The 111807-nt window shown below is 64.2% G+C and carries 103 protein-coding genes and 1 pseudogene (2 of these 104 cut by a window edge); 60 read left to right on the forward strand and 44 right to left on the reverse strand.

Features of this window, described 5'->3' with window-relative positions; genetic code table 11:
- From BGRAMDRAFT_RS16670 to BGRAMDRAFT_RS16680, 3 genes are all read left to right on the forward strand, one after another.
- Positions 1-582 carry the 3' portion of a TerC family protein gene (locus BGRAMDRAFT_RS16670; protein ID WP_006049961.1) on the forward strand. Its footprint begins 123 nt before the window's first position, so 582 of the gene's 705 nt are visible here — the last part of the coding sequence; the start codon falls outside the window, past its left edge; the stop codon is at positions 580-582.
- A 145-nt stretch (positions 583-727) separates the two neighbouring features.
- Entirely contained in the window at positions 728-1360 is a 633-nt protein-coding gene (locus tag BGRAMDRAFT_RS16675; protein ID WP_006049962.1) for a pilin, read from the forward strand.
- Positions 1361-1520: 160 nt separating this feature from the next.
- Positions 1521-3299 carry a PglL family O-oligosaccharyltransferase gene (locus tag BGRAMDRAFT_RS16680; RefSeq protein WP_006049963.1) on the forward strand — a complete coding sequence of 593 codons (1779 nt, stop codon included), beginning with the start codon at positions 1521-1523 and terminating at the stop codon, positions 3297-3299.
- Positions 3300-3351: 52 nt separating this feature from the next.
- Here the strand turns inward: BGRAMDRAFT_RS16680 and moaC are convergent, their stop codons facing one another.
- Positions 3352-3828, reverse strand: coding sequence for a cyclic pyranopterin monophosphate synthase MoaC (gene moaC / locus BGRAMDRAFT_RS16685; RefSeq protein ID WP_006049964.1), 477 nt, complete (start codon positions 3826-3828; stop codon positions 3352-3354).
- A 173-nt stretch (positions 3829-4001) separates the two neighbouring features.
- Between moaC and BGRAMDRAFT_RS16690 the strand changes: the two genes are divergently transcribed.
- Positions 4002-5732 carry a M48 family metalloprotease gene (locus BGRAMDRAFT_RS16690; RefSeq protein ID WP_006049965.1) on the forward strand — a complete coding sequence of 577 codons (1731 nt, stop codon included), beginning with the start codon at positions 4002-4004 and terminating at the stop codon, positions 5730-5732.
- 61 nt (positions 5733-5793) lie between these two features.
- Here BGRAMDRAFT_RS16690 and BGRAMDRAFT_RS16695 read toward each other — a convergent pair whose 3' ends face one another.
- From BGRAMDRAFT_RS16695 to BGRAMDRAFT_RS16720, 6 genes are all read right to left on the reverse strand, one after another.
- The gene (locus BGRAMDRAFT_RS16695; protein WP_006049966.1) at positions 5794-6384 is read right to left on the reverse strand and encodes a DUF2946 family protein; all 591 of its coding nucleotides are present in this window, start codon (positions 6382-6384) and stop codon (positions 5794-5796) included.
- Positions 6377-7516: a YheT family hydrolase gene (locus tag BGRAMDRAFT_RS16700; protein ID WP_006049967.1), complete on the reverse strand. Its 1140-nt coding sequence runs from the start codon at positions 7514-7516 to the stop codon at positions 6377-6379. The genes BGRAMDRAFT_RS16695 and BGRAMDRAFT_RS16700 overlap by 8 nt, the downstream gene beginning before the upstream one ends.
- Positions 7517-7556: 40 nt before the next feature.
- Positions 7557-8003, reverse strand: a complete 447-nt coding sequence (locus tag BGRAMDRAFT_RS16705) for a nuclear transport factor 2 family protein (RefSeq protein ID WP_006049968.1) — start codon at positions 8001-8003, stop codon at positions 7557-7559.
- Positions 8004-8171: 168 nt separating this feature from the next.
- The gene (gene waaF / locus BGRAMDRAFT_RS16710) at positions 8172-9197 is read right to left on the reverse strand and encodes a lipopolysaccharide heptosyltransferase II (RefSeq protein ID WP_006049969.1); all 1026 of its coding nucleotides are present in this window, start codon (positions 9195-9197) and stop codon (positions 8172-8174) included.
- A gap of 167 nt (positions 9198-9364) precedes the next feature.
- Positions 9365-9559 carry a zinc-finger domain-containing protein gene (locus BGRAMDRAFT_RS16715; RefSeq protein ID WP_006049970.1) on the reverse strand — a complete coding sequence of 65 codons (195 nt, stop codon included), beginning with the start codon at positions 9557-9559 and terminating at the stop codon, positions 9365-9367.
- A 44-nt stretch (positions 9560-9603) separates the two neighbouring features.
- Positions 9604-10527 carry a branched-chain amino acid transaminase gene (locus tag BGRAMDRAFT_RS16720; RefSeq protein WP_006049971.1) on the reverse strand — a complete coding sequence of 308 codons (924 nt, stop codon included), beginning with the start codon at positions 10525-10527 and terminating at the stop codon, positions 9604-9606.
- Between the two features lie 289 nt (positions 10528-10816).
- On the opposite strand from BGRAMDRAFT_RS16720, the gene BGRAMDRAFT_RS16725 reads away from it, so the two are divergent.
- From BGRAMDRAFT_RS16725 to BGRAMDRAFT_RS16765, 9 genes are all read left to right on the forward strand, one after another.
- The gene (locus tag BGRAMDRAFT_RS16725; RefSeq protein ID WP_006049972.1) at positions 10817-11563 is read left to right on the forward strand and encodes an AzlC family ABC transporter permease; all 747 of its coding nucleotides are present in this window, start codon (positions 10817-10819) and stop codon (positions 11561-11563) included.
- On the forward strand, positions 11560-11883 hold the full coding sequence (locus tag BGRAMDRAFT_RS16730; RefSeq protein WP_006049973.1) for an AzlD domain-containing protein: 324 nt from the start codon (positions 11560-11562) through the stop codon (positions 11881-11883). The genes BGRAMDRAFT_RS16725 and BGRAMDRAFT_RS16730 overlap by 4 nt, the downstream gene beginning before the upstream one ends.
- Positions 11884-12150: 267 nt before the next feature.
- On the forward strand, positions 12151-13344 hold the full coding sequence (locus BGRAMDRAFT_RS16735; protein WP_006049974.1) for a phosphoglycerate kinase: 1194 nt from the start codon (positions 12151-12153) through the stop codon (positions 13342-13344).
- 400 nt (positions 13345-13744) lie between these two features.
- Entirely contained in the window at positions 13745-15181 is a 1437-nt protein-coding gene (pyk, locus tag BGRAMDRAFT_RS16740) for a pyruvate kinase (RefSeq protein WP_006049975.1), read from the forward strand.
- Positions 15182-15317: 136 nt separating this feature from the next.
- Entirely contained in the window at positions 15318-16382 is a 1065-nt protein-coding gene (gene fba / locus BGRAMDRAFT_RS16745) for a class II fructose-bisphosphate aldolase (protein WP_006049976.1), read from the forward strand.
- Between the two features lie 154 nt (positions 16383-16536).
- Positions 16537-17427, forward strand: a complete 891-nt coding sequence (locus BGRAMDRAFT_RS16750) for a phosphoribosylaminoimidazolesuccinocarboxamide synthase (protein ID WP_006049977.1) — start codon at positions 16537-16539, stop codon at positions 17425-17427.
- Between the two features lie 54 nt (positions 17428-17481).
- On the forward strand, positions 17482-18000 hold the full coding sequence (purE, locus tag BGRAMDRAFT_RS16755; protein WP_006049978.1) for a 5-(carboxyamino)imidazole ribonucleotide mutase: 519 nt from the start codon (positions 17482-17484) through the stop codon (positions 17998-18000).
- Positions 18001-18107: 107 nt separating this feature from the next.
- Entirely contained in the window at positions 18108-19304 is a 1197-nt protein-coding gene (locus BGRAMDRAFT_RS16760) for a 5-(carboxyamino)imidazole ribonucleotide synthase (RefSeq protein WP_006049979.1), read from the forward strand.
- A 10-nt stretch (positions 19305-19314) separates the two neighbouring features.
- Complete coding sequence (locus BGRAMDRAFT_RS16765; RefSeq protein WP_006049980.1) at positions 19315-20394, forward strand: L-threonylcarbamoyladenylate synthase; 1080 nt, start codon at positions 19315-19317, stop codon at positions 20392-20394.
- Between the two features lie 167 nt (positions 20395-20561).
- Here BGRAMDRAFT_RS16765 and BGRAMDRAFT_RS16770 read toward each other — a convergent pair whose 3' ends face one another.
- The 3 genes from BGRAMDRAFT_RS16770 to dacB form a co-directional block, all read right to left on the reverse strand.
- A complete protein-coding gene (locus BGRAMDRAFT_RS16770; protein WP_006049981.1) occupies positions 20562-21815 on the reverse strand; it encodes an SGNH/GDSL hydrolase family protein in 1254 nt (417 codons plus the stop codon).
- Between the two features lie 82 nt (positions 21816-21897).
- On the reverse strand, positions 21898-22860 hold the full coding sequence (locus BGRAMDRAFT_RS16775) for a sterol desaturase family protein (RefSeq protein WP_006049982.1): 963 nt from the start codon (positions 22858-22860) through the stop codon (positions 21898-21900).
- A gap of 157 nt (positions 22861-23017) precedes the next feature.
- Positions 23018-24739 (reverse strand): D-alanyl-D-alanine carboxypeptidase/D-alanyl-D-alanine endopeptidase, encoded by a 1722-nt coding sequence (dacB, locus tag BGRAMDRAFT_RS16780; RefSeq protein WP_044021249.1) that lies wholly within the window; start codon positions 24737-24739, stop codon positions 23018-23020.
- Positions 24740-24894: 155 nt separating this feature from the next.
- On the opposite strand from dacB, the gene BGRAMDRAFT_RS16785 reads away from it, so the two are divergent.
- The 6 genes from BGRAMDRAFT_RS16785 (at position 24895) to BGRAMDRAFT_RS16810 (ending at position 30562) form a co-directional block, all read left to right on the forward strand.
- On the forward strand, positions 24895-25557 hold the full coding sequence (locus tag BGRAMDRAFT_RS16785; protein ID WP_006049984.1) for a response regulator: 663 nt from the start codon (positions 24895-24897) through the stop codon (positions 25555-25557).
- A gap of 4 nt (positions 25558-25561) precedes the next feature.
- Positions 25562-26863 carry an ATP-binding protein gene (locus BGRAMDRAFT_RS16790; RefSeq protein ID WP_006049985.1) on the forward strand — a complete coding sequence of 434 codons (1302 nt, stop codon included), beginning with the start codon at positions 25562-25564 and terminating at the stop codon, positions 26861-26863.
- Between the two features lie 151 nt (positions 26864-27014).
- Positions 27015-28523, forward strand: coding sequence for a DegQ family serine endoprotease (locus BGRAMDRAFT_RS16795; protein WP_006049986.1), 1509 nt, complete (start codon positions 27015-27017; stop codon positions 28521-28523).
- Between the two features lie 255 nt (positions 28524-28778).
- Positions 28779-29276 carry a hypothetical protein gene (locus tag BGRAMDRAFT_RS16800; protein WP_006049987.1) on the forward strand — a complete coding sequence of 166 codons (498 nt, stop codon included), beginning with the start codon at positions 28779-28781 and terminating at the stop codon, positions 29274-29276.
- Positions 29277-29403: 127 nt separating this feature from the next.
- Positions 29404-29796 (forward strand): DUF427 domain-containing protein, encoded by a 393-nt coding sequence (locus BGRAMDRAFT_RS16805; protein WP_006049988.1) that lies wholly within the window; start codon positions 29404-29406, stop codon positions 29794-29796.
- Positions 29797-29827: 31 nt separating this feature from the next.
- The gene (locus tag BGRAMDRAFT_RS16810; RefSeq protein ID WP_006049989.1) at positions 29828-30562 is read left to right on the forward strand and encodes a CoxG family protein; all 735 of its coding nucleotides are present in this window, start codon (positions 29828-29830) and stop codon (positions 30560-30562) included.
- Between the two features lie 226 nt (positions 30563-30788).
- On the opposite strand, the gene BGRAMDRAFT_RS16815 is transcribed toward BGRAMDRAFT_RS16810, so the two are convergent.
- Positions 30789-31790, reverse strand: a complete 1002-nt coding sequence (locus BGRAMDRAFT_RS16815; RefSeq protein ID WP_006049990.1) for a helix-turn-helix domain-containing protein — start codon at positions 31788-31790, stop codon at positions 30789-30791.
- A 206-nt stretch (positions 31791-31996) separates the two neighbouring features.
- Between BGRAMDRAFT_RS16815 and BGRAMDRAFT_RS16820 the strand changes: the two genes are divergently transcribed.
- Complete coding sequence (locus BGRAMDRAFT_RS16820) at positions 31997-32623, forward strand: cysteine hydrolase family protein (protein ID WP_006049991.1); 627 nt, start codon at positions 31997-31999, stop codon at positions 32621-32623.
- Positions 32624-32679: 56 nt separating this feature from the next.
- On the opposite strand, the gene BGRAMDRAFT_RS16825 is transcribed toward BGRAMDRAFT_RS16820, so the two are convergent.
- Positions 32680-33318: a TetR family transcriptional regulator gene (locus BGRAMDRAFT_RS16825; protein WP_006049992.1), complete on the reverse strand. Its 639-nt coding sequence runs from the start codon at positions 33316-33318 to the stop codon at positions 32680-32682.
- A gap of 427 nt (positions 33319-33745) precedes the next feature.
- Here BGRAMDRAFT_RS16825 and BGRAMDRAFT_RS16830 point away from each other — a divergent pair, with 427 nt between their 5' ends.
- Genes BGRAMDRAFT_RS16830 through BGRAMDRAFT_RS16840 form a run of 3 tightly spaced genes read left to right on the forward strand, consistent with a single transcriptional unit; the run spans position 33746 to position 39722 of the window.
- Positions 33746-34978, forward strand: coding sequence for an efflux RND transporter periplasmic adaptor subunit (locus BGRAMDRAFT_RS16830; RefSeq protein ID WP_006049993.1), 1233 nt, complete (start codon positions 33746-33748; stop codon positions 34976-34978).
- Between the two features lie 18 nt (positions 34979-34996).
- Positions 34997-38191: an efflux RND transporter permease subunit gene (locus tag BGRAMDRAFT_RS16835; protein WP_006049994.1), complete on the forward strand. Its 3195-nt coding sequence runs from the start codon at positions 34997-34999 to the stop codon at positions 38189-38191.
- A gap of 1 nt (position 38192) precedes the next feature.
- Positions 38193-39722, forward strand: a complete 1530-nt coding sequence (locus BGRAMDRAFT_RS16840; protein ID WP_006049995.1) for an efflux transporter outer membrane subunit — start codon at positions 38193-38195, stop codon at positions 39720-39722.
- Positions 39723-39914: 192 nt separating this feature from the next.
- On the opposite strand, the gene BGRAMDRAFT_RS16845 is transcribed toward BGRAMDRAFT_RS16840, so the two are convergent.
- The gene (locus tag BGRAMDRAFT_RS16845) at positions 39915-41324 is read right to left on the reverse strand and encodes a nucleobase:cation symporter-2 family protein (RefSeq protein ID WP_006049997.1); all 1410 of its coding nucleotides are present in this window, start codon (positions 41322-41324) and stop codon (positions 39915-39917) included.
- A 30-nt stretch (positions 41325-41354) separates the two neighbouring features.
- Here BGRAMDRAFT_RS16845 and BGRAMDRAFT_RS16850 point away from each other — a divergent pair, with 30 nt between their 5' ends.
- The 4 genes from BGRAMDRAFT_RS16850 (at position 41355) to fghA (ending at position 45474) form a co-directional block, all read left to right on the forward strand.
- The gene (locus BGRAMDRAFT_RS16850; protein ID WP_006049998.1) at positions 41355-41552 is read left to right on the forward strand and encodes a hypothetical protein; all 198 of its coding nucleotides are present in this window, start codon (positions 41355-41357) and stop codon (positions 41550-41552) included.
- 211 nt (positions 41553-41763) lie between these two features.
- Positions 41764-43233, forward strand: coding sequence for a xylulokinase (locus tag BGRAMDRAFT_RS16855; RefSeq protein WP_006049999.1), 1470 nt, complete (start codon positions 41764-41766; stop codon positions 43231-43233).
- Positions 43234-43462: 229 nt separating this feature from the next.
- Complete coding sequence (locus BGRAMDRAFT_RS16860) at positions 43463-44569, forward strand: S-(hydroxymethyl)glutathione dehydrogenase/class III alcohol dehydrogenase (protein WP_006050000.1); 1107 nt, start codon at positions 43463-43465, stop codon at positions 44567-44569.
- Positions 44570-44607: 38 nt separating this feature from the next.
- Entirely contained in the window at positions 44608-45474 is an 867-nt protein-coding gene (fghA, locus tag BGRAMDRAFT_RS16865; protein ID WP_006050001.1) for an S-formylglutathione hydrolase, read from the forward strand.
- A 68-nt stretch (positions 45475-45542) separates the two neighbouring features.
- Here fghA and BGRAMDRAFT_RS16870 read toward each other — a convergent pair whose 3' ends face one another.
- From BGRAMDRAFT_RS16870 to BGRAMDRAFT_RS16880, 3 genes are read right to left on the reverse strand one after another with little or no spacing between them, the layout of a single operon-like run.
- Positions 45543-46325: a metal ABC transporter permease gene (locus BGRAMDRAFT_RS16870; RefSeq protein ID WP_006050002.1), complete on the reverse strand. Its 783-nt coding sequence runs from the start codon at positions 46323-46325 to the stop codon at positions 45543-45545.
- Positions 46318-47295 carry an ABC transporter ATP-binding protein gene (locus tag BGRAMDRAFT_RS16875; RefSeq protein ID WP_006050003.1) on the reverse strand — a complete coding sequence of 326 codons (978 nt, stop codon included), beginning with the start codon at positions 47293-47295 and terminating at the stop codon, positions 46318-46320. Before BGRAMDRAFT_RS16875 ends, BGRAMDRAFT_RS16870 begins: the two co-directional genes overlap by 8 nt.
- Positions 47296-48255, reverse strand: coding sequence for a metal ABC transporter solute-binding protein (locus BGRAMDRAFT_RS16880; protein WP_006050004.1), 960 nt, complete (start codon positions 48253-48255; stop codon positions 47296-47298).
- A gap of 317 nt (positions 48256-48572) precedes the next feature.
- Here BGRAMDRAFT_RS16880 and BGRAMDRAFT_RS16885 point away from each other — a divergent pair, with 317 nt between their 5' ends.
- The 6 genes and pseudogenes from BGRAMDRAFT_RS16885 to BGRAMDRAFT_RS16910 all read left to right on the forward strand — a co-directional run bounded on the left by BGRAMDRAFT_RS16885 (position 48573) and on the right by BGRAMDRAFT_RS16910 (position 54722).
- Positions 48573-49355: an L-iditol 2-dehydrogenase gene (locus BGRAMDRAFT_RS16885; protein ID WP_006050005.1), complete on the forward strand. Its 783-nt coding sequence runs from the start codon at positions 48573-48575 to the stop codon at positions 49353-49355.
- A 91-nt stretch (positions 49356-49446) separates the two neighbouring features.
- Positions 49447-50769 (forward strand): ABC transporter substrate-binding protein, encoded by a 1323-nt coding sequence (locus BGRAMDRAFT_RS16890; protein WP_006050006.1) that lies wholly within the window; start codon positions 49447-49449, stop codon positions 50767-50769.
- Positions 50770-51044: 275 nt separating this feature from the next.
- Positions 51045-51980 carry a carbohydrate ABC transporter permease gene (locus tag BGRAMDRAFT_RS16895; protein ID WP_006050007.1) on the forward strand — a complete coding sequence of 312 codons (936 nt, stop codon included), beginning with the start codon at positions 51045-51047 and terminating at the stop codon, positions 51978-51980.
- Positions 51977-52852, forward strand: coding sequence for a carbohydrate ABC transporter permease (locus BGRAMDRAFT_RS16900; protein ID WP_006050008.1), 876 nt, complete (start codon positions 51977-51979; stop codon positions 52850-52852). The genes BGRAMDRAFT_RS16895 and BGRAMDRAFT_RS16900 overlap by 4 nt, the downstream gene beginning before the upstream one ends.
- A complete protein-coding gene (locus BGRAMDRAFT_RS16905) occupies positions 52849-53550 on the forward strand; it encodes an HAD family hydrolase (protein ID WP_006050009.1) in 702 nt (233 codons plus the stop codon). Before BGRAMDRAFT_RS16900 ends, BGRAMDRAFT_RS16905 begins: the two co-directional genes overlap by 4 nt.
- Before the next feature lie 61 nt (positions 53551-53611).
- Positions 53612-54722: pseudogene (locus BGRAMDRAFT_RS16910) on the forward strand (ABC transporter ATP-binding protein).
- A gap of 32 nt (positions 54723-54754) precedes the next feature.
- On the opposite strand, the gene BGRAMDRAFT_RS16915 reads toward BGRAMDRAFT_RS16910, so the two are convergent.
- From BGRAMDRAFT_RS16915 to dalD, 3 genes are all read right to left on the reverse strand, one after another.
- Positions 54755-55702, reverse strand: a complete 948-nt coding sequence (locus BGRAMDRAFT_RS16915) for a sugar-binding transcriptional regulator (RefSeq protein ID WP_029968136.1) — start codon at positions 55700-55702, stop codon at positions 54755-54757.
- Between the two features lie 123 nt (positions 55703-55825).
- On the reverse strand, positions 55826-57307 hold the full coding sequence (xylB, locus tag BGRAMDRAFT_RS16920; RefSeq protein ID WP_006050013.1) for a xylulokinase: 1482 nt from the start codon (positions 57305-57307) through the stop codon (positions 55826-55828).
- A 114-nt stretch (positions 57308-57421) separates the two neighbouring features.
- Positions 57422-58834: a D-arabinitol 4-dehydrogenase gene (gene dalD / locus BGRAMDRAFT_RS16925; protein WP_006050014.1), complete on the reverse strand. Its 1413-nt coding sequence runs from the start codon at positions 58832-58834 to the stop codon at positions 57422-57424.
- Positions 58835-59220: 386 nt separating this feature from the next.
- Here dalD and BGRAMDRAFT_RS16930 point away from each other — a divergent pair, with 386 nt between their 5' ends.
- From BGRAMDRAFT_RS16930 to BGRAMDRAFT_RS16960, 7 genes are all read left to right on the forward strand, one after another.
- Complete coding sequence (locus BGRAMDRAFT_RS16930; protein ID WP_006050015.1) at positions 59221-60213, forward strand: AraC family transcriptional regulator; 993 nt, start codon at positions 59221-59223, stop codon at positions 60211-60213.
- A gap of 122 nt (positions 60214-60335) precedes the next feature.
- Positions 60336-61283 (forward strand): ABC transporter substrate-binding protein, encoded by a 948-nt coding sequence (locus BGRAMDRAFT_RS16935; protein WP_006050016.1) that lies wholly within the window; start codon positions 60336-60338, stop codon positions 61281-61283.
- 71 nt (positions 61284-61354) lie between these two features.
- Positions 61355-62875: a sugar ABC transporter ATP-binding protein gene (locus BGRAMDRAFT_RS16940; protein ID WP_006050017.1), complete on the forward strand. Its 1521-nt coding sequence runs from the start codon at positions 61355-61357 to the stop codon at positions 62873-62875.
- Positions 62862-63869, forward strand: a complete 1008-nt coding sequence (locus BGRAMDRAFT_RS16945) for an ABC transporter permease (protein WP_006050018.1) — start codon at positions 62862-62864, stop codon at positions 63867-63869. Before BGRAMDRAFT_RS16940 ends, BGRAMDRAFT_RS16945 begins: the two co-directional genes overlap by 14 nt.
- 43 nt (positions 63870-63912) lie before the next feature.
- A complete protein-coding gene (locus BGRAMDRAFT_RS16950) occupies positions 63913-65010 on the forward strand; it encodes an erythritol/L-threitol dehydrogenase (protein WP_006050019.1) in 1098 nt (365 codons plus the stop codon).
- Between the two features lie 45 nt (positions 65011-65055).
- Positions 65056-66600 (forward strand): FGGY-family carbohydrate kinase, encoded by a 1545-nt coding sequence (locus BGRAMDRAFT_RS16955; RefSeq protein ID WP_006050020.1) that lies wholly within the window; start codon positions 65056-65058, stop codon positions 66598-66600.
- Entirely contained in the window at positions 66597-67334 is a 738-nt protein-coding gene (locus BGRAMDRAFT_RS16960) for an SDR family oxidoreductase (RefSeq protein WP_006050021.1), read from the forward strand. Before BGRAMDRAFT_RS16955 ends, BGRAMDRAFT_RS16960 begins: the two co-directional genes overlap by 4 nt.
- A gap of 97 nt (positions 67335-67431) precedes the next feature.
- Here the strand turns inward: BGRAMDRAFT_RS16960 and kynA are convergent, their stop codons facing one another.
- The 3 genes from kynA to kynB are packed head-to-tail and all read right to left on the reverse strand — an operon-like array spanning position 67432 to position 70312.
- Entirely contained in the window at positions 67432-68376 is a 945-nt protein-coding gene (gene kynA, locus BGRAMDRAFT_RS16965) for a tryptophan 2,3-dioxygenase (RefSeq protein ID WP_006050022.1), read from the reverse strand.
- 10 nt (positions 68377-68386) lie between these two features.
- Positions 68387-69637 (reverse strand): kynureninase, encoded by a 1251-nt coding sequence (gene kynU / locus BGRAMDRAFT_RS16970; protein ID WP_006050023.1) that lies wholly within the window; start codon positions 69635-69637, stop codon positions 68387-68389.
- Positions 69638-69673: 36 nt separating this feature from the next.
- On the reverse strand, positions 69674-70312 hold the full coding sequence (gene kynB / locus BGRAMDRAFT_RS16975) for an arylformamidase (protein WP_006050024.1): 639 nt from the start codon (positions 70310-70312) through the stop codon (positions 69674-69676).
- A gap of 129 nt (positions 70313-70441) precedes the next feature.
- Between kynB and BGRAMDRAFT_RS16980 the strand changes: the two genes are divergently transcribed.
- Entirely contained in the window at positions 70442-70957 is a 516-nt protein-coding gene (locus BGRAMDRAFT_RS16980) for an Lrp/AsnC family transcriptional regulator (RefSeq protein WP_006050025.1), read from the forward strand.
- Between the two features lie 63 nt (positions 70958-71020).
- On the opposite strand, the gene BGRAMDRAFT_RS16985 is transcribed toward BGRAMDRAFT_RS16980, so the two are convergent.
- On the reverse strand, positions 71021-71530 hold the full coding sequence (locus BGRAMDRAFT_RS16985; RefSeq protein ID WP_006050026.1) for a flavin reductase family protein: 510 nt from the start codon (positions 71528-71530) through the stop codon (positions 71021-71023).
- 257 nt (positions 71531-71787) lie between these two features.
- Between BGRAMDRAFT_RS16985 and msrA the strand changes: the two genes are divergently transcribed.
- Positions 71788-72336, forward strand: coding sequence for a peptide-methionine (S)-S-oxide reductase MsrA (gene msrA, locus BGRAMDRAFT_RS16990; RefSeq protein WP_006050027.1), 549 nt, complete (start codon positions 71788-71790; stop codon positions 72334-72336).
- A 34-nt stretch (positions 72337-72370) separates the two neighbouring features.
- Here msrA and BGRAMDRAFT_RS16995 read toward each other — a convergent pair whose 3' ends face one another.
- The 4 genes from BGRAMDRAFT_RS16995 to BGRAMDRAFT_RS17010 all read right to left on the reverse strand — a co-directional run bounded on the left by BGRAMDRAFT_RS16995 (position 72371) and on the right by BGRAMDRAFT_RS17010 (position 76224).
- Positions 72371-73924 carry a DUF72 domain-containing protein gene (locus tag BGRAMDRAFT_RS16995; protein WP_006050028.1) on the reverse strand — a complete coding sequence of 518 codons (1554 nt, stop codon included), beginning with the start codon at positions 73922-73924 and terminating at the stop codon, positions 72371-72373.
- Positions 73925-73985: 61 nt separating this feature from the next.
- On the reverse strand, positions 73986-75200 hold the full coding sequence (locus BGRAMDRAFT_RS17000) for an SAM-dependent methyltransferase (protein WP_006050029.1): 1215 nt from the start codon (positions 75198-75200) through the stop codon (positions 73986-73988).
- Between the two features lie 143 nt (positions 75201-75343).
- Complete coding sequence (gene pdxH, locus BGRAMDRAFT_RS17005; protein WP_006050031.1) at positions 75344-75985, reverse strand: pyridoxamine 5'-phosphate oxidase; 642 nt, start codon at positions 75983-75985, stop codon at positions 75344-75346.
- Between the two features lie 35 nt (positions 75986-76020).
- The gene (locus BGRAMDRAFT_RS17010; protein WP_149029195.1) at positions 76021-76224 is read right to left on the reverse strand and encodes a hypothetical protein; all 204 of its coding nucleotides are present in this window, start codon (positions 76222-76224) and stop codon (positions 76021-76023) included.
- Here BGRAMDRAFT_RS17010 and tcdA point away from each other — a divergent pair.
- Positions 76223-77074: a tRNA cyclic N6-threonylcarbamoyladenosine(37) synthase TcdA gene (gene tcdA / locus BGRAMDRAFT_RS17015; RefSeq protein ID WP_006050032.1), complete on the forward strand. Its 852-nt coding sequence runs from the start codon at positions 76223-76225 to the stop codon at positions 77072-77074. The genes BGRAMDRAFT_RS17010 and tcdA overlap by 2 nt on opposite strands.
- 42 nt (positions 77075-77116) lie before the next feature.
- Here the strand turns inward: tcdA and trxA are convergent, their stop codons facing one another.
- Together trxA and BGRAMDRAFT_RS17025 are read right to left on the reverse strand one after the other, a co-directional pair.
- Positions 77117-77965, reverse strand: coding sequence for a thioredoxin (trxA, locus tag BGRAMDRAFT_RS17020; protein ID WP_006050033.1), 849 nt, complete (start codon positions 77963-77965; stop codon positions 77117-77119).
- Positions 77966-78073: 108 nt separating this feature from the next.
- Positions 78074-78949 (reverse strand): pirin family protein, encoded by an 876-nt coding sequence (locus BGRAMDRAFT_RS17025; protein WP_006050035.1) that lies wholly within the window; start codon positions 78947-78949, stop codon positions 78074-78076.
- Positions 78950-79083: 134 nt separating this feature from the next.
- Between BGRAMDRAFT_RS17025 and BGRAMDRAFT_RS17030 the strand changes: the two genes are divergently transcribed.
- The 3 genes from BGRAMDRAFT_RS17030 (at position 79084) to BGRAMDRAFT_RS17040 (ending at position 80724) form a co-directional block, all read left to right on the forward strand.
- On the forward strand, positions 79084-79356 hold the full coding sequence (locus BGRAMDRAFT_RS17030) for an antitoxin (RefSeq protein ID WP_044021253.1): 273 nt from the start codon (positions 79084-79086) through the stop codon (positions 79354-79356).
- The gene (locus BGRAMDRAFT_RS17035) at positions 79356-79757 is read left to right on the forward strand and encodes a type II toxin-antitoxin system VapC family toxin (RefSeq protein ID WP_006050037.1); all 402 of its coding nucleotides are present in this window, start codon (positions 79356-79358) and stop codon (positions 79755-79757) included. The genes BGRAMDRAFT_RS17030 and BGRAMDRAFT_RS17035 overlap by 1 nt, the downstream gene beginning before the upstream one ends.
- Before the next feature lie 85 nt (positions 79758-79842).
- Positions 79843-80724: an O-acetylserine/cysteine exporter gene (locus tag BGRAMDRAFT_RS17040; RefSeq protein ID WP_006050038.1), complete on the forward strand. Its 882-nt coding sequence runs from the start codon at positions 79843-79845 to the stop codon at positions 80722-80724.
- Between the two features lie 88 nt (positions 80725-80812).
- Here the strand turns inward: BGRAMDRAFT_RS17040 and BGRAMDRAFT_RS17045 are convergent, their stop codons facing one another.
- Complete coding sequence (locus BGRAMDRAFT_RS17045) at positions 80813-82441, reverse strand: N-acetylmuramoyl-L-alanine amidase (RefSeq protein ID WP_006050039.1); 1629 nt, start codon at positions 82439-82441, stop codon at positions 80813-80815.
- Positions 82423-82986, reverse strand: a complete 564-nt coding sequence (gene tsaE, locus BGRAMDRAFT_RS17050) for a tRNA (adenosine(37)-N6)-threonylcarbamoyltransferase complex ATPase subunit type 1 TsaE (protein WP_006050040.1) — start codon at positions 82984-82986, stop codon at positions 82423-82425. Before tsaE ends, BGRAMDRAFT_RS17045 begins: the two co-directional genes overlap by 19 nt.
- A 17-nt stretch (positions 82987-83003) precedes the next feature.
- Here tsaE and queG point away from each other — a divergent pair, with 17 nt between their 5' ends.
- Genes queG through xerD form a run of 3 tightly spaced genes read left to right on the forward strand, consistent with a single transcriptional unit; the run spans position 83004 to position 85733 of the window.
- The gene (gene queG / locus BGRAMDRAFT_RS17055; RefSeq protein ID WP_029968112.1) at positions 83004-84251 is read left to right on the forward strand and encodes a tRNA epoxyqueuosine(34) reductase QueG; all 1248 of its coding nucleotides are present in this window, start codon (positions 83004-83006) and stop codon (positions 84249-84251) included.
- A 46-nt stretch (positions 84252-84297) separates the two neighbouring features.
- A complete protein-coding gene (locus BGRAMDRAFT_RS17060; protein WP_006050042.1) occupies positions 84298-84768 on the forward strand; it encodes a methylated-DNA--[protein]-cysteine S-methyltransferase in 471 nt (156 codons plus the stop codon).
- A complete protein-coding gene (xerD, locus tag BGRAMDRAFT_RS17065) occupies positions 84765-85733 on the forward strand; it encodes a site-specific tyrosine recombinase XerD (RefSeq protein ID WP_006050043.1) in 969 nt (322 codons plus the stop codon). Before BGRAMDRAFT_RS17060 ends, xerD begins: the two co-directional genes overlap by 4 nt.
- A gap of 13 nt (positions 85734-85746) precedes the next feature.
- On the opposite strand, the gene BGRAMDRAFT_RS17070 is transcribed toward xerD, so the two are convergent.
- Positions 85747-87315, reverse strand: coding sequence for a class I adenylate-forming enzyme family protein (locus tag BGRAMDRAFT_RS17070; RefSeq protein ID WP_006050044.1), 1569 nt, complete (start codon positions 87313-87315; stop codon positions 85747-85749).
- A 140-nt stretch (positions 87316-87455) separates the two neighbouring features.
- Between BGRAMDRAFT_RS17070 and ybaK the strand changes: the two genes are divergently transcribed.
- Both ybaK and plsY read left to right on the forward strand, forming a co-directional pair.
- Positions 87456-87947: a Cys-tRNA(Pro) deacylase gene (gene ybaK / locus BGRAMDRAFT_RS17075; protein ID WP_006050045.1), complete on the forward strand. Its 492-nt coding sequence runs from the start codon at positions 87456-87458 to the stop codon at positions 87945-87947.
- Between the two features lie 145 nt (positions 87948-88092).
- Entirely contained in the window at positions 88093-88734 is a 642-nt protein-coding gene (gene plsY / locus BGRAMDRAFT_RS17080; protein ID WP_006050046.1) for a glycerol-3-phosphate 1-O-acyltransferase PlsY, read from the forward strand.
- Between the two features lie 137 nt (positions 88735-88871).
- On the opposite strand, the gene BGRAMDRAFT_RS17085 is transcribed toward plsY, so the two are convergent.
- Positions 88872-89357: a YajQ family cyclic di-GMP-binding protein gene (locus BGRAMDRAFT_RS17085; RefSeq protein ID WP_006050047.1), complete on the reverse strand. Its 486-nt coding sequence runs from the start codon at positions 89355-89357 to the stop codon at positions 88872-88874.
- 170 nt (positions 89358-89527) lie between these two features.
- On the opposite strand from BGRAMDRAFT_RS17085, the gene murB reads away from it, so the two are divergent.
- On the forward strand, positions 89528-90574 hold the full coding sequence (gene murB, locus BGRAMDRAFT_RS17090; RefSeq protein ID WP_006050048.1) for a UDP-N-acetylmuramate dehydrogenase: 1047 nt from the start codon (positions 89528-89530) through the stop codon (positions 90572-90574).
- A 174-nt stretch (positions 90575-90748) separates the two neighbouring features.
- Here murB and BGRAMDRAFT_RS17095 read toward each other — a convergent pair whose 3' ends face one another.
- Complete coding sequence (locus BGRAMDRAFT_RS17095) at positions 90749-91975, reverse strand: argininosuccinate synthase (protein WP_006050049.1); 1227 nt, start codon at positions 91973-91975, stop codon at positions 90749-90751.
- 254 nt (positions 91976-92229) lie between these two features.
- A complete protein-coding gene (gene argF, locus BGRAMDRAFT_RS17100; RefSeq protein ID WP_006050050.1) occupies positions 92230-93159 on the reverse strand; it encodes an ornithine carbamoyltransferase in 930 nt (309 codons plus the stop codon).
- 494 nt (positions 93160-93653) lie between these two features.
- On the opposite strand from argF, the gene BGRAMDRAFT_RS17105 reads away from it, so the two are divergent.
- The gene (locus BGRAMDRAFT_RS17105; RefSeq protein ID WP_006050051.1) at positions 93654-94001 is read left to right on the forward strand and encodes a DUF3579 domain-containing protein; all 348 of its coding nucleotides are present in this window, start codon (positions 93654-93656) and stop codon (positions 93999-94001) included.
- Between the two features lie 187 nt (positions 94002-94188).
- On the opposite strand, the gene rpsT is transcribed toward BGRAMDRAFT_RS17105, so the two are convergent.
- Positions 94189-94467, reverse strand: a complete 279-nt coding sequence (rpsT, locus tag BGRAMDRAFT_RS17110) for a 30S ribosomal protein S20 (protein ID WP_006050052.1) — start codon at positions 94465-94467, stop codon at positions 94189-94191.
- A gap of 553 nt (positions 94468-95020) precedes the next feature.
- Here rpsT and murJ point away from each other — a divergent pair.
- Together murJ and BGRAMDRAFT_RS17120 are read left to right on the forward strand one after the other, a co-directional pair.
- Positions 95021-96571, forward strand: coding sequence for a murein biosynthesis integral membrane protein MurJ (gene murJ, locus BGRAMDRAFT_RS17115; protein ID WP_006050053.1), 1551 nt, complete (start codon positions 95021-95023; stop codon positions 96569-96571).
- Positions 96572-96576: 5 nt separating this feature from the next.
- Complete coding sequence (locus BGRAMDRAFT_RS17120; protein ID WP_029968099.1) at positions 96577-97419, forward strand: SirB1 family protein; 843 nt, start codon at positions 96577-96579, stop codon at positions 97417-97419.
- A gap of 125 nt (positions 97420-97544) precedes the next feature.
- Here BGRAMDRAFT_RS17120 and BGRAMDRAFT_RS17125 read toward each other — a convergent pair whose 3' ends face one another.
- From BGRAMDRAFT_RS17125 to lpxK, 5 genes are all read right to left on the reverse strand, one after another.
- On the reverse strand, positions 97545-98303 hold the full coding sequence (locus BGRAMDRAFT_RS17125; protein WP_006050055.1) for a 3-hydroxyacyl-CoA dehydrogenase: 759 nt from the start codon (positions 98301-98303) through the stop codon (positions 97545-97547).
- A gap of 172 nt (positions 98304-98475) precedes the next feature.
- Positions 98476-99141 (reverse strand): adenylate kinase, encoded by a 666-nt coding sequence (gene adk, locus BGRAMDRAFT_RS17130; protein ID WP_006050057.1) that lies wholly within the window; start codon positions 99139-99141, stop codon positions 98476-98478.
- Positions 99142-99349: 208 nt separating this feature from the next.
- Positions 99350-100150: a 3-deoxy-manno-octulosonate cytidylyltransferase gene (kdsB, locus tag BGRAMDRAFT_RS17135; protein ID WP_006050059.1), complete on the reverse strand. Its 801-nt coding sequence runs from the start codon at positions 100148-100150 to the stop codon at positions 99350-99352.
- A 325-nt stretch (positions 100151-100475) separates the two neighbouring features.
- Positions 100476-100679, reverse strand: a complete 204-nt coding sequence (locus BGRAMDRAFT_RS17140; protein WP_006050060.1) for a Trm112 family protein — start codon at positions 100677-100679, stop codon at positions 100476-100478.
- Positions 100660-101676, reverse strand: a complete 1017-nt coding sequence (gene lpxK, locus BGRAMDRAFT_RS17145; RefSeq protein ID WP_006050061.1) for a tetraacyldisaccharide 4'-kinase — start codon at positions 101674-101676, stop codon at positions 100660-100662. The genes BGRAMDRAFT_RS17140 and lpxK overlap by 20 nt, the downstream gene beginning before the upstream one ends.
- A 579-nt stretch (positions 101677-102255) precedes the next feature.
- Here lpxK and xseA point away from each other — a divergent pair.
- From xseA to BGRAMDRAFT_RS17165, 4 genes are all read left to right on the forward strand, one after another.
- Positions 102256-103635 carry an exodeoxyribonuclease VII large subunit gene (gene xseA / locus BGRAMDRAFT_RS17150; RefSeq protein WP_029968091.1) on the forward strand — a complete coding sequence of 460 codons (1380 nt, stop codon included), beginning with the start codon at positions 102256-102258 and terminating at the stop codon, positions 103633-103635.
- A gap of 217 nt (positions 103636-103852) precedes the next feature.
- Positions 103853-104431, forward strand: coding sequence for a superoxide dismutase [Fe] (sodB, locus tag BGRAMDRAFT_RS17155; protein WP_006050063.1), 579 nt, complete (start codon positions 103853-103855; stop codon positions 104429-104431).
- A 312-nt stretch (positions 104432-104743) separates the two neighbouring features.
- On the forward strand, positions 104744-105319 hold the full coding sequence (locus BGRAMDRAFT_RS17160; protein WP_006050065.1) for a glycine zipper family protein: 576 nt from the start codon (positions 104744-104746) through the stop codon (positions 105317-105319).
- Positions 105320-105613: 294 nt separating this feature from the next.
- A complete protein-coding gene (locus BGRAMDRAFT_RS17165) occupies positions 105614-107365 on the forward strand; it encodes a PQQ-binding-like beta-propeller repeat protein (RefSeq protein ID WP_006050066.1) in 1752 nt (583 codons plus the stop codon).
- 72 nt (positions 107366-107437) lie between these two features.
- Here the strand turns inward: BGRAMDRAFT_RS17165 and BGRAMDRAFT_RS17170 are convergent, their stop codons facing one another.
- The gene (locus BGRAMDRAFT_RS17170) at positions 107438-109042 is read right to left on the reverse strand and encodes an NYN domain-containing protein (RefSeq protein ID WP_006050067.1); all 1605 of its coding nucleotides are present in this window, start codon (positions 109040-109042) and stop codon (positions 107438-107440) included.
- A 138-nt stretch (positions 109043-109180) separates the two neighbouring features.
- The gene (clpP, locus tag BGRAMDRAFT_RS17175) at positions 109181-109840 is read right to left on the reverse strand and encodes an ATP-dependent Clp endopeptidase proteolytic subunit ClpP (protein ID WP_006050068.1); all 660 of its coding nucleotides are present in this window, start codon (positions 109838-109840) and stop codon (positions 109181-109183) included.
- Between the two features lie 198 nt (positions 109841-110038).
- Between clpP and BGRAMDRAFT_RS17180 the strand changes: the two genes are divergently transcribed.
- The gene (locus BGRAMDRAFT_RS17180) at positions 110039-111301 is read left to right on the forward strand and encodes a sigma-70 family RNA polymerase sigma factor (protein WP_006050069.1); all 1263 of its coding nucleotides are present in this window, start codon (positions 110039-110041) and stop codon (positions 111299-111301) included.
- Here the strand turns inward: BGRAMDRAFT_RS17180 and BGRAMDRAFT_RS17185 are convergent.
- A protein-coding gene (locus BGRAMDRAFT_RS17185) for an EAL domain-containing protein (protein WP_044021278.1) crosses the window boundary here: on the reverse strand, positions 111257-111807 show its 3' end. Its footprint extends 724 nt past the window's final position; the window shows 551 of its 1275 coding nt (coding positions 725-1275); its start codon lies beyond the right edge, outside the window — the gene reads right to left on this strand; the stop codon is at positions 111257-111259. The two genes, BGRAMDRAFT_RS17180 and BGRAMDRAFT_RS17185, sit on opposite strands and share 45 nt — an antisense overlap.

Below are 111807 nucleotides of genomic sequence, written 5' to 3' on the forward strand. Positions count from 1 at the left end.
CAGCGCACGAAGGGCGTGCTGTGGGGCACTGCGGGCGCGATCCTGCTGCGCGTGGTACTGATCGCGTTCGCGGTCGCGCTGCTCGACGTGCCGCTGCTGAAGTTCGCGGGTGGGCTGTTGCTGCTGTGGATCGGCGTCCGGCTGATGGCGCCGGCGCACGACGCGCACGAAAACGTGAAGCCCGCCGATAAGCTCATCTCGGCGATCAAGACGATCATCGTCGCCGATGCCGTGATGAGTCTCGACAACGTGATCGCTATTGCGGGCGCCGCCGAGGCCGCTGACCCGGAGCATCGCCTCGCGCTGGTGATCTTCGGACTCGTGGTGAGTATCCCGTTGATCGTATGGGGCAGCCAGATCGTGCTGAAACTGCTGGACCGGTTCCCGATCGTCATCACGCTCGGCGCCGCGTTGCTCGGCTGGATCGCGGGCGGGCTCATCATCAACGATCCGGCCGGCGACCGTTGGCCGGTCCTCGACACGCCGCTCGCCGAATACGGCATGAGCATCGCAGGCGCGCTGTTCGTCGTGATCCTGGGTTATGTGATCAAGCGCCGCAACGCGAAATCCGCGGCGGCCTGAAGGAACGCCAAGCATCACACCTGCGTGCGTTCCAGGTTCAACGTTAGCCATTCGGCTGACTGTCCGAGACGAGCGTCGCTCGCTACGATCAAAGCGCCTGTTCCCGATTCGTGGAGCAGGCGCTTTTCGTTTCAGGAGCCTGCCGATGATCGTCACCTTGCCTTATTCCCCTTATTCGCAATCCACGCTGGCGCACTCGCGATTCGCGCGAGCGCGCTGGTCCGCAACACTCGCGCGAGCGTGCCGCCGCGTCGGCTCGCGCCTCGGTCTCGGCTTCACGCTGATCGAACTGATGATCGTGCTGGCGATCGTCGGCGTGATCGCGGCCTATGCGATTCCCGCGTATCAGGACTACCTCGCACGCAGCCGCGTGGGCGAGGGACTGTCGCTCGCGTCGTCGGCGCGTCTTGCCGTGTCGGAAAACGCGGCGAGCGGCAACGCGTTCGGTGGCGGCTACGCGTCGCCGCCCGCGACGCGCAACGTCGAGTCCGTTCATGTCGACGACGACAGCGGGCAGATCACCGTCGCCTTCACGACGCGCGTGGCGCCGGCCGGTTCCAACACGATCACGCTCGTGCCGTCGGTGCCCGACAACATCGATGCGCCCACCGCGCGTGTCTCGTTGGCGAAGGGCGCGGTGCAGGCGGGCGCGCTCGCGTGGGAATGCTTTGCCGGCGGCAAGACCGCGTCGTCGTTGCCGGCGCCGGGCGCAGGTCCGATGCCCGCGCAGGCGCCGACCTTGCCCTCACACCTCTCACCTCCCGAGTGCCGCGCGTAATGCAACACGCGTGATGCGACACGCGCGACGCATGCACGCACGGATAGCTAGCCGTTCAAACGTAAATCGCTGATTTTCGGGATATTTCGGCCCAGCCGGCGCACAGCGCAAGGATTTTTTTGTATAGTGCGCCGGTTGCTGACGCCCACCCGCTTACTCGATGCCCACACCTTTCGCGCGCTACCTTTCTCTCATTCTGTTGGCTCTCGCGTTGGTGCTGCCTTATGCAGTCGTCAACCATACCTATCCGATTCCGACGTTCTACGCTGAATTCACAGCCCTCGCTTTGTACCTGCTGATGGGCGCCGGCGTGGTCTTGCTGGTCGCGGGTTCGCAGCCGCGCATCGGCTTTGCGTCGCCCGTGGTGGCGCTCGTGCCGCTGCTGTTCGGGCTGTTGCTGGTCGCGCAGTCGGTGCTGCTGCCGGTCTCGCAACCGTCGATGAACTGGCTCGGCGGCGGCTTTCTGTTGGCTGCATTCATGGCGACACACGCGGGCTACGGCTTCGCGCGCGCGAAGCTCAGCGAGACCGCGTTGCGCTGGGCGGCTTGCGCGCTGGTCGTCGGCGGGCTGTTTGCAGTGTTCTGCCAGGTCATCCAGCTCTTTCACCTGGAGACGCGCGTGTCGCCGCTCGTGGTCGCGTATAACGTGACGGTCGAGCGCCGGCCGTTCGGCAACATGGCGCAGGCGAACCACCTCGCCACGTATATCGCGTTCGCGATGGCCGGCGCGCTGTTCCTCGTGCAGACGCGCCGGATCGCCGTCCCGATCTGGGCTCTCGTCTCCACCATCTTTGCAGTGGGGCTCGCGTTGACGGTGTCGCGCGGCCCGTGGCTGCAAATGGGTGTGATCGTCGTGGCCGGTTTCTGGATGGCGTTCGCGCAGACCCGCGCCGAACCGCAGTTGCGCCGCAGTCATCGGCAATGGCTGATTCCCATTGCGCTCGCTGTGCTGTTCTTCGTCGTGAATGCGCTGATTCGCTGGGCCAACGTGCGCTATCACCTCGAACTCGGGCAGTCGGCGGCGGATCGTTTCAAGGACGCCGGCCAGATCGCGCCGCGGCTCGCGCTGTGGAAATACGGCTGGACGATGTTCCGCACGCATCCGTTGCTGGGCGTCGGCTGGGGCGAGTTTCCGAGCTATCAGTATCAGTACGCGAAGACGCTCGGCGGCGTCGAGATCGCCAATAACTCACACGACGTTTTCATCGATCTGCTCGCGAAAACCGGCCTGATCGGTCTTGCGATCGTGCTGTTCGGCCTCGTCACGTGGCTGGTGCGTGTGGTGCGCGCACCGCAGAGCGCCGGGCGCGTATTCGGCATTGCGCTGATCGGCGTGCTCGTCATGCATGCGCTCGTCGAATATCCGCAGCAGTACATGTTCTTCCTGCTGCCGGCCATGTTCGTGTTCGGCCTGCTCGAGACGCGTCCGTTGCGGCTCGTGCCTGCGCGTCTGTCGTTTGGCGTATTCGCGGCGATCGTGTTCGGCGGCATTGCCGCGCTTTATCCGGTGTACCGCGATTACGCGCGCGCCGAGGTGCTGTACTACGGCTCGCGTCCGGCCGAGCAATATCGCGCGGACCCGTCGTTCCTTTTCCGGGCGTGGGGCGGGTACGGCATGGCAACGCTGTTGCCGATGAACTCGATGGACCTTCAGCACAAGCTCGCGATGCATCGTCAGGCGATGGCGCTGTTGCCCGGCGAAACCGTGCTGCGTCGTTATGCGGTGCTACAGGCGTTGAGCGGAGACACGGCCGCGGCATTCGATACCGTCGAGCGACTGAAAATCTTCGCGGAGGAACTGAAAGACTGGCCGTCGCAGTTGAGCTATCTGTATCAACTCTGCGATGAACAGAAGACGCTTGCCGGCTTCAAGGCGGAACTCGTCAAGCGTTACGGTCTGCCGTCGGGCGATGTCGAGCAGGAAGACGACGAGGAGTGAGGCGGGTCTTGGGTGGAAGTATCGGAGGAGGAGCGTGATCGCGAGCGTCGCCTTACGCCGCCACCCAATCCCCCGACTTCCCACCATGCTTCTCCATCACCCTCACATCGGTGATCGTCATCCCGCGATCCACCGCCTTGCACATGTCGTACACCGTCAGCAGCCCGACCTGCACGGCGGTGAGCGCTTCCATCTCGACCCCGGTTCTGCCTAGCGTTTCCACCTGCGCGGTGCAATGCACGGCGGGCGTCTTGTCGTCCAGTTCGAAGTCCACCTTCACGCGTGTCAGCGCGAGCGGATGACACAGCGGAATCAGATCCGCCGTGCGCTTTGCGCCTTGAATCGCGGCGATACGCGCAACGCCGATCACGTCGCCCTTTTTTGCGTTGCCGTCGCGGATCAGCGCGAAGGTTTCGGGCAGCATGCGGATCGAGCCGCGCGCGATGGCGATGCGCTTCGTCTCCTGCTTGCCGCCGACGTCCACCATATGCGCGTCGCCGGCAGCGTCGAAATGAGTGAGTTCAGGCATGGTTGGCTCCTTCAGAGGGCGCCTATCATAGCAGTGCGGTGCGCCCGTCCGGCCCTGCGCCGGCCTGCCGGATGAGTGCGTCGACTGATTACAATTGCGCCATGCCCGCTATCTTAGTCGCGCGATGATCCGAGCGGCGGGCGTCGCTTTCGACTCCGTCATACGAACTCGCAATGCGTCTGAAACGGTCTCTTGCTGCGTTGCTCTGTGTTGCGCTGGCCGCGCCGCCTGGCGCGTTCGCGCAGACACGCGCGGCGTCCGGCGCTGCGCCGATGCAGTCCGCTGAGCCGCCGCTCGTCAGCGGGCCGGTCGAGTCATACGCCGATCCGATCGTGCCGCCCGACATCGCGCAAGGCGTATTCGGCGTGTACGGCGGCGCGCAAAGCCGCTTCTCCGGCAACTCGGGCGCGAACCGCGGTAGCAACGGTGGTGGCACCGGCGGCTGGCGTGCGCCGATCGTCGCGCAGCAATTGCCCGACCTCGGCAGCGGCGGCGCGGGGACGCTCACGCCACAAGCCGAGCGCAAGCTAGGCGAACGCGTGATGCGCGACTTGCGGCGCGACCCCGACTATCTCGACGACTGGCTGGTGCGCGACTATCTGAATTCGGTCGCCGCGAAACTCGCCGCAGCGGCGAACGCGCTGTATATCGGCGGCTATCGGCCGGACTTCGATCTGTTCGCCGTGCGCGACGCGCAGATCAACGCGTTTTCGCTGCCCGGCGGTTTCATCGGCGTGAACACGGGGCTGATCGTCGCGACGCAAACCGAATCCGAACTCGCGTCCGTACTCGGTCACGAGATGGGCCATGTCCTGCAACGCCATATCTCGCGGATGATCACCACGGGCGAGCGCAGCGGCTACGCGGCGCTCGCGGGCATGCTGTTCGGCGTTCTCGCGGGCGTGCTTGCGCATAGCGGCGACCTGGGCAGCGCGATTGCGATTGGCGGTCAGGCTTACGCCGTGGACAACCAGTTGCGCTTTTCGCGCTCCGCCGAACACGAGGCGGACCGCGTCGGCTTTTTGCTGCTCGCCGGCGCGGGCTACGATCCGTACGCGATGACGGCGTTCTTCGCCCGTCTCGACCGTGCGGCGATGAGCGATACCGGCATTCCGGCCTACGCGCGCACGCACCCGCTGACCGGCGAGCGGATCGCCGACATGGAAGACCGCGCGCGGCGTGCGCCATACCGGCAACCGCATCAGGTGGCCGAGTACGGTTTCGTGCGCGCGCGGGCGCGCTTGCTGCAGGACCGCTCGCGCAGCGAATACGCCGACGAGATTTCGCGCATGCGCTCCGAAATCGAAGACCGCACGGCGCTGAACGTCGCGGCGAACTGGTATGGCATCGCGTATGGCCAGATGCTGCTCGAGCGTTACGACGACGCGGCTTCGTCGCTGGCGTCGTCGCGTGCGGTGTTTTCGGCTGGGGCACAGGCGGACGGCGACGCCGCGCGCACTTCCCCAAGTCTCGACGTGCTCGCCGCCGACATCGCGCGGCGTGCCGGCCGCGACGAAGACGCGGTGCGTCTTGCCGATCTCGCGCAAAAGCGCTGGCCGCAATCGAACGCCGCCATCGACATGCACGTTCGCACCTTGCTGAGCTTGCGGCGATTCGCCGAGGCGCAGGCGCTGGCGCAGAAGGAGACGCGCGCGCAGCCGGATCAGCCGGCGTGGTGGTTGTATCTGGCGCAGGCGAGCGCGGGGACGGGCGATGCGCTCACGCGTCATCGCGCGCTTGCCGAGAAATTCGCGCTGGAAGGCGCGTGGCCGTCCGCGATCCGCCAATTAAAGGACGCGCGCGATATGAAGACGATCGGCTATTACGATCTGGCTACCGTCGACGCGAGGCTGCACGAGATGGAGAACCGCTACAAGGAAGAGCGGCTGGATGAGAAGGGTTAGGCGCGAAGTTCATGAACCCGCTCCTCTGAAGCATGCAAGCTGCGCGACGAGATGCCGAACCTCAAACCATCGCAGCCGGACTCGCCACAAACCCAAAGCGCGACGCAACTTCTTCGCTCCGTATCGGCTGAAGCGGCAACGTGACGCCGCCGTTCCAGTGGAACTCGCCGCTCAGGGAGTCGTCGGCGAGCGTCGCGTGGTCCGCGAAAACTTCGAGATCGTGATCGTGCAGAACGGCGATGCGCGGCGGCGCTGAGGGATTGCCAGGATCGGAAGCACCAGCGAACAGAATCCCGCCCTCATCGTCGGCAAACACGGCCGACGGTTCGAAACCATTGCCCACCTGATCTTTCAGCGCGAGCGCGCCGTCCGCCTCGACCGACAAACGCACGACCCACGGCGTATAGCCCAGCTCGACATACACGCGCTGCGGTCCGTTCTGAAAGAACCACTGCCCGCGTTCGTCGCGCTCGTAATTGCGATTGATGAAGCCGAGCAGCGCTTCGTGACGGATCGGCGTGCCGGGTGATCCGCTCGCCTGCGCGGCTTCGTCGCGCATGCGCCACTGGCCGCGCCGGTCGAGCATGAGCCAGCCGGTGCAAGCCGGTACGTTCGGCCACTTGGCCAACGCCTGTTTGACGATGTCATCCATGATCGACGTGCTGCTCCAGATAGCCGAACACGCGCCGCGACAACCAGTCGATCCGGCCAGGAAACGGTCCGGTCATGAAGCCGGCGTGACCGCCATGCCTCGGCTGATCGAGCTCCACCGCCGCCGACACCTCATGCCGCGACGGCAGCGCCTCGGCGGGCAGGAACGGATCGTTGCGCGCGTTCAGGACGAGCGTGGGCACCTGAATGTGCGGCAGCACCGGCCGCGTGGTGGCCACGCTCCAGTACTCGTCGGTATCGCGAAAGCCGTGCAGCGGTGCGGTCACGACGTTGTCGAACTCGTACATCGTACGGCTCGCGAGCATCGCGCCGCGGTCGAACAGGCCGGGAAACTGTACGAGCTTCTGGTCGGCCTTCTGCTTGAGCGTCTTGAGGAAGCTGCGCGTGTAGATCATGCCGAAGCCTTGCGACAACGCGCGGCCCCCGGCGTGCACGTCGATGGGCGTCGAGATCGCAGCGGCGGCGTGGACGACCGACGCCGCATCTTCGCGCCGCTCGCCGAGCCAGCGCAACAGCACATTGCCGCCGAGCGACACGCCCGCGGCGACGAGCGGCCCGCGATGCGCGGCGCGCAGGCGTCGCAAAATCCAGTCGACTTCGTTGCTGTCGGCCAGATGATAGAAGCGCGGCAAGCGGTTCAGCGCGCCGCTGCAACTGCGAAAGTGCGGCACCACGCCGTGCCAGCCATATTCGCGTGCGGCCGCCATCAACGACGATGCGTAATGCGAGGCGGAGCTGCCTTCCAGGCCGTGGAACAGGACGAGCAACGGCGCTTCGGCTGAGGGACTCTGACTAAGCGCCGCGTCTGCTGTCATGACCGAGGCTGGCGCGTTGTCGTGCCGAACCCAGTCGACGTCGATGAAATCGCCGTCAGGCGTGTCCCAGCGCTCGCGGCGAAACGACACGGCCGGGCGGCGCGCGAACAGCGACGGCACGATGGTTTGAACGTGCTTGTTCGGCAACCAGAGCGGCGCACGATAGAGCAGGTCTTTGGCGACCTCGACGGTGGCTTCGATTGTGGCTTCGACAGCCGCCGCGGCGCGAGCCGCGTCATCGGGAGCGGGGCGCTCTTGTGGCGTCCCCCACGGGGACTTGCTGCGGGGCGTGCTCATGCCGGCTTCGAAGCGAGAGTGTGGCGGCGCGGAGCGCGCGTCAGTGAAGCGACCCTTGGCCGTGCCGCATCTTGGTCGCGAACTGGCTGGCTGCTTCATTGGGCATCGGGCTCGCGTGAATGTGCGCGATGCGCCATTCGCCGCGTTCATGGACCATCACGTAGGTGGTGAAGACCATCGCCGGCGTGGCTTTCGGATCGACCGGACGATGCGCTTCCGCGATCGCATAAACGACCGTGCCGAGACTGTCGTAGACGCGAATGTCGAGCGGCTCGATCGAGACCGGCGCGGTTTCCAGCTGGATCTGCAAGCCCGTGCGGATGCTTTCGAGGCCGTGCAGATGCGAGCCGTCGGCGCAAATGCAGCTCACGAACTCCTCATCGATCCACAGGCCCATCAGGCTGTCGATATTGACCTCGGCGACGGCCTGGTAATAGGCGTTGAGGGTATCGGCGGCGGCTTCGAAGATATGGGCAAAACGTGGCATGGCTCGTCAGTCTCTTGTGCGCGGCGCGCGGTTGCAAGGCAGCGGTCAGCGGGACAGTCCGGTGCGCCGGACATTCGCACCCGAGCGCCAGAATGCCCGCGCCGCAAGGCGCGAACATGACGCGACGCGCTCAGGGGCGTGCGGTGTTGCGTGCAAGTGTCAGCCGGCTCAGCGGTGCGCGAGCAACATGCCGCGCAAATCGCCGAAAACCTGCTCGGCGCTCAACTGCTTCAGGCAGTTCAGATGACCCAGCGGACACTCGCGCTGAAAACAGGGGCTGCATTCGAGATGAAGCCATTGTACCTTCGCAAGCTCCGACAAGGGCGGCGTGTGCCGCGGATCGGTCGAGCCGTAGACGGCCACGAGCGGCCGGCGCAGCGCGGCCGCGACGTGCATCAACCCGGAATCGTTGGTGACGACTGCGTTGGCCCGCGAGATCAGCGCGCACGCTTCGCCGAGCGCCGTCTGGCCGCACAGATTGCGCACGTTCGGCGCTTTTTCGGCGATGGCCTGCGCAAGCGGCGCATCTTTCGGCGAACCGAGCGCGACGATCTGCGTGTACGGGAACGACTGGCCGACCATTTGCGCGAGCGCCGCGAAGTGCTCCGGCGGCCAGCGCTTGGCCGGGCCGTATTCCGCGCCGGGGCAGAACACGAGCAACGGCACCCGCGTGTCGAGATTGAAGCGCGCCGATACGCGCGCCGCCTCGTTCAGATCGGCGTCGAGCCGCGGCATCGGCAGGTCGTCGGGAATCTTCGCGCCGGGCGCGTAGGCGAGAGCGGCGTAATGGCCGACCATCGGCGGACGCTCGTCCTTGCGCGGATTCGCGTGGCGCACGTTCAACAGGCCGATGCGGCTTTCTCCGGTATAGCCGATGCGCAGCCGGATGCCGGCCATCCACGGAATCAGCGCGGATTTCAGCGAGTTCGGCAGCACATAGGCCGCGTCGTAGCCGACGTCGCGCAAGTCGCTCGCGAGCTGCCAGCGACGCAGCATCTGCAGCTTGCCGTGCGCGAGATCGGTCGCGTAGACGTCGCGGATTTCCGGCATGCGTTCGAGCACGGGCGCGACCCACGAGGGCGCGACCGCGTCGATCGCCATGCGGGGATGCAGTTTCACGAGGCGCGCAAAAAGCGGCTGCGCCATCAATGCGTCACCGATCCAGTTCGGTGCGATAACCAACGCGCGACGCATCAGAGTGGGTGTCCGGTGTCGAAACGAAGCGCCGCGCGCGATGCGCGTGGCGCTTCGTTTAAATGAAAGTAAAGGGAAAAGGCCGTCGGCCGCAGGCACGCCGCAACGGCGCGCCCGCAATCAGTCGACAGCCGATGACGCAGACGAACGGCGCTCAGGTGTGAGGTTCAGTGACCCTTGATCACTTCGCCGTCGCGCAGCTTGTAACGCGTGCTGCAATAAGGGCAGCGCGCCTCGCCGTGCGAGACGTCGATAAAGACGCGCGGGTGCGCACTCCAGCGCGGCATGGCCGGATTCGGGCAGTACGCCGGGAGGTCTTTTGCCGTGAGTTCGACCAGCGGCATTTCCTTGATATCGCTCATGAGACTTTCTCGTTGTATGCAGGGTGCGCGCGGTGCAATGCGCGTTAAATCTTGGTCAGCCAGTGCGCGTACTTGTCGCTCTTGCCGTTGACGATGTCGAAGAAGCCCGACTGCAGCTTCTCCGTGATCGGGCCGCGGGCGCCCGCGCCGATGGTGCGGTTATCCAGTTCGCGGATCGGCGTGACTTCCGCGGCGGTGCCGGTGAAGAACGCTTCGTCGCAGGTGTAGACCTCGTCGCGCGTGATGCGCTTTTCGATCACCTGGATGCCCGCGTCGCGCGCGAGCGTGATGACCGTGTCGCGCGTGATGCCGTCGAGGCACGACGACAGGTCCGGCGTGTACAGCTTGCCGTTGTTCACGAGGAAGAAGTTCTCGCCCGAGCCTTCCGACACGTAGCCGTCCACGTCGAGCAGCAGCGCTTCGTCGTAACCGTCGGCGACGGCTTCCTGGTTCGCGAGGATCGAGTTCACGTACCAGCCCGACGCCTTCGCGCGGACCATCGACACGTTCACGTGATGACGCGTGAACGACGACGTCTTCACGCGGATGCCCTTGGCAAGCCCGTCTTCACCGAGGTAAGCGCCCCACGGCCACGCCGCGATCGCGACATGAATGGTATTGCCCTTGGCCGACACGCCGAGCTTTTCCGAGCCGACCCAGATGATCGGGCGCAGATAGCACGACTCGAGCTTGTTTTCGCGGACCACTTCGCGCTGCGCGGCGGCGAGCGTTTCATGGTCGAACGGCACGTCCATCTGAAAGATCTTGGCCGAGTTCAGAAGACGCTTGGTGTGTTCCTGCAGACGGAAAATCGCGGTGCCGCCGTCTGCCGTCTTATAGGCGCGCACGCCTTCGAAAACGCCCATGCCGTAATGCAGCGTGTGGGTCAGCACATGGATCTTGGCATCGCGCCAGTCGATCAGCTTGCCATCCATCCAGATCTTGCCGTCGCGGTCGGCCATTGACATACGGTTCTCCAGCAGGTGCGTGTTGGTGTGGAACCCCAAGCCCGTCGACTCGCGCGGGCGCCCGAAGCGCGGGAAAGCCGGGACGCGCCCGAAATTTCCGATGGGGTGCAGCGAAGAGCGTTATTTTAGCGTCTTTTGCACACGAAACGGGCATTTGGACGCAGGTCGGGCGCTATAATTCGGCGCACGCATAATTCACATCCGGCCGCGCCAGCGGGTGCTTCACGACCTGGCGCCGATTTCGCTCCATTTCCTCATCGCGGCCTTCGGCGCCCGCGCTTTTCGCCTCATGCTCGCTCGCCTGTCAGATACCGATCGCCGCGCTTTCCTCGAGGGCGCGCGCGCCTATTCGCCCACGCTCATGGCGATCTGCTCGTGGGGGCTCGTCACCGGCATCGCGATGAGCAAGTCCGTGCTCACGCTGCCGCAGGCGCTCGCCATGTCGCTGCTGTGTTACGCCGGTTCGTCGCAACTCGCCGTGCTGCCGCTCCTCGCCGCCAAGCTGCCCATGTGGACGGTGCTGCTCACGGCCGCGATGGTGAATACGCGTTTCGTGATCTTCAGCGTCGGCCTTGCCCCGCATTTTTCCTATCTGTCGATGTGGCGGCGCATCGCGCTCGGCTACTTCAACGGCGATGTGATCTATCTGCTGTTCCTCAAGAAGAACTTCCCGACCGGCTACGTGCCCGGCAAGGAGGCGTACTTCTGGGGCATGGCGGTGTCCAGCTGGCTGTCGTGGCAGGTGGCGTCGATAGCGGGCATTCTGCTGGCGAGCCTGATTCCGGATAACTGGGGACTCGCGCTCGCGGGCACGCTGGCGCTGCTGCCCATCATGGTCGCGGCGATCGCCACGCGTTCCACGCTGGTGGCGGTGTGCATCGCGGGCATCGTGTCGTTGCTCGCTTTCGATTTGCCGTATCGCCTCGGGCTGCCGCTTGCGGTCATCGCGGCGATTCTCGCGGGCAGCGCGGCCGATCTGATGGCCGAGCGCGCCGACTTGCGCCGCGTTCGCAACAGCGCGGGAGATTCGCGATGACGTCCGTGGAAGTGTGGCTCGCCATTCTCGGCATGACCGTCGTCACCGCGGTGACACGCGCGATGTTTCTAATCGGCGGCGAACGCACGGTTTTGCCGGCGCGCGTGCAGCGCATGCTGCGCTACGCACCCGCCGCGGCGCTCGCCGCCGTCGTACTGCCGGACGTGCTCGGCACGCCCGACGGCCTGTCGTTCGCGCCGTCGAACCATGAGTTCTATGCGGCGCTCGCCGGCCTCGGCTGGTTTTTGTGGCGGCGCACCATGCTTGGTACGATCGTCGTCGGAATGATCGTGTTCACGGTCTTGCGCCTCTTGATGTAGTTTCAGGCGTTGCGATGTTGCATTGCGGCATGCGCCGCGCGGCATTCGAATACGGGAGATTCGCCCGCGGGCGGGTCAGAAGGCTGTGCGGATCAGTTAAAATGCCCCTTTCCGGGATGACCGCGCCAACGCCTGGCGCCCGCGCCGCGGCGTTCGCACCGGCCTCCCGCTTCGTGGGGGCCGCCGTGCCGACGCGCCGCAGTTGCTGCGCCGAAAGCCGTGTGCGCCGTCCGCCATCGCCTTCCATCAACTCGCACACAAACGCCCATGAACAAGGTACTGCGTCTCTCCGATCTGATCGCCGAAGGCAAGCTGTCCGGCAAACGAGTGTTCATCCGCGCCGATCTCAACGTGCCGCAGGACGATCAGGGCAACATCACCGAAGACACCCGCATCCGCGCCTCGGTGCCGGCGGTCAAGGCAGCGCTCGACGCGGGCGCCGCGGTGATGGTCACGTCGCACCTGGGCCGTCCGACCGAAGGCGATTTCAAGCCGGAAGACTCGCTCGCGCCGGTCGCGAAGCGTTTTGCCGAACTGCTCGGCCGCGACGTGCCGCTGGTGGCGAACTGGGTCGAAAACGGCGTGAACGTCGCGCCGGGCCAGGTCGTGCTGCTGGAAAACTGCCGCGTCAACAAGGGCGAAAAGAAGGATTCCGACGAGCTCGCGCAGAAAATGGCGAAGCTCTGCGACATCTACGTAAACGACGCGTTCGGCACCGCGCACCGCGCCGAAGCGACCACGCACGGCATCGCCAAATATGCGCCGGTGGCTTGCGCCGGTCCGCTGCTGGCCGCCGAACTCGAAGCGCTCGGCCAGGCGCTGGGCGCGCCGAAGCGCCCGCTGGTCGCGATCGTCGCGGGCTCCAAGGTTTCGACCAAGCTGACCATTCTGAAGTCGCTCGCCGAGAAGGTGGATCAGCTGATCGTCGGCGGCGGCATTGCGAACACGTTCATGCTGGCCGCGGGCCTGAAGATCGGCAAATCGCTGGCCGAAGCCGATCTGGTGAGCGAAGCCAAAGCCATTATCGACGCAGCGAAGGCGCGCGGCGCATCGGTGCCGATTCCGACCGACGTGGTCACGGCCAAGGAGTTCTCGCCGACCGCCAAGGCCGAAATCAAAGCCGTCGCGGACGTCGAAGACGACGACATGATCCTCGACATCGGACCGGACACCGCGAAGGCGCTCGCCGCGCAACTCGAAAAGGCCGGCACCATCGTGTGGAACGGGCCGGTCGGCGTGTTCGAGTTCGACCAGTTCGGCAACGGCACCAAGACGCTGGCCGACGCGATCGCGAGGTCGTCGGCATTCTCGATTGCGGGCGGCGGCGATACGCTCGCTGCGATCGCCAAGTACGGCATCCACGACAAGGTCAGCTATATCTCGACGGGCGGCGGCGCTTTCCTCGAGTTCCTCGAAGGCAAGAAGCTGCCGGCGGTCGAAGTTCTGGAATCGCGGGCTTAACGTGGCGGCGCGCTCCCCAACGGCGAAGTCTGCGAAAGCGAACGGTCAGCGCGGCAAGCCGCGCGACACCGCGGCAGCAACGGCGGGGGAGCGTACAGCGCGCCCCGACGCCGCGACGGCGGCCAAGGAGTCCGAGCTTGCCGGCACGGTTGCCGCCGCGCTGGCCACCGCACTCGAAGCTGCTGCCGGCGAAGCCACGCCGGCGGTCAGCGAATCGGAGCAATCCGTCGCACCCACATCTCCACCCGCGCCCCCCGCGCCGGTGTCGAATACCGCTTCACCCCATAAAGCGACGCTGGTTTCAACCGGCGCGCAGCCCCTGGCAGCATCTTTCGGTGCGCAGCCTCCGCATCCGACTCGCAGCGCTCTTTCCAGCGATCCTATCCAGACGAGGAGACTCATGCATCGCGCCACCAAGATTGTCGCTACCATCGGACCGGCTTCCAGCACGCCGGAGATCCTGCTGCAAATGATTCAGGCAGGCGCCGACGTGGTGCGGCTCAATTTCTCGCATGGCACCGCGGACGACCACCGCCAGCGCGCCGAATTCGTGCGCGAGGCGGCTCGCCAGGCGGGCCGCGAGGTCGCCATCATGGCGGACCTGCAAGGCCCGAAGATCCGGGTCGGCAAATTCGAAAACGGCAAGGTCACGCTCGTCTCCGGCGAGCCGTTCATCCTCGACGCCGACTGCGAGCTCGGCAACCAGGAACGCGCGGGTCTCGACTACAAGGACCTGCCGCGCGACCTGAAGCCGGGCGACGTGCTGCTGCTCAACGACGGCCTGATCGTGCTGAACGTTCAGCGCGTGCTCGGAAACGAGATCCACACGATCGTGAAGATCGGCGGCGACCTGTCGAACAACAAGGGCATCAACCGCCAGGGCGGCGGCCTGACAGCGCCCGCGCTGACCGCCAAGGACATGGAAGACATCCGCACGGCCATGTCGCTCGGCGTCGATTTCGTCGCGGTGTCGTTCCCGAAGAACGCGACCGATATGGAAATGGCGCGGCAGCTCGCGAACATCGCCGGCGCGCCGTATGGCATCAAGCCGAAGATGATCGCCAAGATCGAGCGCGCGGAAGCCATTCCGGCGCTGCAAGGCATTCTGGACGCATCGGACGGCATCATGGTCGCGCGCGGCGATCTCGCCGTGGAAGTGGGGAATGCCGCAGTCCCCGCGCTGCAAAAGCGCATGATTCGGATGGCGCGCGAATCGAACAAGTTCGTGATTACCGCGACGCAGATGATGGAGTCGATGATCTACGCGCCGGTGCCGACGCGCGCCGAAGTGTCGGACGTCGCGAACGCAGTGCTCGACGGCACGGACGCGGTGATGCTGTCGGCGGAATCGGCGGCGGGCAAGTATCCGGTGCAGACCATCGAGACAATGGCCGCGATTTGCGTGGAAGCCGAGAAGTCGGAGCAGTCGGAACTGGACAAGGATTTCCTCGACCGCACGTTCACGCGCATCGACCAGTCCATCGCGATGGGCGCGCTGTTCACGGCGTTCCATCTGGGCGCGAAGGCGATTGTCGCGTTGACCGAATCCGGCTCGACCGCGCTGTGGATGTCGCGTCACTGGACGCACGTGCCGATTTTCGCGCTCACGCCGCGCGTCGGCAGCGAGCGGGCCATGGCGCTGTACCGCAACGTGACTTCGCTGCATCTGGACACGAACACCGACCGCGACACGGCGTTGCAACAGGCGTTGGAGACGGTCGTCGGCAAGGGTTATGCGTCGCGCGGCGACATGGTCGTGCTGACCGTCGGCGAGCCGATGGGCCAGGCCGGCGGCACCAATACGCTGAAGATCGTGCGCGTCGGCGAGCCGTATTGACCGGCGGTACTGGCCGACTGGCGCAGGCTTGATCGAGCGAAGCAGGCTGGCCGACAGGTATGCGGCTTGCTTCGCTTTCTGATCGCCCAAAAGATGCCGGCGGCAAAAGAATTCGTTTCAATCTAAGGAGTACAGCATGCCTCTCGTATCAATGCGTCAACTGCTGGACCACGCCGCTGAAAACGGCTACGGCCTTCCGGCATTCAACGTGAACAACCTGGAGCAGGTGCAGGCGATCATGGCGGCGGCCGACAAGGTCAACGCTCCGGTCATCATGCAGGCATCGGCCGGCGCGCGTAAGTACGCGGGCGAAGCGTTCCTGCGCCATCTGATCGAAGCAGCGGTCGAGTCCTATCCGCACATTCCCGTCGTGATGCATCAGGACCACGGCCAGTCGCCGGCGGTCTGCATGGCGGCGATCCGCAGCGGCTTCACCAGCGTGATGATGGACGGCTCGCTGGAAGCCGACGGCAAAACCGTCGCTTCGTACGAGTACAACGTCGAAGTGTCGCGCAAGGTGGTGGAAGCGGCGCACTCGATCGGCGTGACGGTCGAAGCCGAACTCGGTGTGCTGGGCTCGCTGGAAACCATGAAGGGCGACAAGGAAGACGGCCACGGCGCGGAAGGCACGATGACCCGCGAGCAATTGCTGACCGACCCGGAGCAGGCCGCCGACTTCGTCAAGCTCACGCAATGCGACGCGCTGGCCATCGCCATCGGCACCTCGCACGGCGCGTACAAGTTCAGCAAGAAGCCGACGGGCGATATTCTGTCGATCCAGCGCATCAAGGAAATTCACCAGCGCATTCCGAACACGCACCTGGTGATGCACGGTTCGTCGTCGGTGCCGCAGGAACTGCTGGCCGAGATCCGCGAATTCGGCGGCGACATGAAGGAAACCTACGGCGTGCCCGTCGAGGAAATCCAGGAAGGCATCAAGCACGGCGTGCGCAAGGTCAATATCGACACCGACCTGCGTCTCGCGATCACCGGCGCGATTCGCCGCTACATGGCGACCAATCCGGGCAAGTTCGATCCGCGCGATTATCTGAAGCCGGCGCGCGAAGCCGCGATGAAGATTTGTATCGAGCGCTACACGCAATTCGGCTGCGAAGGCCAGGCCGGCAAGATCAAGCCGGTTTCGCTTGATAAAATCGCGGAGAAGTACAAGTCGGGCGAACTCGCGCAAGTCGTCCGCTAAGCTCCCGTTAAGCTCGCGGTTGCGTCATTTTTTGCTGTGCGCCTGGCCGTTTGGCCAGGTTGTCGTCAGATCGCCGTTCCCGCATCATCCGGGGAACGGCGTTTCCCTTTTGTTCCGCTCACACTTTTTGCCTCACTTTTAGCGAACCACGACGATGTCTACCCTTTACGAATCCACGCTCCGCTCGCTGCCGCTGCTCGGCCGCGGTAAAGTCCGCGACAACTATGCGGTGGGCAACGACCAGTTGCTGATCGTCACGACCGACCGTCTGTCGGCGTTCGACGTCATCATGGGCGAGCCGATTCCGAACAAGGGTCGCGTGCTCAACGAAATGGCCAACTTCTGGTTCGAGAAGCTCAAGCACGTCGTGCCGAATCACCTGACGGGCGTGGCGCCCGAGTCGGTCGTGGCGGCTGACGAAGTCGAGCAGGTCAAGGGCCGCGCGGTGGTCGTCAAGCGCCTGGAGCCGATTCTCGTCGAAGCCGTGGTGCGCGGTTATCTGGCCGGCAGCGGCTGGAAGGACTACCAGGCCACCGGTTCGGTGTGCGGCGTGGAATTGCCGCCGGGCCTGCAAAACGCGCAGAAGCTGCCTGAGCCGATTTTCACGCCGGCAGCGAAGGCCGAAATGGGGCATCACGACGAAAACATCACCTACAACGAGATGGAACGCCGCATCGGCACCGAACTGTCGGCCACGATCCGCGACATCTCGATCCGGCTGTACAAGGAAGCCGCTGACTATGCGGCGACGCGCGGCATCATCATCGCGGATACGAAGTTCGAGTTCGGTCTGGACAACCACGGCAAGCTGTACCTGATGGACGAGGCGCTCACCGCCGATTCGTCGCGCTTCTGGCCGGCCGACCAGTATCAGGTTGGCACGAATCCGCCGTCGTTCGACAAGCAGTTCGTGCGCGACTGGCTTGAAACGCAAGACTGGGCGAAAGAGCCGCCCGCGCCGAAGCTGCCGGACGACGTGGTCCAGAAGACGGGCGAAAAATACCAGGAAGCGCTCGAACGTCTGACCGGGCACAAGCTCGCCTGACCGCTTCCGACCCGCCAACCCGTAGCAGCGAAGCCGCAAGAGGAAAGCCGCAAGATGAGTGAAGCACAGACCGCCCATACGCATGGCGCGCCGGTTGTCGGCGTGCTGATGGGCTCCAGCTCCGACTGGGAAGTGATGAAGAACGCCGTCGCGATTCTGCAGGAATTCGGCGTGCCGTACGAAGCGAAGGTCGTCTCCGCGCACCGCATGCCGGACGAAATGTTCGCCTATGCTGAAAGCGCGCGCGAGCGCGGCATCCGCGCGATCATCGCGGGTGCGGGCGGCGCGGCGCATCTGCCGGGCATGCTGGCCGCCAAGACCACGGTGCCGGTGCTCGGCGTGCCGGTGGCGAGCAAGTACCTGAAGGGCGTCGACTCGTTGCATTCGATCGTGCAGATGCCCAAGGGCGTGCCTGTCGCGACCTTTGCGATCGGCGAGGCGGGCGCGGCGAATGCAGCGCTCTTCGCCGTGTCGATCCTGAGCGGCACGAGCGCGGAATACGCGGAGAAGCTGGCGGCGTTCCGCGTGCGCCAGAACCAGGCGGCTCACGCGATGGTGCTGCCGGCGCTGTGAGCGCCAACTGACCAGCGACTGCTACACGACGTCCCCTGTCCGACCTACCCGCCGGGCGCTTGCCACTGCTGAACCGCATGCACGCCCGGCCGCGACCGACCACCAAGATGAACCCAGACAACACACCGGTTTCACCGATTCTGCCAGGCGCATGGCTTGGCATGGTCGGTGGCGGCCAGCTCGGCCGCATGTTCTGCTTTGCCGCACAGGCCATGGGCTACCGCGTCGCCGTGCTCGATCCGGACGAAAACAGCCCGGCAGGCTCGGTCGCCGACCGCCATCTGCGCGCGGCTTACGACGACGAAGCGTCGTTGACCGAACTCGCGCGGCTGTGCGCGGCGGTCTCCACTGAATTCGAGAACGTCCCGGCCGCAAGCCTCGACTTCCTCGCGAAGACCACGTTCGTCAGCCCCGCCGGCCGCTGCGTGGCCGTCGCACAGGACCGCATCGCCGAGAAGCGCTTTATCGCGTCGTCGGGCGTGGCGGTCGCGCCGCATGTCGTGATCGAATCATCGGACGCGCTCGCCGCAATGGACGATGCACAGCTCGACGCCGTGCTGCCCGGCATCGTCAAAACGGCGCGCATGGGCTACGACGGCAAAGGCCAGATCCGCGTGCGCAATGCCGAGGAAGTGCGCGAGGCGCACGCGTCGCTCGGCGGCGTGCCGTGCGTGCTCGAAAAGCGTTTGCCGCTCAAGTTCGAAGTCTCCGCATTGATAGCGCGCGGCTCGAGCGGCACGTCGGCCGTCTATCCGCTCGCGCAGAACACGCACCGCGACGGCGTGCTGTCGCACACCATCGTGCCGGCGCCGGACGCGAGCGCGACGCTTGTCCAGCAGGCGCAACAGGCCGCGCTGCAAATCGCCGACAAGCTCGGCTATGTCGGCGTGCTGTGCGTCGAATTCTTCATTCTCGAAGACGGTTCGCTGGTGGCCAACGAAATGGCGCCGCGTCCGCACAACTCGGGGCACTACACCGTCGACGCCTGCGCGACCAGCCAGTTCGAACAGCAAGTGCGCGCGATGACCGGCATGCCGCTCGGCGACACGCGTCAGCATTCGCCGGCCGTCATGCTGAACATTCTCGGCGACGTGTGGTTCCCAAGCGGGCCTAAGGGCGCGTCGGTCACGCCGCCCTGGCACGAGGTGGCGGCGATGCCGGCCGCCCGCCTGCATCTGTACGGCAAGGAAGAAGCGCGTTGCGGCCGCAAGATGGGCCACGTGAACTTCACTGCCGCGACGCTCGAAGAAGCGCGCACGGCGGCACGCGATTGCGCGCGCCTTCTGCATATCCCCACGAGCTGACGCGCGCGCCATGCCCGATCCACAGACACCCGGCCAGGCCGGCCATTCCGACCAATCCGGCGAAGGCGCCGCGAACGCGCTGCCTGTCAGCGCCGCGCAGATCGAGCATGCGGCGGCGCTGCTCGACGCGGGCGGTCTCGTCGCGTTTCCGACGGAGACGGTCTATGGCCTCGGCGGCGACGCGGAAAATCCCGACGCCGTCGCGCGCATCTACGCGGCAAAGGGCCGGCCGGCCAATCATCCGGTGATCGTGCATCTCGCGCCGCAGGGCGATCCGAACTATTGGGTCGAGCACTTGCCGCAAGAGGCGCAGCGTCTGATCGACGCCTTCTGGCCGGGGCCGCTCACGCTGATTCTGAAGCGCGCGGCGCGCATCCCGGCGGCCGTCAGCGGCGGGCAGGATTCCGTTGGCTTGCGCTGTCCGTCGCATCCTGTGGCGCAGGCGCTGCTCGAAGCGTTCAGCTCGTTGCGCGCCGGGCACGGCGGCGTGGCGGCGCCGTCGGCGAATCGTTTTGGGCATGTGAGCCCGACCACCGCGCAGCATGTGCGCGACGAGTTCGGCAGTGCGATTCATGTGCTCGACGGCGGCGCGTCCGACGTCGGCATCGAGTCGACCATTGTGGATTTGTCGCGCGGATTCCCCGCGTTGCTGAGGCCGGGCCGGGTCACGCCGCAAGACATCGCCGATGTGCTCGGCGAAGCGCCGCGCCTGCCCGATGGTTCCGACGCCACCGCGCCACGTGCTTCCGGCACGCTGAAGGCGCATTACGCGCCGCGCACGCCGCTCGCATTGCTGCCGTTCAATGCGCTCGAGCCGTTGCTCGCCGCGCGCGCAGCCGGCGAGCGCGTTGCGCTCGTCGCGCGGGCATCGCGAGCGGGGCATTGGGCCGACGCCGAGGGCGTGCACTTCATCGCCGCGCCGGAAGATCCGCATGTCTATGCACGCGAGCTGTACGGCTTGCTGCGCGCGCTGGATCGCGCGAACGTCGCGCGTATTCTGATTGAGAAGCTGCCTGATACGATCGAATGGATCGCCGTGAACGATCGGCTCGGCCGCGCCGCGGCCGCGTTCGAGGCGCAAGGGCACTGAGTTTTGCTTTGCTGTCGCTTCGCAAGCGCTTGATCGAAGCCGCAATAAACACGCAATAAAAAAACGCCTGGCTACTCAATCGACAGAATCGATAAGCCAGGCGTTGCTCAATCCTTCCTTCGCGGAAAGCGACCGCGCGCCGCGCGGCCGAACTCCACTCACTCCACTTACTTACCCAGTCCCGTCGCCGCGATCTGCTGCTGAACGTACTGCGCGAACAGCGCGTGCATGTGCGAGCTCGGGTGAACCGTGTCCGCGAACATGTAGGTCTGATCCGCGCCGGCCACCGTGTACGTCTGCGGCGAGCAGAACAGCGAAGAGCCGAACTGCGCGCCGTACTGCTCCGGCGTCAACCCGTTCGTCGCGCTCGGATTGGCGCGGGCGTAAGCGGTTGCGTTGGTCTGCATCGCGGTGAGGTTGCAGGCCGTGCCGGTGTTCGACACCGTGAAGCCGAGCGCCTTGTAGTTCGGCAACTGCTGATCCTGCCAGGTGAACGCATCGACCACGATCACCTTGCCCGTTCCGAGCAGACCGAGCGCCGTGAGGTTCTGCACGAACAGATAGTTATACGCCGCGGAGATTCCCGACAGCAGCGCGGCCGAGCCCGGCGTGCTCGCGTTGGCCGCGACGCCGAGCGGCGTATTGCCGATGTCCGGCACCGTCGACACCACGACGTGGGTCGCGCCCGCGTTGACGATGGTCTTGACTTGCGCGGCGAGCTGGCTGGCAGCCTGAGCAACCTGGGGATTGGACAATTGCTGCAGATAGCCGACGATGAACGCAACCTGGCCCGCCTGCGTATTCGGCAGCTTGCCTGCCTGCACGAGCAACGGGAACTGCGTCTGCAGCGCGGCGCCGAGCGCCGTGAGATTCGCGGTGTTTTCGGCGAACTGGAAGATGTCGTTCGCGCCGCCGTTCACGAGCACGAGCTGGTTCGCATTGAAGCTCGTATGGGCGCTCAGGTAGTTCTGCACCTGACCCACGATAGGCACGGTCGTGGCCGCCATATTGTTCGGCGCCCAGCCTTTGCCTTGAGCATTGACGACGTCCGAGCCGCCCTGGGCGTAACCGAAGCCGCCTGCCGCGGCGAGCGGCTTACCGAAGCCGCCGAGGTAGGCGGGCTTCAACGTGTCGCCGTAATACTCGGCGACTTTTTGCGTCCACACTTCGCCGGGGTTGGTCGTGAAGCGGCCGCCGCCGAAGCTTCCCTGGATGACCGGCGCATACGTGCCGACGTCCGACAGGCTGTCGCCGAACGAGACGACCTGCAATTTGACGCCGCCTGCCGGCGTGCTGCTGCTGGCGTTGTTGTTGTCATCGCCGCCACCGCCGCAAGCGGCGAGCAGCGCAAACGCGGCGCTGGCTACGGCAATTTGCGTGACGCGCAACCAATCCTGTTTCCTCGATGCTGTTTGCTTCATGTTGGCTACATCTCCTCGTATGTTTGGCCCTTGCGCCATGTATTGCAGGCCGCGTCCGCCGCGTCGGCGGCGTGACGACAGCTTACAGAATCTTCCAGGGTCTGCGTCGTGCTGATAACGCGGCCTTGTTGTTGTTTTCGTTGTCGTTGAGCGTTGTGTGGGCCGTTGAAGCAGCCATGCGCCGCGCATGATAATCGGCGGCCCACGCGGGCGGCGCGAACAGCGCGCGCAGCTTGTCGGGCACACTGCGCGCGCTCGCGAAGTCGCGCGCCATCGACGCCCATTCGTGAAACGTCGCCCTCAGCGGGTTGTACGTATGAAGCGGCTCGACGATGCCGTAGACCGGCGGCTCGCGCAGGTCTTCGTCGACGTAACTGCCGAACAGCCGGTCCCAGATCACCAGCACGCCGGCATAGTTGCGATCGATATAGCGGTCGTTGCGCGCGTGATGCACGCGATGAATCGACGGCGTGTTGAACACGTATTCGATCCACGCAAACTTGCCGCCGATCTTGCCAATCGCCTGCGTATGCACGAAAAACTGGAAGCCGAGATTGATCAGCACGATCGCCACGATCTGCTTCGGCGGAAAGCCGAGCACGGCAAGCGGAATCCAGAAGAGCCACATGCCCGCAACCGGATACATGAGGCTCTGCCGGAACGCGGTCGAAAAATTCATCCGCTCCGACGAGTGATGTACGACATGCGCGGCCCACAACCAGCGCACGCGATGACTGCAACGGTGAAACACGTAGTAGAGCAGATCCTGCGCGACGAACAGCAGCGCAAACGAGAGCCAGCCCGCTTGCCAGATGTGGACGCGGTAGTGATCGTAGAAGAACGCATAGACGGGGAGAATCGCGAGCCACGCGAGCTTGTCGGCGGCTTGCTGCATGAGCGCGAGCGCCGCATTGCAGAGCGTGTCGCGCCAGCTATAGAGCCGTGCGCCGGGGCGCGTTCGCCGCAGGTGCCACGCCTCCCAGCCGATACATGCGAGAAAGACTGGCGCCATGGCGAGCAGCAGCAATTCGGCATCGAATTGCATGGTGTCTTCCTCCGTGGTCCCTTGCCGCCGCGTGACATGCCGCGGTGTTCTGTCGTGGGTTGTTGTTATGGTTCGGGCGTGACATGCGGCCCGAACACTGCCCGACAGCGTACACGGTTACGCGCGTGGCGCGCGCGGCCTTCGCTAGAAGGAATCCTCAATGGGCGCCGCGCGTGCGCGGGTTTTTCCTGGGCTTGCCGCGCGGTGCCGCGCTCGCCGGTTCGGCGGCGGGCGCGGAGATTTTGCTGAAGCCCGTGGCCGGTCCTTGATAAACCCATTCGAGCAGCGCGTCGTGCGCCGCGCGCGCGGCTTCCGAATGCGGATCGTTGATGAAGCTCACCACGACATAGCTGTTGCCGTCCGCGGATGCGACATAGCCCGCGATCGCGCGCACGTCGCGCAAGGTGCCGGTCTTGATCTGCGCGTTGCCGCCCGCGCCCTGGTTGGTCAGGCGGTTGCGCATCGTGCCGTCGACACCCGCAATCGGCAGCGACTGCACGAACACCTGCGCCACCGGACTTGCGTTCGCCCGTTGCAGCAAATCGGCGAGCGAGAGCGCCGTGATGTGCTCGTCACGCGAGAGGCCCGAGCCGTTGTCGAGCGTCAGATATTCCATGTCGATGCTGTCGCGCCGCAGGAAGGCCTCGATCGCGCGGGCCGATTTGGCGGTCGTGGCGGGCGGCTTTTCTTCAGCCGCGCCGATCGACAGGAACAGGTTGCGCGCCATCGTGTTGTTGCTGAACTTGTTGATGTCGCGCACGACGTCCGACAGTATCGGCCCCTGATGCGTGGCGACGAGCTTCGCGCCGACGGGGACCGCCCCTTCGCGTGTCGTGCCGCTGAACGTGCCGCCGGTTTGCTGCCACAGCGCAAGGAAGCCGCCCGCGAAGAACGCCGAATGATCGAGCACCGCGACGTTGATCGTGCGCGGGCCGCAGCGCACCGAATAGTCGCCGGCGAACGACGCGACGACCGTGCCGTTCGGCGTCGGCGTGACGGTGGGCGAGACGGAAGCCGCTTCGCCGCGGCACGGGCCGTTGACCGCGCGCATCTGATTGTCGATCTGCAACTGCGCGAGGGCGGGCAGGACGTCGATTGCGACGGTGCCGTCCGGCGAAGGCGTCAGCGTGAACGACAGCGACTTGAACGCGTACAGCAGCGGATCGGGACCGACGTTGTACGGCGCGTTGGCGTCGTCGTCGAAGGCGGGCAGGTCGCGCGTCGACGGATCGAAGTAGCGCTTGTCGAGCACGAGCGCGCCGTCGATGCCGCGAATCCCGGCCTTGTGGATCTTCTCCACGAGGTCGATCAGTTCCTCGGGCACGAGCTTCGGGTCGCCCGTGCCCTGAATGTACAGATTGCCGTGCAGCACGCCGTTGGCGTCGAGCGTGCCGTCGCTATAGGCGCTCGTGCGCCAGCGGTAGTCGGGGCCGAGAATGGACAGGCCGGCGTAAGTGGTGACCAGCTTCATCGTCGATGCCGGCATCATCGGCTTGCCGGCGTTCAACGCGACGATCGGCGTGCGGTCGCCGACTTTCTCGACGACCACGCTGATCGACGACAACGGTACGTGCGCGCGCTGCAAGCCGATCATGACGGACTGCGGCAACACGGTGCTGACGTTCACGCTCGGATGCGTGGCCTTGACGCGCGCCTCGGCGGCGAGCGGCAACGATGCGGAGCCGACGAGCGCCGCGCAGACGAACAGCCACGCCGCGTTCGCGCGCGTCACAACGCGGCGTGGCGGTATTGAAGGCGGCGTCGAAACCGAAGCGTCAGCCGAACAGGCGATGAAAGCGATGAAAGCGGAACTCAGGCGCGAACGCAGCGCCGCGTAATGAAAACGGCGTGCGACGGAAGAGATGAAAGCGTGCGTCATGAACGGGCGAGAAAGCAAAATGTCAGGGCGTTGTGCGACGCAAAGCGCCCATTGTAGTGACATGCGTGCAGCCTGCGGCGAAAAATGCGTCGTCGGGCGCGCAGTGCGAAGCGGGCGCTAGAATGCGGCATCATCGAATGTTGAGGAATGTGACCATGCGCATCTTGCTAGTCGAAGACGACCGGATGATTGCCGAAGGCGTGCGCAAGGCGCTGCGCGGCGAAGGCTTCGCGGTCGACTGGGTGGAAGACGGCGAAGCGGCGCTCAGCGCGGCGTCGAGCCAGCCCTACGATCTCGTGCTGCTCGACCTCGGCCTGCCCAAGCGCGACGGTCTCGACGTGTTGCGCACGCTGCGTGCGCGCGGCCACGCGTTGCCGGTGCTGATCGTCACCGCGCGCGATGCGGTGGCCGACCGCGTGAAGGGCCTCGACGCCGGCGCAGACGATTACCTCGTCAAGCCGTTCGATCTCGACGAACTCGGCGCGCGCATGCGGGCGCTGATTCGCCGCCAGTCGGGACGCAGCGATTCGACCATCCGCCACGGCAATCTGACGCTCGATCCCGCGTCGCATCAGGTCACGCTCGACGGCGCGCCGGTCGCGTTGTCGGCGCGCGAATTTGCCTTGCTCGAAGCGCTGCTCGCGCGGCCAGGCGCGGTGCTGTCGAAGAGCCAGCTCGAGGAAAAAATGTACGGCTGGGGCGAGGAGATCGGCAGCAATACGGTCGAGGTCTACATTCACGCGCTGCGCAAGAAACTCGGCGCGGAGCTGATCCGCAACGTGCGCGGCCTCGGCTACATGATCGCGAAGGAAGCCTGAGCCGATGCGATCCATCCGCCGTCAATTGCTGGTCTGGCTGCTTGCGCTCGTGCTGCTCGGCGTCGGCATCGCGGGCTGGCTGATCTATCGCCAGGCGCTTGCCGAAGCCAACGAACTGTTCGATTACCAGCTGGAGCAGATCGCGGCGGCGTTGCCCGCCGAACCGTTCTCGCAAGTGCTCGGCTCGCGCGATACCGGCGACGAAGGCATCGTGCTGCAAATCTGGAACCGCAACGGCGTGCTGATGTACTACTCGCGTCCGCGTGCGCCGCTCGCGCCGCGCGCCGAACTCGGCTTCTCGACCGAGCACACGGAACGCGGCGAGTGGCGCGTGTATGGCGCGATCGTCGGCGATAACGTCGTGCAGCTGGCGCAGCCGCTCTCGGTGCGCAACCGCCTTGCCGCCGACGTCGCGTTGCGCACGCTGTGGCCGCTGATCGTGCTGTTGCCGGTGCTCGGGCTCGCGGTGTGGGTCATCATCGGACGCGGGCTGCGTCCTTTGCGGCGCGTGACGAGCGCGCTCGACACGCGGCATCCCGAGGCGCTCGATCCGTTGCCCGATCAACGTCTGCCGCTCGAAGTGCAGCCGCTCGTTCGCGCGCTCAACGGGTTGTTGCAGCGGCTCGCCACCGCGCTCGATATCCAGAAGGCTTTCGTCGCCGATGCGGCGCACGAACTGCGCACGCCGCTCGCCGCCGTGCAGATTCAGGCGCAACTGGTGTCGCGTGCAAAAGACGACGCCGCGCGCGGCGAAGCGCTCGCCGATCTTCAAGCCGGCGTGACGCGCGCCACGCGCCTCGCCGAGCAACTGCTCGCGCTCGCGCGCTCGGAGCCGGACGGCCTTGCCGCGACCGATGCAATCGACTTGCGCGCGCTCCTCTCGGACTGCGTGCTCGCGTATGCGCCCCTTGCGCAGGATCGCGGCGTCGATCTCGGCATCGAGGCGAGCGAGTCGGCCACGGTGATCGGCGACCCCGAATCGCTGCGCGTGATGTTCAACAATCTCGTGGACAACGCAACCAAGTACACGCCGCGAGGCGGGCGCGTCGACGTGAGCCTGCATGTGGAAGGCGGGCATCCGGTCGTGCGTATCGCCGACAGCGGACCGGGCATCGAGCCGGCAGAACGCGAGCGCGTGTTCAACCGTTTCTACCGCGCGGGCGCCGGCGAAAATCGCGTGCGTACCGACGTGGCCGGCAGCGGATTGGGCCTCGCGATCGTGCGGCGCATCGCGACCCAGCATCAGGCGGCGATATCGCTCGACGAATCGCCGGCGGGTGGGCTCCAGGTCACAGTGCGCTTCTAGGCGACAAGGTTTCAACTTCCTTTCTAAAGAAAAGCCCCTGAAACAAGGGCTAAACTAGTCGAACGCGATCTGTCGCTGCTTAAGTCTCCTTTAAGCGATAACGCTTACGCTTCCTGACATCCAAGTTTCTTTCTCCAGTCAGGAGCACACAATGAACGCGAAAACCTTGTCCCGCAGCGCCGTCGCGGCTGCTGTCGCCGTAGCGCTTTCCGCCGGCTATGTGGCGGGCCATCGCGACGTGCCGGCGCCGCAGGTCATCACGCCGGCGCAAGCCGCGATGATGCCCGCCGAAGCCGCTGCGAAAACCGGCATTCCCGATTTCTCCGGTCTCGTCGAAACCTACGGGCCGGCCGTCGTCAACATCAGCGCGAAGCATGTCGTGAAGCGCGCGGCGCTGCGCGGCAACGGTGGCAATGGCGGCAACCAGTTGCCGATCGATCCGAGCGACCCGTTTTATCAGTTCTACAAGCACTTCTTCGGCGGCATGCCGGGCATGCAAGGCGGCGACGGCGGCGATGTGCCCGATCAGCCGAGCGCGAGCCTCGGCTCGGGCTTCATCGTCAGCAGCGACGGTTATATTCTGACCAACGCGCATGTGGTGGACGGCGCCAACGTCGTCACTGTGAAGCTCACCGACAAGCGCGAATTCAAGGCCAAGGTGGTCGGCGCCGACAAGCAGTCCGACGTGGCCGTGCTGAAGATCGATGCGGGCAATCTGCCCACGGTCAAGATCGGCGATCCGCGTCAGAGCAAGGTCGGGCAGTGGGTCGTCGCCATCGGCTCGCCGTATGGTTTCGACAATACGGTGACCTCGGGCATCATCAGCGCGAAGTCGCGTTCGCTGCCGAACGAAAACTACACGCCGTTTATCCAGACCGACGTGCCGGTGAATCCGGGCAATTCGGGCGGGCCGCTCTTTAATCTGCAGGGCGAAGTGATCGGCATCAATTCGATGATCTACTCGCAGACGGGCGGCTTCCAGGGGCTTTCGTTCGCAATCCCGATCAACGAGGCGATCAAGGTTAAGGACGACATCGTCAAGACCGGTCACGTGAGCCGTGGACGCCTCGGCGTCGCGGTGCAGGGCATGAACCAGACGCTGGCGAACTCGTTCGGCATGCAGAAGCCGCAAGGCGCGCTCGTCAGTTCCGTCGATCCGGGCGGCCCCGCCGCAAAGGCCGGCTTGCAGCCGGGCGACGTGATTCTCTCGGTGAACGGCGAGCCGGTGACGGATTCGTCGGCGCTGCCCTCGCAGATCGCCGGTCTCGCGCCTGGCAGCACGGCCGCGGTTCAAGTGTGGCGCGACAAGGGCACGAAGGATCTGAAGGTGACGATCGGCTCGTTGTCCGACAGCAAGGTCGCTTCCGACAAGGCCGATCAGCCGACGCAGTTGCAAGGGCGTCTGGGCGTCGCCGTGCGTCCGCTGACGCCGGAAGAAAAGAGCAGCGCTGCGATCTCGCACGGGCTCTTGGTGCAGCAGTCGGGCGGCGCGGCGGAAAGCGCGGGCATCCAGCCGGGCGACGTGATTCTCGCGGTCAACGGCCGGCCCGTCGCGAGCGTCGATCAGTTGAAGCAGATGGTTGCGGGCGCAGGCAATAGCATCGCGCTGCTGATCCAGCGCGACAACGCGCAGATCTTCGTGCCGGTGGACCTCGGCTGATCGACGGCGCAGGCCGAGTTCCGATCTGACGTATCGCATGAAGTAAGGCTTGCCGGTCTGTTTGCAGTTACTGCACACAGACCGGCATTTTTGTTTTCAGGGCTGAAGCCGCGAGGCGGCGCTTTGCGGCAGGGGGCGTGCACGGCGGCGGTTTGCCGGCCCGGCGAGCGGCCGCGTGGCACGCGGGTTGCGTCCATCCTTGATCCGGCCTCATCGACGGGTGCCGGACGAAGGATGTCAATAAGGAGCAAACCGATGAAAAACCAACGCACTCAGCGAAAGATCGTAGCCGCCGCGGCCAGCGTGGCGCTCACTCTCGGTCTGGTGGGCGGCGCGTACGCGCAGCAGGCGAGCGACGTAACCGGTGGCACCACCACCGACCAGACGAGCGCAGGCAACGTCAACGGCGGAGGTCTGCCGCAAATCCAGCAGCAAGGCGACGTGTCGTTCGTCTCGGGCGGCGTCGGTCTCGACGAGTCGAAGGCGCTGCAGCAGGCGCAAAGCCAGTGGCCGCTGTCGCTGCGCTTCACGGGGCCAGGCTCGGACTTTCTCGCCGACGTCCATGTGCGGATCGTCGACGCGCATAACGGCGAGGTGTTGAGCACGACGTCGCGCGGTCCGTACATGCTCGTGAAGCTGCGGCCGGGCCGCTACACGGTGCATGCGGCCTACAAGGACCGCGACCAGTCGAAGGCCCTGACGGTCCCGGCGAAGGGCACGGCGAAAGCGGCGTTCTACTGGAACACCCAGTAAACCCGAGGCTGACGGGGTATCCGCATGGACGCCGCGCAATCGTGAGAACTTTGACAGATAATGAAGCCACGGGCCTGTCCCGTGGCTTTGCTGTTTGCACGACCGCACACTTTCACGGAGCCGAGACATGAGCGATGCCTTGACACCCCACGGAAGCCGGGACAAGTCCGCCGGCGGACATGCCATCGCGATCACCGGCAACGATCACCGCGTCCGCGTGATCCACGGCGGCGTGACGATGGCCGACACGCACGCCGCGCTGACACTCAGCGAGACCGGCCTGCCCGACGTGTTCTACTTTCCGCGCGAAGACGTGAACATGGCGCGGCTCGAGCGCTCGACGCACACCACGCACTGCCCGTTCAAGGGCGACGCGTCGTACTTTCATCTGCGCACCGAAGACGGCCTGATCGAAAACGCCGTATGGAGTTACGAGACGCCGTTCGAGCAGGCGGGCCGAATCAAGGGCTATCTCGCGTTTTACTCATCGCGCGTCGACCGCATCGATCAGACGTCCTGATCGGCTGTCGCGCGTTCGTCGGGAGGCTGGGATGGAACTGAACGACGCGTTGCGGATTCCACTTGCGCCGTCCGATGTCTGGGACGCGTTGCAAGACCTCGCGCTCCTGCGCGCCAGCCTCGATAACTGCGAGTCGTTCACGCGCTTTGCGCACGGCGAATACGCGCTGACCATGACGGTTCCGCTCGGGCCGCTGCGCGCGCGTTACGAAGTTCGCGCGCACGTCGCCGGCCAGGATTCGGGCCCCGCCGATGCGGAACGCCGCACCATCAACTTCAAGGCGCGCGCCGACGGTGTCGGGTCGCTGCGCGGACAGATCGAAGTGCGGCTGCGCGCGGAAGAGGGCGCGGCGGGCGGTCGCGAGCGCGGCACGCGGATCGACTACACGATCTGGGCGACGTCGTCGGGACCGCTCGCGCAATTGCCCACGCGTCAACTCGAAAACGCGCTGCGTCAACTCGCCGACGATTTCTTCGCCGAATTCAGCGCGGTCGTGTGCGCGAAGCACGGCCAGGGTCCGAATCGCGCGCGCGGTTCGGCGGCGCGTCGCCAGCATGTGTTTTTGCGGCCGATCACGTTGGGCGGCATCGCGCGGCGCACTCGCGGTGAAGACGGCGGCGCGCTCGGCGGACGGGCGGCGAGCGTATCGCACAGCGTCTCGCATCACGAACCGACGCCGCATGCCGTGCCGAACTGGGCGTGGGCGGCGATGATTTTTCTTGTCGCGTTGTTGTTGTATGTCGCGCGGTGGATTAGTGAGCGGTGAGGGCGAATTGCGCCGCGCTGACGTTGGCGTGTGACGCGCAACCCATGACGACGACTGTCGCGCCGGCGCGACTACGAAATCGCGGTGCGTGCCTACGAAAGGACGTCGTTCCGGGCCGCGCTTGGTCTTGTCGCGCGCTCGTTGCCGGGCGGGGGTTGCTTTCTCGCTGAGCGCCTGATACGTCGCGAGCTTCGCCCATCGCGCCACTCGCATCGGCTACACAGCGTCACGCACCGCGAAACTCCCTTCGCCACGCCGACGGCGACCTGCGAAACGCGTCCGCGAAATGCTGGCGCAGCGATGCCGCCGACCCAAACCCGGCCATGCCCGCGATCGCCTCCACCGACTCATCCGTGCTCTCGAGCAACTGCTGCGCGCGCCCGAGCCGCTGCGCGAGCAGCCATGCGCCGACAGTCGTGCCCGTGGCGAGCCTGAAGCGCCGCGTGAAAGTGCGGCGGCTCATCAGCGTGCGCGCCGCGAGGCTGTCGAGCGTATGCGGCGCGTCGAGATTGCCGCGCACCCAGTCGAGCAGGCCCGACAGCCGGTCTTCGCGGATGTTCGGCGGCACTGGCTGCTGAATGTATTGCGCCTGCCCGCCTTGCCGATGCGGCGACACCACCAGCCGGCGCGCGACGAAGTTCGCCACTTCCGCGCCGCACATCTTGCGCAGCACATGCAGGCAGCAATCGAGTCCCGCCGCCGTTCCTGCCGATGTCAGCACGTTGCCGTCGTCAACATACAGCACGTCGCGGTCGAGCCTCACGCGCGGGTAGCGGCGCGCGAAGTCGTCGGCCCACGCCCAGTGCGTCGACGCCGGGCGCTCGTCGAGAATGCCGGCCGCGGCCAGCACGAACGCGCCGAGGCATAGTCCGACGAGTTGCGCGCCGCGCGCATGGGCCGCGCGCAGCGCGTCGAGCAAGGCCGCGGGCGGCGGCTCGTCGGGATCGCGCCAGCTCGGCACGATGATCGTGTGGGCTTCGGCCAGCGCTTCGAGGCCATGCGTGACGGCGATCGAGAAACCCGCGGTCGTCGTCAGCGGGCCGGTTTCGGCCGCGCACACGCGAAAATCGAAATGCGGCACGGCGCCGCTGCGGTCCTCGCCAAAAACCACGCACGGCACCGCGAGGTGAAATGGACTGATGCGGTCGAAGGCGATCACCGCGACGATGTGCGCGTGCTGTGGATCGGACGAAGCGGCCAGCGCAGCCGATGCGGCGGATGCAGCCATGAGTCGGGCACCTGGTGGAATGACAACGTCGGTGGGAAAAGCAATGGCCCGATTCTAGCGAAGATTGTCAAACGGGCCGCTGTTGTCGAAGGCGCGGTGGAGGAACAATGCGTCATCGCCGCTGCCGTTGCGGCTTGCAGCCCGGTCTTCCGCGCTCGCAGCAACGGCGGCGCGCGACCTCGATCAACATCCACAGGAGTCTTGCCATGACCAGCCCGCGCCGCGCGCTCATCGTCATCGACGTGCAGAACGAATACGTGAGCGGCGATCTGCCGATCGAATTTCCGGAGGTGCAAAGCTCGCTCGCCAACATCGGCCGCGCGATGGATGCGGCGCGCGCGGCCGGCGTGCCGGTCGTCGTCGTGCAGAATTTCGCGCCGGGCGGCTCGCCGATCTTCGCGCGCGGCAGCGACGGCGCGGAACTGCACCCGGTGGTCGCCTCGCGCGAGCACGATCACTACGTGGAAAAGTCGCTGCCGAGCGCCTTCACCGGCACGGATCTCGCCGAGTGGCTGACCGCGCGTCAGATCGACACGCTGACGGTCGCCGGCTACATGACGCACAACTGCGATGCGTCGACGATCAACCACGCGGTCCACGCCGGGCTCACGGTCGAGTTTCTGCACGATGCAACGGGCTCGGTCCCATACGAAAACAGCGCGGGCTTTGCGAGCGCAGAGGACATCCACCGGGTATTTTGCGTGGTGTTGCAGTCGCGCTTCGCGGCGGTCGCGAGCACGGACGAATGGCTTGCCGCGGTGAAAAGCGGCGTGCCGCTGGAACGCGGCAATATCTATGCGTCGAATCAGAAAGCGCGCAGCAGGAACCGCTGACAGCAGAGCCACGGACGCGGCTGAAAAGCCGCGACGAGCCCGAGCCGCCGACAGCCTTACGCCAACTTGCGCAGCGCCGGGCTCATGCGCAGCGCATCGAAGATGCCTTCGACCATGCGCTCGCCGAGCGCGGCGAAATCGGTCGCATCGGGCAGGAACAGCATGTCGCGCAACGATCCGCCGACAAACGCATGCACCATCGCCGCGGCCAGCTTCGTGTCGAGGTCCGCGGGCAATTGCCCCTTCGAGATCGCATTGCGCAAGCCGCCTTCGATCTTGACCAGCGCCTCGCGCATGTTGGTCTGATAGCGGACCATCACCGGTCCCATTTCCTCGACCAGCTCGCACTTCAGAAACAGAATGTCGAACACGCGGCGGCGGCGCGGATCGTTCGCGGTGTCGCGCACGCACACAATACAGATTTCCATCAGACGGCCGAGCGGATCGGGCTCGTTGGGGTCCAGCGACGCGGCCTTGAGTTCGTCGAGCGGCAGCAGCACCCGGTCGAACATCTCCGTGAACAGGTCGCTCTTGTGCGAGAAATGCCAATAGATGGCGCCGCGCGTGACGCCGGCCGCCTGCGCGATGTCCGCGAGCGACGTGCGCGATACGCCTTTTTCGAAAAACACTCTTTCTGCCGCGTCGAGAATGCTATTGCGCGTCTCCAGCGCTTCTTCCTTGGTTCGTCGCACCATGGTTATATGACCTGCCCTGATTGTGGGGTTTTCCCGAGCTTTTTTAAGTACGCCCGGTGACAATCCGTCTGCTCTTGAGTGTTTGCCGAAGCATTCTTGCCGGTCCCCGCCCTGCACGAGAAGCAACGCACTTTTACATTCATTCTTGAATGTATATATAATAGCACCCCACGATCGGATAGCCCAAGCCGTGACGACCAGTTAATATCCGTCACTGTTGCCTTTCAAAACGCTCTTTGCGTCGCGCCCGAACGGGCGGCGCCGTGCGGCATTTCCCGGTTTGGCGCATATCGCCCAGGTGCCTCGTAACTTCGGTACGTCTTCACGGGCTTCCGGTCGAGCGTCGCAAGACGCATGTGTGCGCTGCTGTCCCCGGGGTAGGGATGCGCGCACTTTTTCATTCTCAGTCATAGACAGAGGTCGCTCCATGCGCGTCGAACGGGTTCCATTCCGCTTAATCAGTGCCGCGACGGCTGCCATATTGCTGGCAGCATGCGGACCAAAACAATCTGCCCCGCCGCAACAGACGCCCGAAGTTGGCGTCGTCACCGTCCAGCCGACTACCGTACCTGTCGTCACCGAATTGCCCGGCCGCACCAGCGCCTTCCTGGTCGCGCAAGTGCGCGCGCGGGTCGACGGCATCGTGCTGCGCCGTGAGTTCACGGAAGGCGGTCAGGTCAAGGCGGGTCAACGTCTGTACAAGATCGATCCGGCGCCTTATATCGCCGCGCTGAATAACGCGAAGGCCTCGCTCGCCAAGGCGCAGGCCAACCTTGCGTCGACCACGGCGCAGGCCAGCCGCTTCAAAGTGCTGGTCGCCGCCAACGCGGTCAGCAAGCAGGACTACGACAACGCGGTGGCCGCGCAAGGCCAGGCCGCGGCCGACGTCGCCGCCGGCAAGGCCGCGGTCGAGACGGCGCAGATCAACCTCGGCTATACGGACGTCACCTCGCCGGTGACGGGCCAGGTCGGTGTATCGCAAGTCACGCCGGGCGCGTATGTGCAGGCGAGCGCCGCGACGTTGCTGGCCACCGTCCAGCAGCTCGACCCGGTCTACGTCGACCTGACGCAATCGAGCCTCGACGGTCTGAAGCTGCGCCGGGAAATTCAGGAAGGGCGTCTCAAGACGAACGGACCTGACGCAGCGAAGGTCTCGCTGATTCTCGAAGACGGCCGCACCTATTCGGAAAAGGGCAAGCTGCAGTTCACCGACGTCACGGTCGACCAGAGCACCGGTTCGGTCACCGTCCGCGCGATCTTCCAGAACAAGGACAAGGTGCTGCTGCCGGGCATGTTCGTGCGCGCGAAGATCGAGGAAGGCGTGAACGAGAACGCGCTCGTCGTGCCGCAGGTCGGTATCACGCATGACCAGAAGGGTCAGCCGACCGCGCTCGTCGTCGGCGAAGACAACAAGGTCGCGCTGCGTCAGCTTGTCACGTCGGGTACGTACGGTTCGAACTGGGTGGTCGAGAACGGGCTGAAGCCGGGCGACCGCGTGATCGTGCAGGGCACCGACAAGGCGAAGCCCGGCATGCAGGTCAAAGCCGTTGCCGCACAACTTCCCGCCTCGCCAGCCTCGGGCGCAGCCGCCCAGGGCGCGCCGGCCGCCAGCGGCGCTGCGCAGACGGCTCAACCCGCTTCCGCAGCATCGGGCGCGTAATAACAGGGAGCCCGCCACATGGCAAAGTTCTTTATTGATCGCCCGATTTTTGCATGGGTGATCGCCATCATCCTGATGCTCGCGGGCATTGCGTCGGTGTTTACATTGCCGATCGCGCAATACCCGACCATCGCACCGCCGGCTGTGCAGATCAGCGCAACCTATCCGGGCGCGTCGGCGAAGACGGTCGAAAACACCGTCACGCAGGTGATCGAGCAGTCGATGAGTGGTCTCGACCACTTGCTGTATCTGTCGTCCACTTCGGACGACTCGGGTACGGCAACCATCACGCTGACGTTCGCGGCCGGCACCAATCCTGACATCGCGCAGGTGCAGGTGCAGAACAAGCTGCAGCTCGCCACGCCGCTGTTGCCACAAGCCGTGCAGCAGCTCGGCACGAAGGTCACGAAGTCGAGCAGCAGTTTCTTGCTGGTCATGGCGTTCGTGTCCGAAGACGGCAGCATGAACAAGTACGACCTCGCGAACTACGTGGCGTCGAACGTGCAGGACCCGGTCAGCCGTATCGACGGCGTGGGCACGGTCACGCTGTTCGGCTCGCAGTACGCGATGCGCATCTGGCTCGACGCGAACAAGCTCACCAACTTCGGCCTCACGCCGGTGGATGTGCAGAGCGCGTTGCAGGCGCAGAACGTTCAGGTCGCGGGCGGCTCGCTCGGCGGCACGCCGTCGGTGCCGGGGCAGGTGTTGCAGGCGACCATCACGGAAGCCACGCTGCTTAATACGCCGGAACAGTTCAGCAACATTCTGCTGAAGGTGAATCCGGACGGCTCGCAAGTCCGCATCAAGGACGTGGGGCGTGTTGAGCTGGGCGGCGAGAACTACAACTTCGACACGAAGTACAACGGTCAGCCGACCGCGGGCTTCGGTATTCAGCTCGCCACGGGCGCGAATGCGCTGGCTACCGCGAAGGCGGTGCGCGCGAAGGTCGACGAGTTGTCGAAGTACTTCCCGCACGGTCTCGTCGTGAAGTACCCGTACGACACCACACCGTTCGTGCGTCTGTCGATCGAGGAAGTGGTCAAGACGCTGCTCGAAGGTATCGTGCTGGTGTTCCTGGTGATGTACCTGTTCCTGCAGAACCTGCGCGCCACGTTGATCCCGACGATCGCCGTGCCGGTGGTGCTGCTGGGCACGTTCGCGGTCATGAGCGTGGTGGGCTTCTCCATCAATACGCTGTCGATGTTCGGTCTCGTGCTGGCCATTGGCCTCCTGGTGGACGACGCGATCGTGGTGGTGGAAAACGTCGAGCGGGTGATGGCGGAAGAGGGCTTATCGCCTCGCGACGCGACCCGCAAGGCGATGGACCAGATTACCGGCGCGCTCGTCGGCGTGGCGCTCGTGCTGTCGGCGGTGTTCGTGCCGGTGGCGTTCTCGGGCGGCTCGGTCGGCGCGATTTACCGGCAGTTCTCGCTGACGATCGTGGCGGCGATGGTGCTGTCCGTGCTGGTCGCGCTGATTCTCACGCCGGCCTTGTGCGCGACGATTCTCAAGCCGATTCCGCAAGGTCATCACGAAGAGAAGAAGGGCTTCTTCGGCTGGTTCAACCGCACCTTCAACAAGAGCCGCGACAAGTATCACTCGGGCGTGCACCACGTGATCAAGCGCTCGGGCCGCTGGCTCATCATCTATATGGTGGTGATCTTCGCGGTCGGTCTGCTGTTCGTGAAATTGCCGAAGTCGTTCCTGCCTGACGAAGACCAGGGCACGATGTTCGTGCTCGTGCAAACGCCGTCCGGCTCGACGCAGGAAACCACGGCGCGCGCGTTGAAGGACGTGTCGGACTACCTGCTCAACGGCGAGAAGGCGATTGTCGAATCGACCTTCACGGTGAACGGCTTCAGCTTCGCGGGCCGCGGTCAGAACGCGGGTCTCGTGTTCGTGCGGATGAAGGACTACGCGCAGCGTCAGCATGCGGACGAAAAGGTGCAGGCGCTGGTGGGCCGTCTTTTCATGCACTTCGGCAGCTATAAGGGCGCGCTGGTGTATCCGGTGAATCCGCCGTCGATTCCGGAACTCGGCACGGCCGCGGGCTTCGACTTTGAGCTGCAGGACCGCGCGGGTGTCGGTCACGCCAAGCTGATGGAAGCGCGCAACATGCTGCTCGGCATGGCCGCGCAAGATCCGACGCTGGCTCAGGTTCGTCCGAACGGGTTGAACGATACGCCGCAGTTCAAGGTGAATATCGACCACGAAAAGGCGGCGGCGCTCGGCGTGTCGTTGTCGGCGATCGACCAGACGTTCTCGATCGCGTGGGCGTCGCAGTACGTCAACAACTTCCTCGATACCGACGGCCGGATCAAGAAGGTCTACATGCAGGGCGATGCCCAGTTCCGCATGAAGCCCGAAGACCTGAACGCCTGGTACGTGCGCAACACGGGCGGCGGCATGGTGCCGTTCTCGTCGTTCGCAAGCGGGGAGTGGACTTACGGTTCGCCGAAGCTCGAGCGCTACAACGGTATTTCCGCGGTGGAAATCCAGGGCGCGGCGGCGGCGGGCAAGTCGACCGGTCAGGCAATGACCGCGATGGAAGCGCTCGTGGCGAAGCTGCCCGCGGGTATCGGCTACGAGTGGACGGGTCTGTCGCTGCAGGAGCGTCAGTCCGGTTCGCAGGCGCCGATCCTCTACGGCATCTCGATCCTCGTCGTGTTCCTGTGTCTCGCGGCGCTGTATGAAAGCTGGTCGATCCCGTTCTCGGTGATCATGGTGGTGCCGCTCGGCGTGATCGGCGCACTGCTGGCCGCGACGCTGCGCGGGCTCGAAAACGACGTGTTCTTCCAGGTCGGTCTGCTGACCACGGTGGGGCTGTCGGCGAAGAACGCGATTCTGATCGTGGAATTCGCGCGCGAGTTGCAGCAGAGCGAAGGCATGGGCCCGATCGAGGCCGCGCTGGAAGCGGCGCGTCTGCGGCTGCGCCCGATTCTGATGACCTCGCTCGCGTTCATTCTCGGCGTGATGCCGCTCGCGATCAGCAACGGCGCCGGCTCGGCGAGCCAGCACGCAATCGGTACGGGCGTGATCGGCGGCATGTTGACGGCGACCTTCCTCGCGATTTTCATGATCCCGATGTTCTTCGTCGTGATTCGCGCGAAGTTCGGCGGCGAGACGGAAGACCCGGATGTGGCGCTTGCACACTACAACCAGCACCATCCGCATGATCCGGACAGCAATGCCTCGGGCAAGGACGGACATTGAGATGCAAAAACACTCTTTGATTGCAGTAGCGGTCGCGCTGTTCGCCGCTGGTTGCACGATGGCGCCGAAGTACGAGCGCCCCGCCGCGCCGGTGACGAGCAACTTCCCGACCGGCGGCGTGTACGAAACGCAGCCGGGCGCGACTCAACCGGGCCAGTCGGGCGCGCGCAGCGCGAACGGCGTGGCCGCGGCGGACATCGGCTGGCGCGATTTCTTCGTCGATCCGCGCATGCAGCGGCTGATCGACATCGCGCTGAAGAACAACCGCGATTTGCGCGTGTCGGTGCTGAACATGCAGGCGTCGCAGGCGCAGTTCCGCATCGTTCGCGCGGGCCTGTTCCCGACGCTCGACGCCGCGGCTTCGCAAAGCAAATCGCGCACGCCGGAGAATCTGTCGGTGGCCGGCAGGACGATTAGCAACTCGTATTCGGTCGGTCTGAACGCTTCGTGGGAAATCGACTTCTTCGGTCGCATTCAGAGCTTGAAGGATCAGGCGTTGGCGCAGTACCTGGCCACCGCGCAGGCGCGCAAGGCGGCTGAAATCGCGCTGGTTTCGCAGGTCGCGAATCAGTACCTGACGGTGCTCGAACTCGACGATCTGCTGAAAGTCACGCAAGGCACGCTGAAGACCGCCGAGGAGTCGTACCGGATCACGAAGCTGCAGTTCGACAACGGCACGGGCTCGGAACTCGATCTGCGCCAGGCGCAGACCGTGGTCGAGCAAGCGGGCGCGAACCTGCAGGCGCAGGAGCGCTTGCGCGCACAGGCCGAGAATGCGCTCGTGCTGCTGCTCGGCGAGCCGCTGCCGGCTGATCTGCCGCCGGGCCTCACGCTCAGCGACCAGAATCTGCTGACGGACATTCCGGCGGGCTTGCCGTCCGATCTGCTGACGCGTCGTCCGGACATCATGGAGGCCGAGGAGAATCTGCTCGCGGCCAACGCGAATATCGGCGCGGCACGGGCGGCGTTCTTCCCGAGGGTCTCGCTCACGGGCAGCTTCGGCACGCTGAGCCCGACGCTCGGCGGATTGTTCAAGCCGGGTTCGGCCGCGTGGAGTTTTGCGCCGTCCATCACGTTGCCGATTTTCGAAGGCGGCCAGAACAAGGCCAACCTCGACCTCGCCAACATCCAGAAGAACGCGCAAATCGCCACGTACGAAAAAGCGATCCAGACGGCCTTCCGCGAAGTGGCGGACGGGCTCGCCGCGCGGGGCACGTACGATCAGCAGATCCGGTCGCTCGAGCGCAATGCGTTTGCAGAACAGCGCCGGCTGGATCTGTCGACTCTGCGTTATACGAACGGCGTCGATAGTTATCTGTCGGTGCTGACCGCGCAGACCGATCTGTATTCGGCGCAGCAGTCGTTGATCACCGCGCGCATGCAGCGCCTGCAGAACCTGGTCACGCTGTACCAGGCGCTCGGCGGCGGGTGGATCGAGCATAACGGCGATCAGCCGCGTCCGCCCGATGCCCCGGTCGACTACGGCGCGGCCAGCGCGCCGGCGGCGGCTTCCGCTGCTACCGCGGGCTGAGCGTTGCGGTAATCGACGCTTGAAAAGCACAACGCCACGGCATGCCGTGGCGTTGTTTTTTTATGGCGGTTCTCTGACAGACAGCGGCTCGCCTAGCTAGCGTGGCTTCGCGACTGAGCGGCGCTCAGCGCTTCGCCGCCATAAGCCGCGAAGCCATAAGCCTCGGAGCCATAAACCGCAGAGCCACGAGCCTCAATGCAAATCCGCCGCCCGCAGCATTTCATCGCGCGGCGGCTCCTTGCCGCCGCGTCCGTCGAAATCATGGCCGGCCGCACGGATTTCGCACTGCGCCTTCTTCTCGCTTTTTACGCCGTTAAAAATCAGATTCAGCACGACCGCGGACACCGAAGCCAGCAGAATCCCGCTGTGCAGAAGCGGCGACAGCGCAGCCGGCAGCCTCGCGAAGAAGTGCGGCGACACCACCGGCACGAGCCCGAGGCCGACACTCACCGCGACGATGAACAGGTTGTGGTGATTCTTCACGAAGTCCACCTTCGACAGCACCTTGATGCCGTTGGCCGCGACCATGCCGAACATCACGATGCCCGCGCCGCCGAGCACGAAAGCCGGCACGGAGGCGACCACTTGCGCCATCTTCGGAAAGAGGCCGAGCATGACGAGAATCACGCCGCCCATCGCGCAGACGAAGCGGCTTTTCACGCCCGTCACGCCGATCAAGCCGACGTTCTGCGAGAACGACGTATGCGGAAACGAGTTGAAGATGCCGCCGATCAGCGTGCCGAGTCCATCCACGCGCAGGCCGCGCACCAGCGTTTTCTGATCGACCGGCCGGTCGACCATGTCGCCGACCGCGAGGAACATGCCGGTCGATTCGATGAAGGTGACGAACATCACGGTCACCATCGTCGCGATGGAAAGCGGATTGAAGTGCGGCAGGCCGAAGTGGAACGGCATCACGAAGCCGACCCACGGCGCATGCGTGACACCGTCCATATCGACGCGGCCGAGCGCGAGCGCGATCGCAAAGCCCGCGACGATGCCGAGCAGCACCGAGATGTTGGCGACAAAACCCTTTGCAAACTTGTTGATGAGCAGGATCAGCATCAGCACGATCAGCGACAGGCCGAGGTACACCGGATTGCCGTAGTCGGGATTGCCGACGCCGCCCGCTGCCCAATTGATGCCGACGCCCATCAGCGAGAGGCCGATCACCGAAATCACCACGCCGATCACGACCGGCGGGAAGAAGCGCAGCAGCTTGCCGACGGCCGGCGCGAGCAGAATGCCGATCACGCCAGCGGCGATGGTCGAGCCGAAGATGTCGAGAATGCCGAGCGAGGGGTTCGTGCCGATCGCGACCATCGGGCCGACCGCGGCGAACGTGCAGCCCATGATGACCGGCAGGCGGATGCCGAAGATCCACAAGCCGAGCGTCTGGATCAGGGTGGCTATGCCGCAGGAGAACAGATCGGCGCTGATCAGGAACGCGATCTGGTCTTTCGGCAGCTTGAGCGCCGCGCCGACGATCAGCGGCACGGCGACGGCGCCGGCGTACATCACCAGGACGTGCTGGATGCCGAGGGTGAGCAACTGGCCTGCGGGCAGCCGCTCGTCGCACGGGTGAACCGTGTTCGATTGCATAACGTCTCTCTCCACCGTCTGAGTTTTGGGATGGACTCCAAGGTATCGGGGACGAAAAAGCGCAACAAGACCGCTGGCGCCTATTCCGGCATTCCCGGTCACGATATGGGTAGCGCGGCTTTCACGCTTCAGATCGCGGCGAAGAGCGGTTTCATTGGCGGTCAGCCCCGTGTGGCGGCGCTGCGTGCGCGCTCGCGCCGCGTGCCCGAGCTGCTGCGATATATGTGAGAATCGATGACGTGTATCCGGCCGCGCGCATAGTCGTATTTTGGCGCGGCTCGCCGCGGGGCGGGGTTAACCCGCGATTTGCCGACTTTTCAGCTCGCGGCCACGCGGCCAGGTGGCCACGCAAAGCGCGCGTGCGGCGGGCAATACCAGGCGACTTGCCGCATCTCCAGCGCGCGCTTCTTCGCGCCTCAACCGACCACATTGACCCCTCATGAGTTTTCTCGGCATCGACCTCGGCACCGGTTCCCTCAAAGTCGCAATCGTCGATGAAGACGGTCATGAGCAGGCGGTCGCAAGCGTCGCTTATGCGCTCGAGACGCCGCATGCCGGCTGGGCGGAAACGTCGGTGCAAACATGGTGGCGCGCGCTCACCGAAGCCGCGGCGCGCTTGCCCGAAGCGCTGCGCCGCGAGGTCAAGGCGATCGGCTTGTCGGGGCAGATGCACGGCGTCGTGTTGATCGACGAAACAGGCAATGCCGTGCGGCCCGCGATGCTGTGGCCCGACACGCGCGCGCTTTCCCTGCTCGACGCGTGGCCCGAGCCGCAGCCGAATCCGGTCGCGCCGGGCATGGCCGGTCCGTTGCTGCGCTGGATCGTGCGGCACGAACCGGAGTCGGCGCGCCGCACGCGTTGGGCGCTGCAGCCGAAAGACTGGCTGCGCGTGGCGCTGGGCGGCGCGGTCGCGACCGATCCTTCCGACGCGTGCGCGACCGCGCTCGCCGATCCTGACGGCGCGTGGGACACAGCGCTGCTTGAGCGCCTCGGTATTCCGCATGAATGGTTCGCGCCTGTGGGGCCGTCGTATGCCGCTGCCGGCGTGCTCTCGCCGGATGCTGCGCAGGCGTTGGGACTGCGCGCGGGTATCGTGCTCGCGACAGGCGCCGCCGACACGCCCTGCGCCGCGCTCGGCAGCGGCCTTGCTCGCGACGGCGACGCGCTGCTGACCACCGGCACTGGCGGCCAGATCGTCGTGCTCGCCGAGCATGAGCCTGCCGCGGTCAGAGGCTTGCATCGTTATCGGGCGGCGAGCGATCACTGGTATCGGATGGCCGCGATGCAAAACGTCGGCATCGCGCTGGAACGCGCTCGCGGATGGCTGTCGTATGAATGGGCCGATGCTTATAACGAGGCGTTTGGCGATTGTGTCAGCCTGAGCCCTGAGGGCAACGCGCACGCGAACAACGTCGCGCCTGGTGCACCGCTCACCTTCCTCCCCTACCTCACAGGCGAGCGCACGCCCTGGCTCAACGCATCGGCGCGGGGCGGCTGGCTCGGACTTGCGCTCGATCACACGCGCGGCGCGATGATGCGCGCGGCATTCGAAGGCGTCGCCTTTTCGCTGCGAGCAGGGCTCGATGCGATTCGCGCGAGCGGCGCAACGGTGACGGCGTCGAAGCTCGCAGGAGGCGGTTCCGTCGATGCGCGCTGGCGGCAGTTGCTCGCCGATGCGCTGAACGCCGAACTGCATGCGGTCGATTGCCCGAATGCGGCGCCGCGCGGCGCGGCGATTCTCGGCGGCATCGCGAGCGGTTACTGGCATGTGCACGATCTCGCCGCGCTCGCGCCGGGCGCGACGCACGTGGCGAGCCCGCGAGGCGATCGCGCGCTTGCCGATCGCTATGCGCGTTTTCTCGATCTGTATGGCCGCGTCGAGACATGGTTCGACGCACCGACGCCTTAAGGACAAAGCCGCGATGTCACGTGCTGACAATGCCGTGACGCACTTTGCAATACCATGACGCTTTTCATGCGTTAGCCTGTAGCTCGCGCAGCACGGCATCGACCGTAGCCTTCCCGGACATTCGCGCGCCTTAACGCACTGCAAACGCACTGCAAACGCACTGCCAACGCACTGCCGCACTAGACGGCGCGACGTTCAACGCATTCACCGACTCACAGGAGCATTCACGATGAAGACCAAAGCAGCAATCGCATGGAAAGCCGGCGCACCGTTGACGATCGAGGAAGTCGATCTCGAAGGCCCGCGCGCCGGCGAAGTCCTGATCGAAGTGAAAGCGACCGGCATCTGCCACACCGACTATTACACGCTCTCGGGCGCGGACCCCGAAGGCATCTTCCCGGCGATTCTCGGCCACGAAGGCGCGGGCGTGATCGTCGATACCGGTCCGGGCGTCGGCACGCTGAAGAAGGGCGATCACGTCATTCCGCTTTACACGCCGGAATGCCGTCAGTGCAAGTTCTGTCTGTCGCGCAAGACGAATCTTTGTCAGGCGATCCGCGCGACGCAAGGCAAGGGTTTGATGCCCGATGCGACCTCACGCTTTTCGCTCGACGGCAAGCCTCTGTTTCACTACATGGGCACGTCTACGTTTTCGAACTACATCGTCGTGCCTGAAATCGCGGTCGCGAAGGTGCGTGAAGACGCGCCGTTCGACAAGATCTGCTACATCGGCTGCGGCGTGACGACCGGCGTCGGCGCGGTCGTGTATTCGGCGAAGGTGGAAGCGGGCGCGAACGTCGTCGTGTTCGGCCTCGGCGGCATCGGGCTCAATGTGATTCAGGGCGCCAAAATGGTAGGCGCGGACAAGATCATCGGCGTGGACATCAATCCGGGCCGCGTCGAACTGGCGAAGAAGTTCGGCATGACGCACTTCATCAACCCGAACGACGTCGAGAACGTGGTCGATCACATCGTGCAGCTCACCGATGGCGGCGCGGACTATTCATTCGAGTGCGTCGGCAATGTGAAGCTGATGCGTCAGGCGCTCGAATGCACGCATAAGGGCTGGGGTCAGTCGTTCATCATCGGCGTGGCGGCGGCGGGCGAGGAGATCAGCACGCGTCCGTTCCAGCTCGTCACGGGCCGCGAGTGGAAAGGCTCCGCATTCGGCGGCGCGCGCGGTCGCACGGACGTGCCGAAGATCGTCGACTGGTACATGGAAGGCAAGATCAATATCGACGATCTCATCACGCACCGTCTGCCGCTCGAGCGCATCAACGAAGGCTTCGATCTGATGAAGAAGGGCGAATCGATCCGCTCGGTCGTGCTGTACTAACGCGGCTTATTCAGAGCGCTTGAACAAGGAGCAAGACGATGCTTGAGCTATTGTCGTCGCACGCCTGTCATGGCGGCGAGCAGCGTTTTTACCGCCACGAGTCGCATACCATCGGCCTGCCGATGCGCTTTTCGGTGTACTTGCCGCCGCAGGCGTTGCAAGCGTCGCAGGCAAATGCAAACGCGAAGGTGCCCGCGCTGTTTTATCTCGCAGGCCTCACTTGCACCGAAGAGACCTTCGCGATCAAGGCGGGCGCGCAGCGCTTCGCGGCGCAACACGGCGTGGCGCTTGTCGCGCCGGACACGAGTCCGCGCGGCGCGGGCATTCCGGGCGAGAGCGCGGCGTGGGACTTCGGTGTGGGCGCGGGCTTTTACGTCGATGCGACACAGGAGCCGTGGGCGCGGCACTATCGGATGTACTCGTATGTGCGCGACGAGCTTCGCGAGACGGTGTTGAACGAACTGCCCGTCGACGCTTCGCGGCTCGGCATCTTCGGTCATTCAATGGGCGGCCACGGCGCGCTGATGCTGGCGCTGCGCAATCCGGACATCTATCGCTCGGTGTCGGCGTTCGCGCCGATTGCCGCGCCCACGCGCTGCCCGTGGGGCGAAAAAGCGTTCACCGGCTATCTCGGCGACGACCGCGAGGCGTGGAAGGAGTACGACGCGAGCGAACTCGTGGCGCGCGCATCGAGCAAGTTTGCGGAGGGCATTCTGCTCGATCAGGGACTCGCCGATCAGTTTCTCGCCGAGCAGTTGTACCCGGACGTGTTCGAGGCAGCGTGCCGTGACGCGGGCCAGCCGCTGACGTTGCGCCGTCATGCGGGCTACGACCACGGCTATTACTTCATCTCGACGTTCATCGAGGATCACATCGCGCATCACGCGAAGGTGCTGCTCGGCTGACTTTAGTCGTGCAGGCAGATGGCGGCGCCGTTGCGGGCCGCCATCGCGTGCTTTGCGTTAAAGCGGTTTCAGCGGCGCTTCAGCAGACTCGCGCCATACACGACGGCGGAGAGCGCGGTGATCCAGAAGCTCGTCGGCCAGTCGGTATAGAACGCGAGCGTCACGCCGAGCCAGGCTTGCAACAGCGCGAGGCCGGCGGCCAGCACGAGACCGGCCGAGAGCCGCGTCGTCATGTTTTGCGCGGCGGCGGCGGGCCCGACCATCAGCGTAAAGACCAGCAATACGCCGACAATCTGCGTGCACGCCGCCACCGCGAGCGCGGCTATCGCGAGAAACAGCACGGACACGAGGCGCAACGACACGCCCTTGGCTTCGGCCAGTTCGGGTTGCAACGAAGCGAACAGCAACGGCCGCATGATGGCCGCGAGCGCGACCAGGCTGACGACGCCCAGGCCCGCGAGCACAGCGAGCGTCGATTCGTTCACGCCGAGCACGTTGCCGAACAGCAGCGCGGTGACCTGCGTTGCATAGGCCGTGAAGAAGTGCAGAAACAGCAGGCCGAAGCCGAGCGACAACGACAGAATCACGCCGATGGCCACGTCGCGTCCGGCGAGGCGTTCGCCGAGCGCGCCCATGCCGATGCCCGCGGCCAGCGTGAAGCCGACCATCCCCCAGATCGGCGAGATGCCGATCAGCACCGCGCCGGTCGCGCCGGTGAAGCCGACGTGCGAGAGCGCGTGGCCCGCGAACGTCTGTCCGCGCATCACGAGAAAATAGCCGACCACGCCGGCGAGCACCGCGACGATCCCCGACGCGGCAAACGCGTTCACCATGAAGTCGTATTCAAACATCGTGCTTGTGTCCGTCGCGTGAGTCGTGCTGATGCTGCTCGTGTGAGTGGCCGTGCGAATGGCCGTGCGAATGCGTGTGTCCGCCGTTCTCGTCGTGCTCGTGTTCGTGATCGTGCTTTTCCACTTCGACGCCGCCCGACATCACGAAGATGCGGCCGTTCACGCGCATCACATCGATCGGCGAGCCATAGAGGCGCGACAGCACGGGCCGCGTGATGACTTCGTCGACGGTGCCGAGCGCCGCGACGCCGCTGCCGAGATACAGCACGCGATCGAGCGAGTTCAGCAGCGGATTCAGTTCGTGCGCGGAGAACAGCACGGCAATGCCGAGTTCGCGCTGCACGCGGCGCACCAGTTCGACCACGCTCTTCTGATGATGCGGATCGAGGCTGATCAGCGGTTCATCGAGCAGCAGCAGTTTCGGCGAGCCCAGCAGACATTGCGCGAGCAGCAGGCGCTGACGCTCGCCGCCCGAGAGTTCGGACAGCGGCCGCTCGGCGAGCTTGCGGCCGTCCACGAGTTCAAGCACGCGCTCGACGTCCGCGCGCGTTTTCGCGTCGGCGTGAGGCAGGCCCCAACGGTGACCGTCGGCGGCCATCGCGACGAAATCGCGGCCGCGCACGCGCCGTCCGGCGAGCGCGCTGCGCGTTTGCGGCATATAACCGATCGATGCGTTGCCGCGTTCCACCGGATGCCCCAGCACACGGATCGTTCCGCTTGCCGCCGGCACGAGGCCGAGCACCGCGCGCATCAGCGTGGTCTTGCCCGCACCGTTCGGCCCGAGCACGCCGATGAATTCGCCCTGATTCACGACGAAGCCCGTATCGCGCAGGATCGTGCGGCCGCCGAGTTCGAGCGTGACGTGATCGAGTTCTAGCACGGGTGCGCGGCTTGCCGCGGGGCGTGTCGGTGGACGCCGCCGTTGACGCCGTGGTTGACGGATAGGCTGGCGTGCCGCGGCCAGTGACATTCATTGGCTTTTTCCTTTGACGCCGCCAGGCGCTGCGCCCGCATTGCCCGCATTGTCCGCGCCGCCTTTTGCCAAAGCTGCGCCGAGTGCGTCGAGCTGCGACAGCATCCACGTCTGATAGGTGGTGCCCGCGGGTTGCGTTTCGGTGACGCTCACCGTCGGCACCGTGGATTGCTGCGCGAGTTTCAACATGCGTTTGGTCAGGGCCTCGGTTGCCTGGCTGTTATAGATCAGAACACGCACGCGCTTCTCGCGCAGATCGCGTTCGAACGCGACGATGTCCGACGCGCTCGCCTCCGTCTCGTTCATGGCCGCCATCTGGAAGCGCATGTTGCGCATGGCGAGCCCGATGGCGTCCGACATATAGCCGAACACCGGCTCCGTTGCCGTGACCGGCGTGCCCGCATAGCGGCCATGCAGTTCGGCGACCTTGGCCTCGACGGGTTTCAGCGAGTCGAGAAACTTCGCGAGGTTCGCATCGTACGCCGACTTGTGCGCCGGGTCAGCCGCGACGAGCGCCTCGTTCACCGCGCGCGCCACCTTCGGCATGGTCGCAAGGTCGTACCAGAGGTGCGGATTGTCGCCGCTTTTCCTGCCGGTCAACTGCGCCGCAACGATCGTCGTGCGCTTGCCGCTCTGCGCGCTCTTCGAGGCTGCCAGCAATTTTGCCATCCACGGATCGTAGTCGGCGCCGTTGTACACGACAAGGCGCGCATGCTGCAACGCGCGCGCCGTCTTCGCGCTCGCTTCGAACAGATGCGGGTCCTCGTCCGGATTGCTGAGAATGCTCGTCACGTCGACATGATCGCCGCCCAGTTGCTGCACCACGTCGCCGTAGAAATTTTCCGCGGCGACCACCGGGATTTTCGCATCCGCCGCGAACGCTGCATGGCTTAACGCGAACGCGGCTGTGACTGCGGCGACATACTTCGCGAGCGACATCGTGACGAGCTTCTTCATGGTGTGTCCTGCTGCAAGAGATTGAGTGGATCGCGGACATGACGGCGATGGTTCAGCCGATGTCATGTAGCCGTAAGCACGGGCCGTCCGACGAGGCCGAAATGATATAACGTATCTCGTTTTCGTGTCATCCCGGACTCGACAGAAGCTGGCAAGCCGGCGATGCACTCGTTGCGCGCTGCACCATCGAAATCTGATAGAGCGCCTTGACATGACCCGGTGCGTATCCGATCATTCGATCACAAACAGAGCAATTGATCACGTAATGAGCGTTCGCTCACTGTGCATCGAAAAGCGAAACGAACCGGAGACAAAGCGTGGCGGCACGACTGCAAGACAAGGTGGCCATTCTGACGGGCGCGGCAAGCGGAATCGGTGAAGCCGTCGCGCGGCGCTACCTGGATGAAGGCGCGCAATGCGTGCTCGTCGACGTCAAGCCGGCGGACAGTTTCGGCCAGGCGCTGCGCGCCTCGCATGGCGAGCGCGTGCTGACCGTCACCGCGGACGTCACGCGCCGCGACGACATCGAGCGCATCGTCTCGAGCACGGTCGAGCGTTTCGGCCACATCGACATTCTCTTCAACAACGCGGCGCTCTTCGATATGCGCCCGATCCTCGACGAATCCTGGGACGTGTTCGATCGCCTCTTCGCGGTCAACGTGAAGGGCATGTTCTTTCTCATGCAAGCCGTCGCGCGGCGGATGGTCGAGCAAGGCCGCGGCGGCAAGATCGTCAATATGTCGTCGCAAGCGGGGCGGCGCGGCGAAGCGCTCGTGTCGCATTACTGCGCGACGAAGGCCGCGGTGCTCAGCTATACGCAATCCGCGGCGCTGGCGCTTGCGCCGCACAAGATCAATGTGAACGGCATCGCGCCAGGTGTTGTCGATACGCCGATGTGGAACGAAGTCGACGCGCTCTTCGCCCGTTATGAAAACCGGCCGCTCGGCGAGAAGAAGCGCCTCGTCGGCGAAGCGGTGCCGCTCGGGCGCATGGGCGTGCCGGAAGATCTGACGGGCGCCGCGCTGTTCCTCGCCTCCGCGGACGCGGACTACATCACCGCGCAAACGCTTAATGTGGACGGCGGTAACTGGATGAGTTGAGGGTTTGCCCGCGCGCTTATCTCTGTCATTCAGCGCCATTTCGTAGAACAAACGCAGCATCACATAACGCACGAGAAAGGAGACAACACACATGAAACCAGCCCTCAAGTCCGCGCTCAAGACGATGAGCGCAGGCGCCGCTGCCTGCTTTGCGCTAAGCGCGTCGGCGGCCACGGTGACGATCGCGACGCTGAACAATCCGGACATGATCGAGCTGAAGAAGCTCTCGCCAGAATTCGAAAAGGCGAATCCGGATATCAAGCTGAACTGGGTGATTCTCGAGGAAAACGTGCTGCGTCAGCGCGCCACTACCGACATCACGACTGGCAGCGGCCAGTTCGACGTGATGACGATCGGCGCCTATGAAACCCCGCAGTGGGGCAAGCGCGGCTGGCTTACGCCGCTCACGAACCTGCCCGCCGACTACGATCTCAACGACGTCGTGAAGACGGCCCGCGACGGACTTTCCTCCGGCGGCCAGTTGTACGCGCTGCCGTTTTACGTCGAAAGCTCGATGACGTATTACCGCAAGGACCTGTTCGCAGCGAAGGGCCTGAAAATGCCCGATCAACCGACCTACGACCAGATCGCGCAATTCGCCGACAAGCTCACCGACAAAGCCAACGGCGTGTACGGCATCTGCTTGCGTGGCAAGGCCGGCTGGGGCGAGAACATGGCCTACGGCACGACGGTCGTGAACACGTTCGGCGGCCGCTGGTTCGACGAAAAGTGGCATGCGCAACTCACGTCGCCGGAATGGAAGAAGGCGATCACGTTCTATGTCGATCTGCTGAAGAAGAACGGCCCGCCCGGAGCGAGCTCGAACGGCTTCAACGAAAACCTCACGCTGATGTCCTCGGGCAAATGCGCGATGTGGATCGACGCGACCGTGGCAGCCGGCATGCTTTACAACAAGCAGCAATCGCAGATCGCGGACAAGGTCGGCTTCGCGGCCGCGCCGGTGGCGGTCACGCCGAAGGGTTCGCACTGGCTGTGGGCGTGGGCGCTGGCGATTCCGAAGTCGTCGAAGCAGGCCGACGCGGCGAAGAAGTTCATCGCGTGGGCGACGTCGAAGCAGTACATCGAACTCGTCGCGAAGGATGAAGGCTGGGCTTCGGTGCCGCCGGGAACGCGTCAATCAACCTATGCGCGTCCGGAATACAAGCAGGCCGCGCCGTTTGGCGACTTCGTGCTGAAGGCGATCGAGACGGCCGATCCGGAACATCCGACGTTAAAGCCCGTGCCGTACACCGGTGTGCAGTTCGTTGGGATTCCTGAGTTCCAGTCCTTCGGCACGGTGGTCGGTCAGAGCATCTCCGGCGCGATTGCCGGTCAGATGACCGTCGACCAGGCGTTGGCGGCAGGGCAGGCCACCGCGGATCGCGCAGTGAAGCAGGCCGGCTACCAGAAGTAATGCCGAAGTCGGTCGCACTTCGCGACTGACTGAAGCAACGGAACTGAACCACGGAACCGAAGCACGGAACCGAAGCACGGAACCGAAGCACGGAACCGAAGCACGGAAACAAGCCCTGTGGCACGCGCCGGCTGACGCCCGTCAGCCGGCTCACGCAGTACAGCGGGCCGTCACGGCCGCACTAAGCCGTCACGCCGTTTTGTCCTCGCATCAAAAGCGACATGGCGATTCATGCGGCTCGTGCCGCCCGCGCATTACCGAACAGGTGGTCAATCATGCGTCCTCTGCGCCTGCCTCTCATGCATGCCCATCCTCAGACAGAAAAAGAACGCGAAGTCCGCAAAGCCAATTCGGCGCGCTGGCTCGTGTCGCCGTCGGTCGCGGTTCTGTTGCTGTGGATGACGATTCCGCTCGCGATGACGATCTGGTTTTCGTTCTCGCGCTACAACCTGCTGAACCCGGACCTGAAGGGTTTCGCCGGCTTCGACAATTATCAGTATCTTGCCAGTGACCCGTCGTTCGGTCCGTCGATTGGTCATACGCTGCAATTGATCGTGGCGGTGCTGGTGATCACGGTGGTGGGTGGCGTGCTAATGGCGATTCTGTTCGATCGCAAGTTCTACGGCCAGGGCGTTGCGCGGCTGCTTGCAATCGCGCCGTTCTTCGTGATGCCGACGGTGAGCGCGCTGATCTGGAAGAACATGATCTTGCATCCCGTGTATGGCCTGATTGCGAGCGGCATGCGCGCAATCGGCCTGCAACCGATCGACTGGTTCGCCGAATATCCGTTGACCGCGGTCATCATGATCGTCGCGTGGCAATGGCTGCCGTTCGCGTTTCTGATTCTGTTCACGGCCATCCAGTCGCTCGATCAGGAGCAGAAAGAAGCGGCGCGCATTGACGGTGCAGGCCCGTTCGCGATGTTCTTCTACATCACGCTGCCGCATCTGAAACGCGCGATTGCCGTGGTCGTGATGATGGAGACGATTTTCCTGCTGTCGATCTTCGCGGAAATCTATACAACGACGGGCGGCGGTCCGGGCACCGCGACCACTAATCTGTCGTACCTGATCTATTCGCTCGGCCTGCAACAGTTCGACGTCGGTCTCGCATCGGCGGGCGGCATTCTCGCTGTCGTGCTGGCCAACATCGTGTCGTTCTTCCTCGTGCGCATGCTCGCGAAGAACCTCAAAGGGGAGTACGAAAAATGAGCCACGTTGCCTCTACTCCGGCGTCGACCACGGCGCCCGTCACCGTGCATGCCAAGTCGCCGTTCGATACGATCCGCCGCGCAATTCCCGGCGTGCTCGCCTGGCTCGTCGCATTGCTGCTGTTTTTCCCGATCTTCTGGATGACGATCACCGCATTCAAGACCGAGCAGCAGGCGTATTCGTCGTCGCTATTTTTCACGCCGACGTTCGACAGCTTTCGCGAAGTGTTTGCGCGCAGCAACTACTTTTCGTTCGCGTGGAATTCGATTCTGATCTCGGTCGGCGTCACCGTGCTGTGCCTGATTCTGGCCGTGCCCGCCGCGTATGCGATGGCCTTTTTCCCGACGCGCCGCACGCAAAAAGTTCTGCTGTGGATGCTGTCGACGAAGATGATGCCGTCCGTCGGCGTGCTCGTGCCGATCTATCTGCTGTGGAAAAACAGCGGCCTGCTCGATACCGTGTCGGGTCTCGTGATCGTCTACACGCTGATCAATCTGCCGATCGCGGTGTGGATGTCGTTCACGTACTTCGCTGAAATTCCGCGCGATATTCTCGAGGCAGGACGCATCGACGGCGCGGCGACGTGGCAGGAAATCGTCTATCTGCTGATGCCGATGGCGCTGCCGGGGCTTGCTTCCACCGCGCTGCTGCTCGTGATTCTTTCGTGGAACGAAGCATTCTGGAGCATCAATCTGTCCAGTTCCAATGCCGCGCCGCTGACTGTGTTCATCGCATCGTATTCGAGTCCGGAAGGGCTCTTCTGGGCCAAGCTGTCCGCGGCTTCGCTGCTTGCCGTGGCGCCGATTCTGATCGTCGGCTGGTTGTCGCAGAAGCAGCTCGTGCGCGGCCTCACGTTCGGGGCGGTCAAATGACGGCAGACACGCGTGCAGCAAATCTCGCGCTGATCTGCGATTGCGACGGTGTGTTGATCGACAGCGAAGCGGTGGCCGCGCGCATGCTCGTGCAGGAACTCGAGGCGCGCTGGCCCGGCGCGAATGTCGAACCGGTCGTGCTGCCGCTGCTCGGTCTACGCATCGAAAGCGTGCTGACGGGCACGGCGATGCAGCTCGGCAAGAGCCTCGGCCTCGACGACATCGACGCGATTCGCCGTTCTGTCGAAGCCGCCGCGATGCAGGCGCCGGCAGTGGAAGGCATCGAGCAGGCGCTCGCGCAAGTGCCGCTCGTGAAGGGCTGCGCGAGCAACAGTTTTCGGCCTTATGTGGAGACGGTTCTGGCTCGCACGGGCCTCGTGCGGTTCTTCGGCGATCGCCTCTTTTGCGCCGACAGCGTCGCCAATCCGAAGCCCGCGCCCGACGTTTATCTCGCGGCGGCGCAGGGTTTGCGGCTCGCGCCGTCGGCGTGCCTCGTGGTGGAAGACAGCGTAACCGGCGTCACGGCCGCAAACGCGGCGGGCATGACGGTGCTTGGCTTTATCGGCGGCGGCCATGCAAGCGATGCGCAGATCGACAAGCTGCATAAAGCCGGCGCGCGTCATGTATTCGACGACATGCAGCAGTTGCCGGAACTCGTCGCGCAATGGACGCTGAGTGCAACGGCTGCGGCGCCTTGAACGCACAAGCAACGCAATAGCACCACACAAGCAACACGCAAGCATTACACGGAGACACATCATGGCAAGCGTAACTCTGCGCAATATCCGGAAGGCTTACGACGACACCGAGGTGATGCGCGACATCAACCTCGACATCGCGGACGGCGAGTTCGTCGTGTTCGTCGGCCCGAGCGGCTGCGGTAAATCGACCCTGATGCGGATGATCGCCGGCCTCGAAGACATCAGCGCCGGCGATCTCACCATCGACGGGACACGCATGAACGATGTGCCGCCCGCAAAGCGCGGCATCGCGATGGTGTTTCAGTCGTACGCGCTGTATCCGCACATGACGCTGTACGACAACATGGCGTTCGGCCTGAAACTCGCGGGCACGAAGAAGCCTGAGATCGACGCGGCCGTGCGCAATGCGGCGAAGATTCTGCATATCGATCACCTGCTCGATCGCAAGCCGAAACAGCTTTCGGGCGGCCAGCGTCAGCGCGTTGCGATTGGCCGCGCGATCACGCGTAAGCCGAAGGTCTTTCTGTTCGACGAACCGCTGTCGAATCTCGACGCCGCTCTGCGGCGTGAAGATGCGCCTCGAATTCGCGCGTCTGCATGACGAACTGAAGACCACGATGATCTACGTGACGCACGATCAGGTCGAAGCGATGACGCTTGCGGACAAGATCGTCGTCCTGTCCGCAGGCAATCTCGAACAGGTGGGCAGTCCGACAATGCTGTATCACGCGCCGGCCAATCGTTTTGTCGCGGGCTTTATCGGTTCGCCGAAAATGAATTTCATGGAAGGCGTGGTGCAGTCGGTCACGCACGACGGCGTGACGGTGCGCTATGAAACCGGCGAGACGCAGCGCGTCGCTGTTGAACCGGCTTCGGTGAAGCAGGGCGACAAGGTGACGGTCGGCATTCGTCCCGAGCATCTGCATGTCGGCATGACGGATGACGGCGTGTCGGCCCGCACGATGGCCGTCGAATCGCTCGGCGACGCCGCGTATCTGTATGCGGAGTCGAGCGTGGCGCCGGATGGTTTGATCGCGCGCATTCCGCCGCTCGAACGGCATGCGAAGGGCGAGACGCAGAAGCTCGGCGCGACGCCCGAGCATTGTCATCTGTTCGATAGCGACGGTAAGGCGTTCCAGCGCAAGATCGTCGAAGTGCTGGCGGCCTGAGTTCTACCCGCTAGAAGGGGGCGTGCGCCGCTTCACGCCTCCAGCGCCGCGCGCGCGCACAGCTCATCGGTGACGAGCCCCGACAGCCAGCCGCCCTTGAGCACGGCGATCAGCGCCTCGCGCTTGCGCTTGCCGCCCGCGAAGCCAATGGTGGGCCGCTGCGGCGGCGAGTCGATTGAAATGCTGGTCACGCGCCGGCCTGTGGGCGACTCGACACGCGCGCCGGCGGCATTAATTGGCAGTCCGAGCATTTCCGCCACCGCACCGCCTTGCACCAGCTCTTTTACTTCCGCCGACGTAATAAAGCCGTCTTCGTGCAGCGGGCATTTCGGCCCGATATTGCCGATGCCGACAAACGCGACATCCGCCTCGGCCGACAACGATTCGACGATCCGATACAGCCGGTGATTGCACCACTGTGCACGTTCGGCCTCGCTATCGGCGATCAACGGCGCGGGCAGCAGAAAATGCTTGCCGCCCGTCTTCTCCGAAATGTGCAGCGCGACGTCATAGCGGTTCGAGGAGCCGTCCTGGGCGATCGCTCCGACCATCGATACCAACCGATGCTGCGGACGGTCTAGCTGCGCGATCTGGTCGACCGCGGCTTTGAGCGTCCGGCCGCTGCTGACGGCGACCACCATCGGTTTTTCTTCCGTGAGGTAACGCTCCATCACCTGCGCGCCGGCTACCGCGAGTTTGCGGTCGACTTCCTCGGGCGTGTCGCTGTCGATGGGCACGACTTCGCACATCGACAGGCCATAGCGTTTGGACAATTGGTCCGCAAGCGACAGGCAGTCCGCCAGTTGATGATCGACGCGCACGCGGATCAGGTTCTTTTCCACCGCGAACGCGACGAGCCGCTGCGCAACCGGGCGCGACACCTGGAGCTTCTCGGCGATCTCGTTCTGCGTATTGCCCGCGACGTAGTAAAGCCACGCGGCGCGAGTAGCAAGGTCTAATTTTTCTGTGGACTTGGGCACGGTGACGATCCGCTTGAGGGGCGCCGATGATAGCAGCCGGTTCATGCATGCCGATGCATCACGATGCATGGCGGCACGGCCGGCTGCGGTTTGCGCTGCGTTGCTATGCGCCTGGATGAGCGCCTAGATGAGCCGCTCGCGAGCGGAGTCGAAGAGCGGCCGCACATGACGGTACAGCGCACGATAAGCGTCGAGCCGCGCGCGCAATTCGGCATGACGGCGCGCGTTCGGCGTGAACTCTTTTTCGATCGGCGGTTTGGCGAGCACGATCGCCGGATCGCCGCCCGCTGCGAGCCAGCCGAGGCGCGCCGCGCCGAGCGCCGCGCCCGTCTCGCCGCCGCCGTGCTTGCGCGTCGCGGTGTCGAGCGCGTCGGCGAGCAGTTGCGCCCAGTAGTCGCTGCGCGCGCCGCCGCCTAACAGCGAGAACGCTTTCGCTTCGGTGCCGGCCGCGCGCAGTGCGTCGAGGCCGTCGGTGAGCGCGAGCGTCACACCTTCGAGCACCGCGTAGCCGAGCAACGCGCGATCCGTCGCGTGATTCATGCCGAAGAAAACGCCCTGCGCGTAGGGGTCGTTGTGCGGCGTGCGTTCGCCCGACAGATACGGCAAGAAGAGCGGCGCGGTGTTGAGCGCATCCGCGGGCAGCGCTTCGATTTCGGCGAGCAGCGTGGGTTCGTCGGTCGAGGTCAGCTTGCAGACCCAGCGCAAACAGCTCGCCGCGGAGAGCACCACGCTCATCTGATGCCAGCGGTCGGGAATCGCGTGGCAGAACGCGTGGACAGCGGACGCGGGATTCGGCCGGAAGCTGTCGCCCACCACGCACAACACGCCCGACGTGCCGAGCGACACGAAGCCGTCGCCCGGCTGCGTCGCGCCGATGCCGATGGCACTCGTCGCATTGTCGCCGCCGCCGGCCGCGACGATCACGCCGTCGCTCAAGCCCAGTTCGCGCGCGACCTCGGGCAGCAATGTGCCGGACGGCGCGCTGCCTTCGGCGAGCGCCGGCATCTGCGCGCGCGTCATGTTGCAGGCGGCGAGCAGCGAATCGGACCAGTCGCGTTTCGCGACATCGAGCCACAACGTGCCGGCCGCATCCGATGGATCGGACACCTTGCCGCCGGTGAGTTGCAGACGCAAGTAGTCTTTCGGCAGCAGCACGCAGGCGGTGCGCGCAAAGATGTCCGGTTCGTGACGCGCGACCCACAGCAGCTTCGGCGCGGTGAAACCGGGCATCGCAAGATTGCCGGCCACGCTATGCAAATCGGGCGCGCGCTCCGTGAGCTCGGCGCACTCCTTGTCGCTGCGCATGTCGTTCCACAGGATCGCGGGCCGCAGCACGCGGTTCTCCGCGTCGAGCAGCACCGCGCCGTGCATCTGCCCGGACAGGCCGATGCCGCGAATCTGCGCGAACTCGTCGGGATGCTTCGCGCGCAGTGCGGCGAGCGCGCTTTGCGTGCCCGTCCACCAGTCTTCGGGATTCTGCTCGGCCCAGCGCTGATGCGGGCGCGAAACGGTGAATGGCGAGCCGGCGGTGCCGATCACGCGTCCCGTCGACGCGAGCAGCAGGACTTTCACTTCGGACGTGCCGAGGTCGATGCCGAGATACATGGGCGCGAAACCTTCGTCGTTGGAGATGCGCTACTTTAGCCGCACGCCGCGCGCGGTGCCATGCGCATTAAGCCTGGCACCGCGCGAATCCGGCTGGTGTTTTTGCGGCGCGGCTTACGCCTGACCGCGTTTTGCGAGCCACACGTCGACGCGCGCGAGGGCGCCGGCCAGCGCCGATTCGAGCTCCTGCGTCGCGGCCATGCTGCCCCACAGCAGACGGTCGGCGGCGAACGCCTGCAACGGATCGGGCGCCGCGAAGAAGCCGCGCGCGACGCGCTCGTCCATCACGCCGTCCTGATACGTGTAGGGCAGCGTGCCCGTCTGCCAGCGTTCGAGGAAGCGGAAGAACAGCGCGGGCAGCATCGCGGTGGCCGCGGGCGTGACGCCTCGCTCGAAACATTCGGCGAGCGTCGGCGCGATGAAGCCAGGCAGTTTGGAGAAGCCGTCCGCCGCGACGCGCTGGTTCGTGTCCTGGATATAAGGATTGCCGAAGCGCTCGAGCACGACATCGCGATAGCGTTCGAGATCGAGCGGACTCGGCGAGAGACAGGGGATCACATCCTGCGTCACGTAATCGAACGCGAACTGGCGGATGTCGGCGTCGTGCGTGCCTTCGTGAATGTAGTCGAGACCGACGAGCGTGCCCGCCCACGCAATGCAGCTATGCGTCGCGTTGAGAATGCGGATCTTCGCTTCTTCATAGGGCAGCACGGAGTCGACCAGCTCCGCGCCGACTTTCTCCCACGCGGGACGCCCGGCGATGAAGTGCTCTTCGATCACCCATTGGATAAACGCTTCGCCCATCACCGGGCATGCGTCGTCGACACCGGTTGCGGCCTTCACGCGTTCGCGCACGTCCGGCGTCGGACGCGGCGTGATGCGGTCGACCATCGAACTCGGGCACGCGGTGTTGTCGTCGAACCACTGCGCGAGTTCGTCCGCGCCGCGCAGTTCGAGAAACGCGCTCATGCCCGCATGGAAACGCTCGCCGTTGCGGCGCAGGTTGTCGCACGTTTGCAGCGTGACGGGGCCCGCGCCGGCTTTCATGCGCGCGTCGAGAATGGCCGCCAGCGCGCCGTAGATGGTCGTGTGTCCACCTTTGAGATCGGTTGCGAGATCGGGATTCGCGGTGTCGAGCTGGTCGTGTTCGTCGAGGTAATAGCCGCCTTCGGTGACGGTGAACGCAATGATCTTGCACGCGGGATCGGCGCCCGCTTCGATCAGCGTGTCGAGGCTTTGCGTCCACGGCAGCACGCGCTCGATCGAGCGGATCGTCTCGTAAGCGCGCTCGCCTTGCGGCGTGACGGTCTCGAGCGTATAGACGCCGTCTTGCGCGGCCAGTGCTTCGAGCACCGCATTCATGTCGCTGCGAATATTACCGACGGTGAGCGACCAATGCGGTTCGCCCGGCAGCTTCGCTTCGTTCAATCTATGGAGATACCACGCCTGATGCGCGCGATGAAACGACCCCGCGCCGATATGCAGGATCACCTGTGCGGCCTCGCCGCTGCCTTGCCCGCTGCTCATTGTGCGTCTCCATCTGTCTGGGCTGTTGCGCGGCTTGTCGCGCGCATTTATTGGTCGTTAGAGCATTTGCTCTGTATGTGAGCGAATGATCGTACCCGCTGAAACGAAAGTCAAGGCGGCCACAGGATGTTTTCGTGGCGCGGCGCGGCGGGCCAAGGCTGCAACGCATCACGAATCGCGTCGATACATGCTTCGTGGCGCGCTTCATCGGCTCTTTTGCATTGCATCATTCTTGACCTTCGGCGCGTCGGGACTTACCCGAATGCAAAAAAGTATCGGTACGCGGTTTCATTTTTAGTGGTGGCGCGCGCGTTTCAAGACTACTTTTCGCTATACAAGACGAAGACGAGCGGCATCTCCCTTGAGCCGCTCCATGGAGGCAGACAGTGCAACCCGATCTGGAGATCGTGGCCGTACGCCGCGACGAGTCGTTCAAAGTGTGGTCGCACGGCTATCCGTATCGCACGGTACGCTGGCACTTTCATCCCGAGTACGAGATTCATCTGATCGTGGCGACGACCGGGAAGATGTTCGTCGGCGATCACATCAGCAGCTTCGCGCCCGGCAATCTCGTGTTGATGGGTCCGAACCTGCCGCATAACTGGGTGAGCGATGTGCCCGAAGGCGAGAACATCGCGCAGCGCAATCTCGTCGTGCAGTTCGGCCAGGAGTTCGTGTCGAGTTGTCTTGAGAGCTTTCCCGAGTGGCGTCAGGTGGAGGCGCTCCTTGCGGACTCGCGCCGCGGCGTGTCGTTCGGCGCGCGCACGAGTGCGGCGATTCAGCCGCTTTTTCTCGAACTATTGGGCGCGCGGGGATTGCGCCGCCTCGTGCTCTTCATGTCGATGCTCGAAATCCTTATGAGCGCCGAAGACCGCGAGACGCTCGCGAGTCCCGCGTATCAGGCCGATCCGACGGGCTTCGCGTCGACGCGCATCAACCATGTGCTTTCGTATATCGGCAAGAACCTCGCGAACGATTTGCGCGAATCGGATCTCGCGCAACTGGCCGGCCAAAGTGTGAGTGCGTTTTCGCGTTATTTCCGCCGGCACACGGGCCTGCCGTTCGTGCAGTACGTGAACCGCATGCGCATCAATCTCGCTTGCCAGTTGCTGACCGATAGCGAGCTGAGCGTGACCGACATCTGCTTCAAGGCGGGCTTTAACAACCTGTCGAATTTCAACCGGCAGTTTCTCGCGGTGAAGGGCATGGCGCCTTCGAAGTTTCGCCGCTATCAGCAATTGAACGACGCGAGCCGCGATGCTTCGGAAGAAGCGGCCGCGCGCGGAAGGGGCGTCGACGACGCGCCCGCCATCGTGCTCGCGCCAGGCTTGCCGCGTCCTGCCGCCGCTGCTTATCCGTCAACCTATCCACCGACGTAGCCTCTGCGTATTTCACCGCCGCGCTTTTCTGCAAGGCGCTTTGTTTCACCCGCGTTTCAACACGTATCGCGCTGTCCGCCGACAGCGTGACGGACGTGCTCACTTCAAAAACGGAGACAACCATGACGCAAACCCTCGTGACGCAATCCATCATCCAACAGGCATCGTTGAAGACTTTCGCGAGCCTCGCATTCGGCCTCGCGCTGATCGCCGCGCCTGCCGCGCAGGCCGCACCGCTGAAGATCGGCATGACGTTTCAGGAACTGAACAATCCATATTTCGTGACGATGCAGAAGGCGTTGAACGACGCCGCTGCGTCGACCGGTGCAACGGTGGTCGTCACCGACGCGCATCACGACGTGAGCAAACAGGTGAGCGACGTCGAAGACATGCTGCAAAAGAAGATCGACATTCTGCTCGTGAATCCGACCGATTCGACGGGCATTCAATCGGCGGTGACGTCGGCGAAAAAAGCGGGCGTGGTGGTGGTCGCAGTGGACGCGAACGCGAACGGTCCCGTCGATTCGTTCGTCGGCTCGAAGAACTTCGACGCGGGACAGATAGCCTGCGAGTACCTCGCCAAGTCGATTGGCGGCAGCGGCGAAGTGGCGATTCTCGACGGCATTCCGGTCGTGCCGATTCTCGAACGCGTGCGCGGCTGCAAGGCGGCGCTTGCGAAGGCGCCGGGCGTCAAGCTCGTGGATACGCAGAACGGCAAGCAGGAACGCGCGACCGCACTGTCCGTCACCGAGAACATGATTCAGGCGCATCCGAACCTGAAGGGCATCTTCAGCGTGAACGACGGTGGATCGATGGGCGCGCTCTCCGCAATTGAGTCATCGGGTAAGGACATCAAGCTGACGAGCGTCGACGGCGCACCCGAAGCGATTGCCGCGATTCAAAAGCCGAATTCGAAATTCATCGAGACGTCAGCGCAGTTTCCTGCCGACCAGGTGCGCATTGCACTCGGCATCGCGTATGCGAAGAAGTGGGGCGCCAATGTGCCGAAAGCGATTCCGGTCGACGTGAAGATGATCGACAAGAGCAACGCGAAGGGTTTTAGCTGGTAAGCCCAATGCCCGCCGCGCTGTGTTTGCGGTGGTCGATGTAAACACGGCGGCGGGCAGTGATGGAGCACCCGATGGACACGATATTGAAACTCGAGAACATCAGCAAAAGCTTTCCCGGCGTGAAGGCGCTGCAAGGCATTCACCTGGAGATTGCGCGCGGCGAAATCCACGCGCTGCTCGGCGAAAACGGCGCGGGCAAGTCGACGCTGATGAAGATTCTGTGCGGCATTTATCAGCCGGACGAAGGCGCGATCACGATCGACGGCGAGCCGCGGCACTTTGCGAATTATCACGACGCGGTCGCTGCGGGCGTCGGCATCGTGTTTCAGGAATTCAGCCTGATTCCGTACTTGAATGCAGTGGAGAACATCTTTCTCGGCCGCGAAATGAAGAACGGCCTGGGCCTGCTCGAACGCGGCAAGATGCGGCGCGCGGCGGCCGATATATTCGCGCGGCTCGGCGTGTCGATTGATCTGTCCGTGCCGATTCGTGAACTGTCGGTTGCGCAGCAGCAGTTCGTCGAGATCGGCAAGGCGTTGTCGCTCGAAGCGCGCATTCTTATTCTTGACGAACCGACCGCGACACTCACGCCCGCCGAAGCCGAGCATCTCTTTGCCATCATGCGCGACCTGAAAAAGCAGGGCGTGGCGATGATTTTCATCTCGCATCACCTGGAAGAAATCTTCGAGGTCTGCGACCGCATCACCGTGCTGCGCGACGGTCAGTATGTCGGCATGACCGATGTCGCGCAGTCCGACGTGAGCCGGCTTGTCGAGATGATGGTGGGACGCCGCATCGAAAACAGTTTTCCGCCGAAGCCGCCGCTGTGCTCCGACGCGAAGATCGTGCTGGACGTACAGAAGCTGCAGTTGCATAAAGACAGCCCGGTGCTGCAATTCACGCTGCGCGAAGGCGAGATTCTCGGTTTCGCGGGACTGGTCGGTTCGGGCCGCACCGAGACCGCGCTCGCCGTGATCGGCGCGGACGCGGCCTATGCGAAGGAGATTCGCATCAACGGCGAGGCCGCGAAACTGTCGGACCCGGCGGATGCGTTGCGCGCGGGCGTCGGCATTCTTCCTGAAAGCCGCAAAACGGAAGGGCTGATTACGGACTTCTCGATCAAGCAGAACATCTCGATCAATAACCTCGGCAAATACCGCTCGCTGCGATTTTTTATCGATCAGCGCAGCGAAGCGCGCGCCACCGCCGACATCATGAAACGCGTCGGCGTGAAAGCGCCGACCATGCATACGGAAGTCGCCACGCTGTCGGGCGGCAACCAGCAGAAAGTCGTGATCGCGCGCTGGCTGAACCACCACACCAACATCCTCATCTTCGACGAACCGACGCGCGGCATCGACGTCGGCGCGAAGGCGGAAATCTATCTGCTGATGCGCGAACTCACCGCGCGCGGCTATTCGATCATCATGATTTCGTCGGAACTGCCGGAGATCGTGGGCATGTGCGACCGCGTCGCCGTGTTCCGGCAAGGCCGCATCGAAGCGCTGCTCGAAGGCGATCAGATCGACTCGAACGCCGTGATGACCTATGCAACCGCCGGCACTCGTGGAGCCCTGCATGAACACGCCTAATCCCTCTTCGCCGCCGAAAACGTCGAGCGTCAGCGGCAATACGCCCGGCGCACCCGTGCGCTTCACCTGGGCCGCGTTGAAGCGCTCGACGCTCTTCTATCCGTTCGTCGGTTTGCTCGTGGTTTGCATCGTGATGGTGTTCGCGAGCGACAGCTTTCTCTCCGGCGCGAACATCGAGAACGTGCTGCGCCAGGTGTCGATCAACGCGATCATCGCCGTCGGCATGACGTGCGTGATTCTCACGGGCGGCATCGATCTGTCGGTCGGCTCGGTGATGGCGCTTTCGGGCACGCTCGCCGCGGGACTGATGGTGGCCGGCATGAACGCAGTTGCCGCGTTGGCGGTTGGCGTTGCGGTGGGTCTCGGCTTCGGCGCGGCCAACGGGTTCTTCGTCGCGTTCGCCGGCATGCCGCCGATCATCGTCACGCTCGCGACGATGGGCATCGCGCGCGGCCTCGCGCTGATTTACACCGGCGGCTATCCGATCGACGGCTTGCCCGAGTGGGTCAGCTTCTTCGGCAGCGGCAAGATTCTCGGCATTCAGGCGCCCGTCGTGATCATGGCGGTGATCTATGTGATCGCGTGGGTGCTGCTCGAACGCATGCCGTTTGGCCGCTACGTGTACGCGATTGGCGGCAATGAACAGGCGACGCGTCTGTCGGGCGTGCGCGTCGCGCGCGTGAAGCTGATCGTCTACACGATTGCAGGTTTGACGTCTTCGTTTGCCGCCATCGTGTTGACCGCGCGTTTGATGAGCGGCCAGCCGAATGCGGGCGTGGGCTTCGAACTCGACGCCATCGCGGCCGTCGTGATGGGCGGCACGTCGATCTCCGGCGGACGCGGTTCGATTATCGGCACGTTGATCGGCGCGCTGCTGCTCGGTGTGCTGAACAACGGACTCAACATGGTCGGCGTGAATCCGTATGTGCAGAACGTGATCAAAGGCGGAATCATTCTGCTCGCGATTTACATCAGCCGTGACCGCAGAAAGTAACGCTTTCTTCTCCATTGATTTTCACTTCCGGCAGGACCATGCAATGACGAATGAATTCACTCCATCCGACAAGCAGGACATGACGGCGATTGTCTGCCACGCACCGAAAGACTATCGCGTCGAACAGGTAGCGAAGCCGCGCGCGCGAGCGCATGAACTGGTGATTCGCATCGCCGCATGCGGGATCTGCGCGAGCGATTGCAAATGCCATTCGGGCGCGAAGATGTTCTGGGGCGGGCCGAGTCCGTGGGTTAAAGCGCCGGTGATTCCGGGGCACGAGTTCTTCGGCTTCGTGCAGGAACTCGGCGAAGGCGCGGCAGAACATTTCGGCGTGAAGATCGGCGACCGCGTGATCGCCGAGCAGATCGTGCCTTGCGGCAAGTGCCGTTATTGCAAATCCGGCCAGTACTGGATGTGCGAAGTGCACAACATCTTCGGCTTTCAGCGTGAAGTCGCCGACGGCGGCATGGCCGAGTACATGCGTATTCCGCCGACCGCCATCGTTCACAAGATTCCGGACGGCATTTCACTCGAAGACGCCGCTATCATCGAACCGCTGGCGTGCGCGATTCACACGGTCAATCGCGGCGATGTGCAGTTGGATGACGTCGTCGTGATTGCAGGCGCGGGTCCGCTCGGTTTGATGATGACGCAAGTCGCGCATCTGAAAACGCCGAAGAAACTCGTCGTGATAGATCTGGTGGAAGAGCGCCTCGCACTCGCGCGCGAGTATGGCGCGGACGTGACGATCAACCCGAAACAGGACGACGCGCTCGCGATCATCCATTCGCTCACTGACGGCTACGGCTGCGACGTCTATATTGAAACGACCGGCGCGCCGGTCGGCGTCAATCAGGGCATGGATCTGATCCGCAAGCTCGGGCGCTTCGTCGAGTTCTCCGTGTTCGGCGCGGATACGACACTCGACTGGTCGGTGATCGGCGACCGCAAGGAACTCGATGTACGCGGCGCGCACCTCGGACCGTATTGCTATCCGATTGCAATCGATCTGCTCGCGCGCGGACTCGTGACGTCGAAAGGCATCGTCACACACGGCTTTTCTCTGGAAGAATGGGACGAGGCGATCAAGGTCGCCGATTCGCTGGATTCGATCAAGGTGCTGATGAAGCCGCGCGCGTAAGCGCCGGCATCTACTGAAGCGCAGCGCTACAACAACGGAGACTGTATGGAATACGTCATCGGCGTCGACATCGGCACGCAGAGCACGAAGGCGCTGCTGGTTGATCGGCACGGCGCTATCGTTGCGCAACACGCGTCGAGCTATCAGCCGGATACGCCGAAGCCTCTATGGGCCGAGCAATGGCCGGCGGTGTGGTTCAAGGCGGTCACCGAATGCATTGCCGCGTGCGTGCAGAAGGCGAAACAGGCGGGCGTCGCGGCGGATTCCATCAAGGCCGTGTGCGTGAGCAGCCTGTATGGCGGCTCGGGCATTCCTGTGGATAGCGAGATGCGGCCGCTTTATCCGTGTCTGATATGGATGGACCGGCGCGCAACCGATCAGGTCGAATGGGTGCACCGCAACGTCGACCTCGAGCGGCTGTACGCGATCACCGGCAATGGCGTGGACAGCTACTACGGCTACACGAAGATGCTGTGGCTGCGCGATCACGAGCCCGACGTATGGGCGCAAACGCGTTACTTCCTGCCGCCGAACGCGTATGTGATCTACATGCTGACGGGCGAAGTCGCGGTCGATCACAGCTCGGCGGGCAACATCGGCGGCATCTACGATATTGCGCAGCGCGACTGGTCCGACGAGGCGCTCGACATGCTCGGCATTCCCGCGACGATGATGCCGGAGCGGCTCGTCGATTCATCGGAAGTGGTCGGCGGCTTGCTGTCGCAATGGAGCGGGCAGCTCGGACTCGCGGCAGGCACGTCGATTGTGGCGGGCGGCGTGGACGCCGCGGTCGCGACATTCGCCGCGGGCGTGAGCCGAGCAGGGCAACATGTCGCGATGATCGGCACGAGCATGTGCTGGGGCTACGTCAATCAGACGGTCGATGCGCGCCACGGATTGATCAGCATGCCTCACGTTTTCAACGGGCAGCGCGACATCTATGTGTTCGGCGGCGCGATTACCGCGGGCGCGTCAGTGACGTGGTATCGCGATCAGTTCTGTCATGCCGAAATGGAAGCCGCGCGCGCGACGCCGCATGGCGATCCCCATCGTCTGCTCGAAGACAATGCATCGAAAGTGCCGGCGGGATCGGATGGCGTGATGTTTTTGCCTTATCTGATGGGCGAACGCAGCCCCGTGTGGGACGCCAAGGCGAGCGGCGCGTTCGTCGGCCTGAGCCTTTTTCATACGCGGGCGCACTTGTATCGCGCGGTGCTCGAGGGCGTGTCGTTTGCGTTGAAGCACAACATCGAGGCCGGACGCCAGGGAGCGCAGTCGTTGGAGGACAAGCTGATCGTGGTCGGCGGCGCCGCGCATTCGGACTTGTGGATGCAGATCATCGCCGACATCACCGGCTATCCGGTCTATACGATCGAGCAGGAAGTGGAGGCGGCGATGGGCGCCGCGTTGCTCGCCGCGCTCGGCGTCGGGCTGATTTCGCGCGAGGCGGCGCAGGGCGGCTGGATCACGCTGATCGAGCGCGCACAACCGGACGCCGCGCGAATGGCGCGTTACGAAGAGCGCTTCGGCATCTATAAAGACCTGTATCCGGCATTGAAGCCGGTCATGCATCGCTTGCAAACATCATGAATGCTACTTTCGATTTTTCCGGCCGCTCGATATTCGTGACGGGCGCCTCGAGTGGAATAGGGCGCGCGACGGTCGAGATGTTGTGCGCGAGCGGTGCCGATGTCGTCGCGGCGGCACGCAATGCGAACGAGCTTGCGCGTCTCGCCGAGGAGACCGGCTGCGAGCCGTTGAAGCTCGACGTCAGCGACGAAGCCGCAATCGACGAAGCGTTTCTATCGCTCGGTGCTTTCGACGGTCTGGTGAATTGCGCGGGCATTGCGTTGCTCGAACGCGCGGTGGAGACAACGGCCGCGAGTTTCGACCGCGTGATGGCGGTGAACGCGCGCGGCGCGGCGCTGGTGGCGAAGCATGTGGCGCGAGGGATGATCGACGCGAAGCGGGCCGGCAGTATCGTGAACGTTTCGAGTCAGGCGGCGCTTGTCGCGCTTGACGATCACCTGAGCTATTCGGCTTCGAAGGCCGCGCTCGATGCGATCACGCGGGCTTTGTGCATCGAGTTGGGACCGTTTGGGATTCGTGTGAATAGTGTGAATCCGACTGTTACGCTGACGCCGATGGCCGTGCAGGCGTGGAGCGATCCTGTCAAGCGCGAGCCTGCACTTAAGGCTATTCCGCTTGGGAGGTTTGCCGAGGCGGTTGAAGTGGCTTCGGTGGTGGCGTTCTTGTTGAGCGATGCGGCTTCTATGGTGAGTGGGGTTTCGCTGGCGGTTGATGGGGGATTTGTGGCGCGGTGACATTTACTGCTGCAGCGCGTGCGGCGCCGCTCGAGACATGACTGTCTTGTCACTAACGAGCGAAGCGGGTTAGACAAAAACTCGCCGCAGCTCGTCCCTACAACACCGTCCTGACATGCCAAAGCTCAGGAAACAAAACCACATCGAGCATCTTGCGCAGATAAGGCGCGCCACTGGTCCCGCCCGTCCCCTGCTTGAAGCCGATAATCCTCTCGACGGTAGTAACGTGCCGGAACCGCCACTGCCGGAAAGCGTCCTCGAGATCGACCAGTTCCTCGGCCATCTCGTACAACTCCCAATGCTGCGAAGGATTGCGATACACCTCTAGCCAGGCCGCTTCGACGGAAGCATCGTGAACCGTGGGCTGCGTCCAGTCGCGCGCGAGCCGCGACGGCGAAATCGCAAAGCCGCGACGCGCAAGCAGCTTCACCACTTCGTCGTAGAACGACGGCGCTTCCAGTGACGCCTTCACCTCCGCAAGCACATCGGCACGATGCGCATGCGGCTTGAGCATCTGCTCGTTCTTGTTGCCGAGCAGAAACTCGATCTGCCGGTACTGATAAGACTGAAACCCCGACGAGCTGCCCAGGTAAGGCCGCATCGCCGTGTATTCGGACGGCGTCATTGTCGCGAGCACGCTCCAGGCCTGCACGAGCTGCTCCATGATCCGCGAGACGCGCGCGAGCATCTTGAACGCCGGCGGCAACTCGTCGCGATGCACGGCGTCGAGCGCGGCGCGCAACTCGTACAGCGCGAGCTTCATCCACAATTCGCTGGTCTGATGCTGAATGATGAACAGCATCTCGTTGTGATCGGGCGACAACGGATGCTGCGCATTCAGCACCGTCCCGAGCGACAGATAATCGCCGTAACTCATCGAGCCGGAGAAGTCGAGCTGCGCGTCGTGCCAGCCATCCTCGGCTGAAGAAGCGTTCGTAGCAGCAGTCGCAGCGTCGGCGGACGCAGCGCTCCCATGACCGAACGGGCAACCTTGCGCGGGCTTTTCTTCGGGCAAGCCCGGCGTTTGCATGTGATCGTTCATCGTGCGCTCCTCAGGTCACGGCGCCGCGCGCGGCAAATTCCGGCGCGCGCCAGGTCTCGCGTGCGAGCACGTCGCGCAAGGTTTCGACGGCGTCCCATACATCCACGAAGCGCGTATAAAGCGGCGTAAAGCCGAAGCGCAGCACATGCGGCTCGCGATAATCGCCGATCACCCCACGCGCGATCAACGCCTGCATCACCTCATAGCCATGCGGATGCTCGAAGCTCGCATGCGAGCCGCGCTGCGAGTGTGCGCGCGGCGTGACGAGCTTCAACGGAAATTCGCTGCAACGCGCTTCGACGAGTTCGATAAAGAGATCGGTCAGCGCCAGCGACTTGCGGCGAATCGCCTGCATGTCGGTCTGCAGAAACACGTCGAGCCCGCATTCGACGAGCGCCATCGACACCATCGGCTGCGTGCCGCACAAATAGCGGCCGACGCCCTGATCCGGCCGATACGTCGGGTTCATCTCGAACGGCGCGGCATGTCCCCACCAGCCGGACAGCGGCTGCGCAAAGTTATTCTGATGGCGCTTCGGCACCCACACGAAGGCAGGCGAGCCCGGACCGCCGTTCAGGTACTTGTACGTGCAGCCGACTGCGTAGTCGGCGCCGACGCCGTTCAGGTCGACCGGCACCGCGCCCGCCGAATGCGCGAGGTCCCACAGCGCGAGCGCGCCCTTGTCGTGAATCAGCTTCGTCAGCGCGGCCATGTCGTGCATGTAGCCGGTGCGGTAGTTCACATGCGTGATCATCGCGATCGCGGTGTCGTCGCCGATTGCTTCGGGCAGCTCCGACGGGTCGTCGACGAGACGCAGTTCATAGCCGCGGTCGAGCTGCTCGATCACGCCCTGCGCGATGTACAGGTCGGACGGAAAATTCGAACGCTCGGACACGATCACGCGCCGCTTCGGGTCGCGCGCGTCGGCGAGCCGCAGTGCGGCGGACAGCACCTTGAAGAGGTTGATCGAAATCGTATCGGTGACGACGACTTCGTCCTCGGCGGCGCCGATCAGCGGCGCGAGTTTATTGCCCAAGCGACGCGGCAGCGCGAACCAGCCCGCCGCGTTCCAGCTGCGGATCAAACCCTCGCCCCATTCGGCGGCGATCACGGTTTGCGCGCGTTGCGCGGCGGCGGCCGGCGGCACGCCGAGCGAATTGCCGTCGAGGTAGATAGTGGTCGACGACAGCGCGAACTGGTCGCGCAGTGTCGCGAGCGGGTCGGCGCTGTCGAGCGCCAAGGCTTCTTCGCGATGATTCATGGTGGTCTCGTTCGTTCGCGTATTGCGGATTGGAAGTCAGTGCGCGTCGGGCAGCGCGCGCAGGACCGCGCGCACGGGGCTCGCGTCGAGCGTGGTCAGCTTGAGCGGCAGCGCGATCAGTTCGTAATCGCCGGGCGCGACGTCGTCGAGCACGATGCCCTCGAGAATCGCCATGCCGTGCGCGCGAATACGGTGATGCGCGTCCATCGTCTTCGATTCCTGCGGGTCGAGCGACGGCGTGTCGATGCCGATCAGCTTCACGCCGTTGGCCGCGAGCAGGTCGATCGTTTCGGGCGCGACGGCGCAGAAGCCGCTGTCCCACGCCGCGGTCGGCGCGTTTCTGTAAGTGCGCAGTAAGACTCGCGGCGGCAACCCGCCCAACGAGTCACGCAGATGTTGTGGCGTGACAACAGGCGACGCGCCGATGCAATGAATCACGCGGCATCGTCCGAGATAGGCGTCGAGCGGCACTTGGCCGATTGCGGCGCCCTCCGCGTCGTAGTGCAGAGGCGCGTCCGTGTGCGCGCCGGTATGCGGCGAGAGCGTCAGCCGCGCGACGTTGACGGGCGAGCCGGCCTCCATCCGCCAGACGCGCTCGATGCCGACGGGCGTGTCGCCTGGCCAGACGGGCGTCGCCGTATCGACGGCGGGGGTGATGTCCCAGAGTGTTTGCATGTCCGCATGGAAGGTGGAGGTCTATACGGAATGATAGGTGGCCAGCCGCGAAATGTGATTGCGAAAAAATCTCCTTCTAAGCCCGGTCTTGGAACATAATTTGAGTTAAATGGGAAAGGGAGACCGAATATGAACGCGATCTCGCTCGACGCCACCGATTGCCGTATCTTGACGGTGCTTCAGCAGGAAGGACGAATCAGCAATCTCGATCTCGCGGAGCGCATCTCGCTGTCGCCGTCGGCGTGTCTGCGGCGCTTGCGTCTACTGGAAGAACAGGGCGTCATCGAGCACTATCGCGCGTGTCTGAACCGCGAAGTGCTGGGCTTCGAGCTGGAGGCGTTCGTTCAGGTGTCGATGCGCAATGAACAGCAGAATTGGCACGAGCGCTTCGCTGAAGCGCTGCGCGACTGGCCGGAAGTGGTCGGCGCTTTTGTCGTGACGGGCGAGACGCACTATCTGCTGCGCGTTCTCGCGCACAACCTCAAGCACTATTCGGATTTTGTGTTGCAGCGTCTCTATAAGGCGCCGGGCGTGCTGGATATTCGTTCGAATATCGTGCTGCAGACCTTGAAGGAAGATTCGGGCGTGCCGGTTTCGCTGGTCACGCGCAACAACACCCACGGCGCGCCGCACAACGATCGCTGAGGCGCCCTCTGCGCGCAGCGCCGGCCTGGCCCTGGCAAGGGCCGTTGCAAGCGCCGCGTGCGCTTACAACGACTTGAGGCCGTGGAACTGGCCGTTCTGGAAAACGAGCGGCGCCATGTCGGCGGCATTCTCGTGCACGCCGCAGCGCTCCACCTCGCCGACGAAAATCACGTGATCGCCTTCTTCGTAACGGCTGCGGTTATGGCATTCGAACCACGCGAGCGCGCCGTCGAGCACCGGCATACCGCTGTCGCCCGCCGCGTGCGATACGCCTTCGAAGCGGTCGCCCTTCACCGTGGCGAAGCGCTTGCATAGATCGAGTTGCGACGCCGCCAGCACGTTGACGACGTAGTGGCTGTTCGCGCGGAACACCGACATCGACGCCGAGCGCGTGGCGAGACTCCACAGCACGAGCGGCGGCTCGAGCGAAACCGAATTGAACGAGCTGGCGGTGATGCCGATCAACTGGCCGGACGGCGCACGCGTCGTGATGACGGTGACGCCCGTAGCGAACTGGCTGAGCGCCTGCCTGAAGGCCGGCTGGTCGAAGTTGGGCGGGCTGGCGTGCTTCATTGCGCGCAAGCCGCCGATGCGTGGCGGCCGGAAGCCGCGCCGAAGCTCTCGCGCGCACGGCGGGAAACAGTTGATTCGAAAGTCATAGTGAAAATCGTCGATTTGCCCCAATTTTAACTGCAATCGCGGTGCACTGACCGCGACGCAACCGGCGCATCGCAAAACCCGCTAAGCTGGAACGCTACCGCCGATGGCATGGGCGTTGCGGCAAAGCGAATGCGGCATCGGCCGATCACGAGTGAGAAGGAGCATGCAGCATGAGTCAGACAGGCGAAGTCGCCACCTTGGGTGGCGGGTGTTTCTGGTGCCTCGAAGCGGTTTATCTGGGCGTCGACGGCGTCAACTCGGTGGAGTCGGGCTATGCGGGCGGCCACACGCAGCGTCCGACCTACGAGCAGGTGTGCGACGGCGCGACGGGGCACGCGGAAGTGGTGAAGGTCGAGTTCGATCCGTCGAAGATCAGCTACGGCGAGATCCTCGAAATCTTCTTCGCGATCCACGATCCCACGCAGTTGAACCGGCAAGGTAACGATGTCGGCCCGCAATACCGCTCGGTCATCTTCACGCATTCCGACGCGCAGCGTGAAGCCGCTTTGCAGGTGATCCGCGAAATCGGCGAGCAGGGCATTCACGACGGCCAGATCGTCACGCAGGTGTTGCCGCTCGACGGCAACTACTGGCCTGCCGAGGCCTATCATCAGAATTATTTCGCGCAGCATCCGGAGCAAGGCTATTGCTCGTTCGTGGTCGCGCCGAAGGTGGCCAAGTTCCGGCAGAAATTTGCGCATCGGATCAAGGCGGGTTGAGGCGGGCCGGCGCGGGTCGGCGCGGGGTCGGCGTTCAGTGCGGCTCGCTGCTGTTCGAGTCGCTGGTCTGAGCGCGGCTCGCGTCGCCCGGCGGATCTGGTAGGCGCGGCTCCTGAGGTTCACTGTGTTGCATCGCTGCGGCATTCACGGCGTCTGCTTGCTGCTGTGAGGGCTCCTGCTCGCGGCGGTGGCCGTGCTCGTGTTCCTCCTGTTCGTGCTCGTGCTCATTCGCGAGCCGCGCATACGCTTCAATGATCTCGCGCGCCAACTCGACGCAACTGAGCGGCGCCGAACCTTCCGCCTTGTTATTCACCGCGATCACCACCGGCTGGCCGGCCAGCGCATAGCGCGCGGCTAGTTCCGCGAGCGACGCACGCGTGGCCGGATCGCGGTCGACGAGCTTATCGAACGGCTCGTATTTCGCCTTCGCCTGCTCGTATTTGAAGCCGCCGTGCAGGCTCCAGCGCACGACCAGCGGACCGGCCGGCTCGCCGTCCAATAGTGCGAGCGCCGCCGCCTGCCGCAGCGGATCGGGCATCCGCGCGTGAATGCCGACGCAGTAGCGCACGCCCGCCGCTTTCAGCGTACGAATGAAACGCGGCGTGAGCAAACTGGCGTCGCGGATTTCGACTGCGTAGCAGGTGCCTTGCGGCAGCGTGGGCAAGGCCGCGAGGAACTCGGCCAGCCGTTCGATGAAAACCGCGGGCTGCGCGAGCATCTGGTCGGGCAGCGGCGACAACTGGAACACGAGCGCGCCGGCCTTCGCGCCCAGGCCTTCGAGACACGGCGTCACGAAGTCGTCGATCGCCATTTGCGCGTTCAGAAAACACGGATTCAGCGCCACCGGCTCGCCGCGTTCGGCGCGCACGGTGGCGTCGGTGATCGTCATCGGCGCCTTGACGATGAAGCGGAAATGCTCGGGCACCTGCTGCGCGTAGCGCAGGTATTCGGTGACGGTGAGCGCCTGATAAAACGACCGGTCGATGCTGACCGTCTTCAGCAGCGGATGCGCGCCGTAGGCGGTCAGGCCGTCGCGCGACAGCTTGCTGTTGCTGTATTCGTCGCCGTAGACGATGCCGTTCCAGCCGGGAAACGACCACGTCGATGTGCCGAGGTGCACTTGCGGCGGCAGTTGTGAGGCGAGCGCGAGTACGTCGGGCGAGGGCGGGGCCGCGAGGATTTCGCGAGTGCGGCGTTTTTTGGGGGCGTCGGTGGTGGGGGCCGTTGGTGTGGCCATAGGCGCCGGCTCGGGCGCTGCTTCTTCTTGCCACAGCGACGCGGCGGCGGTTGTAGAGCGGGCGGGTTGGCGGTTTTCGATTTTCGGCGCGTGAGTTACAAAAGGCGCATCGGCTTGCGCGTCCAACGGTGCTTGAGCGCCTGAACGAGCGCGCGACGGTTTCGCGCGGGCTTCGGCTTTCGGCGCTGCGGGCGCCGCTTGCACCGGCATCCCGAACAGATCGAACTGCGCCGCTTCGCCTGGCGCTTCCGCTTCGCTCGACGCCTCGCCTCCGCTCCGCACTCCCACGTCGCTTTGCTCGCCGCGTTCGTCCAGCGCCTCTTCCTCTTCTCTTGTCCCGCTCTGACCCATCGAGATTTTCACTAGTAAGCACCGCGACCGCCCGCGCTAGCACGACGCCGCGGCGCTCACCTCACAGCGGCTTCTCGTACATGTAGCGGCGCGACCACGGCAGGGTTTTCGCACTGCGGCCGGCCCTGCGGCAGACGACCTGATAGATGGAGACGTCGTCGTTTTCGAATGCATACGCGCAGCCGGCCAGGTACACGCGCCAGATGCGGAATTTTTCGTCGTCGACGAGCTTGCGGGCTTCTTCCGCGTGCGTCTCGAAATTTTCCGCCCAGATGTCGAGCGTGTGCGCATAGTGACGGCGCAGGCTTTCCACGTCAACCGCTTCGAGCCCGCCGCGCTGCATCGACTCGAGCGCGAGGCTGATGTGCGGCAGTTCGCCGTCCGGAAACACATAACGGTCGATGAACTCGCCGCCGCCCAGCGCCGTCTCGCCGCTGTCCGCATCGCTCGACGTGATGCCGTGATTCATCGCGATGCCGTCGTCGGCGAGAAGGTCGTGCACTTTCTTGAAGTAGCCCGGCAGGTTCTTGCGGCCCACGTGCTCGAACATGCCGACGCTCGTGATGCGGTCGAATCGTCCTTCGACGTCGCGATAATCCTGCAGACGAATCTCGATCTGATTCTCGAGGCCCGCGGCTTTCACGCGCGCCGTCGCGAGGTCGAACTGGTTTTGCGACAGCGTCACGCCCACGCATTGCGCGCCGAATTTTTGCGCCGCGCGCAGCACGAGCGCGCCCCAGCCGCAGCCGATGTCGAGCAGCCGCTGACCCGGCTGCACCTGAATCTTCGTGAGGATGTGGTCGATCTTCTTGATCTGCGCGGTGGCGAGATCTTCGTCGCCGTTCTCGAAATAGGCGCACGAGTAGACCATGTTCTCGTCGAGCCAGAGCTTGTAGAACTCGTTCGAGACATCGTAGTGATACTGGATGGCCTTTTTATCCGACGCCTTCGAATGCTGGAAATAGCGCCGCACGCGCGCGAGCTTGCCCGCACTATTGACGGTGTTGCGCGCGAGCTGATAACCGACGTTGATGATGTCCGAGAGCTTGCCCTCGATGTCGATCTTGCCCTTGACGTACGCCTCGCCCAGGTTGTCGAGGCTCGGTTCGAGCAGATAAGGCAACGCCGTTGCGCTCTTGACGTGCAGCGTGACCTGCGGCGCGGCGAACCGCCCGAAGTCGTGCTGCTGGCCGTCCCACAGCACGAGACGCGCCGGCAAATCAGCCTTGGTTTTTACTTCTTCCACCCACTGCGCCAGCTTTTTCTCCCAGAACATGCGATTTCTCCGTGTCCGTTGAATTAAAGCGAAGCTTGTGTGGATCGCAGCCCGATGCGGCGCAACTCCCATGCCGCGAGACGCGATCCTTGCGCCGCGCGCTGCTACGTCGGCAACGCGCTGACGACATTGTTAGTGCTGGTTCAGGGCGACAGACGGCAGATTTGCCAGTCGCTGTTTTCGCTCGAACGCGTGTAAAGCAGACGGTCGTGCAAACGCGACGGCCGGCCCTGCCAGAATTCGATTGCTTCGGGCACCAAACGATAACCGCCCCAATGCGGCGGACGCGGCGGTTCGTCGCCGTATTGCAGGCGCATTTCGCGTTCGCGCGTTTCGAGCTGCGAACGGCTTTCAATCACCTGACTTTGATTCGACGCCCATGCGCCGATACGCGAACCGGGCGGACGCGACGCGAAATACGCGTCGCTTTCCGCCGCGCTCGTTTTGACGACGCGCCCCTCGATGCGCACCTGGCGCTCGAGCTCGATCCAGTAGAAGAGCAGGCTCGCGTACGGATTCGCGGCCAGCTCGCGGCCCTTGCGGCTTTCGTAGTTGGTGAAGAACACGAAGCCTCGTTCGTCGACGCCCTTGATCAGCACGATGCGCGCTGAAGGCCGGCCGCGCGAGTCAACGGTGGCGAGCGTCATCGTATTCGGTTCGGGCAGTTTCGCCTCGACGGCCTGCTGAAACCAGACGTCGAATTGCCGGAACGGGTCGCGGTCGACGTCGCCGATGTCCAGAGAACCCAGCGAATAATTTTTTCGAAGTTCGGCGAGTGAGGTCATGTTCTTATGCGCACGCTACAGTCAGCCCAGTATAGCTAAGGCGCCAATTTTTTGCCCGCAGCCAGATCAAGCGCGATGCACCGGTGCCGCGCTTTCGCGGGTTTTCGAACGGCGACTTTCTCACGGTGATTGCCGCGGCAATGCTGATCCATGCGTTCAGGCAAAATACGGACTGCGCGATTCACATGCGCTTTCTGCCTTGCGCTTTCTGCTTTCTTGCCTTCAACGAGTTCCATCATGTCGACCACCGCGCAATCCGATCTTACTACCAGCCTCGACGGGCATGAAGCCGCCGACCGCGCGCGACGCTTCGGCGGCATTGCGCGTCTGTACGGCGCGCCCGCGCTTGCCGCGTTCGAGAGCGCGCATGTGGCGGTGATCGGTATCGGCGGAGTGGGCTCGTGGGTCGCCGAAGCGTTGGCGCGCAGCGCGGTGGGCACGCTGACGCTGATCGACCTCGACAATGTTGCTGAAAGCAATACGAACCGGCAGATTCATGCGCTCGACGGCAACTACGGAAAACCGAAGGTCGAAGCGATGGCCGAGCGCATCGCCGCGATCAATCCGTCGTGCGATGTGCGTCTCGTGGAAGACTTCGTGGAGCCCGACAATTTCGCGGCGACGCTCGGCGGCGGCTTCGATTATGTGATCGATGCGATCGACAGCGTGCGCACCAAGACCGCGCTGATCGCATGGTGTGTCGAGCGCAAGCAGCCGTTGATCACGATTGGCGGCGCGGGCGGCCAGCTCGATCCCACGCGCATTCGAATCGACGATCTTGCAGCGACGATTCAGGACCCGTTGCTATCCAAAGTGCGCGGACAGTTGCGCAAGCAGCATGGTTTTCAGCGTGGGCCGAAAGCGAAATTCAAGGTGAGCGCCGTGTATTCCGACGAGCCGCTGATCTATCCCGAAGCCGCCGTCTGCGACATCGATGCGGAAGCGGAGCACGTCGCGACATCGCCGGGATATACGGGGCCGGTCGGTCTGAATTGCGCGGGCTTTGGTTCGAGCGTGTGCGTGACGGCGAGCTTTGGCTTCGCCGCGGCCGCGTATGTGTTGCGGGCGCTGGCGAAGCAGGCGGTGTGACCTTTAGTGCGCAGCGGGTGCGCAAGGCACCGGATCTGGTATCTAGTACAGCGCGGCGCTCAGCTTGCGGCGCCATTGCGCGACGAGTTCCGGCTGATGCGCGGCCAGATCGAACACCGAGAGCATCGTCTTGCGGCCGATGTCGTCGCGGAACGTGCGATCGCGCTGCACGATTGCCAGCAGATGCTCGAGCGCGCCCGCATATTTGCGGCGTGCGATCAGCGCGCTCGCGAGATCGAAGCGCGCTTCCAGATCGTCGGGATGGCTCGCGACGCGCGCTTCGAGCGCGTCGGTCGGCGGCAGATCGGCCGCGGCATCCACGGCGTCCAGACGCGTCTTGATCGCGTTGAAGCGCGCGTCGATGCCTTGCGTCGTTTTCGGCGACAGCAAATCGACCTCGTCGCGCGCTTCGTCGATACGGTTGTCATCGAGCAGCATCTCGATGCGGTCGAGGCGCGCTTCGTCGAAGGCCGGGTCGATGGCGAGCGCGGCCTGCAACGCCTCGTAAGCGTCCTCGCGGCGGCCTTCGGCCAAGGCGGCCTGCGCGTCGAGACGCGCGGCGTCCGCGCCTTGCGGCACGAGCCGTTCGATGAATTCGCGCAGTTGCCCTTCAGGCAGCACGCCGACGAACTGATCGACCGGCCGGCCGTCCGCGAATGCCATGACGTGCGGAATGCTGCGCACCTGGAAGTGCGCGGCAAGTTCCTGGTTCTCGTCCACGTTCACCTTGACGAGCTTCCATTTGCCGGCGCCTTCGGCCTCGAGCTTTTCCAGCATCGGGCCGAGCGTTTTGCAGGGGCCGCACCACGGCGCCCAGAAATCGACCAGCACAGGGGCCAGTGTCGACGCCGTGATGACGTCCTTTTCGAATGTGGCCAGAGTGGTGTCCATTACGTCCTCGTCGATAAAACGGTTTGTCTGTTAGCTGGGGCCGAACTGCGCGGATTCAATGCGTGTTGACGCCGCGCCCGCGCCTGAAATCCGCCGTCATTTCCGCCGTCACTTTTTTAGCGGCAGCGGTATCCATTCGGTTTCGCCCGGCACTGTGCCCATTTCCTGATTCGTCCACGCGAGTTTCGCGGCTTCGATCTTCTCACGCGAACTCGCGACGAAATTCCATTCGATAAAGCGTTCGCCGTCGAGCTTTTCGCCGCCGAGCACCATCACGCGCGCGCCGTGCGTGCTCGCGAGCGTGACGGTTTCGTCGAGCGCGAGCACGGCCATCTGACCGACTTCGAGCGGCGTGCCGTCGATCTCGAGATCGCCTTCCACCAGATACACGCCGCGCTCCTCGTGCTCCGGTTCGAGCGCGAACGCGCTGCCCGGCGCGAACTCGCCCGCGACATACAGCGTGCCGGAAAACGTGCTGACGGGCGAACGCTGGCCGAACGCGGTGCCGGCGATCACGCGCAACGTGACGCCGTTGCGCTCGACCACCGGCAGCGTGTCCGCGCTGTGATGCGCGAACGACGGCGCGACCTCTTCGTCGTCGAGCGGCAGCGCGACCCAGGTCTGAATGCCGTGGATGGTCTGGCCGCGCGCGCGGTCTTCGGCGGGCGTGCGCTCGGAATGGACGATGCCGCGTCCGGCCGTCATCCAGTTGACGTCGCCGGGGACGATTTTCTGTTCCGAGCCGAGACTGTCGCGATGCATGATCGCGCCTTCGAACAGAAATGTCACCGTGGCGAGGCCGATATGCGGATGCGGACGCACGTCTAGGCCGACGCCGGGTTCGAGCGTCGCCGGGCCCATGTGATCGAAGAAGATGAACGGTCCGATCAGACGCGCGGCCATTGCAGGCAGCACGCGCCGCACAGTCAGACTGCCGACATCGCGCAGATGCGGTTTGAGAACTGCTTTGATCGAAGAGGACATGGGGCGCTCGGCAAGAAGGGATGAGGAAAATTCTTAATGGATGATTCTACTGCGTTGGCTCAGCCAGCGCCTCCAGCCAGGCTCGGCGTACACACATGTATTTACATCGCGCCGCTGCCCGTCTATAGTGATGTATGTACATTGGATGTACATCATCGTATGAGGAGCGGAACGTGCTGACCAAGGTTTTTCGCAATGGCAATTCGCAGGCCGTGCGCATTCCGGCTGAACTGGCGTTTAGCAGCGTCGACATGGAAGTGGAAATCGAGCGGGTCGGCGACGAACTGCGCATTCGTCCCACGCGCCGCCCGCTCGCCGGCGTACTAAAGAAATTCTCGAAGTTCAGCCCGGATTTCATGGCGGAAGGCCGCGGCGACCACGAGCAGGCTGAGCGCGAGGATCTGTAATGCCGCGCTACATGCTGGACACCAACATGTGCATCTACCTGATGAAGAATCAGCCGGAGCAGGTTGCGAAGCGTTTTGCGGAATGCTTCGTCGGCGACGTCGTGATGTCCGCCATTACTTTCGCCGAGCTGGAGTACGGCGTGGCGGTCTCGGCCAATCGTGCGCGCGAGCGTCGCAACCTTGCGGCGCTTGTCGAAGACATCCTGGTTGCGCCGTTCGACAGCGCGGCGGCGAGTGCCTACGGCCCGATCCATGAAGCCACGCGCGAGCGCAAGAAGGACCAGCTCGACAAGCTGATCGCGGCCCACGCGGTCTCGCTCGACGTCGTGCTCGTCACCAACAATGAGCGCGATTTCACGGCCTATCCCGGCCTGCGTATCGAAAACTGGCTCAATGCCTGAGCGCACGGCGACTGCGCTTTCGGTCCCGTGCGAATTTCCCACGCTCCGCTAAACTGACGGGTTCAACACTTTATTGGAGACCGGCATGTCGCCGAGGGACCTGCTGCTCGCGCTCGTCGTCGTCATTGCGTGGGGCGTCAATTTCGTCGTTATCAAGGTCGGCTTGCATGGCGTGCCGCCGATGCTGCTCGGCGCGCTGCGCTTCACGCTCGCGGCAATACCGGCGGTGTTTTTTGTCAAGCGTCCACAATTGGCATGGCGCTGGTTGCTGGCCTATGGCTTGACGATCTCGCTCGGGCAGTTCGCGTTTCTGTTCTCGGCGATGTACGTCGGCATGCCGGCCGGACTCGCATCGCTCGTGTTGCAGGCGCAGGCGTTTTTCACGCTGATCTTCGCCGCGTTCTTCTTGCATGAGCGTTTTCGCTTGCCGAATGTCGCCGGTTTGCTGATCGCCGCCGCGGGCCTCGCCGTGATCGGCATGCAGGGCGGCCATGCGATGACGCTCGCCGGCTTCCTGCTCACGCTGTGCGCCGCGTGTTCGTGGGCGCTCGGCAACATCGTCACGAAGAAGGTCGGCAAGGTCGACCTCGTCGGCCTCGTGGTGTGGGGCAGTCTGATTCCGCCGCTGCCTTTCTTCGCGCTGTCGTATGCGTTCGAGGGTCCGCAGCGGATCGCGGCGGCGCTTTCCGGCATCAGCGCGATGTCGATTTTCGCGGTCGTCTATCTCGCGTTTATCGCCACGCTGCTCGGCTATGGATTATGGAGCCGTCTGTTGTCGCGCTATCCGGCGAGCCAGGTCGCGCCGTTTTCGCTGCTCGTGCCGATCGTCGGTCTCGCATCGGCGGCGGTCTTTCTCGATGAGCGGCTCTCCACCGCGCAGATCGCCGGTGCGGTGCTGGTGATGGTGGGGCTCGCGGTGAACGTATTCGGCGGCTGGGTCGTGCAGCGCTTGTCGCTGGCGCGTTGAAACGGGTGCACGATCGAAAACGGCCGCATTGCTGCGGCCGTTTTTTTGTTGGAGCGCTGGACGAGAACAACGCGCGAAAGACACATCGTCACGTCATGCGATTCTTTGCCAGCGGCGGATTCGCCGCGAAATAACGCTTGATGCCGGTCATGATCGCATCGGCCATCTTCTCGCGATAGGCGTCGTCGTTCAGGCGCCGCTCCTCGTCGGGATTGCTGATGAACGCCGTTTCCACGAGGATCGACGGAATGTCGGGCGCCTTCAACACCGCGAAGCCCGCCTGTTCGACCGAACCTTTGTGCAGCTTGTTGATCCCGCCGATTTCCTTCAGCACGAAGTTGCCGTAGCGCATGGAGTCGCGAATCTGCGCGGTGGTGGACATGTCGAACAACGCGCGATTCACGGTGGCGTCGGCGGATTTGATGTTGATGCCGCCAATCTGGTCCGACGCGTTCTCCTTGTTCGCCATCCAGCGCGCGGCCGCGCTCGACGCGCCGTGCTCCGACAACGCGAACACCGACGAGCCGCGCGCCTCGGGCGTGGTGAACGCATCGGCGTGAATCGACACGAACAGGTCCGCGCCGACGCGCCGCGCTTTTTGCACGCGCACGTTCAGCGGCACGAAGAAGTCGGCGTCGCGCGTCATCATCGCGCGCATGTTCGGTTGCGCGTCGATCTTCGCGCGCAGTTTCTTCGCGATGTCGAGCGCGACGTGCTTCTCGTAAGTGCCCGAGCCGCCGATCGCGCCGGGGTCTTCGCCGCCGTGTCCCGGATCGATCGCGACGGTCAACAGGCGCACCGTGTTGCTCTTGCCCGACTTCGGCGTGGTGAACGCGTAGGTGTCGTCGCCACTGTCGTCGTTATCCAGACTTTTGGCGCTGTTGGCGCCGCTGCCGCTGCCCTTGTTGCGCGCGATCGCCGTGGGCGGTGTGACGGGAGTGGGCGGCACGCCAGGCGTTGGCGTCGGCGTCTTCGCAATGATCGGCGGCAAACCTGGCGACCCGGACGTAGAGCCGGACGGCGACCCACTGTGCGCCGGCGCATGCGGTGCGCCCGCCGCGGACCCGCTGCCGCCGTTCTGCGCATAGCGCTCGAAGAACGCCTCGCTGTTGTCGGCGGCCGGCGGCGTCGTGCCGGGGCCGCTCAACGTAGCGGGCGGCGCGCTGTTTTCTTCGTTCAGCGTTTGCTGCTTGCGCTCGCTTTGCGCGAGCAGTTCCATCAACGGATCGGGCGCGACGGCCGGATACAGGTCGAACACGAGCCGGTACTTGTACGCGCCGACGGGGGGCAGCGTGAACACCTGCGGCTTCACCGAGCCCTTCAGATCGAACACCATGCGCACGACGTGCGGCTGGAATTGCCCCACACGCACCGATTGAATTTGCGGATCGTTCGGCGTGATCTTCGATACGAGATCCTTCAACGCCTGGTCGAGATCCAAGCCGCTCAGATCGACGACGAGCCGGTCAGGGCCCTGAAGCAACTGCTGCGCGTTTTGCAGAGGCTGATCGGATTCGATGGTGACGCGCGTGTAGTCGCGCGCCGGCCACACGCGCACGCCGAGCACCGAACTCGCCAGCGCGAGACGCGGCGCGACGAGGCCGAGCACGAGCGTGGACGCGCCCGCGCGCAGAATCTGCCGGCGCCGCCAGTTATGCGTCGCGGTGGCCGCCGATTCAATCGAGCGGAACGGTTTGATCAACATCTTTCGAGACATGCCTTTCCTGTTTCGCTGTATGCCTGTGCGACGAGTGTGCGGCCGTCGCCCTCGCCAGCCAGGTCGAGCGAGAAGACGAGATCCGGCACGCCGAGCAGCGCGCCGGCGCGTTGCGGCCATTCGACGAGGCAAACCGCGCCGCTGTCGAAATACTCGCGAAAGCCCGCGTCGGCCCATTCGGCCGGATCGGTGAACCTGTAGAGATCGAAGTGGTAAAGCGCGAGTTCCCCGGTGGGCCGCTCGAGTACATAAGGCTCGACGAGCGTGTACGTGGGACTGCGCACGCGACCGGTGTGACCGAGGCCGCGCAAGGTGGCGCGCACGAGTGTGGTCTTGCCGGCGCCGAGATCGCCGACCAGTTGTACTTGCAGACCGTGGAATGCCTGAGCGTTCGCGTTGCCGTCATGCGCGACGGCGACGCTTTCGATTGCCCGCGCGAAGCGCTCGCCAAATGCGAGCGTGGCGGCTTCGTCCGCGAACGAGAAGACGCGTTCGAGCAGAACTTCGGCGGGCGGCGCGATCGCGCGATCGGGATGGTCAGGCATTCTCGTAAAATGACGTGATGAACCGAAGTCCGGAGTCCCCCGTGTGCCCTGTGTCCAATGCGCCTGCAACTGGCGACGAGGCGCGTGCCGAGCGTCAATTCGATGAAGCGGCGCTGCATGCGCTCGCGCAAAACATCAAAACGTGGGGCCGTGAACTGGGTTTCGGGGCGATCGGCATTAGCGATACCGACCTCTCCGCTGCCGAAGCGCCGCTTGCAGCCTGGCTGGAAGCGGGTTGCCACGGCGAGATGGATTATATGGCCAAACACGGTATGAAACGCGCGCGGCCTGCCGAGCTTGTGGCCGGCACGCTACGTGTGATTACCGCTCGCATCGCCTATTTGCCCGCTGATGTACTGAACGGAAAGCAGCCCGAAAGCGACTCGTCCAAAGGGCCGCTCAATCAGGACTGGCGGGGCGCCGAGCATGCGCGGCTGGCCGATCCTGCTGCTGCCGTCGTGTCGATTTATGCGCGCGGCCGCGACTATCACAAGGTGATGCGTAACCGTCTGCAACATCTGTCAGAGAAAATTCAGGCGGAGATCGGCGCGTTCGGTTATCGCGTGTTTACCGACTCGGCGCCAGTGCTCGAAGTCGAGCTTGCGCAGAAGGCCGGCATCGGCTGGCGCGGCAAACACACGCTGCTTTTGCAACGCGACGCGGGCTCGCTGTTTTTTCTCGGCGAAATCTACGTCGATGTGCCGTTGCCGACGGACGCCGAGACATCGCCCGAAGTCGCGCCCGAAACGCCGGGCTCGCATTGCGGCAGTTGCTCGCGCTGCATCGACGCATGTCCGACAGGAGCGATCGTCGGTCCTTACAAAGTGGATGCGCGTCTGTGTATCTCCTATCTGACGATCGAACTGAAGGGCAGCATTCCTGTGGAGATGCGTCCGCTGATCGGCAACCGCGTGTATGGCTGCGACGATTGTCAGCTCGTGTGTCCGTGGAACAAGTTTGCGCAGGCCGCGCCGGTCGCCGATTTCGACGTGCGTCATGGGCTCGATCGCGCGTCGCTGGTGGAGCTGTTCGGCTGGAGCGCGGACGATTTCGACACGCGCATGCAGGGCAGCGCGATACGGCGCATCGGTTACGAGAGCTGGTTGCGCAACCTTGCGGTCGGGATGGGCAATGCACTGCGTGCATCGCGCGACGCGTTGAGCGCGGAGGCACGCGAGGCGATTGTCGAGGCGCTCAGGCGCCGTGCCGACGATCCTTCGGCGCTCGTGCGCGAGCATGTGCAATGGGCGCTCGAAGCGGCGTAAACTATCGGCAATTCATGGCTTACGTTGTGGTGTGCGAGGAGGCGACATGTTCAACGCAGTGATCGATGCGCCGTTCGGCAAGGTCGGCATTCGCATCGAAGGCGAGGCGGTGCGCGAGATCGTCTATCTGCCGGAGTCGATGCAAAACGTCGCGCCGGACACGCCGTTGGCGCAACGCGCTGTCGAGCAGATCGAGCGGTATTTCGCGGAGCCGTCGGCGAAATTCGACTTGCCGCTCGCGACCGCGGGCACCGCGTTCCGGCGGCGTGTGTGGCAGGCGCTGTGCGAGATTCCGCCCGGCGCGGTCGTCACGTATGGGCAACTGGCAAGGCAGCTCGGCAGCGTGCCGCGCGCGGTCGGGCAGGCGTGCGGCGACAATTGTTTTCCTATCGTGATTCCGTGTCATCGCGTGGTGAGTTCGAGCGGCATCGGCGGATTCGCGCATCATGCCGACGACGGCTTCTTTCGCAACGTCAAGCGCTGGCTGCTCGCGCACGAAGGCATTCCCTACGCATGAGCGATACCCTGGTTGAGGACGCGAGCGCGGACCAAGGCGCAGACGCAAGCGCGGGCTTCGCGCAGTCGCCTTTGTTCGCGGCGAGTTCGGCGTCGATCGACGCATTCTGCGACGCGCTATGGCTCGAACACGGCCTCTCGCGCAACACGCTCGACGCGTATCGCCGCGACCTGCGTCTCTTCAGCGAGTGGCTCGCGCAAACGCGCGGCGCCTCGCTCGACATCGCCAGCGAGGCCGATCTGAACGCGTACAGCGCGGCGCGTCGGAAGGACAAATCGACGTCGGCGAACCGGCGCCTCTCGGTGTTTCGCCGCTATTACGGTTGGGCTGTGCGCGAGCATCGCGCGAAGGTTGATCCGACGCTGCGCATTCGTTCGGCGAAGCAGCCGCCGCGCTTTCCGTCGACGCTCAGCGAAGCGCAAGTCGAGGCGCTGCTCGGCGCGCCCGACATCGACACGCCGTTGGGTCTGCGCGATCGCACCATGCTCGAGCTGATGTACGCGAGCGGCTTGCGCGTCACCGAACTCGTCACGCTAAAGACCGTGGAAGTCGGCCTGAACGAAGGCGTGGTCCGCGTGATGGGCAAGGGTTCGAAAGAGCGCCTGATTCCGTTCGGCGAAGAAGCGCACGGCTGGATCGAACGTTACTTACGCGACGCGCGGCCAGCGCTGCTCGGCGCGCGCGCCGCCGATGCGCTGTTCGTCACCAATCGCGCCGAGGGCATGACGCGCCAGCAGTTCTGGAACATCATCAAGCGGCATGCGGCGGCGGCCGGCGTGCATGCACCGTTGTCGCCGCACACGTTGCGGCACGCGTTCGCGACGCATCTGCTCAATCACGGCGCCGACCTGCGCGTGGTGCAGCTACTGCTCGGCCATACCGACATTTCGACCACGCAAATCTACACGCACGTCGCGCGCGAGCGGCTCAAGTCGCTGCATGCGGTGCATCATCCGCGCGGGTGACGTGCACGCAGCTTCAAAGCAATTCGCGCAGCCGGTGCTTGAGAATTTTTCCCGTCGATGCCGCGGGCAATGCCGCAAGCACCTTCACTTCGGCGGGGCGCTTGTAGGGCGCAAGGCGTTCGGCGCACCACGCGGCAAGCTCAACCGGTGTAACGGTCGCGTGAGCCGCCAGTTCGACGAACGCGATCACTTCCTCGTTGCCCTCGACTGCGCGCCCGATCACCGCCGACTGCACGACTTGCGGATGCGCGTTCAGCACATGCTCGACCTCGGCGGGATAAACATTGAAGCCGGAGCGGATGATCAGGTCCTTGCTGCGTCCGACGATATGCAGCGCGCCATCGGCGTCCTGCCGCGCGAGATCGCCGGTTTTCAGCCAGCCGTCTTCGGTCACTGCGGCGCGCGTTTGCTCCGGGTTGCGGTAGTAGCCGAGCATTACGTTCGGGCCGCGCACCCATAGCTCGCCGATTGCGCCGGGCGCGGCGTCCGCGCCGTCGAGTTCGACAAAGCGCACTTCGACGCCCGGAATCACTTCGCCGACCGAACAGTCCGCGCGCGGCGCATCGAGCATGGTCTGCGAGACAGTCGGACTGCTTTCGGTCATGCCGTAGCCATTATGCAGCGGCAAACCGTACACGCTTTCGACGTGGGCTTTCAGCGCCGCGTCGAGCGGCGAGCCGCCCGAATACACAAAGCGCAGATGCGGCGCGCGCCATTCATGCCCGTGCGTCTGCAAATGCTCGAGCAGTTTGGCGTGCATCGCGGGCACGCCCTGAAAGATCGACACGCGTTCGTCGGTGAGCGCGCGGCGCACGGCTTCGGGCGCGAAGCGCGGCGCGAGCCGCAAGGTCGCGCCGGCGTGCAGACTGCCGAGGCACACCGACGCGAAGCCGTACACATGCGAGATGGGCAGCACGGCATAGACCACGTCGTCGGGACGAACCTGGCGCAGCCGGCTCGACACGGTGGCGATAAAAAGCAGATTGCGATGCGACAGCATCACGCCCTTCGGCGCGCCCGTCGTGCCGGTTGTGTAGATCAGCGCCGCGCATTGGCGCTCGCTCGCGGCTTCTACCGGTTCCGCTTGCGTTTGCGCCGAGTCGTCCGCCACGTAGGACCATGCGCCGATGTCCGGCGTCATGCCCGGCGCTTCACGTGCCTGATGACGCTCTGCATGCTGACTCGCATCGACCGAGCTTTCGACCATATACGCGGTGACGCGCGGCTTCGCGTGCGCGCGGATCGCGTCCAGTTCCGCCGCCGACAGACGCGCGTTCGACACCAGCGCCCACGCGTCGAGCCGCGCCGTGGCGAACAGCAGCACGATCTGCGCGATGCTGTTCTCGGCGACGATCATCACGCGGTCGCCGCCTCGCACGCCCCACTCGCGCAGCAACGCGGAGACCGTGTCCACGGCCTCCATGAGCTGCGCATTGGTGAGACGACGCGCGTCCTCGATCAGCGCGACGTGTTGCGGATCGCGCGCGGCGGCCAGCGCGGGAATATCGGAAATGCGCGCGGGCAGGGCGGCCAGCAGCCCGGGAACGTCGATCGTGGAGCGTAAAGCGGAAGCGGTGGTCAAGTGCGTCTCCTAAGGGCGATTGCGTGACCGGCGTGCATCGCGCCGGAAGATTTTCGAACGATCGTGCCACAATGCCCGAAGCCGCACAATTGGCCATTCGGCAAATAGCCGTTGTGCAAAGTCGCCATTACAATGCGCCGATGAGCAAATCCAGACACGTTTCCGAAACGCCCGCCACGCAGTTTCTGCGTCGGCACGGCGTGGCTTTCGGCGAGCATCCGTACGATTATGTGGAGCATGGCGGCACCGGCGAATCGGCGCGTCAGCTTGGCGTAGACGAGCATCAGGTCGTGAAGACGCTCGTCATGGAGGACGAGCACGCGAAGCCGTTGATCGTCCTCATGCACGGCGACCGCACGGTCAGCACGAAGAACCTCGCGCGGCAGATCGGCGCGAAGCGCGTCGAGCCGTGCAAGCCCGAAGTGGCGAACCGTCATTCCGGCTATCTGATCGGCGGCACGTCGCCGTTCGGCACGCGCAAGCAGATGCCGGTGTACGTCGAGTCCACCATTCTGGAGATGGAGCGCATCTGGCTGAACGGCGGCCGGCGCGGTTTTCTCGTCAGTATCGAGCCGAAAGTGCTGACCGGATTGCTGGGCGCGAGGCCGGTGCAGTGCGCGAGCGTCGATTGACGTTTGCCTGAATGTTTCCGCGGTGCGCGCGTTCGGTAGAATGTGCGCCGCTTCGGTTCGCCGCCGCGTGCTGCGTGCCGGCTTTCGTTCCCTGTTGCGGTTGAGGTATCCAGTTGCAGACCGCCGATCCTTATAAGAGTCACAGATGCAAAACCTGATCGTTGCTGTCGTTGCCTACCTGATCGGTTCGGTGTCGTTCGCCGTGATCGTGAGCGCCGCGATGGGGCTCGACGACCCGCGCTCGTACGGCTCGGGCAATCCCGGCGCGACCAACGTGCTGCGCAGCGGCAGCAAGAAGGCCGCGATTCTCACGTTGATCGGCGACGCCTTCAAGGGCTGGTTGCCCGTGTGGTTCGTCGCGCATTTCGGCGCGCGCTACGGGCTCGACGATACGTCGGTGGCGATTGCGTGCGTCGCCGTGTTTCTCGGCCACCTGTATCCGGTGTTCTTCCGCTTCAAGGGCGGCAAAGGCGTGGCGACGGCCGCCGGCGTGTTGCTCGCGATCAATCCGATTCTCGGCCTCGCCACGCTTCTGACGTGGCTGATCGTGGCGTTCTTCACGCGCTATTCGTCGCTGGCGGCGTTGGCTGCGGCAGTGTTCGCGCCGATCTTCGACGGCTTTCTGTTCGGGCCGCACGTCATCGCGCTGGCGATCGTCGTGATGAGCTCGCTGCTCGTGTGGCGTCATCGCGGCAATATCGGCAAGCTGATGCGCGGCGAGGAAAGCCGTATCGGCGATAAGAAGAAGGCGGCGGCTGCGAGTGCGGTGAGCGGCGAGGATCGTTGAGCGGGTGGCAGTGCGGAGTGCTGCTACGTGCGAAGTGCGCTCTGCGCCCTACGCGCTCCGACTTTCGATGCGCTGCGGCGCTCCCGCTTGTCAATGCAGCGCCGCTGAAACCGGCGCTGCGTCGATGACATAAACGCTCAGTCGCGGAAGTTATTGAAGTCGAGCGGCGTGTCCGTCACGTCCTTGCGCAGCATCGCTATCACGCTTTGCAGGTCGTCGCGTTTTCCCCCGGTGATGCGCACCGCGTCGCCCTGAATGCTCGCCTGAACCTTGATCTTGCTGTCCTTCACGAGGCGCACGATTTTCTTCGACAGATCGCCCGACACGCCCTTCTTGATCTTGATGACCTGCTTGACCTTGTCGCCGCCGATCTTCTCGATCTTGCCGTAGTCGAGGAAGCGCACGTCGACGTTGCGCTTGGCCATTTTGGAGATCAGCACGTCTGTGACCTGGCCGAGCTTGAAGTCGTCGTCGGCGTAGGCGGTGATTTCGTTTTCCTTGTGTTCGACGCGCGCGTCCGACCCCTTGAAGTCGAAGCGGGTTGAGATTTCCTTGTTGGACTGCTCGATCGCGTTCTTGACTTCGATCATGTTCGCTTCGCAGACGACGTCAAACGATGGCATTGCATTCTCCCAATAGTGCGGCGGTGCGCGACGCGGCCGGCGGCTCGTCGCGGGGCACTCGCTATAATCACGGACCAGCGTCATTTTACCGACGCAACCCTCATTTGCCCAAGGCCGCCGCGCGGGCCCGCAGCTCACGGCAGTTTGCCCGCCCCTTAGTTCTCATTCCGATGTCTCAAACCGATTCCGCCGAGTTCATTGCCGGCTATCCGCTGAAGGCGCACAACACCTTTGGTTTCGACGTCCACGCGCAGTGGGCGTGCCGCATCGAGCGTGAAGCGCAGTTGCCGGCCGCGGCGCACGATCCGCGCATTGCTGGTTTGCCGCGGCTCGTGCTCGGCGGCGGCAGCAATGTGGTGCTGACGCGCGACTTCGCGGGACTGGTGCTGCTCGTGGCGCTGCGCGGACGCCGTGTCGTCGGCGAGGACGACGAAGCCGTCTATGTGGAGGCAGCCGCCGGCGAGCCGTGGCACGAGTTCGTCGGATGGACGCTGTCGCAGGGTTTGCCGGGCCTCGAAAACCTCGCATTGATTCCAGGCACGGTGGGCGCCGCGCCGATTCAGAACATCGGCGCGTACGGGCTGGAAATGTGCGAGCGCTTTGCCTGGCTGCGCGCCGTGGAACTGGCTTCCGGCGAGTCGGTCGAGTTCGATGCGCGGGCCTGCGCGTTCGGCTACCGCGACAGCTTTTTCAAGCGGGAAGGGCGCGACCGTTTCGTCATCACGTCGGTTACGTTCCGTTTGCCGAAAGCCTGGCAACCGCGCGCGAACTATGCGGATCTCGCTCGCCAGCTCGCTGCTGACGGCTACCACGCGGACGGCAAGGAGCCGGATGCGCAAGCCATCTTCGACGCGGTCGTCGCCGTGCGGCGCGCCAAACTTCCCGATCCGCTGGAACTCGGCAACGCGGGCAGCTTCTTCAAGAATCCCGTGGTGAACGCCGATCAGTTTGAAGCGCTGAAAAGCCGGGAGCCGGATGTCGTGTCCTACGCGCAGCCGGACGGGCGCGTGAAGCTCGCGGCGGGCTGGCTGATCGACCGATGCGGCTGGAAGGGCCGCTCGATCGGCGCCGCCGCCGTGCACGAGCGCCAGGCGCTGGTGCTGGTGAATCGCGGCGGCGCGAGCGGGGCGGACGTGCTGGCCCTCGCGCGTGCGATCCAGCATGACGTGCTGGAGAGATTCGGCGTCGAGTTGGAGGCGGAGCCGGTTTGCTTGTGAGCGTGCGGGCTAGCGAGTGGAGTGGCCTTGTCGGCGTTTGCAGCGCGCATGAAGAAAGGCGCCGCGAGTTTCCTCGCGGCGCCTTTCTTTTCGTTGCATCTATCGCGCTAGCGGGAAACCCTGTTTAACCGCAAGGTTTCCGCCAAGCCAAGCCACGCCTCGACAACGCTCCGCTTAACCGCGCTGACGGCGCGCGTTCTCCGCGATCCGCATACGCAACGCGTTCAGCTTGATGAAGCCGCCGGCGTCGGCCTGGTTGTAGGCGCCGCCGTCGTCGTCGAAAGTGGCGATGGTCTTGTCGAACAGCGTTTCCTTCGAATCGCGAGCGACGACCGACACGCTGCCCTTGTAGAGCTTCACGCGCACCCAGCCGTTGACCTTCTCCTGCGTGTGGTCGATCAGCACCTGAATCGCGCGGCGCTCCGGGCTCCACCAGTAGCCGTTATAAATCAGCGCGGCGTAGCGAGCCATCAGGTCGTCCTTCAGGTGCGCGACTTCGCGGTCGAGCGTGATCGACTCGATGCCGCGGTGCGCCTTCAGCATGATCGTGCCGCCCGGCGTTTCATAGCAGCCGCGCGACTTCATGCCGACATAGCGGTTTTCCACCAGATCCAGACGGCCGATGCCGTGCTTGCCGCCAAGACTGTTCAGCTCGGTCAGCATTTCGGCCGCCGACAGACGCTTGCCGTTGATCGCGACCGGATCGCCGTGCTCGTATTCGATGTCGACGTACTCGGCCTGATCCGGCGCCTGCTCCGGCGACACGGTCCAGCGCCACATGTCGGCTTCCGCCTCGGCCTTCGGGTCTTCGAGGTGACGGCCTTCGAACGAAATGTGCAGCAGGTTCGCGTCCATCGAGTACGGCGCGCCGCCTTGCTTATGCTTCATTTCAATGGGAATGCCGGCTTTTTCCGCGTACGCGAGCAGCTTTTCGCGCGACAGCAGATCCCATTCGCGCCACGGCGCGATCACCTTGATGCCCGGCTCGAGCGCGTAGTAGCCCAGTTCGAAGCGAACCTGGTCGTTGCCCTTGCCGGTCGCGCCGTGCGACACGGCCTGCGCGCCGGTGGCGCGGGCAATCTCGATCTGACGCTTCGCGATCAGCGGACGCGCGATCGACGTGCCCAGCAGATATTCGCCTTCGTAAATCGTGTTGGCGCGGAACATCGGGAACACGAAGTCGCGCACGAATTCTTCACGCAGGTCTTCGATAAAGATGTTGTCCTGCTTGATGCCCAGTTGCAGTGCCTTCTTGCGCGCCGGTTCCAGCTCTTCGCCCTGGCCGATGTCGGCCGTGAACGTGACGACTTCGGCGTCGTAGTTGTCCTGCAACCACTTCAGGATGACGGAGGTGTCGAGGCCGCCCGAATAGGCGAGCACGACTTTCTTGATATCGCTCATGGTGAACTCGTAGCTGGAGAAAGCGGGAAAACAAGGCGCGCCGGCGGTTCCGGAGCGCGGAAAACAACTATTTTGACACTAAAACGGCGCGCGTCCGCGTTTTTGGCTGTTGCGGCGAATATTGCGGAGCGCTGGTGAGGCTGCTGCGGGCCGAAGCGCGGTGCGCGATACGCGGTCCCGGCGTGGACGGCTTGCGTCGTAGTCAAGGCCGAACGCCGCGCCGCGCTTCGCGCAAATGCCGCGCGGCAATGCGCTCAGTGATTGAGCTTGCCGAGCAGCAGATATTCCATCAGCGCCTTCTGTACGTGCAGACGGTTTTCCGCTTCGTCCCACACGACGCTTTGCGGGCCGTCGATCACTTCCGCGCTCACTTCTTCGCCGCGATGAGCCGGCAGGCAGTGCATGAAGAGCGCGTCGGCGTGCGCGCGCGACATCATTTCCGCGTCGACGCACCAGTCGGCGAAGGCTTTCTTGCGCGCTTCGTTTTCGGCTTCGAAGCCCATGCTGGTCCACACGTCTGTCGTGACGAGATCGGCGCCCGCGCAGGCTTCGTTCGGATCGTCGAATTCCTCGTAGAACGGCGCGCTTTCCGCGGCGACGAAGCCGCGGTCGAGCTTGTAGCCCGGCGGCGTGGAGAGGCGCAGCTTGAAGCCGAGAATCTGCGCGGCTTCGATCCACGTGTAGAGCATGTTGTTCGCGTCGCCGACCCACGCGACCGTCTTGCCGCGAATCGGACCGCGATGCTCGAAATACGTGAAGATGTCGGCCAGCACCTGGCACGGGTGATATTCGTTTGTCAGCCCGTTGATCACCGGCACGCGCGAATTTTCGGCAAAGCGCTGAATGATGTCCTGACCGAACGTGCGGATCATGATGATGTCGACCATGCGCGAGATGACCTGCGCAGCGTCTTCGATAGGTTCGCCGCGGCCGAGCTGCGTGTCGCGCGTGCTCATGAAAACGGCGTGCCCGCCCAACTGGAAAATGCCGGCTTCGAACGACAGGCGCGTGCGCGTCGAATTCTTTTCGAAGATCATGGCGAGCGTGCGGTCGTGCAGCGGATGGTAAGTCTCGTAGTTCTTGAACTTGCGCTTCAGAATTCGCGCGCGCTCCAGCACGTACTCGTAGTCGTCTAGCGAGAAATCCTTGAACTGCAGATAGTGGCGAATTTTCTTGGCGGTCATGAAACAAATACGGCGGTCTCACCCGGCAGGATTGCCGGACGGCGCCGCCGTCGTTTTGTGGTAACTCAATGCAGCATAAAGGATTTCGCCTCATTTGACGAGTCGGCCAAAAGGCCGGGAAAGCGCTTTGAAAGCCGCGCTGCGCTGCCGAAACAAGCTTGTGTGCAGTGCGGAAAAAGGTCCGCTGCGCTATAATCTGCGGGTTATTCATAGGCCCAGCAGGCCCGTGCTTCGTGGTGAGGGCACAGGCGTCGCGTGGCGGCTCGAGCGGTTCGCAAGGCGCCGCCTTTGTGCGGGATGCTTCGTTGATGCGCCGTTTCGAGCTAGGCACACCGCGTGCGTCATACCGCGCACGTCATAGCGGCCAAACCGCTTTGCACGATCCTGCGGCGGCGCTCTCTGGAGCGGTTCACTCGCCGGGCACAGCGTTTCGAAATCCGTTTTGTTGCTTGCTGTCGCCGTCATCCGCTGGGCAGTCACACAGGTATTTCTACATGGCCGAAGCAGCTCCAACCGAATACTTCATTCAGGGCATCACGTCGACGGGAAAAAGATTCCGGCCGAGCGACTGGTCGGAGCGTCTCGCAGGTGTGATGTCATCTTTCGGACCGGGTGCCAGAAAGGGCCCCAACGCCTACATGCAGTACTCGGTGTACGTCCGGCCGACCATGATCGGCGACCTCAAGTGCGTGATTCTCGATTCGCGCCTGCGCGACATCGAACCCATGGCGTTCGACTTCGTCATGAACTTCGCCAAAGACAACGACCTCGTGGTGACGGAAGCGTGCGAGCTGGAACTGGAGCATGCGCCGCCGCCGCAGACGAAGCGGCACATCATCTAGCGCCAGCGAAACCGGCTCGCAGAAAAGCAAAACCCGCCACATCGGCGGGTTTTTTCATGCTGGCGTTGCTGCGCCAATCGGCCATTCTCTTCCGCTACGCGCGCGTGGCAAACAAAAAAGCCCGCCAAAGCGGGCCTTCATGCGCAGCGGAAACAGGAGGTAGCCCGCCGGAGCGGGCCGACCGGAATTACTGGGCTGCGGGAGCCTGCAGACCCTTGATGGCTGCGGCGAGGCGGCTCTTATGGCGAGCTGCCTTGTTCTTGTGAACGATTTTCTTGTCGGCAATGATGTCGATGGTCTTCGACGATGCCTGGAAGATTTCAGCGGCCTTGGCCTTGTCGCCGGCGTCGATTGCCTTGCGCACTGCCTTGATGGCCGTGCGGAACTTCGAGCGCAGTGCCGAGTTGTGCGAGTTTGCCTTGGCGGCCTGGCGGGCGCGCTTGCGTGCTTGTGCGGAGTTAGCCATGACGGTTCCTTATCCTGTTCCTGTTTCCAGTACCTGACCTTCAAGTGGTGAGGCGCTGCTTTTAGATCCGAACTCTTGGAAGCGATTGCCCAAGAGCGCAAAAGTGTCGAAAAACGATCGAACTACGCGAAGGCGGGCCCGTGTTTGCGGCGCCATGTTCCGGCATATCTGAAGGAAGTGGCGGCCCATATTCGTTCACATTCGTGACACCTGGCGCCGACCTCGACCCTCGTCCGGAAGCCGTCCGAGAACTGAGCGAGCTTCGAAACCGGCGATTATAGCAACAAAATCAGGGACGTGGCAACGGGAATGCATGCCGCGCCGCCGGCTCGGGGGAGGCCAGACCCGCCCGCGCGAGTCGGATTGCTGCCCGGCCGCGGTTCACCGCGCCCGAGCGCGGCCCGATTGCACAAGCCCTTGCCGGCCGCCCCCGGCGCGCGCGAAAAAATGCAGCGGAATTCGCTGCCCCAACCGAACGTCTCTAGAGGAAATCGGTCCGAATCGCTTCCTGGCTCGTCGTCCGCCTTTGCGGCACCCTTATAATAAGCGCCCCATGAATCTATTCCGAGCCCTGCTGACGGTCAGCGGTTTCACGCTGTTGTCGCGCGTGACCGGACTGGCCCGCGAAACGCTGATCGCGCGCGCGTTCGGCGCCAGTCAATACACTGACGCGTTCTACGTCGCCTTCCGCATTCCCAACCTGCTGCGCCGCATTTCCGCCGAAGGCGCGTTTTCGCAGGCCTTCGTGCCGATCCTCGCCGAGTTCAAGAACCAGCAAGGACATGACGCCACCAAGGCGCTCGTCGATGCCACCTCGACGGTGCTCGCCTGGGCGCTCGCGGTGCTGTCGCTCGTCGGCGTGCTGGGCGCGTCGGGCGTCGTGTTCGTGGTCGCGTCGGGCCTCGCTCACGAAGGCCAGGCCTACGCGCTCGCGGTCACGATGACGCGCATCATGTTCCCGTACATCATCTTCATTTCGCTGACGTCGCTCGCGTCCGGCGTGCTGAACACGTACAAGAACTTCTCGCTGCCCGCGTTCGCGCCGGTTTTGCTGAACGTGTCGTTCATCGTTGCCGCCGTGTTTTTCGCGCCGCGCATGCACACGCCGGTCTATGCGCTTGCGTGGGCGGTGATCGCGGGCGGGTTGTTGCAGTTCGTCGTGCAACTGCCGGGTCTCAAGAAGATCGACATGGTGCCGCGCATCGGCCTCAATCCGCTGCGCGCGCTCGCGCATCGCGGCGTGAAGCGCGTGCTGTGGAAGATGGTGCCGGCCATGTTCGCCGTCTCCGTCGCGCAGATCAGCCTCATCATCAATACGAATATCGCGTCGCGCATCGGGCCGGGCGCCGTCTCGTGGATCAACTACGCGGACCGGCTGATGGAATTTCCGACCGCGCTGCTCGGCGTCGCGCTAGGCACGATCCTGCTGCCGAGTCTTTCGAAGGCGCACGTCGACGCCGATCCTCACGAATATTCGTCGCTGCTCGACTGGGGTTTGCGCGTCACGTTTTTGCTCGCTGCGCCGAGCGCCGTTGCGCTGTTCTTTTTTGCTGAGCCGTTGACGGCCACGCTGTTTCACTACGGCAAGTTCGACGGCAACGCGGTCGTGATGGTGGCGCGCGCGCTGGCCGCTTACGGCGTCGGCCTGATCGGCCTGATTCTGATCAAGATCCTCGCGCCCGGCTTCTACGCGAAGCAGGACATCAAGACGCCGGTGAAGATCGGCATCGGCGTGCTGATTCTTACGCAGTTGAGCAACTACGTGTTCGTGCCGATCTTCGCGCATGCGGGGCTCACGCTGAGCGTCGGGCTCGGCGCTTGCGGCAACGCGCTGTTGCTGTTCCTCGGATTGCGCAAGCGCGGCATCTATACGCCGTCGAGCGGCTGGCTCAAGTTCTTCGCGCAGTTGTTCGGCGCGTGTCTGGTCCTCGCGGGCACCATGCGTTGGCTGTCCATCAGCTTCGACTGGATCGGCATGCATGACCGGCCCATCGACCGCATGGCGCTGCTCGCTGCCTGCCTCGTGCTGTTCGCGGCGCTATATTTCGGTATGCTTTGGCTGATGGGCTTCAAGTACGCGTATTTCAAAAGGCGAGTGAAGTGATGACGATCACGCGGGTTCTCGACTATTTCAGCACGCTCGTCGCCGAAGACGAGAGCTTGCCGCTGACAGAGGCGGCGCTCTCGCTCGCGCAGGACGCTTACCCGGATCTCGATCTGCAAGGCACGCTGGCCGAGATCGACGAACTGGTGGTGCGCCTGCAGCGCCGCATGCCGGATGACGCGGACATCCGCCAGAAGGTCGGCATTCTGAACCGGTTCTTCTTCCGCGAGTTGGGTTTTGCCAGCAATCTGAACGACTATTACGACCCCGACAACAGCCATCTGAACGCGGTGCTCAAACGTCGCCGCGGCATTCCGATTTCGCTCGCGGTGCTGTATCTGGAGATGGCCGAGCAGATCGGCATTCCGGCGCGCGGCGTATCGTTTCCCGGTCATTTCCTGTTGCGTGTCACGACGCCCGACGGCGACGTGATGCTCGATCCGACGAGCGGACATTCGCTGTCGGAATCGGAAATGGTCGACATGCTGGAGCCGTATGTGGCGTCGGCCGGCGAGTCGGTGAGCCGGGCGCTGCGCATGCTGCTGCAGCCGGCCACGCGGCGCGAGATCATCGCGCGTATGTTGCGCAATCTGAAGTCCACGTATTTGCAGACCGAGCGCTGGCAGCGCCTGCTTGCCGTGCAGCAGCGTCTCGTGATCCTGTTGCCCGACAGTATCGACGAGATTCGCGACCGCGGTTTTGCGTATGCGCGTCTGGACTATTTGCGCCCGGCGCTCGAAGACCTCGAGCGTTATCTCGGCGAGTGCCCCGATGCGGAAGACGCAACCGTTGTGGAATCGCAGTTGCAGGAATTGCGTCAGCGCACGCAGCATAACGATCGCGACTAGCGAGCAGCAAAGCCGTCAACGGTCGTTAGGCCGCGCGCTAAAAACAGAACGCCTGCACGGGATTCGCGTGCAGGCGTTTTTCGTTATTGCGGCGGCAAATCGCAACGGCAATTCGCGGCGCGTCGTTACTTCGGCTGCATGCGAATCGCGCCGTCGAGACGAATCACTTCGCCGTTAAGCATCGGATTGTCGAGAATCTGCTTCGCGAGCATCGCGTATTCGATCGGTTTGCCGAGGCGCGGCGGGAACGGCACCATCGCGCCGAGCGCGTCCTGCACTTCCTGCGGCATGCCGAGCAGCATCGGCGTTTCGAAGATGCCGGGCGCGATCGTCATCACGCGGATCGCGTTGCGCGACAGGTCGCGTGCGATAGGCAGCGTCATGCCGACCACGCCGCCTTTGGACGCCGCGTAGGCCGCCTGTCCGATCTGGCCGTCGTAGGCCGCGACCGACGCCGTGTTGATGATCACGCCGCGTTCGCCGTTCGCATTCGGCTCGTTCTTCGACATCGCAGTGGCCGCGAGGCGAATCATGTTGAACGTGCCGATCAGATTGATCGAGATGGTGCGCGCGAACGCGTCGAGCGGATGCGGGCCGTCCTTGCCGACGGTCTTCGCGGCGGGCGCGACGCCCGCGCAATTGATGAGGCCGCGCAGCGTGCCGAGTTTCGTCGCGGCTTCGACGGCTCGCGTCGCATCGTCCTCGCGGCTCACGTCGCATTTGACGAAAACGCCGCCGAGTTCCTTGGCGAGCGCCTCGCCGGCGTCCTGATTCAGGTCGGCGAGCACCACCTTGCCGCCGTTCTCCGCGAGAAGGCGCGCGGTCGCGGCGCCAAGCCCCGATGCGCCGCCGGTGATCAGGAATGCGTTGTCACGAATCTCCATCTCTGCTCCTTTCCTTGATACGGTAAGTAACGTCCAGATCGAATATCTTTTCGATCATGGATGATCCCACATCGCCATCGCCGAGGAGCAAATTAAAACGGCCGTGCTGAAGGCATAAAAAAACCCGCCGGAAAGAGGCGGGTTTTTTGCCAACGCAAGCTGCGGCGTTGAATTACTTCAGCGCGTCGAACACGCGGTCGCGGATTTCCTCGACCGTGCCGAGGCCGGAGATGCGGCGGTATTGCGGCGCCTTCAGCGATGTGGTCGCGTCGCCGTTCTTCGCCCAGCCGTTGTAGTAGTCGATCAACGGCTTGGTCTGCGCTTCGTATACCTGTAAGCGCTTCTTGACGGTTTCTTCCTTGTCGTCCTCGCGCTGGATCAGCGGCTCGCCCGTCACGTCGTCGAGACCTTCCACCTTCGGCGGATTGAACTTGACGTGATATGTGCGGCCCGACGCGGCGTGCGAGCGGCGGCCGCTCATGCGCACGATGATCTCGTCGAACGGCACGTCGATTTCCAGCACGTAGTCGATCGCGACGCCGGCCTGCTTCATCGCCTCCGCTTGCGGAATGGTGCGCGGAAAGCCGTCGAACAGATACCCGTTTGCGCAGTCCGGCTGTTGCAGACGCTCTTTCACCAGGTTGATGATCAGCTCGTCTGTGACGAGTTCGCCTGCGTCCATGAAGCGCTTCGCCTCGAGGCCGAGCGGCGTGCCTGCCTTGACGGCCGCGCGCAACATGTCACCGGTGGAAATTTGCGGGATGCCGAATTTTTCCTTGATGAAGTTTGCCTGAGTGCCCTTACCCGCGCCGGGCGCACCCAAAAGAATCAAACGCATGTGTATCTCCAGATCTATGTGAATTCTTGGTGGCGCTGCGGTCGTCCCACGAGGGGCAAGGGACCCGCGTCGGCTGCCGCTTCGCGTTTCGCGCTGCACGTCGACGACGGCGCTGCTGAAACACGTACGGCGCGACCGGGCAAACCCTGGCTCTCGCTAATCACGGGAGGCGCGCACAAGCGTCCGATTATGCCACGGGTTTTTGCGCTCAAGACCCGAATAAAGCCCGCACGCGCGCGAGGTCCGCGGGCGTGTCCACACCCGGCAACGGCACTTCGGGCGTGACCAGGACGGCGATGCGTTCGCCGTGCCACATCGCGCGCAATTGCTCGAGCGCTTCGACCTGTTCGATCGGCGAGATCGCCAGATCGGGATAGCTGCGCAGGAATTTTGCGCGATACGCATACAGCCCGATATGCCGATGAACCACGGCGGGCGAGGGCGGCACAGGCATCGACGCGACGTTGGGCCAGTGCGGCTGATAGGCGTCGCGTGCCCAGGGAATCGGCGCGCGCGAGAAGTAGAGCGCTACGCCGCGCGCGTCGAGCACGACCTTGACGACGTTGGGATTGAAAATCTCCGCGGCATCGGCGATAGGATGCGCCGCGGTGGCGATCGCGCAATCGCTGCGTGCCGCGAGATGCGACGCGACGCCACGCACGAGAGACGGATCGATCAGCGGTTCATCGCCTTGCACATTGACCACGATCGTCTCGTCGCTCCAGCCGAATTGCGACGCGACTTCGGCGAGACGGTCCGTGCCCGACGGATGATCGGCGCGCGTGAGCACGGCTTCGAAACCATGCTCGCGGGCGGCGTCGAGTACCGACTGAGCGTCCGATGCGATCAACACCTGCTCGGCGCCCGATTCGCGTGCGCGCTCGGCGACCCGCACGACCATCGGCTTGCCGCCGATATCGGCGAGCGGCTTGTTGGGCAGACGGGTCGACGCGAGGCGTGCCGGCACGACGGCAATGAACGGGGGCGTGGCGGAGGCGGTGTGGGTCATCGGAGAGATGAGGAAGTGGGGGGGAAGGGGAGAGGGAGGTGGTGTGGGGTGCGTCAGGGGGTGGGAGCGGGAGCGGGCTAACGAGAGCTGACAATTTTGACGAATCAACGAGGGCCAACAAGCCACGCGATGAGCTGCGAGCCGAGGAGCCAGCCAAGTCCCGAGCCGCAAGCCAACCGGCACAACCGGCCAACGAGCCACCTTGGCAACCGGCACACTAATCTTGCACCAATCGCCGCTTCGTAAACATGGCCAACCACCCGCCGCTAACAGACCCGAAACTGGCTCCGCGCGAAATCCTCACGCCGCGCCAGCCCGACACGCCTCAGGCCACCGACCCCGGATTCAGATCCACAGGCGTGCCTTCGACAGTCTGCCGCGCTTCGTCGACCAGCATGACGGGGATGCCGTCGCGAATCGGATAGGCGAGCTTGTCCGCGTTGCAGATCAGCTCCTGCGCGGAACGGTCGTAGCTGAGCGGGCCCTTGCAGATCGGGCAAACGAGAATTTCAAGCAGGCGAGCGTCCACGGACTTTCTCCACAACTAATGCAATGAGGCGATGATCGAGCGCGGCTTCGACGGGAACAACCCAGATGCGCGCGTCGCGCCAGGACCCCAATTTTACCGCATCCTTTTCCGTTATCAGGATGGCGTCGGCGTCGGCGCCCGTAAAAGGATTGCGCTCGAAAGCGTAGTGATCGGGCAGCGCGCGTGTCTCAGGCGCGAGGCCGGCGGCGCGCAGCGTGGCGAAAAAACGCTCGGGCGCGCCGATGCCGGCGGCCGCCAGCACGCGCTCGCCGCGGAACTGCGCGAGCGGGCGGCGCAACGCCGGGTTATCGAGATGCCACGCGTCGGCCGGTGCAAGCTGAAGCGCGAACGTGTTCGGCCACGGAGGCAGCGTCTTCGCGTAAGGGTCGTTGATCAGCGTGGCGTCGCGCCGACGCGAGAGCGGCTCGCGCAAGGGACCCGCCGGCAGCAGAAAGCCGTTGCCGCCGAGCCGGTGATCGAACACGACCAGCTCGGCGTCGCGCGCGAGCCGGTAGTGCTGAAGGCCGTCGTCGCTGACGATCACGTCGACGTCGCGATGCGCCGCGCACAACGCCTCCGCCGCCGCCACGCGGTCCGGGCACACCCAGACCGGCGCGCCGGTGCGGCGCGAGATCAACAGCGGTTCGTCGCCGCCGACACTGGCCGCCGAGGCGGGCGTAACCGGCGTCGGCGTCTTGACCCGCGCGCCGTAGCCGCGCGACACGACGCCAGGGTTGAAGCCGGCGCCGCGCAACGCTTCGACGAGCGCGATCACGGTCGGCGTCTTGCCGGTGCCGCCGACGGTCACATTGCCGACCACCACCACGGGCACGCCCACGCGCACCGGCTTAATCCAGCCGAGCGAGAATGCCGCGCGGCGCAGCGCGGCGACAGCGCCGAACACGCATGCGAGCGGTGTCAGCGACCACGCAAGCGGTCCGCGGTGCTGCCACTCGCGCCCCACGCGCGCTTCCAAACGATCGAAGATTCCGCTCATCGGCAGGCCGGGCGGACGAGCGGCTCGCCGCTCGCGGGACGGCGCGAGCGCGGCGGCGTGAAGGCGCCAGGGGCAATACGCGGGACAGGCATCAGCGCGATTCTCCGGACGGTCGAAAAACTTAAAAGCAGAAAGGGAAGCATAGGCAGCGCGTGTCAGCAGCGCCCTTCGTCACGCGCACGTTGCGGCGCTTGCGTGCGTGCTTTTCCCTTACTGTCGAACCCGCCACTCTAGCGCGCACGCGTCCCCGGCCGCAAGTCGCGTTGGCTGCGTCCTATGCCTGCCGCGTCGCGTGTTGCGCCTCTTGCAGCCTGTGGATAACTTTGTGGAGAACCCGCCCGCCGCAGCGCCTCAAGGGCCGTTGCAAGCGCCTTGCGTCGGCGATCACCTCAGGAGGTCATCAGTAAATTTCATATAAATCAACGGGATGCTTCGGTTTCCCGTAGTTTGCCGGGCGCGTGGCGGAATTCGCCTTGACGGTCCCGGCATGTGGACACTTTTAACAATTTGCGCGTCGCGCTGGACGCGATTGGCCACTCGGTCTATCGTCTGTCCGGCCAGTCACCACCATCCCTTCGCATGAATTCCGACAGTTCCCTTACCTCGTCGACGATGCCCGGCGGCGAAGTCGTCGTTCCCGTTTCCGCTCTGAATCGCGCGATCGGCAGCATGCTCGAGCGCTCGTTTCCGCTGGTGTGGGTTGCCGGCGAAGTCTCCAATTTCACGCGCGCCGCGAGCGGTCACTGGTACTTTTCGATCAAGGACGCGCAGGCGCAAATGCGCTGCGTGATGTTCCGCGGCCGCGCGCAATACGCCGAGTTCACGCCGAAGGAAGGCGACCGCATCGAAGTGCGGGCGCTCGTCACGATGTACGAGCCGCGCGGCGAACTGCAACTGAACGTCGAGGCAGTGCGGCGCACCGGCCAGGGACGTCTTTACGAAGCGTTTTTGCGGCTCAAGGCACAGCTCGAAGCCGAGGGCCTTTTTGCCGCCGAACGCAAGCGCGCGCTGCCGTCGCATCCGCGCGCAATTGGCATCGTCACGTCGTTGCAGGCCGCGGCGCTGCGCGACGTGCTGACGACGCTGTCGCGTCGCGCGCCGCATATTCCCGTGATCGTCTATCCGGCGCCGGTGCAAGGCGTGGGCGCAAGCGCGAAGCTCGCGGCAATGGTCGATGCGGTCAGCGCGCGGCGCGAGGTCGACGTGTTGATCGTGTGCCGTGGCGGCGGCTCGATTGAAGACCTGTGGGCCTTCAACGAAGAAGTGCTCGCGCGCGCGATTGCGGAGAGCGCGGTTCCGGTCGTGAGCGGCGTGGGGCACGAAACCGATTTCACGATCGCCGATTTCGCCGCCGATGTCCGCGCGCCCACGCCCACAGGCGCCGCCGAACTGGTGAGCCCGCAGCGCGTGCTGTTGCTGCGCGAGCTCGACCATCGCCATGCGACGCTTGCACGCGGCTTCGGCCGGATGATGGAGCGGCGCGCCCAGCAGCTCGACTGGCTCGCGCGCCGGCTTGTGTCGCCCGCCGAGCGTCTCGCGCGGCAACGCACGCATTTGCAGCAACTGAGCGCGCGGCTCGCGTCGGCCGGGGCAAGGCCCGTGCGCGATGCCCGAGCGCGGTTTTCGCTGCTGCAGATGCGTTGGCAGCGCTGGCGTCCGGATCTCGCTGCGCATCAGGCGCGGCTTGGCAATCTCACGCAACGGCTCGACGCCGCATTGCTGCGTCAGCATGAACGTCAGGCCGCGCGCATCGCCACGCTGTCGGCGCGGCTCGAAGTGCTGAGTCCGCAGCGCACGCTCGAGCGCGGCTATGCCGCGGTACTCGATGCACAGACCGGCCGCGCGGTGCGCGCGCCGTCGTCGTTGAAACCGGGACGCCGCCTGACGATGCATCTCGCCGAGGGCACCGCAGACGTCGCCCTCGCCGATGTGCAGCCGCGTCTTGCCGACGGTTTCTGACATCGCGCTGACACGCTGCGCGTGCGTAGTTTTGACTGCGCGAGCTCGCGTTTGCAGAGCAAACGGAAGCACTAATTACGCGGTTTTGCGGGCGATTCGCCGATGCCGGACATAAAGTCCGTTCGTTTGCGGGGTTATTCCAAGTCGCCTACAATCGAGTGCTCTAAAGCGTTATCCGCAGACTCCCCACAACAGATACAGACTGAAGGAAAGCACCATGGAACATACGCTCCCGCCGCTGCCGTTCGCGAAAAACGCACTCGCTCCGCACATGTCGGAAGAGACGCTCGAGTTTCACTACGGCAAGCACCACCAGACCTATGTGACCAACCTGAACAATCTGATCAAGGGCACGGAGTTCGAGAATCTGTCGCTCGAAGAAATCGTGAAGAAGTCGTCGGGCGGCGTGTTCAATAACGCAGCTCAAGTGTGGAACCACACGTTCTTCTGGAACAGCCTGTCGCCGCAAGGTGGCGGTGCACCGACCGGCGCGCTGGCCGACGCGATCAACGCCAAGTGGGGCTCGTTCGACAAGTTCAAGGAAGAGTTCGCGAAGACCGCAATCGGCACGTTCGGCTCGGGCTGGGCATGGCTCGTGAAGAAGGCAGACGGTTCGCTCGACCTCGTGTCGACGAGCAACGCTGCGACGCCGCTGACCACGGACGCCAAAGCGCTGATCACGATCGACGTGTGGGAACACGCGTATTACATCGACTATCGCAACGCGCGTCCGAAGTTTGTCGAAGCTTACTGGAACATCGTCAACTGGGAATTCGCGTCGAAGAACTTCGCGTGATTTTTCGGTGTGTTGCGGCGTTGGGCCGGCTTTGAATCGGCTCTGAATCGGTTCACAACGGCCGCTATGCAAGAAAGAAAAGCCCTCCATGTGAGGGCTTTTCTGCTTTTTGCGCGTCGCCGCGCGAGCATCGTTCATGGGCTTGCACAATCTTTGTCACTGTTCGTAACCGCGCGATAACGCACATCGCGTGGCTCAGGCTTGCGGCGCGGCTTCGCGCACGGGCATAAAACATACGGTAACGATGCGGTAAACATCGCGAGCGTGGATTCGCATAACGTGTGATTTCCAATCCACGCTATTCGCGCCATCATGATTTCACGTCTAACACCGTTGCGCGTCGCGCTGCCTCTCGGGGCCGTCGCGCTCGCGCTATTGGGCGGCTGCGCCGTCGTGCCGCCGAGCGGCCCGTCGGTGGTGGCCATGCCGCGCAGCGGCGAGCCGCTCAGTCAGTTTCAACAGGACGACTACACGTGTCGCGACTATGCGTTCCATTCGTCCGATGCGGCCGGCGCTTCGCAAGGAGCGACCACCAGCAGCGTCAACAGCGCGGCGGTGGGAACGTTGGGCGGCGCCGCCGTCGGCGCATTGCTTGGCGCGGCGGCGGGCAATGCCGGAGCGGGTGCGGCGATCGGAGCGGGCAGCGGTTTGCTGATCGGCGGCGCGGCTGGCGCCAACGGCGCGCAGTACTCGGCGAACAGCTTGCAGGCGCGCTACGACGCAGCCTACGCGCAGTGCATGACGTCGAAGGGCAACACGATCTCGCAGCCGCAAGTGCCGGTCTACGCGCCGCAGCCTGTGTATGCGCCGCAACCGGTTTATGTTGCGCCGCGGCCGCGCTATTACGGACCGCCGCCCGTAATTTACGCGCCTTATCCGTACTACTGATGCTTTCATTCCGATGCTTTGATGCCTGACACGCGATCGCGCGTGCGGTCGCGCCTTGCTTTCGCGTTGCGCCGCCAGCCGCGCGTTTGCCTGGCGGAGAGTGGCGAGACCCTGGCGGCATGGAACTCCGCAAACGGCGTACGGTTAATTGGCCGCGGACGTTGAGTGTGATCAGCCATCAGCCATCGGAAGATGTGCACGGGGCGTCCCTCCGCGGCACGCGACGTGTTCGCATCACGCGCAGCCTTCGTCTTGCGGAACTGAGCGTCGCATCGTTTGAGAGACGAGGCGGACATGCGTATCTCGCGAGGTGGCGGCGACCGGCTATCGGCCGGGCCGTGGGTTCGTGTGTGCACAGTGGCGGCGCTGCTCACTGTTGCGTGGGGGTTTGCTTCATGTGGCGGCGGCTCGGGCGGATCGCCGGGAGCGGCGTCTACATCGTCGGGCGGAGGGGCGAGCGGTGGTGGCTCGGGTGCGGGCAGCAGCGGCTCAGGCTCAGGCGCGGGGAGCGGCGCGGGCGGGGCTGCACCCGCCGGACCCGTATTCGCCACCGACGTGCTGATGCACCACAACGACCTTGCGCGCACCGGCCAGATGCTTGCCGAAACCACGCTGACGCCCGCCAACGTCAACCCATCGAGCTTCGGCAAAGTCGCGTTCCTTGCGGCGGACGGCAAGGTGGATGCCCAGCCGCTCTTTGCGACAGCGTTGTCGATTGGCGGCGCGCCGCACGACGTAGTCTACGTCGCGACCGAACACAATAGCGTCTATGCGTACGACGCCACCAGCTTCGCGCAGTTGTGGCACGCGACGCTAAACGGCAGCGGCGAAACGCCCAGCGACGACCGCGGATGCCCGGACATCACGCCCGAGATTGGCGTGACGTCGACGCCGGTGATCGACCGCTCGCGCGGCCCCAACGGCGCGCTATACGCGGTCTCGATGACGAAAGACAGCGGCGGCGCCTACCATCACCGCCTGCACGCACTCGACCTTGCGACGGGCGCCGAACTGTTCGGCGGTCCCACCGAGATTGCGGCGACTTATCCGGGCGGCGGCGCGGGGAGCGTCAACGGCGTCATTACGTTCAACGCGTCGTTGCACACGGAGCGGGCGGCATTGACGCTCGTTGGCGGCAACATCTATATGGGCTGGACGGCGCACTGCATGTCCGGCGCTTACACCGGCTGGCTCATGGCGTACAACGCCGGCACACTCAAGCAGACCAGCGCGCTCAACATCACGCCGAACGGCAGCCAGGGCTCGATCTGGATGGCCGGCTCCGGCATGGCTTCCGACGGCTCGTCCATCTATGTCGTCGACGGCAACGGCACGTTCGGCACGACGCTCAATGCACAGGGCTTCCCGGTCGACGGCAACTTCGGCAACTCGCTGATGAAACTGTCGGCTGGCCAACTGCAAGTCACCGACTATTTCGCGATGTCCAACGTAGTCGAAGAGGCCAATACGGACAACGACTTCGGTTCTGGAGGCGTGATGTTGCTGCCGGACCAGACGACCGCGGCCGGCGTGGTCAAGCATCTTGCTGTGGCGGCCGGCAAAGACAACCACATCTATGTGGTCGACCGCGATTCAATGGGCAAATTCAGCCCAGCGGCCAATAACATCTGGCAAGAACTCATCGGCACGCTTGCTGGCGGCATCTGGGGTTCGCCGGCTTATTACAAGGGCGTCGTGTACTACGGAGGGCTAAACGACAACCTCAAAGCGTTGCCGATCGCTGGCGCGTTCCTCGCAACGACGGCTTCATCTCGAAGCCCGACGACCTTTGCCTATCCGGGCGCAACGCCGGCGATTTCCGCCAATGGCGCGAGCAACGGCATTGTCTGGGCCGCGGAGAACGGCTCGACTGGCGCCCTGCATGCCTACGACGCGAGCAATCTTGCCAACGAGCTGTACAACAGCAACCAGGTGGGCACGCGCGATCAATGGGGCGCGGGCAACAAGTTCATCACGCCGATGATCGCGCGCGGCAAGGTTTATGTCGGCGCGACCAACGGTGTTGCGGTGTTCGGCTTGCGGTGACACTTGGCTTTGGCCGCTGCCGGGTGCGGAGCAAGGCGCGAACTATTCGGTGTGGTTCGGTGTCGTTCGGTGTCACTCGGTGTCGTTGCCTCCCGTTGTCTTGCGCGGCCGGCGGTTGCGCGACGACGCGGTTTTACGCGCGGCTTTCCTGGCGGGCGCGGGTGTTTCCTCTGCGGTCGGTGAAGGTTCGGTTGCTGGCGATGCGGTGTCTGGAGTGTGCGCGGTGTTCGCCGTGTTCGCCGTGTTCGTGTTGCTTGCCGTGTCGTCCGATCGTGCTGCGGTCTTCCGCGTTTTCTTCGCGGCCGTTTTACGCGGCTCGCGTTGCTTGCGACGCTTGGGCTGCGTTTCGTCGGTCTGGTGCAAGTCGGCATTTTCGGCCGCGCCCGCCTGATCAGAAACATCGCCCGGTTCGTTCGTGAGCGCTTGCGGCAGCTCGGACGTCGCGCGCTTGTTTTCCGCTTCAGGGGCATACATCGCATCGCCTTCAGCCTGGCTCAGGTTGGCTCCGTTTTCTTCGCGTCTGGTGCGTCGGGTGTTGGCGGCTTGCGGCGTCCTTCGTGGCGCCGTTTGGTGGCCGGCTTCCTCTGCGCTTCCCTGTGCCGTCTCGTGCGTGGCTTCGCGGGCGGCTTGCTGGCTTGCGCCTCGCTTCCGATCTCCACGACCCCGACGACGAGACTCGTGTTTGGCGCCTTTTTCCGCTTGCGCCGCGCCAACCGTCTGCGACTCGTCAAGTTGTTCCGCTACCTCTGCGGTGTCGACAGTTTCGCTTCCACGCGCCGCTGCATGCTCGCCCGCCGGTTCGCCCGCGCTTTCTCCGACACCTTCCCCCGCAGCGCCCGAAACCGTGCTCCGATATACGTAAGCCCCTGATTTTTCGTCGCGGCCGAATTCCAGCAGCCCGCGCGCGTGCGCCTCTTCGAGCAGATTGCCGAACGCGCGAAAGCCATAATAGGTTTCGTTGAAATCCGGCTTGCGCCGCTTGATCGCGTTCTTCAATACGGACGCCCAGATTTTCCCGCTGTCGCCCCGCTCGGATGCAAGCGCGTCGAACGTTTGCACCGCAATCTCCACCGCCTTGGTGCGGCGCTTTTCCAGATCTTCCTTGTTGCGGCTTTTCTCTTCGTCCTGCGATACCTTGGCTGTCGGCTGAGCGCTCTTCTGCTGGCGCAAGGACTCCCGTTTGGCGACGGTGCGCTGACTTTCGCGTACCAGGTCGTCGTAAAAAAAGAACTCGTCGCAGTTCGCGATCAGCAGATCAGACGTGGACTGCTGGACGCCGACACCGATCACCTGCTTCGCGTTCTCACGCAATTTCGACACGAGCGGTGAAAAGTCCGAGTCGCCGCTGATGATCACAAACGTATTGACGTGCGACTTCGTGTAGCAGAGGTCGAGCGCGTCCACGACGAGCCGGATGTCCGCCGAATTCTTGCCCGATTGACGCACGTGCGGAATCTCGATCAGCTCGAAATTGGCTTCGTGCATCGCACCTTTGAAGCTCTTGTAGCGATCCCAGTCGCAATACGCCTTTTTCACGACAATGCTGCCCTTGAGCAGCAGACGTTCGAGCACCAGCTTGATATCGAACTTGTCGTACTTCGCGTCCCGCACGCCCAGCGCGACGTTTTCGAAGTCGCAGAATAGCGCCATGCTGACGGTTTCGTTGGATGACGCCATGTAAATCTCCATTGAAGCGCTCGTCGGAGTCGACGAATCGCGACCATGATAGCGATTCCAGCCAACGTGATCAGCTTTTGTCGGGCAGACCAGTGCAAGCGCGGGCAGTTGAACCCGGCACAGTTCAACCGCGCTGCGCTATACGTCATGGTGTCTGTCCGACGCCACCGAAGACGAGTTCAGCGCCGCCCGCGTTTCCAGCACTTCGTCCACGAGGCCATAGGTCTTTGCCGCGGACGCGGACATGAAATTGTCCCGGTCTGTGTCGCGCGCGACTTCCTCGATGCTGCGCCCCGTGCGTTCGGCCATCATTGCATTGAGACGTTCGCGCAGATAGAGCACTTCCTTAGCTTGAATGTCTATGTCCGCTGCCGTGCCCTGGCTGCCGCCCGAAGGCTGGTGAATCATGATGCGCGCGTTGGGCAACGCGTACCGCTTGCCGCGTTGGCCCGCGCACAGCAGGAATGTGCCCATGCTCGCAGCAAAACCTGTGCATAAAGTGGATACCTCCGGCTTGATGAACTGCATGGTGTCGTAAATCGCGAGCCCGTCGTACACCGAGCCGCCGGGCGAATTGATATAAAACGAAATGTCCTTGTCCGGGTTCTCCGACTCCAGAAACAGTAATTGCGCCACAATGAGACTGGCCGATTGCTCGTTCACGGGTCCGACCAGAAACACGATGCGCTCGCGCAGCAGACGCGAGTAGATGTCGTACGCGCGCTCGCCGCGGCCGGACTGCTCGATCACGGTTGGCACGAGGCCAAGGCCGGTAACAGGTGGATAGCTCGATTGCATATTTGCCTCGTCAAAAGTGGGCTGCTGTCCCTATGACGACCCGGCCGTCGGCGGCGTGACATAAATTTTTTTTCGCGCGCCTGTCACGCGGCGGCTCGCCCAATCGTCAAGCTGCAATGGATGTCTTTGCGGCGCGCGGTCGAGGAATCTGGCAGGCGGCGCACGCGCTTTTACCACGCACGATCTGGAGGTCTACGCATGAAAGAACACGAAATCGACAAGGCATCCAGCTTCGGGGCGGTGCGGGCCCGCCTGCTCGCGTTGGCGTACCGCATGCTCGGCAGCCGTGCGGAGGCGGAAGACATCGTGCAAGACGTCTGGCTGAAGTGGCATCTCGCTGATACGCATGAGGTGCAGACGCCGGCCGCGTGGCTCACCACGCTCACCACGCGCACGGCGATCGACCGTCTGAGAAATGTGCAGCGCGAGCGCGAGTCTCAGGCCACCGGCTGGCTGCCGGAGCCGTGGCTCGACGAATTCGCGCCATCGGCTGAAGAACTCGCGCTGCGTGCGGCGGAAATGTCCTATGGCGTGATGCTTTTGCTCGAGCGCCTCAAACCCGACGAGCGCGCCGCGTTTGTGCTGCATGAAGCGTTCGATTGCGACTACGCGGAGATCGGCAGGATTCTTGAACGTAGCGCGGCCAGTTGCCGGCAGATCGTGCATCGGGCGAGGGCGCGCCTGCAGCGCGCGGGCGCACCGTTGCATCGGGCCGATCCGGAGAGTCACGCGCGGATTGTCGAGCGCTTGCGCAACGCACTTGAGGCGCAGGACAGGACTAGCCTGCTCGAGCTGTTTAGCGATGCGCCGCATGTCGTCAGCGACGAGCCGGTGTGCGGCCCGCCGCTGAATGTGCCGGGCGACTCACCGGCCGTTGTGCGTGCCGCTGCCTCGACAAACTGCTATGCACACGCCGATGCACGCGCGCTTGGTGTGCCGCCGAAGGCGTTCGCCCAGGCACGCACCGGCGCGTCAGACCGCGCATTGGGTGACTGGATGGAGAAGGTGACGTCGCTTGCACGTCAGGCGAGCCACGTGGAACTGGTATCGGTGGAGGGGGCGTTGTCTATCGCGCTGCTTATCGAAGGCGACGTCGTTGCGTTGATCGACATCGCCACGGAGGGCTCTGGCAGCGGCGCGGCGACAGGCATGAAAAACGGGACGACCGGCGGCTTCGACACTGGCTTCGAGAGCGACCTTACAACCGGGCTCGCAACCGGGTTCACCACCGGCGAGGCGCACGGTCATAGGTGGGCCCACGGTCCGCTCAACGGCGCTGCAAGAATCGTTTCGTTGCACGCAGTGACGAGCGCATCGCGATTGCAGGCCGCCAATCGTGTGCTGGGCCGCACTGCGGTCACCGAATTGCTGGCGCGCATTCAGCAGCGCTCGGTCGACTCCGTGGACTCTGTCGACTCAGTTGCGATGGGCCGCGACTTCCCAGTTGATGTCTACGCATAGCACTTGCGTGCCGCCGGGCGTATGCGCGGCGATCGAAGCGGTCACGCACAAATGCGCCTCATTGATCGACAGATAAGGAGGAGTGAGATGCACGCGCCCAGGCGTACGCATCGCCTGAATGAAGTAAGGCCGGCGCTCCCAGCTTGCACCTTCGGAATGCAATAGCGGACGGAAGCGTTTCGCGCGTTGCGACGCGCGGCCAGGAGGCAGCACGTTGTCGCCGATTTGCCGTCCGGAGCCATCCAGAATGAAGCAGCGTGCTGTCTCGCCGAGCTTAAGCAGCGCGGCCGTCGCGTCAGCGGCTGGCTGCCCGGCAACCAGCTGTGCGGCTGCGGTTTCGAGCGCGCTGACGTACGGTGCGAGCCGCGTCGCCTGCGCGCGTTCACGCGTGGCAACACGCTCGCGCAGCGCGGCGGAGAGCGAGTCCATCAAGCCGGCAGCGGCTTGCGGCTTGACCGGTTCGACGCTCGGCCCAGCGAAGAATGCGCCCTGGACGAAATCGACGT

This window comes from Paraburkholderia graminis C4D1M, assembly GCF_000172415.1.
GTDB lineage: Bacteria > Pseudomonadota > Gammaproteobacteria > Burkholderiales > Burkholderiaceae > Paraburkholderia > Paraburkholderia graminis.

Excerpts from the sequence above, each read along its gene's own strand:
- BGRAMDRAFT_RS16675 (WP_006049962.1), top strand. The coding sequence starts at position 728 with ATGATCGTCACCTTGCCTTATTCCCCTTATTCGCAATCCACGCTGGCG.
- BGRAMDRAFT_RS16680 (WP_006049963.1), top strand. The coding sequence starts at position 1,521 with ATGCCCACACCTTTCGCGCGCTACCTTTCTCTCATTCTGTTGGCTCTC.
- moaC (WP_006049964.1), bottom strand. The coding sequence starts at position 3,828 with ATGCCTGAACTCACTCATTTCGACGCTGCCGGCGACGCGCATATGGTG.
- BGRAMDRAFT_RS16690 (WP_006049965.1), top strand. The coding sequence starts at position 4,002 with ATGCGTCTGAAACGGTCTCTTGCTGCGTTGCTCTGTGTTGCGCTGGCC.
- BGRAMDRAFT_RS16695 (WP_006049966.1), bottom strand. The coding sequence starts at position 6,384 with ATGGATGACATCGTCAAACAGGCGTTGGCCAAGTGGCCGAACGTACCG.
- BGRAMDRAFT_RS16700 (WP_006049967.1), bottom strand. The coding sequence starts at position 7,516 with ATGAGCACGCCCCGCAGCAAGTCCCCGTGGGGGACGCCACAAGAGCGC.
- BGRAMDRAFT_RS16705 (WP_006049968.1), bottom strand. The coding sequence starts at position 8,003 with ATGCCACGTTTTGCCCATATCTTCGAAGCCGCCGCCGATACCCTCAAC.
- waaF (WP_006049969.1), bottom strand. The coding sequence starts at position 9,197 with ATGCGTCGCGCGTTGGTTATCGCACCGAACTGGATCGGTGACGCATTG.
- BGRAMDRAFT_RS16715 (WP_006049970.1), bottom strand. The coding sequence starts at position 9,559 with ATGAGCGATATCAAGGAAATGCCGCTGGTCGAACTCACGGCAAAAGAC.
- BGRAMDRAFT_RS16720 (WP_006049971.1), bottom strand. The coding sequence starts at position 10,527 with ATGTCAATGGCCGACCGCGACGGCAAGATCTGGATGGATGGCAAGCTG.
- BGRAMDRAFT_RS16725 (WP_006049972.1), top strand. The coding sequence starts at position 10,817 with ATGCTCGCTCGCCTGTCAGATACCGATCGCCGCGCTTTCCTCGAGGGC.
- BGRAMDRAFT_RS16730 (WP_006049973.1), top strand. The coding sequence starts at position 11,560 with ATGACGTCCGTGGAAGTGTGGCTCGCCATTCTCGGCATGACCGTCGTC.
- BGRAMDRAFT_RS16735 (WP_006049974.1), top strand. The coding sequence starts at position 12,151 with ATGAACAAGGTACTGCGTCTCTCCGATCTGATCGCCGAAGGCAAGCTG.
- pyk (WP_006049975.1), top strand. The coding sequence starts at position 13,745 with ATGCATCGCGCCACCAAGATTGTCGCTACCATCGGACCGGCTTCCAGC.
- fba (WP_006049976.1), top strand. The coding sequence starts at position 15,318 with ATGCCTCTCGTATCAATGCGTCAACTGCTGGACCACGCCGCTGAAAAC.
- BGRAMDRAFT_RS16750 (WP_006049977.1), top strand. The coding sequence starts at position 16,537 with ATGTCTACCCTTTACGAATCCACGCTCCGCTCGCTGCCGCTGCTCGGC.
- purE (WP_006049978.1), top strand. The coding sequence starts at position 17,482 with ATGAGTGAAGCACAGACCGCCCATACGCATGGCGCGCCGGTTGTCGGC.
- BGRAMDRAFT_RS16760 (WP_006049979.1), top strand. The coding sequence starts at position 18,108 with ATGAACCCAGACAACACACCGGTTTCACCGATTCTGCCAGGCGCATGG.
- BGRAMDRAFT_RS16765 (WP_006049980.1), top strand. The coding sequence starts at position 19,315 with ATGCCCGATCCACAGACACCCGGCCAGGCCGGCCATTCCGACCAATCC.
- BGRAMDRAFT_RS16770 (WP_006049981.1), bottom strand. The coding sequence starts at position 21,815 with ATGAAGCAAACAGCATCGAGGAAACAGGATTGGTTGCGCGTCACGCAA.
- BGRAMDRAFT_RS16775 (WP_006049982.1), bottom strand. The coding sequence starts at position 22,860 with ATGCAATTCGATGCCGAATTGCTGCTGCTCGCCATGGCGCCAGTCTTT.
- dacB (WP_044021249.1), bottom strand. The coding sequence starts at position 24,739 with ATGACGCACGCTTTCATCTCTTCCGTCGCACGCCGTTTTCATTACGCG.
- BGRAMDRAFT_RS16785 (WP_006049984.1), top strand. The coding sequence starts at position 24,895 with ATGCGCATCTTGCTAGTCGAAGACGACCGGATGATTGCCGAAGGCGTG.
- BGRAMDRAFT_RS16790 (WP_006049985.1), top strand. The coding sequence starts at position 25,562 with ATGCGATCCATCCGCCGTCAATTGCTGGTCTGGCTGCTTGCGCTCGTG.
- BGRAMDRAFT_RS16795 (WP_006049986.1), top strand. The coding sequence starts at position 27,015 with ATGAACGCGAAAACCTTGTCCCGCAGCGCCGTCGCGGCTGCTGTCGCC.
- BGRAMDRAFT_RS16800 (WP_006049987.1), top strand. The coding sequence starts at position 28,779 with ATGAAAAACCAACGCACTCAGCGAAAGATCGTAGCCGCCGCGGCCAGC.
- BGRAMDRAFT_RS16805 (WP_006049988.1), top strand. The coding sequence starts at position 29,404 with ATGAGCGATGCCTTGACACCCCACGGAAGCCGGGACAAGTCCGCCGGC.
- BGRAMDRAFT_RS16810 (WP_006049989.1), top strand. The coding sequence starts at position 29,828 with ATGGAACTGAACGACGCGTTGCGGATTCCACTTGCGCCGTCCGATGTC.
- BGRAMDRAFT_RS16815 (WP_006049990.1), bottom strand. The coding sequence starts at position 31,790 with ATGGCTGCATCCGCCGCATCGGCTGCGCTGGCCGCTTCGTCCGATCCA.
- BGRAMDRAFT_RS16820 (WP_006049991.1), top strand. The coding sequence starts at position 31,997 with ATGACCAGCCCGCGCCGCGCGCTCATCGTCATCGACGTGCAGAACGAA.
- BGRAMDRAFT_RS16825 (WP_006049992.1), bottom strand. The coding sequence starts at position 33,318 with ATGGTGCGACGAACCAAGGAAGAAGCGCTGGAGACGCGCAATAGCATT.
- BGRAMDRAFT_RS16830 (WP_006049993.1), top strand. The coding sequence starts at position 33,746 with ATGCGCGTCGAACGGGTTCCATTCCGCTTAATCAGTGCCGCGACGGCT.
- BGRAMDRAFT_RS16835 (WP_006049994.1), top strand. The coding sequence starts at position 34,997 with ATGGCAAAGTTCTTTATTGATCGCCCGATTTTTGCATGGGTGATCGCC.
- BGRAMDRAFT_RS16840 (WP_006049995.1), top strand. The coding sequence starts at position 38,193 with ATGCAAAAACACTCTTTGATTGCAGTAGCGGTCGCGCTGTTCGCCGCT.
- BGRAMDRAFT_RS16845 (WP_006049997.1), bottom strand. The coding sequence starts at position 41,324 with ATGCAATCGAACACGGTTCACCCGTGCGACGAGCGGCTGCCCGCAGGC.
- BGRAMDRAFT_RS16850 (WP_006049998.1), top strand. The coding sequence starts at position 41,355 with ATGGACTCCAAGGTATCGGGGACGAAAAAGCGCAACAAGACCGCTGGC.
- BGRAMDRAFT_RS16855 (WP_006049999.1), top strand. The coding sequence starts at position 41,764 with ATGAGTTTTCTCGGCATCGACCTCGGCACCGGTTCCCTCAAAGTCGCA.
- BGRAMDRAFT_RS16860 (WP_006050000.1), top strand. The coding sequence starts at position 43,463 with ATGAAGACCAAAGCAGCAATCGCATGGAAAGCCGGCGCACCGTTGACG.
- fghA (WP_006050001.1), top strand. The coding sequence starts at position 44,608 with ATGCTTGAGCTATTGTCGTCGCACGCCTGTCATGGCGGCGAGCAGCGT.
- BGRAMDRAFT_RS16870 (WP_006050002.1), bottom strand. The coding sequence starts at position 46,325 with ATGTTTGAATACGACTTCATGGTGAACGCGTTTGCCGCGTCGGGGATC.
- BGRAMDRAFT_RS16875 (WP_006050003.1), bottom strand. The coding sequence starts at position 47,295 with ATGTCACTGGCCGCGGCACGCCAGCCTATCCGTCAACCACGGCGTCAA.
- BGRAMDRAFT_RS16880 (WP_006050004.1), bottom strand. The coding sequence starts at position 48,255 with ATGAAGAAGCTCGTCACGATGTCGCTCGCGAAGTATGTCGCCGCAGTC.
- BGRAMDRAFT_RS16890 (WP_006050006.1), top strand. The coding sequence starts at position 49,447 with ATGAAACCAGCCCTCAAGTCCGCGCTCAAGACGATGAGCGCAGGCGCC.
- BGRAMDRAFT_RS16895 (WP_006050007.1), top strand. The coding sequence starts at position 51,045 with ATGCGTCCTCTGCGCCTGCCTCTCATGCATGCCCATCCTCAGACAGAA.
- BGRAMDRAFT_RS16900 (WP_006050008.1), top strand. The coding sequence starts at position 51,977 with ATGAGCCACGTTGCCTCTACTCCGGCGTCGACCACGGCGCCCGTCACC.
- BGRAMDRAFT_RS16905 (WP_006050009.1), top strand. The coding sequence starts at position 52,849 with ATGACGGCAGACACGCGTGCAGCAAATCTCGCGCTGATCTGCGATTGC.
- xylB (WP_006050013.1), bottom strand. The coding sequence starts at position 57,307 with ATGTATCTCGGCATCGACCTCGGCACGTCCGAAGTGAAAGTCCTGCTG.
- dalD (WP_006050014.1), bottom strand. The coding sequence starts at position 58,834 with ATGAGCAGCGGGCAAGGCAGCGGCGAGGCCGCACAGGTGATCCTGCAT.
- BGRAMDRAFT_RS16935 (WP_006050016.1), top strand. The coding sequence starts at position 60,336 with ATGACGCAAACCCTCGTGACGCAATCCATCATCCAACAGGCATCGTTG.
- BGRAMDRAFT_RS16940 (WP_006050017.1), top strand. The coding sequence starts at position 61,355 with ATGGACACGATATTGAAACTCGAGAACATCAGCAAAAGCTTTCCCGGC.
- BGRAMDRAFT_RS16945 (WP_006050018.1), top strand. The coding sequence starts at position 62,862 with ATGAACACGCCTAATCCCTCTTCGCCGCCGAAAACGTCGAGCGTCAGC.
- BGRAMDRAFT_RS16950 (WP_006050019.1), top strand. The coding sequence starts at position 63,913 with ATGACGAATGAATTCACTCCATCCGACAAGCAGGACATGACGGCGATT.
- BGRAMDRAFT_RS16955 (WP_006050020.1), top strand. The coding sequence starts at position 65,056 with ATGGAATACGTCATCGGCGTCGACATCGGCACGCAGAGCACGAAGGCG.
- BGRAMDRAFT_RS16960 (WP_006050021.1), top strand. The coding sequence starts at position 66,597 with ATGAATGCTACTTTCGATTTTTCCGGCCGCTCGATATTCGTGACGGGC.
- kynA (WP_006050022.1), bottom strand. The coding sequence starts at position 68,376 with ATGAACGATCACATGCAAACGCCGGGCTTGCCCGAAGAAAAGCCCGCG.
- kynU (WP_006050023.1), bottom strand. The coding sequence starts at position 69,637 with ATGAATCATCGCGAAGAAGCCTTGGCGCTCGACAGCGCCGACCCGCTC.
- kynB (WP_006050024.1), bottom strand. The coding sequence starts at position 70,312 with ATGCAAACACTCTGGGACATCACCCCCGCCGTCGATACGGCGACGCCC.
- BGRAMDRAFT_RS16980 (WP_006050025.1), top strand. The coding sequence starts at position 70,442 with ATGAACGCGATCTCGCTCGACGCCACCGATTGCCGTATCTTGACGGTG.
- BGRAMDRAFT_RS16985 (WP_006050026.1), bottom strand. The coding sequence starts at position 71,530 with ATGAAGCACGCCAGCCCGCCCAACTTCGACCAGCCGGCCTTCAGGCAG.
- msrA (WP_006050027.1), top strand. The coding sequence starts at position 71,788 with ATGAGTCAGACAGGCGAAGTCGCCACCTTGGGTGGCGGGTGTTTCTGG.
- BGRAMDRAFT_RS16995 (WP_006050028.1), bottom strand. The coding sequence starts at position 73,924 with ATGGGTCAGAGCGGGACAAGAGAAGAGGAAGAGGCGCTGGACGAACGC.
- BGRAMDRAFT_RS17000 (WP_006050029.1), bottom strand. The coding sequence starts at position 75,200 with ATGTTCTGGGAGAAAAAGCTGGCGCAGTGGGTGGAAGAAGTAAAAACC.
- pdxH (WP_006050031.1), bottom strand. The coding sequence starts at position 75,985 with ATGACCTCACTCGCCGAACTTCGAAAAAATTATTCGCTGGGTTCTCTG.
- tcdA (WP_006050032.1), top strand. The coding sequence starts at position 76,223 with ATGTCGACCACCGCGCAATCCGATCTTACTACCAGCCTCGACGGGCAT.
- BGRAMDRAFT_RS17010 (WP_149029195.1), bottom strand. The coding sequence starts at position 76,224 with ATGATGGAACTCGTTGAAGGCAAGAAAGCAGAAAGCGCAAGGCAGAAA.
- trxA (WP_006050033.1), bottom strand. The coding sequence starts at position 77,965 with ATGGACACCACTCTGGCCACATTCGAAAAGGACGTCATCACGGCGTCG.
- BGRAMDRAFT_RS17025 (WP_006050035.1), bottom strand. The coding sequence starts at position 78,949 with ATGTCCTCTTCGATCAAAGCAGTTCTCAAACCGCATCTGCGCGATGTC.
- BGRAMDRAFT_RS17030 (WP_044021253.1), top strand. The coding sequence starts at position 79,084 with ATGTACATTGGATGTACATCATCGTATGAGGAGCGGAACGTGCTGACC.
- BGRAMDRAFT_RS17035 (WP_006050037.1), top strand. The coding sequence starts at position 79,356 with ATGCCGCGCTACATGCTGGACACCAACATGTGCATCTACCTGATGAAG.
- BGRAMDRAFT_RS17040 (WP_006050038.1), top strand. The coding sequence starts at position 79,843 with ATGTCGCCGAGGGACCTGCTGCTCGCGCTCGTCGTCGTCATTGCGTGG.
- BGRAMDRAFT_RS17045 (WP_006050039.1), bottom strand. The coding sequence starts at position 82,441 with ATGTCTCGAAAGATGTTGATCAAACCGTTCCGCTCGATTGAATCGGCG.
- tsaE (WP_006050040.1), bottom strand. The coding sequence starts at position 82,986 with ATGCCTGACCATCCCGATCGCGCGATCGCGCCGCCCGCCGAAGTTCTG.
- queG (WP_029968112.1), top strand. The coding sequence starts at position 83,004 with ATGAACCGAAGTCCGGAGTCCCCCGTGTGCCCTGTGTCCAATGCGCCT.
- BGRAMDRAFT_RS17060 (WP_006050042.1), top strand. The coding sequence starts at position 84,298 with ATGTTCAACGCAGTGATCGATGCGCCGTTCGGCAAGGTCGGCATTCGC.
- xerD (WP_006050043.1), top strand. The coding sequence starts at position 84,765 with ATGAGCGATACCCTGGTTGAGGACGCGAGCGCGGACCAAGGCGCAGAC.
- ybaK (WP_006050045.1), top strand. The coding sequence starts at position 87,456 with ATGAGCAAATCCAGACACGTTTCCGAAACGCCCGCCACGCAGTTTCTG.
- plsY (WP_006050046.1), top strand. The coding sequence starts at position 88,093 with ATGCAAAACCTGATCGTTGCTGTCGTTGCCTACCTGATCGGTTCGGTG.
- BGRAMDRAFT_RS17085 (WP_006050047.1), bottom strand. The coding sequence starts at position 89,357 with ATGCCATCGTTTGACGTCGTCTGCGAAGCGAACATGATCGAAGTCAAG.
- murB (WP_006050048.1), top strand. The coding sequence starts at position 89,528 with ATGTCTCAAACCGATTCCGCCGAGTTCATTGCCGGCTATCCGCTGAAG.
- BGRAMDRAFT_RS17095 (WP_006050049.1), bottom strand. The coding sequence starts at position 91,975 with ATGAGCGATATCAAGAAAGTCGTGCTCGCCTATTCGGGCGGCCTCGAC.
- argF (WP_006050050.1), bottom strand. The coding sequence starts at position 93,159 with ATGACCGCCAAGAAAATTCGCCACTATCTGCAGTTCAAGGATTTCTCG.
- BGRAMDRAFT_RS17105 (WP_006050051.1), top strand. The coding sequence starts at position 93,654 with ATGGCCGAAGCAGCTCCAACCGAATACTTCATTCAGGGCATCACGTCG.
- rpsT (WP_006050052.1), bottom strand. The coding sequence starts at position 94,467 with ATGGCTAACTCCGCACAAGCACGCAAGCGCGCCCGCCAGGCCGCCAAG.
- murJ (WP_006050053.1), top strand. The coding sequence starts at position 95,021 with ATGAATCTATTCCGAGCCCTGCTGACGGTCAGCGGTTTCACGCTGTTG.
- BGRAMDRAFT_RS17125 (WP_006050055.1), bottom strand. The coding sequence starts at position 98,303 with ATGGAGATTCGTGACAACGCATTCCTGATCACCGGCGGCGCATCGGGG.
- adk (WP_006050057.1), bottom strand. The coding sequence starts at position 99,141 with ATGCGTTTGATTCTTTTGGGTGCGCCCGGCGCGGGTAAGGGCACTCAG.
- kdsB (WP_006050059.1), bottom strand. The coding sequence starts at position 100,150 with ATGACCCACACCGCCTCCGCCACGCCCCCGTTCATTGCCGTCGTGCCG.
- lpxK (WP_006050061.1), bottom strand. The coding sequence starts at position 101,676 with ATGAGCGGAATCTTCGATCGTTTGGAAGCGCGCGTGGGGCGCGAGTGG.
- xseA (WP_029968091.1), top strand. The coding sequence starts at position 102,256 with ATGAATTCCGACAGTTCCCTTACCTCGTCGACGATGCCCGGCGGCGAA.
- sodB (WP_006050063.1), top strand. The coding sequence starts at position 103,853 with ATGGAACATACGCTCCCGCCGCTGCCGTTCGCGAAAAACGCACTCGCT.
- BGRAMDRAFT_RS17160 (WP_006050065.1), top strand. The coding sequence starts at position 104,744 with ATGATTTCACGTCTAACACCGTTGCGCGTCGCGCTGCCTCTCGGGGCC.
- BGRAMDRAFT_RS17165 (WP_006050066.1), top strand. The coding sequence starts at position 105,614 with ATGCGTATCTCGCGAGGTGGCGGCGACCGGCTATCGGCCGGGCCGTGG.
- BGRAMDRAFT_RS17170 (WP_006050067.1), bottom strand. The coding sequence starts at position 109,042 with ATGGCGTCATCCAACGAAACCGTCAGCATGGCGCTATTCTGCGACTTC.
- clpP (WP_006050068.1), bottom strand. The coding sequence starts at position 109,840 with ATGCAATCGAGCTATCCACCTGTTACCGGCCTTGGCCTCGTGCCAACC.
- BGRAMDRAFT_RS17180 (WP_006050069.1), top strand. The coding sequence starts at position 110,039 with ATGAAAGAACACGAAATCGACAAGGCATCCAGCTTCGGGGCGGTGCGG.